Annotated in this window: 99 protein-coding genes and 4 tRNA genes (1 of these 103 running past the window's edge); 53 read left to right on the top strand and 50 right to left on the bottom strand. The window is 46.2% G+C overall.

The annotated features are described in order from the left end of the window. A protein-coding gene (gene bfr, locus ACBP46_RS00515; protein WP_371014789.1) for a bacterioferritin crosses the window boundary here: on the bottom strand, positions 1-332 show its 5' portion. Its footprint begins 148 nt before the window's first position; the window shows 332 of its 480 coding nt (coding positions 1-332); its start codon is at positions 330-332; its stop codon lies off the left edge, out of view. Between the two features lie 103 nt (positions 333-435). Next, positions 436-699: a (2Fe-2S)-binding protein gene (locus ACBP46_RS00510; RefSeq protein WP_371014788.1), complete on the bottom strand. Its 264-nt coding sequence runs from the start codon at positions 697-699 to the stop codon at positions 436-438. 187 nt (positions 700-886) lie between these two features. Here ACBP46_RS00510 and ACBP46_RS00505 point away from each other — a divergent pair, with 187 nt between their 5' ends. Beyond that, a complete protein-coding gene (locus tag ACBP46_RS00505) occupies positions 887-1483 on the top strand; it encodes a hypothetical protein (protein ID WP_371014787.1) in 597 nt (198 codons plus the stop codon). Positions 1484-1763: 280 nt separating this feature from the next. Then, positions 1764-3443: a 2-isopropylmalate synthase gene (leuA, locus tag ACBP46_RS00500; RefSeq protein ID WP_371014786.1), complete on the top strand. Its 1680-nt coding sequence runs from the start codon at positions 1764-1766 to the stop codon at positions 3441-3443. Between the two features lie 54 nt (positions 3444-3497). Here leuA and ACBP46_RS00495 read toward each other — a convergent pair whose 3' ends face one another. After that, entirely contained in the window at positions 3498-3845 is a 348-nt protein-coding gene (locus tag ACBP46_RS00495; RefSeq protein WP_371014785.1) for a DUF1840 domain-containing protein, read from the bottom strand. Positions 3846-3945: 100 nt separating this feature from the next. Here ACBP46_RS00495 and ACBP46_RS00490 point away from each other — a divergent pair, with 100 nt between their 5' ends. The 4 genes from ACBP46_RS00490 (at position 3946) to ACBP46_RS00475 (ending at position 10674) form a co-directional block, all read left to right on the top strand. Beyond that, entirely contained in the window at positions 3946-7491 is a 3546-nt protein-coding gene (locus ACBP46_RS00490; protein ID WP_371014784.1) for an RHS repeat-associated core domain-containing protein, read from the top strand. Between the two features lie 127 nt (positions 7492-7618). Then, positions 7619-9304, top strand: coding sequence for an arginine--tRNA ligase (gene argS / locus ACBP46_RS00485; protein WP_371014783.1), 1686 nt, complete (start codon positions 7619-7621; stop codon positions 9302-9304). A gap of 10 nt (positions 9305-9314) precedes the next feature. Further along, positions 9315-9995 carry an SPOR domain-containing protein gene (locus ACBP46_RS00480; protein WP_371014782.1) on the top strand — a complete coding sequence of 227 codons (681 nt, stop codon included), beginning with the start codon at positions 9315-9317 and terminating at the stop codon, positions 9993-9995. A 40-nt stretch (positions 9996-10035) separates the two neighbouring features. Further along, positions 10036-10674, top strand: coding sequence for a thiol:disulfide interchange protein DsbA/DsbL (locus ACBP46_RS00475; RefSeq protein WP_371014781.1), 639 nt, complete (start codon positions 10036-10038; stop codon positions 10672-10674). 55 nt (positions 10675-10729) lie between these two features. On the opposite strand, the gene ACBP46_RS00470 is transcribed toward ACBP46_RS00475, so the two are convergent. Beyond that, on the bottom strand, positions 10730-11914 hold the full coding sequence (locus ACBP46_RS00470) for a trans-sulfuration enzyme family protein (protein ID WP_371014780.1): 1185 nt from the start codon (positions 11912-11914) through the stop codon (positions 10730-10732). Between the two features lie 3 nt (positions 11915-11917). Then, positions 11918-12994: an MBL fold metallo-hydrolase gene (locus ACBP46_RS00465; RefSeq protein ID WP_371014779.1), complete on the bottom strand. Its 1077-nt coding sequence runs from the start codon at positions 12992-12994 to the stop codon at positions 11918-11920. A gap of 74 nt (positions 12995-13068) precedes the next feature. On the opposite strand from ACBP46_RS00465, the gene ACBP46_RS00460 reads away from it, so the two are divergent. The 7 genes from ACBP46_RS00460 to ACBP46_RS00430 all read left to right on the top strand — a co-directional run bounded on the left by ACBP46_RS00460 (position 13069) and on the right by ACBP46_RS00430 (position 22056). Then, a complete protein-coding gene (locus ACBP46_RS00460) occupies positions 13069-13455 on the top strand; it encodes a MerR family transcriptional regulator (RefSeq protein WP_371014778.1) in 387 nt (128 codons plus the stop codon). Between the two features lie 76 nt (positions 13456-13531). Beyond that, positions 13532-14710: an isovaleryl-CoA dehydrogenase gene (locus tag ACBP46_RS00455; protein WP_371014777.1), complete on the top strand. Its 1179-nt coding sequence runs from the start codon at positions 13532-13534 to the stop codon at positions 14708-14710. A 12-nt stretch (positions 14711-14722) separates the two neighbouring features. Further along, positions 14723-16582 carry a bifunctional isocitrate dehydrogenase kinase/phosphatase gene (aceK, locus tag ACBP46_RS00450; RefSeq protein WP_371014776.1) on the top strand — a complete coding sequence of 620 codons (1860 nt, stop codon included), beginning with the start codon at positions 14723-14725 and terminating at the stop codon, positions 16580-16582. A gap of 9 nt (positions 16583-16591) precedes the next feature. Then, entirely contained in the window at positions 16592-17773 is a 1182-nt protein-coding gene (locus tag ACBP46_RS00445) for an acetyl-CoA C-acyltransferase (RefSeq protein WP_371014775.1), read from the top strand. Between the two features lie 86 nt (positions 17774-17859). Further along, on the top strand, positions 17860-19467 hold the full coding sequence (locus ACBP46_RS00440; protein WP_371014774.1) for a carboxyl transferase domain-containing protein: 1608 nt from the start codon (positions 17860-17862) through the stop codon (positions 19465-19467). A 16-nt stretch (positions 19468-19483) separates the two neighbouring features. Next, positions 19484-21502 (top strand): acetyl/propionyl/methylcrotonyl-CoA carboxylase subunit alpha, encoded by a 2019-nt coding sequence (locus ACBP46_RS00435; protein WP_371014773.1) that lies wholly within the window; start codon positions 19484-19486, stop codon positions 21500-21502. A gap of 92 nt (positions 21503-21594) precedes the next feature. Continuing rightward, positions 21595-22056: a DUF494 family protein gene (locus ACBP46_RS00430; RefSeq protein WP_371014772.1), complete on the top strand. Its 462-nt coding sequence runs from the start codon at positions 21595-21597 to the stop codon at positions 22054-22056. Between the two features lie 58 nt (positions 22057-22114). On the opposite strand, the gene ACBP46_RS00425 is transcribed toward ACBP46_RS00430, so the two are convergent. Next, positions 22115-24604: a GDYXXLXY domain-containing protein gene (locus ACBP46_RS00425; protein ID WP_371014771.1), complete on the bottom strand. Its 2490-nt coding sequence runs from the start codon at positions 24602-24604 to the stop codon at positions 22115-22117. Between the two features lie 63 nt (positions 24605-24667). Here ACBP46_RS00425 and ACBP46_RS00420 point away from each other — a divergent pair, with 63 nt between their 5' ends. Together ACBP46_RS00420 and ACBP46_RS00415 are read left to right on the top strand one after the other, a co-directional pair. Further along, positions 24668-27262: a DNA topoisomerase III gene (locus ACBP46_RS00420; RefSeq protein ID WP_371014770.1), complete on the top strand. Its 2595-nt coding sequence runs from the start codon at positions 24668-24670 to the stop codon at positions 27260-27262. Positions 27263-27271: 9 nt separating this feature from the next. Then, positions 27272-27844 carry an SET domain-containing protein gene (locus ACBP46_RS00415; RefSeq protein WP_371014769.1) on the top strand — a complete coding sequence of 191 codons (573 nt, stop codon included), beginning with the start codon at positions 27272-27274 and terminating at the stop codon, positions 27842-27844. 88 nt (positions 27845-27932) lie between these two features. On the opposite strand, the gene ACBP46_RS00410 is transcribed toward ACBP46_RS00415, so the two are convergent. Then, positions 27933-29399 carry an AMP nucleosidase gene (locus ACBP46_RS00410; protein WP_371015399.1) on the bottom strand — a complete coding sequence of 489 codons (1467 nt, stop codon included), beginning with the start codon at positions 29397-29399 and terminating at the stop codon, positions 27933-27935. A gap of 236 nt (positions 29400-29635) precedes the next feature. Between ACBP46_RS00410 and ACBP46_RS00405 the strand changes: the two genes are divergently transcribed. Continuing rightward, positions 29636-31798 carry a malate synthase G gene (locus ACBP46_RS00405; protein ID WP_371014768.1) on the top strand — a complete coding sequence of 721 codons (2163 nt, stop codon included), beginning with the start codon at positions 29636-29638 and terminating at the stop codon, positions 31796-31798. 53 nt (positions 31799-31851) lie between these two features. On the opposite strand, the gene ACBP46_RS00400 is transcribed toward ACBP46_RS00405, so the two are convergent. Genes ACBP46_RS00400 through gtdA form a run of 7 tightly spaced genes read right to left on the bottom strand, consistent with a single transcriptional unit; the run spans position 31852 to position 38332 of the window. Next, the gene (locus tag ACBP46_RS00400) at positions 31852-33132 is read right to left on the bottom strand and encodes a TRAP transporter large permease (RefSeq protein ID WP_371014767.1); all 1281 of its coding nucleotides are present in this window, start codon (positions 33130-33132) and stop codon (positions 31852-31854) included. Continuing rightward, complete coding sequence (locus ACBP46_RS00395; protein ID WP_371014766.1) at positions 33129-33629, bottom strand: TRAP transporter small permease; 501 nt, start codon at positions 33627-33629, stop codon at positions 33129-33131. Before ACBP46_RS00395 ends, ACBP46_RS00400 begins: the two co-directional genes overlap by 4 nt. A 54-nt stretch (positions 33630-33683) precedes the next feature. Next, positions 33684-34673 carry a TRAP transporter substrate-binding protein gene (locus tag ACBP46_RS00390; protein ID WP_371014765.1) on the bottom strand — a complete coding sequence of 330 codons (990 nt, stop codon included), beginning with the start codon at positions 34671-34673 and terminating at the stop codon, positions 33684-33686. 52 nt (positions 34674-34725) lie between these two features. Continuing rightward, a complete protein-coding gene (locus ACBP46_RS00385; RefSeq protein WP_371014764.1) occupies positions 34726-35919 on the bottom strand; it encodes a 3-hydroxybenzoate 6-monooxygenase in 1194 nt (397 codons plus the stop codon). 8 nt (positions 35920-35927) lie between these two features. Then, the gene (maiA, locus tag ACBP46_RS00380) at positions 35928-36572 is read right to left on the bottom strand and encodes a maleylacetoacetate isomerase (protein ID WP_371014763.1); all 645 of its coding nucleotides are present in this window, start codon (positions 36570-36572) and stop codon (positions 35928-35930) included. 12 nt (positions 36573-36584) lie between these two features. Further along, positions 36585-37283 (bottom strand): fumarylacetoacetate hydrolase family protein, encoded by a 699-nt coding sequence (locus ACBP46_RS00375; protein WP_371014762.1) that lies wholly within the window; start codon positions 37281-37283, stop codon positions 36585-36587. Between the two features lie 20 nt (positions 37284-37303). Next, the gene (gene gtdA, locus ACBP46_RS00370; protein WP_371014761.1) at positions 37304-38332 is read right to left on the bottom strand and encodes a gentisate 1,2-dioxygenase; all 1029 of its coding nucleotides are present in this window, start codon (positions 38330-38332) and stop codon (positions 37304-37306) included. A gap of 112 nt (positions 38333-38444) precedes the next feature. Here gtdA and ACBP46_RS00365 point away from each other — a divergent pair, with 112 nt between their 5' ends. Beyond that, a complete protein-coding gene (locus tag ACBP46_RS00365) occupies positions 38445-39401 on the top strand; it encodes a LysR substrate-binding domain-containing protein (RefSeq protein WP_371014760.1) in 957 nt (318 codons plus the stop codon). Between the two features lie 63 nt (positions 39402-39464). On the opposite strand, the gene ACBP46_RS00360 is transcribed toward ACBP46_RS00365, so the two are convergent. The 22 genes from ACBP46_RS00360 to ACBP46_RS00255 form a co-directional block, all read right to left on the bottom strand. Beyond that, entirely contained in the window at positions 39465-40163 is a 699-nt protein-coding gene (locus tag ACBP46_RS00360) for an ABC transporter ATP-binding protein (RefSeq protein WP_371014759.1), read from the bottom strand. Then, complete coding sequence (locus ACBP46_RS00355) at positions 40156-40905, bottom strand: ABC transporter ATP-binding protein (RefSeq protein ID WP_371014758.1); 750 nt, start codon at positions 40903-40905, stop codon at positions 40156-40158. The genes ACBP46_RS00360 and ACBP46_RS00355 overlap by 8 nt, the downstream gene beginning before the upstream one ends. After that, the gene (locus ACBP46_RS00350; protein ID WP_371014757.1) at positions 40902-41891 is read right to left on the bottom strand and encodes a branched-chain amino acid ABC transporter permease; all 990 of its coding nucleotides are present in this window, start codon (positions 41889-41891) and stop codon (positions 40902-40904) included. Before ACBP46_RS00350 ends, ACBP46_RS00355 begins: the two co-directional genes overlap by 4 nt. A gap of 1 nt (position 41892) precedes the next feature. After that, positions 41893-42759, bottom strand: a complete 867-nt coding sequence (locus ACBP46_RS00345; RefSeq protein WP_371014756.1) for a branched-chain amino acid ABC transporter permease — start codon at positions 42757-42759, stop codon at positions 41893-41895. A gap of 92 nt (positions 42760-42851) precedes the next feature. Next, positions 42852-44051, bottom strand: coding sequence for an ABC transporter substrate-binding protein (locus ACBP46_RS00340; RefSeq protein ID WP_371014755.1), 1200 nt, complete (start codon positions 44049-44051; stop codon positions 42852-42854). A gap of 26 nt (positions 44052-44077) precedes the next feature. Beyond that, the gene (locus tag ACBP46_RS00335) at positions 44078-45043 is read right to left on the bottom strand and encodes a PDR/VanB family oxidoreductase (protein WP_371014754.1); all 966 of its coding nucleotides are present in this window, start codon (positions 45041-45043) and stop codon (positions 44078-44080) included. Beyond that, positions 45043-46083 (bottom strand): Rieske 2Fe-2S domain-containing protein, encoded by a 1041-nt coding sequence (locus ACBP46_RS00330; RefSeq protein ID WP_371014753.1) that lies wholly within the window; start codon positions 46081-46083, stop codon positions 45043-45045. Before ACBP46_RS00330 ends, ACBP46_RS00335 begins: the two co-directional genes overlap by 1 nt. A 187-nt stretch (positions 46084-46270) precedes the next feature. Next, positions 46271-47362 carry a hypothetical protein gene (locus tag ACBP46_RS00325; RefSeq protein WP_371014752.1) on the bottom strand — a complete coding sequence of 364 codons (1092 nt, stop codon included), beginning with the start codon at positions 47360-47362 and terminating at the stop codon, positions 46271-46273. Between the two features lie 19 nt (positions 47363-47381). Continuing rightward, positions 47382-48407, bottom strand: a complete 1026-nt coding sequence (locus ACBP46_RS00320) for a Nif3-like dinuclear metal center hexameric protein (RefSeq protein WP_371014751.1) — start codon at positions 48405-48407, stop codon at positions 47382-47384. A 113-nt stretch (positions 48408-48520) separates the two neighbouring features. Further along, entirely contained in the window at positions 48521-48895 is a 375-nt protein-coding gene (locus ACBP46_RS00315) for a DUF2294 domain-containing protein (RefSeq protein ID WP_371014750.1), read from the bottom strand. A 73-nt stretch (positions 48896-48968) separates the two neighbouring features. Next, positions 48969-49880, bottom strand: a complete 912-nt coding sequence (locus ACBP46_RS00310) for an ornithine cyclodeaminase family protein (protein WP_371014749.1) — start codon at positions 49878-49880, stop codon at positions 48969-48971. 9 nt (positions 49881-49889) lie between these two features. Continuing rightward, positions 49890-50168: a 2Fe-2S iron-sulfur cluster-binding protein gene (locus ACBP46_RS00305; RefSeq protein ID WP_371014748.1), complete on the bottom strand. Its 279-nt coding sequence runs from the start codon at positions 50166-50168 to the stop codon at positions 49890-49892. Positions 50169-50181: 13 nt separating this feature from the next. Further along, positions 50182-50481, bottom strand: coding sequence for a ferredoxin (locus ACBP46_RS00300; protein ID WP_371014747.1), 300 nt, complete (start codon positions 50479-50481; stop codon positions 50182-50184). Positions 50482-50489: 8 nt separating this feature from the next. After that, entirely contained in the window at positions 50490-50798 is a 309-nt protein-coding gene (locus tag ACBP46_RS00295) for a 2Fe-2S iron-sulfur cluster-binding protein (RefSeq protein ID WP_371014746.1), read from the bottom strand. A gap of 80 nt (positions 50799-50878) precedes the next feature. After that, positions 50879-51907 (bottom strand): 2Fe-2S iron-sulfur cluster-binding protein, encoded by a 1029-nt coding sequence (locus ACBP46_RS00290; protein ID WP_371014745.1) that lies wholly within the window; start codon positions 51905-51907, stop codon positions 50879-50881. Between the two features lie 12 nt (positions 51908-51919). Beyond that, positions 51920-52399: a GlcG/HbpS family heme-binding protein gene (locus ACBP46_RS00285; RefSeq protein WP_371014744.1), complete on the bottom strand. Its 480-nt coding sequence runs from the start codon at positions 52397-52399 to the stop codon at positions 51920-51922. Positions 52400-52445: 46 nt separating this feature from the next. Then, a complete protein-coding gene (locus tag ACBP46_RS00280; protein WP_371014743.1) occupies positions 52446-53903 on the bottom strand; it encodes an aldehyde dehydrogenase family protein in 1458 nt (485 codons plus the stop codon). Between the two features lie 64 nt (positions 53904-53967). Next, positions 53968-54702: a TenA family transcriptional regulator gene (locus ACBP46_RS00275; protein ID WP_371014742.1), complete on the bottom strand. Its 735-nt coding sequence runs from the start codon at positions 54700-54702 to the stop codon at positions 53968-53970. A gap of 247 nt (positions 54703-54949) precedes the next feature. After that, the gene (locus ACBP46_RS00270) at positions 54950-55720 is read right to left on the bottom strand and encodes a FadR/GntR family transcriptional regulator (protein ID WP_371014741.1); all 771 of its coding nucleotides are present in this window, start codon (positions 55718-55720) and stop codon (positions 54950-54952) included. 26 nt (positions 55721-55746) lie between these two features. Then, a complete protein-coding gene (locus ACBP46_RS00265; RefSeq protein ID WP_371014740.1) occupies positions 55747-56571 on the bottom strand; it encodes a sulfite exporter TauE/SafE family protein in 825 nt (274 codons plus the stop codon). Between the two features lie 58 nt (positions 56572-56629). Next, positions 56630-57295, bottom strand: coding sequence for a GntR family transcriptional regulator (locus ACBP46_RS00260; RefSeq protein ID WP_371014739.1), 666 nt, complete (start codon positions 57293-57295; stop codon positions 56630-56632). A gap of 94 nt (positions 57296-57389) precedes the next feature. Next, on the bottom strand, positions 57390-58133 hold the full coding sequence (locus ACBP46_RS00255; RefSeq protein ID WP_371014738.1) for a TSUP family transporter: 744 nt from the start codon (positions 58131-58133) through the stop codon (positions 57390-57392). 242 nt (positions 58134-58375) lie between these two features. Between ACBP46_RS00255 and ACBP46_RS00250 the strand changes: the two genes are divergently transcribed. Next, complete coding sequence (locus ACBP46_RS00250; protein WP_371014737.1) at positions 58376-59833, top strand: gamma-glutamyltransferase family protein; 1458 nt, start codon at positions 58376-58378, stop codon at positions 59831-59833. A 50-nt stretch (positions 59834-59883) separates the two neighbouring features. Here the strand turns inward: ACBP46_RS00250 and ACBP46_RS00245 are convergent, their stop codons facing one another. The 3 genes from ACBP46_RS00245 to dinB all read right to left on the bottom strand — a co-directional run bounded on the left by ACBP46_RS00245 (position 59884) and on the right by dinB (position 62878). Then, complete coding sequence (locus ACBP46_RS00245) at positions 59884-60375, bottom strand: MarR family winged helix-turn-helix transcriptional regulator (RefSeq protein WP_371014736.1); 492 nt, start codon at positions 60373-60375, stop codon at positions 59884-59886. A 51-nt stretch (positions 60376-60426) separates the two neighbouring features. After that, positions 60427-61617: an acetylornithine transaminase gene (locus ACBP46_RS00240; RefSeq protein ID WP_371014735.1), complete on the bottom strand. Its 1191-nt coding sequence runs from the start codon at positions 61615-61617 to the stop codon at positions 60427-60429. An 88-nt stretch (positions 61618-61705) separates the two neighbouring features. After that, positions 61706-62878, bottom strand: a complete 1173-nt coding sequence (dinB, locus tag ACBP46_RS00235; RefSeq protein ID WP_371015398.1) for a DNA polymerase IV — start codon at positions 62876-62878, stop codon at positions 61706-61708. Positions 62879-62994: 116 nt separating this feature from the next. Here dinB and ACBP46_RS00230 point away from each other — a divergent pair, with 116 nt between their 5' ends. The 5 genes from ACBP46_RS00230 to ACBP46_RS00210 are packed head-to-tail and all read left to right on the top strand — an operon-like array spanning position 62995 to position 68477. Continuing rightward, positions 62995-64569, top strand: a complete 1575-nt coding sequence (locus ACBP46_RS00230) for an ABC transporter substrate-binding protein (RefSeq protein ID WP_371014734.1) — start codon at positions 62995-62997, stop codon at positions 64567-64569. A 54-nt stretch (positions 64570-64623) separates the two neighbouring features. Next, complete coding sequence (locus ACBP46_RS00225) at positions 64624-65607, top strand: ABC transporter permease (protein WP_371014733.1); 984 nt, start codon at positions 64624-64626, stop codon at positions 65605-65607. After that, on the top strand, positions 65607-66518 hold the full coding sequence (locus ACBP46_RS00220) for an ABC transporter permease (protein ID WP_371014732.1): 912 nt from the start codon (positions 65607-65609) through the stop codon (positions 66516-66518). Before ACBP46_RS00225 ends, ACBP46_RS00220 begins: the two co-directional genes overlap by 1 nt. A gap of 1 nt (position 66519) precedes the next feature. Beyond that, positions 66520-67491 carry an ABC transporter ATP-binding protein gene (locus ACBP46_RS00215; RefSeq protein WP_371014731.1) on the top strand — a complete coding sequence of 324 codons (972 nt, stop codon included), beginning with the start codon at positions 66520-66522 and terminating at the stop codon, positions 67489-67491. After that, complete coding sequence (locus tag ACBP46_RS00210) at positions 67488-68477, top strand: ABC transporter ATP-binding protein (protein ID WP_371014730.1); 990 nt, start codon at positions 67488-67490, stop codon at positions 68475-68477. Before ACBP46_RS00215 ends, ACBP46_RS00210 begins: the two co-directional genes overlap by 4 nt. Positions 68478-68534: 57 nt before the next feature. On the opposite strand, the gene panD is transcribed toward ACBP46_RS00210, so the two are convergent. Beyond that, on the bottom strand, positions 68535-69080 hold the full coding sequence (panD, locus tag ACBP46_RS00205) for an aspartate 1-decarboxylase (RefSeq protein WP_371014729.1): 546 nt from the start codon (positions 69078-69080) through the stop codon (positions 68535-68537). A gap of 164 nt (positions 69081-69244) precedes the next feature. On the opposite strand from panD, the gene ACBP46_RS00200 reads away from it, so the two are divergent. Together ACBP46_RS00200 and ACBP46_RS00195 are read left to right on the top strand one after the other, a co-directional pair. After that, positions 69245-69739 (top strand): DUF523 domain-containing protein, encoded by a 495-nt coding sequence (locus ACBP46_RS00200; RefSeq protein WP_371014728.1) that lies wholly within the window; start codon positions 69245-69247, stop codon positions 69737-69739. 92 nt (positions 69740-69831) lie between these two features. Next, positions 69832-70476, top strand: coding sequence for a LysE family translocator (locus tag ACBP46_RS00195; protein WP_371014727.1), 645 nt, complete (start codon positions 69832-69834; stop codon positions 70474-70476). Between the two features lie 197 nt (positions 70477-70673). Here ACBP46_RS00195 and gyrB read toward each other — a convergent pair whose 3' ends face one another. The 3 genes from gyrB to dnaA form a co-directional block, all read right to left on the bottom strand. Then, complete coding sequence (gyrB, locus tag ACBP46_RS00190; RefSeq protein WP_371014726.1) at positions 70674-73121, bottom strand: DNA topoisomerase (ATP-hydrolyzing) subunit B; 2448 nt, start codon at positions 73119-73121, stop codon at positions 70674-70676. Between the two features lie 78 nt (positions 73122-73199). Further along, complete coding sequence (dnaN, locus tag ACBP46_RS00185) at positions 73200-74309, bottom strand: DNA polymerase III subunit beta (protein WP_371014725.1); 1110 nt, start codon at positions 74307-74309, stop codon at positions 73200-73202. Between the two features lie 2 nt (positions 74310-74311). Further along, positions 74312-75733 carry a chromosomal replication initiator protein DnaA gene (gene dnaA, locus ACBP46_RS00180; RefSeq protein ID WP_371014724.1) on the bottom strand — a complete coding sequence of 474 codons (1422 nt, stop codon included), beginning with the start codon at positions 75731-75733 and terminating at the stop codon, positions 74312-74314. A 345-nt stretch (positions 75734-76078) separates the two neighbouring features. Between dnaA and rpmH the strand changes: the two genes are divergently transcribed. From rpmH to mnmE, 5 genes are all read left to right on the top strand, one after another. Further along, a complete protein-coding gene (gene rpmH / locus ACBP46_RS00175; protein ID WP_077734131.1) occupies positions 76079-76213 on the top strand; it encodes a 50S ribosomal protein L34 in 135 nt (44 codons plus the stop codon). A 50-nt stretch (positions 76214-76263) separates the two neighbouring features. Next, entirely contained in the window at positions 76264-76623 is a 360-nt protein-coding gene (rnpA, locus tag ACBP46_RS00170; protein WP_371014723.1) for a ribonuclease P protein component, read from the top strand. After that, positions 76620-76844 carry a membrane protein insertion efficiency factor YidD gene (yidD, locus tag ACBP46_RS00165; protein WP_371015397.1) on the top strand — a complete coding sequence of 75 codons (225 nt, stop codon included), beginning with the start codon at positions 76620-76622 and terminating at the stop codon, positions 76842-76844. The genes rnpA and yidD overlap by 4 nt, the downstream gene beginning before the upstream one ends. Positions 76845-76937: 93 nt before the next feature. Beyond that, a complete protein-coding gene (yidC, locus tag ACBP46_RS00160; protein ID WP_371014722.1) occupies positions 76938-78602 on the top strand; it encodes a membrane protein insertase YidC in 1665 nt (554 codons plus the stop codon). A gap of 196 nt (positions 78603-78798) precedes the next feature. After that, positions 78799-80172 (top strand): tRNA uridine-5-carboxymethylaminomethyl(34) synthesis GTPase MnmE, encoded by a 1374-nt coding sequence (mnmE, locus tag ACBP46_RS00155; protein WP_371014721.1) that lies wholly within the window; start codon positions 78799-78801, stop codon positions 80170-80172. A gap of 86 nt (positions 80173-80258) precedes the next feature. Here mnmE and ACBP46_RS00150 read toward each other — a convergent pair whose 3' ends face one another. After that, complete coding sequence (locus ACBP46_RS00150) at positions 80259-80702, bottom strand: PaaI family thioesterase (protein ID WP_371014720.1); 444 nt, start codon at positions 80700-80702, stop codon at positions 80259-80261. Positions 80703-80837: 135 nt separating this feature from the next. Beyond that, positions 80838-81455 (bottom strand): nitroreductase family protein, encoded by a 618-nt coding sequence (locus ACBP46_RS00145; RefSeq protein WP_371014719.1) that lies wholly within the window; start codon positions 81453-81455, stop codon positions 80838-80840. Between the two features lie 197 nt (positions 81456-81652). Here ACBP46_RS00145 and ACBP46_RS00140 point away from each other — a divergent pair, with 197 nt between their 5' ends. Further along, on the top strand, positions 81653-83935 hold the full coding sequence (locus ACBP46_RS00140; protein ID WP_371014718.1) for a TonB-dependent siderophore receptor: 2283 nt from the start codon (positions 81653-81655) through the stop codon (positions 83933-83935). A 74-nt stretch (positions 83936-84009) separates the two neighbouring features. Here the strand turns inward: ACBP46_RS00140 and asd are convergent, their stop codons facing one another. Next, complete coding sequence (gene asd, locus ACBP46_RS00135; RefSeq protein WP_371014717.1) at positions 84010-84852, bottom strand: archaetidylserine decarboxylase; 843 nt, start codon at positions 84850-84852, stop codon at positions 84010-84012. After that, the gene (locus ACBP46_RS00130; protein WP_371014716.1) at positions 84842-86218 is read right to left on the bottom strand and encodes a diguanylate cyclase; all 1377 of its coding nucleotides are present in this window, start codon (positions 86216-86218) and stop codon (positions 84842-84844) included. Before ACBP46_RS00130 ends, asd begins: the two co-directional genes overlap by 11 nt. Before the next feature lie 954 nt (positions 86219-87172). On the opposite strand from ACBP46_RS00130, the gene mnmG reads away from it, so the two are divergent. The 18 genes from mnmG to rpoC all read left to right on the top strand — a co-directional run bounded on the left by mnmG (position 87173) and on the right by rpoC (position 107076). Then, positions 87173-89086, top strand: a complete 1914-nt coding sequence (gene mnmG, locus ACBP46_RS00125) for a tRNA uridine-5-carboxymethylaminomethyl(34) synthesis enzyme MnmG (protein WP_371014715.1) — start codon at positions 87173-87175, stop codon at positions 89084-89086. Then, complete coding sequence (gene rsmG / locus ACBP46_RS00120; RefSeq protein ID WP_371014714.1) at positions 89086-89748, top strand: 16S rRNA (guanine(527)-N(7))-methyltransferase RsmG; 663 nt, start codon at positions 89086-89088, stop codon at positions 89746-89748. The genes mnmG and rsmG overlap by 1 nt, the downstream gene beginning before the upstream one ends. Before the next feature lie 3 nt (positions 89749-89751). Next, positions 89752-90543 carry a ParA family protein gene (locus tag ACBP46_RS00115; RefSeq protein WP_371014713.1) on the top strand — a complete coding sequence of 264 codons (792 nt, stop codon included), beginning with the start codon at positions 89752-89754 and terminating at the stop codon, positions 90541-90543. Positions 90544-90555: 12 nt separating this feature from the next. Continuing rightward, complete coding sequence (locus ACBP46_RS00110) at positions 90556-91482, top strand: ParB/RepB/Spo0J family partition protein (protein WP_371014712.1); 927 nt, start codon at positions 90556-90558, stop codon at positions 91480-91482. 278 nt (positions 91483-91760) lie between these two features. Then, entirely contained in the window at positions 91761-93077 is a 1317-nt protein-coding gene (locus ACBP46_RS00105; protein WP_371014711.1) for a short-chain fatty acid transporter, read from the top strand. 165 nt (positions 93078-93242) lie between these two features. Then, positions 93243-93328, top strand: a tRNA-Tyr gene (locus ACBP46_RS00100). A 49-nt stretch (positions 93329-93377) separates the two neighbouring features. Then, positions 93378-93451: transfer RNA gene (locus tag ACBP46_RS00095), tRNA-Gly, on the top strand. A gap of 10 nt (positions 93452-93461) precedes the next feature. Beyond that, positions 93462-93536, top strand: a tRNA-Thr gene (locus ACBP46_RS00090). Between the two features lie 45 nt (positions 93537-93581). Continuing rightward, positions 93582-94772, top strand: a complete 1191-nt coding sequence (gene tuf / locus ACBP46_RS00085; RefSeq protein WP_371014710.1) for an elongation factor Tu — start codon at positions 93582-93584, stop codon at positions 94770-94772. A gap of 382 nt (positions 94773-95154) precedes the next feature. Then, positions 95155-95230: transfer RNA gene (locus ACBP46_RS00080), tRNA-Trp, on the top strand. A gap of 43 nt (positions 95231-95273) precedes the next feature. Continuing rightward, the gene (secE, locus tag ACBP46_RS00075) at positions 95274-95654 is read left to right on the top strand and encodes a preprotein translocase subunit SecE (RefSeq protein ID WP_077734115.1); all 381 of its coding nucleotides are present in this window, start codon (positions 95274-95276) and stop codon (positions 95652-95654) included. Positions 95655-95663: 9 nt separating this feature from the next. Beyond that, on the top strand, positions 95664-96197 hold the full coding sequence (nusG, locus tag ACBP46_RS00070) for a transcription termination/antitermination protein NusG (RefSeq protein WP_371014709.1): 534 nt from the start codon (positions 95664-95666) through the stop codon (positions 96195-96197). Between the two features lie 60 nt (positions 96198-96257). After that, a complete protein-coding gene (gene rplK, locus ACBP46_RS00065; RefSeq protein ID WP_077734113.1) occupies positions 96258-96689 on the top strand; it encodes a 50S ribosomal protein L11 in 432 nt (143 codons plus the stop codon). A 5-nt stretch (positions 96690-96694) separates the two neighbouring features. Next, the gene (gene rplA, locus ACBP46_RS00060; protein WP_371014708.1) at positions 96695-97390 is read left to right on the top strand and encodes a 50S ribosomal protein L1; all 696 of its coding nucleotides are present in this window, start codon (positions 96695-96697) and stop codon (positions 97388-97390) included. Positions 97391-97607: 217 nt separating this feature from the next. After that, complete coding sequence (gene rplJ / locus ACBP46_RS00055; protein ID WP_371014707.1) at positions 97608-98132, top strand: 50S ribosomal protein L10; 525 nt, start codon at positions 97608-97610, stop codon at positions 98130-98132. An 82-nt stretch (positions 98133-98214) separates the two neighbouring features. Continuing rightward, a complete protein-coding gene (gene rplL / locus ACBP46_RS00050) occupies positions 98215-98589 on the top strand; it encodes a 50S ribosomal protein L7/L12 (protein ID WP_371014706.1) in 375 nt (124 codons plus the stop codon). Positions 98590-98752: 163 nt separating this feature from the next. After that, complete coding sequence (gene rpoB / locus ACBP46_RS00045; protein WP_371014705.1) at positions 98753-102868, top strand: DNA-directed RNA polymerase subunit beta; 4116 nt, start codon at positions 98753-98755, stop codon at positions 102866-102868. Next, positions 102868-107076 carry a DNA-directed RNA polymerase subunit beta' gene (gene rpoC, locus ACBP46_RS00040; protein ID WP_371014704.1) on the top strand — a complete coding sequence of 1403 codons (4209 nt, stop codon included), beginning with the start codon at positions 102868-102870 and terminating at the stop codon, positions 107074-107076. The genes rpoB and rpoC overlap by 1 nt, the downstream gene beginning before the upstream one ends. A 156-nt stretch (positions 107077-107232) precedes the next feature. Here the strand turns inward: rpoC and ACBP46_RS00035 are convergent, their stop codons facing one another. From ACBP46_RS00035 to ACBP46_RS00025, 3 genes are read right to left on the bottom strand one after another with little or no spacing between them, the layout of a single operon-like run. Then, positions 107233-109212, bottom strand: coding sequence for a CHASE2 domain-containing protein (locus ACBP46_RS00035; RefSeq protein WP_371014703.1), 1980 nt, complete (start codon positions 109210-109212; stop codon positions 107233-107235). A gap of 3 nt (positions 109213-109215) precedes the next feature. Then, on the bottom strand, positions 109216-110313 hold the full coding sequence (locus ACBP46_RS00030; RefSeq protein ID WP_371014702.1) for a FecR domain-containing protein: 1098 nt from the start codon (positions 110311-110313) through the stop codon (positions 109216-109218). A gap of 2 nt (positions 110314-110315) precedes the next feature. Continuing rightward, on the bottom strand, positions 110316-111020 hold the full coding sequence (locus ACBP46_RS00025; protein ID WP_371014701.1) for a response regulator transcription factor: 705 nt from the start codon (positions 111018-111020) through the stop codon (positions 110316-110318). 407 nt (positions 111021-111427) lie between these two features. Here ACBP46_RS00025 and rpsL point away from each other — a divergent pair, with 407 nt between their 5' ends. From rpsL to ACBP46_RS00005, 4 genes are all read left to right on the top strand, one after another. Beyond that, positions 111428-111799: a 30S ribosomal protein S12 gene (gene rpsL, locus ACBP46_RS00020; protein WP_077734104.1), complete on the top strand. Its 372-nt coding sequence runs from the start codon at positions 111428-111430 to the stop codon at positions 111797-111799. A gap of 154 nt (positions 111800-111953) precedes the next feature. After that, on the top strand, positions 111954-112424 hold the full coding sequence (rpsG, locus tag ACBP46_RS00015) for a 30S ribosomal protein S7 (RefSeq protein ID WP_077734103.1): 471 nt from the start codon (positions 111954-111956) through the stop codon (positions 112422-112424). 16 nt (positions 112425-112440) lie between these two features. Further along, complete coding sequence (gene fusA / locus ACBP46_RS00010) at positions 112441-114543, top strand: elongation factor G (protein ID WP_371014700.1); 2103 nt, start codon at positions 112441-112443, stop codon at positions 114541-114543. Between the two features lie 76 nt (positions 114544-114619). Further along, a partial coding sequence (locus ACBP46_RS00005; RefSeq protein ID WP_371014699.1) for an elongation factor Tu occupies positions 114620-115343 on the top strand: 724 nt, incomplete at its 3' end.

The following is a 115343-nucleotide window of genomic DNA, read 5'->3' as shown; positions in this document are numbered from 1 at the left end:
ACGCTTTCACAGTATTTAATGCCCTCGACCACAGTGGTGTGAGCTGCACTTTCTAAAGCCAAATCACAGGCTAGAATTTCAGGCACATCTTCGCCGATGCCTAGCTTGTGTAGATCTTGAAGATTGGGAAGACCATCAAGCATTAAAATACGATCGATGAGCAGGTCGGCATGTTTCATTTCGCCGATAGACTCGTCGTATTCGACCTTGCCAAGCTTATCAAAGCCCCAGTGATTCAGCATGCGTGCATGCAAAAAATACTGATTAATAGCAGTTAGTTCGTTTTTAAGCTGTTGGTTTAAATACGCTATGACCTGTTTATCGCCTTTCATGGTGACCTCCTTTGAACATAATTCAATCATTATAAAGCAGTCTAAAACACTACAAGCTAATGAGAACTAATATCAAATAATACGAAGGTGTATTAGGCAAAAATTAAGAATAGGCCAGTGCAGCGGGTAAAACCTGAGTGTCGTTAGCAGCAGGGCGCTGGACACGCGAAATTTCAGTTGCGTGTAGTACATTGTCGGAGGCCATTGCTGGTAGCAAGCCTATCGCGCTTTCAGCACAACGACCACAGTTAATTGCGACCCCTAAGTCGAACTGAAGATCGGCAAGGGTTGTGGCACCGTTAGCTACCGCTTCTTTAATTTGACTATCAGTAATTGCGTTGCAGATACAAATATACATGAGAATCATTATCATTCATTTATCGAATCTAAAGAGTAGCACCTAGTTTATGTATTTTCAAGTACAAAACATATACTTAGCTCTGTGACTTAGAATAGAAACTATTCCCCTAGTATGAAGGTTAAAACACTACTGCTTTGCGTCGCATTTACCCTACAATAACCACTTCACTCATTCCAAGGCTTAGGTCAAAACCATGCAAAGTTTCTCCGTAGCTGACACTGGCTCCCAAACACATCATCCATTGCCTACGATTAAAGATCGGCTTCACGTCCATAAGGCCGTGCTACGCCTCACAGCAGTTTATAAAACGGTTGCCATTATTGTCTGTGCGGTAGTTGCTCTGATCTGGTATGGACTCATACAACGTACTCTTAGCTTTGGGGCCGAGCTCGATTACTCTGGCCTAGAGGCGCTAGGTTTAGATGCTGCATTGATCAAACAATACAATCCATTTTTCTGGTGGACTGTTATTGGTATTTGCTCGCTGCTGGTGTTTTATTTGCTCTTTCATTTTGTGCAATACACGCGTCAACGCGCCAGCCAAAAAGTGGTTAGCTCCCTTCAGCTGGAAACTCTTTTACAACAACTGTCCCCTAGTGCTATTCATGTATTGGGTTGGTGTTGGGAAAATCGACGCTTTCCTATTACAGTCGGCGTTTTACAACATACCCAACAACAATTAGCTGCGAACCGTTACTCTTTGATTTGTCTAGTAAAAGACCAAGAGCAACAACTACTAAAAAATCGCCCTAGCACACCAAGCAAATCAGAGGTCTTGCATCATCTTTGATTTTGTGGTTTATTATCAGTCATGTCTATTGCACACACGCACTCTCTTTGCAGTCTTTTATTCGCCGGCTCACACCGTGGCGTTGCTGCGCGTGCTTATGCAACCACCCTCTCTCTACTGCCACTTCTACTAGCGCCCGGTTGCCGGGCCTAGAGTCTAGTGGCAGTCCGGCAGCCATATACCCAGCCACCTATTTGAACGCCGTCACCGGCTTTTCAAGTGTTATTGTGGTTCAGGTGGCGGCGGAAAGTCTTACTTTTCTGTCCCACAGGTGTATACAATGATTTCAAACCCAGCCTCAAAATACGTCCCCTTTAGTCCTTTTACTAAAGACTTCTCCGAGCGCACTTGGCCCTCTAAACGTATTACCCACCCCCCCATCTGGATGAGCACCGACTTGCGCGACGGCAACCAATCTTTGATTGAGCCTATGAGCGTTGCCAGTAAATTACGCTTTTTCGACTTGCTTATCAAAATTGGTTTCAAAGAAATCGAAGTGGGTTTCCCCTCTGCTTCACAGACTGACTTCGATTTTGTACGAAAACTTATCGATGAAAAACGCATTCCAGATGACGTAACAATTATTGGTTTAACCCAAGCTCGCCAAGATCTTATTGACCGTACGGCTGAAGCCATGGCCGGCGCTAAAACCGCCATGATCCATTTATATAATGCATGTGCACCTTCGTTCCGACGCATTGTATTTAATATGGAAAAAGACCAAATTAAAAACATTGCTGTCACTGGGACTCGTCTAGTTAAAGAAGCCATCAAGGCCTACCCAGAAACCAAGTGGCGTTATCAATACTCCCCCGAGGTTTTTAGTACCACCGAGCCTGAGTTTGCTTTAGAAGTATGCAATGCGGTAACAGCCGAATGGCAGCCTACCCCAGAAGACCCCATTGTGTTTAACTTGCCCGCCACTATCGAGGCTACAACCCCTAATTTGTATGCAGACCAAATCGAATGGATGCATAACAACTTAGATCGTCGCGACAGCATCATATTAAGCCTACACCCTCACAATGACCGAGGCACAGGTGTGGCAGCAGCTGAGCTGGGCATTATGGCCGGAGCCGATCGTGTCGAAGGTTGTTTATTTGGCAATGGCGAGCGCACTGGTAACGTATGCTTGGTAACATTAGCTCTCAATCTTTACACCCAAGGCGTGCATCCTGGCTTGGACTTTTCAGATATTGATGTGATCCGTCAAATTGCCGAAGAGTGCAACCAACTACCTGTCCACCCTCGTCATCCTTATGCGGGCGATTTGGTTTTCACCGCATTTTCAGGCTCGCACCAAGACGCGATTAAAAAAGGGTTTGCACAACGTCAGGCCGATGCCGTGTGGGAAGTTCCTTACTTACCTATTGACCCCGCAGATCTTGGTCGTAGCTACGACGCCGTTATCCGCGTTAATAGCCAATCAGGCAAAGGCGGTGTGTCGTATTTATTAGAACAAGAGCACGGCCTAGTCTTACCTCGTCGTCTACAAATTGAATTTAGCCGTGCAATTCAACGAGTGACTGACTCTACCGGCAAGGAAGTAAACCCCGAACAGGTCTACGACATTTTCGTCAAAGAATACTTGCAAACCGACGGCCCTTGGAAACTGGTCAGCCATCAAATTACTAGCCAACCTAAATCTGGCGAACAGGCTCAGCAGTTTGAAATCAGCGTAAACATGACTAAAAATGGTGAACCGCACCACTTTACCGGCAACGGCGAAGGCGCATTAGCCGCATTTATTGATGCGCTTGATGTACCTATTCGCATTATGGACTACAGCGAACACGCGATTGGTAGCGGTACTGACACGCGCGCTGCTACCTATGTCGAAATGCGTATTGGTGAAAACCCAAGTGGTTTTGGTGTGGGGGTTCATCAAGATATCCTAACCTCTTCATTCAAAGCGGTTCTTAGCGCATTAAACCGCCATGCCTTACAAAATCAAGCCTAGGCCTTAGGCAAAAGACTAATAAAAAACTGGGCGTAAAGCCCAGTTTTTTTATGGTTACCACGGTGAGTCTGCTGGTTCCCACATCACATCTACCCCAGCCTTTTCCGCCTCGCGTAACATCTCAAATAAAGGAAAAGCGCGCTGCTTAAACCCTACGGCTTGAACAATGTTGAGCTTTTGTTTAGGCATATCTTCGTCTTCCCGCTCCTCTGGATCGACAGCATTTTGCATTGCCTCTTTTAAATTCACTAGGGCTTCAGGTAATTGATCTACCGTAAACACCCCCCGAGGAGGTACCTCATCATTATCGAAGTGTTTACCTGCCGCAATGAGAACCGGTAATGCATCCTTACCTAACATCAAAATTGAGCCTGACGCTTTGGAAACAAATTTAATTAACATCTGGTTTCCCCTCTTAGATAATTAAAGCCTATTTGTGAATTTATACGCTTTTTCACTGGCACCATACCACTATAAATGAATAGTTGGCCTGAGAAAACGTATGCACTATTTAATATTACTACTCGTCGTCCTACCAATCACTTTAGGGGCTCAACCCTTAAACTGCAGCCCACCCACTTTACAATCGTTATGTTCTGCCCAAGAACTAAGCCCTAGCTCGTCCTCACACTCGTTTAGCCTACCCATGCTTGCTTTCAACCCCATTCATTTACGTGATGGCAACAAGCACCTGAAAGAAATCGATTATGCTCCGCATCCTACCGCCCCCGATCTTGAGCTAGTACGGTATTACGACTCAATGGCTACTCACTATAGCGTGTTCGGCAACCTCTGGCTGCTTTCTTACGATATTCGTTTAGTTGAAAGTGCTGAAGCCGCTCAAATCGTACTTCCTAACGGCACGCATTTAACCCTTAGCCCAACCTCGGGACGTCTTTCTCAAATAGGCCATCAGCGTGTTTGGCACAACACCCATAACGAGACATGGTATTTTGACCGCCTGGGTTGGTTACAGCGCATACAACGGCTTAATAGCCCTCCCCTCCACATTTATCGTCACACCCAAGGCCCTTTACGCTATCGCATTCACTTCATTGAGCAAAACCAACAACGATTGACTTTTCACTATGACAGTTCCGTACCTGCGCTAGTACAGCAAATCCAAACACCTGCGGGGGTCGTCCATTACGACTATGAACCGCTACCTACCTCTGCCCTCTATCAACTTCATCAAGTGCGTTTTCCTGATCAACGCCGCTTGTCTTATCATTACGAAGCCCAATATCAAAGCGGTAACGTAGGGCTTATTACAGGTAAAAGCATCCAACTGCACCAGCACGCACCTTGGCAGCGAGTACGAAGTTGGGTTTACAACACCCGTAAACAAGCGCACTTCATGATGACCGAAACACCCTCACAATGGGTACGCCTGCATTTTCCTAATTCAGACCATCCTAATCAAACTCATATTGATAGCCCTCAAGGTCGAACGACGGTATCTTTCACCTCAAACCCAAAGGGCGAAATCAAACAAGTCACTGGGGCCGCCTGCTGGGCCTGTCCTCCTACACTGATTCAAACCCCTCATTATGTTCAGTTGGCTCAGGCACGCTTTGACCGTCAGCTACGCTGGTGGGAAGGCGATCCCTTAGGGTGGCCTCAATTACGCTTGGAATACGATGCCATGTACCGTTTAACTACTTGGTCTAGCGCTACACTTGGCCCCACTCGGCTTCGCTACGATAGTCACGGACGGGCTCAGCAAATGCATTATCCAAATGGCGACCAACAGCAGGTGCACTACTCGGCCCAAGGCGAGGTACAACGCATTGATTACCACTCAACGCACGCAACGGTACAAACACAAATACAACGGCCCCACCCCCTGCACTTGCATCTTAAACACCCTAATGAAAATGAAACGTTGCGTTATTTGGCGTCGGGGCAGCTGCAACGGCGCTATATAGAGCGGTTTTTTTATCCTCCCCACAGCACACAACGTCATCATTGGTATTACGAAGACCTATTCAACTACGATACTGAACAACGACTACGTAAACACGATCTCCCCGAAGGCGGAGCATTGCATTACGAGTGGAAAGGCAACCTATTACATCGAATATATTGGGAAAACAAAAAAGGACAGCGTCAACTAATTGCCCAAGCCGTTACAGGGGGCTTAGTTTATGGCAATGGTCTGCTGCGCTTAGAACTCTCTACGCCACGCTTTCACTGGCTGGGCCATATGCAATCGGACTCAATGTGGTGGCAACAGCTACTTATCAAAGACAGCAACGGTTTAATCACAGAGCAGCGTATTCATGCCCCATCTCACGCCGCCTCAGCACTTTTGCACCGCACTTTTTCCTATAATGCACAGCGCCAACTAAAGCGTGATGCAACCACAACCTTACAGTGGCATGCTGACGGCAGTTTATCTAGTTCCTCCGCTCTCTCATTGCCACAAATTCAACGTGACGCCTCGGGTTTAGCCACTCACTACAAGGACGCGTCACGGCACTACATACTGCGTTATAGCCCTATGCGTAGACTAGATGTAGTGCTTGACGCAGATAAAACTGTACAAAAAAACAGTCATAATTCAGCTGGTTTTAGAATTTATGCACAACATTATCCACAGGAACTACAGCAGTTTTTTCTCTACCATGAAAAAAAACTTGTGGCTGAGTTCAATGCTTCTTTTGAGGCCAAACTCCCTATTCATGCGGCTCACCCTATATCACGACGCTACGTGTATTGGCACGATCAGCCTGTAGCCTTAATTGACTATGAGCTTAAACCCACCGGAGAGCTATTAGTTATGCACAGCGACCACCTAGGCGCTGTACACACAATCAGTGATCAAAAGCAGCAACTGCGGTGGGCCGCTCGCTATGATACCTTTGGTAGGGTGCAGTCTATCCAAGGGGACCTCACCCTGCATCTACGACGCGCGGGCCAATACCATGATCTTGCAACTGGCTGGCACACTAATGGCGTGCGCACGTACCTACCCCAACAAGGTCATTACCTCGAGCCAGACCCTTTAGGCCCCAGCCCCTACAGTCAGCTGTATGGCTACGCAAGCCAACAACCCCTTAATCACACGGACCCATGGGGGCTAGTACTTTTTGCTTTTGATGGCACGCGTTACGATGAGCGCAGTGGTGGTGTCATACATCAGCTCCATTTACAAACCACAGAACCCAGCTTTTACGTAGGAGGCCCCGGCCAGGCCGACGAGCTAACTTGGGACGCAATGGTAGCGTACTCAGCGGATCGCATTGTGCAGCAGCAATGGCAAAACCTGCTGAATTACCTAAGCTCAGCTCCCCCCTCTGCTGCTCCTATCCCTATTGATATTATTGGTTTTTCTCGGGGTGCTGCACTAGCCAGGCATTTTGCCAACCAAATCATTCAGCACAGTCAAAATGGTTTTTTTAGCTATACCGACACCTATGGTACTCAAGTCCAAGCCTGCATTCAGCCCCGCTTCATGGGGCTATTAGATAGCGTGGCGCAGTTGGGCATTCTAGGCAGCCGCAACCATTTATATCAATTCAGTGTGGCTCCTATTTGGCAATGGGTCGGTCACGCAGTAGCCCTACACGAATATCGGCCTCTTTTTCCTGCTTTGTTGATGGGCTCTGGGGGCAATAAACACGAGATAGGTTTAGTGGGTGCCCATGGCGATTTAGGGGGCGGCTACCCGAATTCTGCTCCCGATATCCCATCTTTAAGTCAGGTCAGCTTGCAATGGCTTTTGTGGCAAGCCCAAGCCCAGGGTTTAAGCTTTACTTCACAGTCAGTCCCTACGGCAGACTACACATATCTGCATGATGAAAGCATGCTATTGTCTCAAGACCGTACTGTAGAAAACCATGATTTTACTTTTACCCCAGACCTAGGGGTAAACTACACACAAGACTACCACCCCACCCTAGGTCGCCTGGTTCGCCAAGAGGTCAACGCTTTTTTATCTTATGATCTCAGTCCTACCGAGCGCCAACACAACCAAAGCGCAAAAGTCGATTTGCAGGCATATTACCGTTGGTTAGATCAAACTTTAAACTGGTCACCAGACTAACAAAGCGGTCAAAAGAAGAATTTCCGTGTATTTCACGGTATTATGTAAGCCTTATTGTGTTGGCTTGAACGCAGCTCTCAAAGCTGCGTTTGCCCTAAATTTTCGCTTATCTTCATTCAAAATACTTATGCTTGCTCAGCAACAACAACAGCTCAGTGCCTTATTAACGGCTGCCGTTCAATCTTTAGTACCCGACGCGACTCCTACTATTACTCTAGAGCGCCCTAAAGTCGCTGCTCATGGTGACGTAGCGACAAACGTTGCCATGCAACTTGCCAAACCAGCCAAACGCAACCCACGCGAGTTAGCGCAAGGCATTGTTGACTACATTTTGGCCGATAGCGCGGCACAAGCCCTAATTGAACATGCTGAAATTGCTGGTCCAGGCTTTATTAATTTCCGTTTAACTCAAGCCGCTCACCAAGCCGTTTTAGTGCCCATTTTTGCTGAGGGTGCCCAGTTTGGTGACGTGCCTGCTAGCGCCGAACCGCTTATGGTGGAATTCGTCTCTGCTAACCCAACAGGCCCTCTACATGTGGGGCACGCCCGTCAAGCTGCTTTGGGCGATGCTATTTGTCGGTTATTTAGCAGCCAAGGCTACGCAGTTAGTCGCGAGTTCTATTACAACGATGCCGGCAATCAAATTGAAAACCTTGCCATTAGCGTCCAAGCCCGTGCTAAAGGTCTAGAGCCAGACAGCCCAGACTTCCCTGCTGATGGCTATAAAGGCGATTATATTCTTGAGATTGCCAAAGACTTTTTAGCTAAAAAAACGGTTGCAGCAGCCGATGGCGACCCCGTCACAGCTACCGCTAATATCAACAGCCTAGATGACATTCGCCGCTTTGCCGTCGCCTATTTACGTAACGAACAAGACTTAGACCTCAAAGCGTTTAATCTGGTTTTTGACAATTACTACCTAGAAAGCTCGTTGTACACTGATGGTCGCGTTGATGCGGTTGTAGCTGCTTTGACCGCAGCAGGTCATACCTACGAGTCAGAGGGTGCGCTCTGGCTACGCACCACCGAGCTCAATACGGGTGATGACAAAGACCGTGTAATGCGTAAACGCGAGGGCGGCTACACCTATTTTGTGCCCGATGTGGCCTACCACGTCTCCAAATGGGAGCGCGGCTTCAAACACGCCATTAACATCCAAGGTACTGATCACCACGGTACTATCGCGCGTGTGCGTGCTGGTCTTCAAGGGCTAGAGCTAGGCATCCCTGCGGATTACCCTGCTTATGTATTACACAGCATGGTAAAGGTCATACGAGGTGGTGAAGAGGTCAAAATATCCAAACGTGCAGGTAGTTACGTCACATTACGCGAGCTAGTGGACTGGGTAGGTTTGGATGCTGTGCGCTTTTTCTTAGTCAGCCGTCGTGCCGATTCCGAATTTGTGTTTGATATTGATTTGGCTTTATCAAAAAGTGAAGAAAATCCGGTTTATTACATTCAATATGCTCATGCTCGTACCCATTCGGTATTACGCCAAGTTGGCGCAACCCCTGAACAACTGACTCAAGCCGACTTCAGCCTATTAAGTGCCCCTAGCGAGCTCAAACTGTTACAACGTTTAGCCGAATATCCCGCTATGCTTAGCCAAGCCACCAAAGACCTCGCGCCCCACCAAGTGGCTTTTTGGTTACGTGACTGCGCTGCTGATTTCCACACTTGGTATAACAGCGAGCGCGTCATGGGTAGCGATACGCCATTAAAACTGGCTCGTGCTGCTCTTGCGGCCGCTACAGCCCAAGTCATTGCTAACGGCCTTGCCAAGCTAGGCGTGAGCGCCCCTGAACAAATGTAGTGATTCATTTATGGCCACCCGACGTAAATCTTCTGCAAAATCAAAATCCGGCGGCATGCTCTCCGGCATTGTTATTGGCTTAGTCATTGGATTAGCTGCTGCGGTGGCTGTTGCTTTGTATGTGACTCAGGCTCCCATGCCTTTTATGGACAAGGCTAGCCGCGAAATAGAGCAAATTCTATTACCGGATGTGCGTCATGCTCCAGATCCTAATATTGGGCTGTACGGCAGTGCGCCTGCTCTTGAGGGTCCGTTATTTGGTGGCAAAGAGGCCCAAATCGCCGAGCAGCTGGGCTCGTTGCGCGCTCCAGCAACACCAGCCCCTACCACGCCGTTGCCTACAGCGCCCGAGCCCGACTCCTTAGGCAACTTAATTGCTCAACTGCCCAACCCCAATACAGCACCCGCTCCTACGGTAACCGCCCCGGCTAAAAAAGCCGCTCCACAGACCGCCACAGCAGCCACCACGTATTACTTACAAGCCGGCGCTTTTCGCTCTGCTAGTGATGCTGAGGCCATGCGGGCACGGATTCTACTATTAGGAATGGATGCAACAGTACAATCTGCTCCCTATAATGACGGCACGATTAATCGTGTGCGTGTGGGTCCTTTTTCTGGCTTAGACGACATGAACAAAGCACGTTCTGTACTAGGTCGAGAAAAAATTGAAACTTCTGTAGTACGTCCCTAGTCATATAAAGACTTACTACTCGCAAGACAGGAACTAACTTATGTCCTATTTATCTTTTTTTGGTCGTTTAGCTGCTACGGCAACCCTAGCGGCTAGTGTTTTAATTAGCCCTCTGGTCTCTGCCCAAGAGCCAGCTCCAAACTCTTACGTTACCTTAGGTCAAGCTGTGCCGTCTGACAGCCTAGACAAGGTCGAAGTCCTAGAGTTTTTTGCTTATAGCTGCCCGCATTGTGCCGTAATGGAGCCTTTAGTCGATAAATGGGCAAACACATTAGGTGATGATGTGGTGCTCAAGCGTGTGCCAGTGGCTTTTAATGCGGGTATGGGCGATTTGCAGCGTACTTATTTTGTTCTAGAAGCCTTAGATCGTCTTGACCTACACTCAAAACTTTTTGCAGCCATCCACCAAGAAAAACGTCCTGTTTTTGACAAAAAAGCCATCCGTAAGTGGGCCGAGTCCCAAGGCATTGACGGCGCTGACTTCGACAGTGCTTTTGACTCTTTTGGTGTACAAACCAAAGCCAACCGCGCTAATGATTTAATTCGTCTTTATCAAATTCAGGGCACGCCTAGCTTAGCCGTAGGTGGTAAATACGTGACCTCTCCCGCTTATACAAATAGCTACGAAGACACTCTAAGCGTAGCCGAGGCCTTGATTAAGCAAAGCAAAGCCAACTAAATCTATAGTTTCCGTTAGATTTAGAAAAAGCGGCTATGAAGGCCGCTTTTTTCATTTAGGCTGATAAAGCCCAAGCCTGATTAAGGTCTGCAATCAGATCCTCTGGCTGTTCTAAACCAATGTGCAAACGAATCAGGGGTGAGGTGTTGGCTTGCCAATACGAATGGTGTGCCAAGGTTTTAGCATCCACTAATTGCACTAAGCTTTCAAAACCACCCCAAGAAAAACCAATACCAAATAAACGCAACCCGTTTACAAAACGAACGGCGCGCTCGGGATCGGTATCTAGCCGCACAGACAAAACACCGTTAGAGCCTGTTGCATCACGCAACCAAAGCGCATGACCTGGGTCTTGGGGCCATGCCGGATGATAAATTTGCTGTACTTCAGGCCACTGAGCTAAGGCCTCGCATACTTTCATAGCATTGGCTGAGGCCTCGCGCATACGAATTGGCAAAGTACGTACCCCTCGTAATGCCAGCCAAACATCATCGGCACTGACGGAATAACCTAATGCGTAATGACATTGCGCTAGGGCATCAACCAAGTCAGCACGAGCTGTAACCACCGCACCCATTAAAAAATCAGAATGACCGCCAATGTATTTGGTGGCGGAAATCACGGCCACATCTATACCTAAGCGTAATGGTTGATAATGTAAGCCAGACCCCCACGTGTTATCAGCCACGGTAATAAGACCATGCGCTTTGGCAAAGGCGCTTAGTGCAGGCAGGTCTAGCATTTGCAGCAACAATGACCCGGGTGACTCCACATACAACACTTTGGTATTAGGCCGTAAAGCAGCCTGAAAACTTTCTACAGTGGGTTCACAGTAGCTGACCTCTACGCCTATTTTTTTTAAAAACCCACTATCTAATGCACGCACAGGGGCATAGGCGCTGTCAGCGACCAAAATATGATCACCGTGCTCAACAAAACTGAGTACCCCTAGACTAATAGCAGCCATACCAGAAGGCACTAACAACGCATTGGTGCCTTCTTCAAGCTCACAAAAAACGTCCTCTAGTGCACGGTGCGTGTCCATACCTGCACGCCCATAAACCACAGAGCGGCCACCTTGACCTTGATCGTGCGTGGCTTGCTCGAGATGAGCTAAGGACTTAAAACGCACCGTACTAGTACGCATAGACGGCATAGCTACAGGCGCAGCGCCAGTGTTTTTATCAAAACTTGCTTGACCAAGATGTTGTAAAACGGTTTGTAGATGGTGTTTTTTCATGAGTTACCTAATGGCATAAAATTTATACACCCCTTGACTATCGACTTGACGCTGAAGCTGACCTTGGAAGTAAAGACAGTGCAAGTGGGCAATTGCCTCACCCATAGCAAAAGTGAGTTGATGCATATCTAACTGACGTTTAAATAATACGGGTATTAGCTCGGCGGCGCTACAGCCGTTAGGTGCTTGGCAAGCCGCCAAGGTCTCAGCTAGCCGATCGGCATGATGTTCATGTAGGTACTGTACCCGTTCGTGTAGGCCATGAAACGGCCTGCCGTGTGATGGCAATACTAACGCATCGGAAGGTAAATCCAAATAATACGCTAACGAATCCAAATATAACCTAAGCGGATCGGCCTCAGGCTCATAAGCAAAGACACTGACGTTAGTAGAAATCGTTGGCAACACCATATCACCAGATATCAAGCAATTTAACTCTGCACAATACAACGCCATATGCTCAGGCGCATGCCCATACCCAACAATACAGCGCCATGTTTTACCACCTATTTCAATGAGGGTGTTATGCATCAAACGTTGAAACTCAGCGGGCGGCGGTAGAACTAAATCACTGTAATAACTACTGCGTTGTTTAATTTGTTCCTGAGCCTCAGGTGCCGTCAAACCATGACGGGCAAAATGCAAGGCGGCGGCCTCGCCGCCGGTAGCGCCTAATTGGGCTTCGACTGAAGCTGGGCGGCTCCATAAACAGGCCAGCGCATAATCACTTAAACTCATAAACAAGGGTGCCTGCCACCGCGCGCAGAGCCATTGCGCTAACCCTACATGATCCGGATGCATATGCGTGACGATCACTCTCAATATAGGCAAGCCCTGTAATTGCTCTGCTTCAATCTGTTGCCAAAGCGCTTTCACCTCGGGGCGAGCAATACCTGTGTCAACCAAGGTCCACCCTTTACGTCCTGCGATTTCATCTTCAATTAACCAAAGATTGATGTGATCGAGTGCAAAAGGTAAAGGCATGCGCAACCAATACACTCCCTTTACCATTGGCTGGAGCTGACCTGCCTCGGGTTTTAAATCACCCAAGGGGTAACTCAAGTTATTCTTACTTTTCATCTCCGTATTCTCCCTGCTTGTAGGATAAGTTCCATCATGTTAGTTTACGTTAACGTCAACTACTTTTAAGCACTATGAGTCAAAGAACTTGGTCAATATCAGATCTAGCAAAAGAATTTGATATTACCCCACGTACGCTACGTTATTACGAAGACCATGGGATTCTTAGCCCCGAGCGCATTGGCCTCCAACGCCTCTACCATCCCCGGGATAGAACTCGTTTAAAACTTGCGCTACGCGGCAAACGCATGGGTTTTAGTTTGGCAGATATCTGTACCCTTATTGATATGTACGATGGGCCGGGTAGTACCTACCCACAGCTATTGCATTACCAAAAAGTGCTGACGTATTACCAAACCAAACTTCAAGACCAGCTTCAAGACTTACAACAAACCTTAGCAGAAATCGAAGTACAGCAGCAAAACTGTGAAGCGCTGCTGAACCAAAAACATTCCGATTAACACCCAGACCTAACTCACTCATTGTTGCTTAGGTCGTAATGGCTCAACTCATGCAGCCTTTTGGTTGGAGACGACTATGAATCTGCCCGGACTACACTTTGAATTCAGCGAAGAGCTGACTATGTTGCGCGATACGGTACGCCACTTTGCTGACAAGGAAATTGCTCCCTTAGCTCACGAAGTGGACGCCTCAGATCAATTTCCTATGCAACTTTGGCCCAAACTCGGAGAGCTAGGCGTTTTAGGTTTAACCGTCTCCGAAGACTACGGCGGTGCCAACATGGGGTATTTAGCGCATATGATTGCCATGGAGGAAATTTCGCGTGCCAGCGCCTCTATTGGACTGTCTTATGGTGCGCACTCCAACCTCTGCGTTAATCAAATCTATCGTAATGGCACGGCCGAACAAAAAGCCAAATACCTACCGGGTTTAATCGATGGCACTCAAGTTGGGGCCTTAGCCATGAGTGAAACCGGTGCAGGCTCCGATGTGGTCAGCATGCGCCTACGTGCCGAGGACCGGGGTGATCATTTTGTGCTCAATGGTCATAAAATGTGGATTACCAACGGCCCCGACGCGGATACGTTGGTGGTATATGCCAAAACTGACCCAGAGGCAAACCAACGCGGTATTACGGCGTTTATTATTGAAAAAGGCTTTGATGGGTTTTCCGTCGCTCAAAAACTCGACAAACTGGGTATGCGTGGCAGCCACACTGGCGAGCTCGTCTTTGAAAACTGCAAAGTCCCCAAAGAAAATATCCTAGGTGAGTTAAACGGAGGGGTGCGCGTTTTAATGAGTGGTCTGGACTACGAGCGTGCAGTATTGGCTGGCGGCCCTCTTGGCATCATGCAGGCCGTGATGGAAATCGTCATGCCCTATATCCATGAGCGCAAGCAGTTCGGCCAAGCCATTGGCGAATTTCAGCTTATCCAAGCCAAAGTGGCCGATCTCTACACCATCCATCAAGCCAGTCGCGCTTTGTGTTATGCCGTTGGCAAACGTCTCGATGACTTAGGCTCGGATCACCTGCGCTCTGTACGTAAAGATTGTGCAGCTGCCATTTTATTTAGTGCTGAAAAAGCCACATGGATGGCGGGTGAAGCCATTCAAATTTTAGGCGGAAACGGTTATATCAACGAGTTTTCAACTGGGCGTCTCTGGCGTGATGCTAAGCTTTACGAGATTGGTGCTGGCACCAGTGAAATTCGCCGTATGTTAATTGGACGCGAACTTTTCAATGAAACCGCTTAATTTCTGACTCCCATGAAAACCATTCCTTTTGCTTCTGATCACTCTACCATTGAACCCGTTTTGCGCCCCACACCTAGCGCTGAGCACGTAGCTCAGTTGATTCTTCAGGGTTTCAACCGCCACTATGCTCTGTTTAGATATAGTGCCCAACGCGCAAAAGTCTTATTTGAGTCAGGCAATTGGGATGGTATTCAGCGGTTATCGCGCGAGCGTATCGAGTATTACGACATGCGCGTGCGTGAATGCGCTGCTATTTTGCGCCCCACTTTAAAAAACACCACGCTTACTCCTAGTGCTGATGATAGCCAGCTTAGCCCTGAACAACAGCAATTTTGGCAGCAAGTAAAAACAAAATTTGCTCATGCTTTAGCTGGGCATAAACAGCCCGAGTGCGCAGAAACTTTTTTCAACTCTGTGTCATGCCGTGTTTTAGCGCGTACCTACTTTAATAATGATTTTTTATTTGTACGTCCTGCTATTGCTACGGGCTACATTGATAGCGATTTGCCTTCGTATCGCTCGTATTATCCCCTTGAGTCCGGCCTTATTAGCACCCTTACCAGAGTAATTGCCGACTTTGGTTTGGCTGCGCCATTTGCAGACTTACCTAGCGATGTACGGTTACTAGCCCGTCGTGCTATCCAAGAGCTACGTAAACGCTTACCTAAAGACCCAGGTTTCCGTATTGGCCCTGACTGCCAAATTCAGGTGCTAAACACACTGTTTTTCCGCAACAAAGGGGCTTATATTGTGGGGCGATTTATCAATCATTCCACCATCCACCCCTTTTCTATTCCCTTAACCCATACACCTAGCAATCACATCGAGGTAGATGCCTTACTAGACAACATTGATGATATTAGTACGCTGTTTAGTTTTACTCGCGCTTATTTTTTAGTAGATATGGACGTGCCCTCTGCTTACGTGCAATTTCTGCAGTCGTTATTACCGCGCAAGTCAGCCGCTGAATTCTACAATGCTATTGGTCTACAAAAACAAGGAAAGAACCTGTTTTATCGCGACTTTTTACATCACCTTGGGCATTCTTCAGACCAGTTTGAAATGGCACCAGGCATAGAGGGTATGGTTATGACCGTATTTTCTCTACCGTCCTACCCCTATGTGTTTAAGATGATTCGTGATCACATACGCAAAAAAGGCATGGATCACGCTACTGTTAAAAGTCGCTACCTTTTAGTGAAAAAACATGACCGAGCTGGTCGTATGGCGGACACGTGGGAGTACTCTCAGGTCGCGTTACCTAAACGTCGTTTTTCACCTGAATTACTGCAAGAGTTGCGCACAGAGGTGGCCTCGCAGATCGAAGAAACGGGCGATCTGATTATCTTGCGCCATGTTTATATTGAACGACGCATGTTACCGCTTAATATATACCTAAGTCGTGCTTCCGAGCACAACTTAGAAGCAGCAATTAAGCAGTATGGCGATGCTATCAAAGAGCTCGCTGCCAACAACATTTTTCCTGGGGACATGCTCTATAAAAACTTTGGACTTACCCGTTTAGGTCGTTTGGTTTTTTATGATTACGATGAAATCCAAACCATGACCGAAATGAATTTCCGTATTATTCCTCCTGCCCCTAACGAAGAGGCGGAAATGGCAAGCGAGCCATGGTATCCCATTGCCGCTAACGATGTGTTTCCCGAGGAGTTTCGTTGGTTTTTATTGGGTGATATACGAATTCGTACCGCATTCATGAAACACCATGCCGATTTACTCAGCACGGACTGGTGGAATCAATGCAAACAACGGGTCATTCAAGGTCGCTTAGAAAACATTTACCCTTACGATTTAACCAAACGTCTGCCCCACCGCAGGGTAGACCAATCCCTTATGGATTTACCGCATTAGGAGTCAAACATGTCAGATCCTGTTGTCATTCTGTCAGCTGTCCGCACCCCAATGGGTGCAATGACCGGTAGTCTCTCCAGTCTAGCGGCTCACGAATTAGGTGCCGTTGCTATCAAGGCCGCTCTAGAGCGAGCCTCTGTTAGCCCCAATTTGGTTGATGAGGTGCTCATGGGGAATGTGCTCCAAGCTGGTCAAGGCCAAGCCCCTGCACGTCAAGCAGCCATTGGGGCGGGTTTACCTGCCAACGCCCCATGCACTACTGTGCATAAAGTATGTGGATCAGGACTAAAAGCGGCCATGCTGGCCCACGATATGCTTAAAGCCGGTAGCGCCCAAGTTGTTGTGGCTGGCGGACAAGAAAGCATGAGTAACGCCCCCTATTTGTTACTTAAAGGACGTCAAGGTTATCGCTATGGTCACTCTACCGTTTACGACCACATGGCACTAGACGGCCTTGAGGATGCGTATCAAGGCACAGCGATGGGTGTATTGGCAGAAAGTTGTGCTGAAAAATATGCTTTTACTCGTGAAGAACAAGACGCTTTTGCATTAGAGTCTTTACGTCGCGCACGAGAAGCCACAGAAAAAGGGCATTTCAAAGCAGAAATAGCCCCAGTAACCATCAGCGGCCGTAAAGGCGATACGGTAGTGGACACCGATGAAGCCCCAACCCGCGCCATGCCAGAGAAAATTCCTAGCTTGCGCCCTGCATTCAAAAAAGAAGGCACGATTACTGCGGCGAACGCTTCATCTATCTCAGATGGTGCAGCGGCACTAGTCATCACTTTGCAATCTGTAGCTGATGCCAATCAGCTCAAGCCCATCGCCAAGATCGTTGGTCATACACAGTTTGCACACGAGCCCGAATGGTTCACCACAGCCCCTGTAGGTGCCATCCAAACGCTATTAGACAAGCTTGGCTGGACCGTGGCTGATGTAGATTTGTTTGAAATTAATGAGGCCTTTGCTGTGGTTACCATGGCCGCTATGAAAGAGCTCAACATTCCCCATGACAAAGTCAATATTTATGGTGGTGCAACCGCTCTAGGCCATCCCATCGGTGCTTCAGGTGCTCGCCTAGTTGCCACGCTTATCAATGCCCTACAACAGACAGGGGGTAAACGAGGTATTGCTTCGCTATGTATCGGAGGCGGCGAAGCCGTCGCTTTAGCCGTAGAACTCGTCAACTAACTCTAGGTTGACGCTCTGTGTAGTAGACCCGACAGGCCACAAGCCTGTCGGTACAAAATAGAATTAAATGGGGTGGCAACACAGACATGAGCATACTTAAAAGTAAAATTCAGCCGCGTTCTGAAGGGTTCAAAGACAACGCACAATCCATGGCAGCCCTTATTCAAGAGCTACGTCATATCCGACAAAAAATCGCTCAAGGCGGTAGCCCACAAGCGCGTGAGCGCCATCAATCCCGTGGCAAACTCTTGCCCCGCGAGCGGGTTGAGCGCCTGTTGGACCCAGGTAGTCCATTTCTAGAGCTTTCCCCTTTAGCTGCCTATAATTTGTACAACAACGAAGCACCTGGTGCCGGATTAATTACAGGCATAGGTCGTATTCAGGGCAAAGAGTGCATGATTGTGTGCAACGATGCCACCGTCAAAGGGGGAACCTACTACCCGATGACGGTAAAAAAACACCTGCGCGCCCAAGAAATAGCCCAGCAAAACCGACTACCTTGTGTGTATTTAGTCGATTCAGGCGGCGCGAACTTACCCAATCAAGATGAAGTCTTTCCCGATCGCGATCACTTTGGGCGTATTTTCTTTAACCAAGCCAACATGTCAGCCCAAGGCATTGCTCAAATAGCTGCTGTTATGGGGTCATGCACAGCGGGTGGCGCTTATGTACCTGCCATGAGCGATGAATCCATTATTGTGCGAGACCAAGGGACAATTTTCCTAGCCGGCCCCCCTTTAGTGAAAGCCGCTACTGGCGAAGAAGTCAGTGCCGAAGACCTAGGTGGTGGCGATGTGCACACACGTCTCTCTGGTGTTGCCGACCACTTAGCCGAAAATGATGATCATGCGCTCCAACTCGTTCGCGAGGCAGTCAGCCGCCTAACCCACAAAAAACAACTTCCTTGGCCAGTAAAAGCCGTCAAAGATCCTCTCTACGACCCGTCCGAGCTTAACGGCATTATCCCCAATGACACGCGCAAACCTTACGATGTGCGCGAGGTCATTGCGCGCCTAGTAGACGGCTCTGAATTCGAAGAGTTCAAAGCGCGCTTTGGCACCACTCTAGTCACCGGTTTTGCGCATTTGCACGGTATGCCTATTGGCATTGTGGCGAATAACGGCGTGCTGTTTTCCGAAGCAGCCCAAAAAGGCACCCACTTCATCGAACTTTGTTGTCAGCGCAAAATTCCTCTGTTATTTCTACAAAACATCAGTGGTTTTATGGTGGGTAAAAAATACGAAAACGAAGGCATCGCACGCCATGGTGCCAAAATGGTGACCGCTGTATCTACTGCAGCTGTGCCCAAACTCACCGTCATCATTGGTGGCTCTTTTGGGGCCGGCAACTACGGCATGTGTGGTCGTGCTTACGACCCCCGTTTATTATTTATGTGGCCCAACGCCCGTATTTCTGTAATGGGTGGTGAACAAGCAGCAAGCGTGCTGGCTACTATTCGTCGTGACAACCTTGAAAAATCAGGTCAGGCTTGGTCCGCCGAAGAGGAGGACGCTTTTAAACAGCCTATACGCGATCAATACGAGCACGAAGGCAACCCTTATTACGCCTCTGCTCGACTCTGGGACGATGGCATTATTGAACCAGCACAAACCCGCCGTGTTCTTGCTTTAGCTTTATCTGCCACCTTGAACGCCCCTATCGAAGACACGCGCTTCGGTGTGTTCCGTATGTAATCGGGAGCCTATCACCATGTTTGATACCGTTTTAATTGCTAATCGCGGGGAAATTGCATGCCGTATTGCGGCCACCTGCCATCGTTTAGGTATTCGTACCGTCATGATTTACTCCAGTGCCGATGCCGATGCGTTACATGTACAAGCTGGGGACGAGGCCATTTGGGTCGGAGAGGCTGAACCTCAACACAGTTACCTAAATATTGACGCAATTATTGCCGCAGCGAAACGCACTGGTGCCCAAGCCATTCACCCTGGCTATGGGTTTCTTGCTGAAAACGCTCAATTTGCGCGGGCTTGTGTAGACAATGATCTGGTTTTTATCGGGCCTTCTGCTGAGTCCATCACTGCTATGGGCAATAAATCAGCAGCAAAAGCGCTTATGGAAGCTGCCCAGGTTCCGCTTGTACCCGGCTACCATGGTAGCAATCAAGACCCAGCTTTCTTACAAGCCGAAGCGGATGCAATGGGTTATCCAGTGCTCATTAAAGCCAGCGCTGGGGGTGGCGGTAAAGGCATGCGCATTGTAGAGAAAAGCGAGCAATTCCTTGAAGCCCTTTCCTCATGCAAGCGTGAGGCCAAAAGCAGCTTTAGTGATGACCATGTACTAATTGAGCGCTATTTACAAAAACCACGTCATATTGAAATTCAAATTTTTGCAGACCAGCAAGGTCATACGGTGCATTTGTTTGAGCGCGACTGCTCTGTGCAACGTCGCCATCAGAAAGTTATTGAAGAAGCCCCTGCACCAGGTATGACACCCGAACGCCGTGCTGCCATGGGCGCTGCTGCCGTTGCTGCAGCTCAGGCCGTGAACTATGTGGGTGCCGGTACCGTTGAGTTTATCTGCGAGGGCGATGCGTTCTTTTTTATGGAAATGAACACGCGTCTTCAAGTAGAGCACCCAATAACAGAACTTATCACAGGTCATGACCTAGTAGAGTGGCAACTGCGCGTTGCTGCCGGCCAGACCTTACCCGTACAACAAAGCGATTTAAAAATCACTGGGCATGCGTTTGAAGCACGCATTTATGCGGAAAACCCAGACAATCAATTTTTACCTTCAATAGGCCGCATAGCAAAACTCGTATGGCCCGAGCACCAAAGTTTTACGCTCAACCCCGTTCGCGTAGACAGTGGTATTCGTCAAGGGGATAGCATCAGCCCTTTTTACGACCCCATGATTGCCAAAGTGATTGTGCACGGCCCTACTCGCGCCGCTGCCCTACAAAGCCTGCGCCAAGTGCTCGCAAAATCCTATATTTCAGGACTACATACAAATCTGCATTTCTTGTACCGCCTTGCTAGCGATGCTGCATTTCAAGCCGGTGATGTAGACACAGGTTTTATTGAACGTCGCCATACCTATTTGTTCCCAAACAGTTCTGCCGTATCAGGATTAAATCTAGCCATTGGTCTAGCAGCGATATTGCATGGTTTTGGTCTTTCTCACAGTAAGCAACCCCTTTTGGCGACAGATCCATGGTCTGTTCACGATTACTGGCGTCACAACGAACTGCTTGATCGCAGCTTTAGCTTCGAAGCCAACGAACAACTCTATACCGTTCAACTGCAACGCGAGCAAAACGCATGGATTATGCAATACGCAGGCGAATTCGCTACTTTTGACTGGCAAGCCCACCCCTTGCCCAATGGCGCGCTAGAGCTTAATGTCGTGTGGGGCGATCACACAAAACAAGCCCATGTCTATGGTGACGCGCCGTTATTCGAAATTCGTAGCTCCCAAGATCAACTACACCTTCATTATCAAGACCCTCTTGCCCTAACAGAACTAGCAAGTGAAGAACAAGCAGGCGGTTTGAACGCGCCTATGCCCGGCAAAGTATTATCCATTGCCGTAGCCCCCGGTGATACGGTTGAAACAGGGCAACTTTTACTCGTTCTAGAGGCCATGAAAATGGAGCATTCCATTACGGCTCCCTACGGCGGCGTGGTAACAGAGTTGTTTTTTAACTCCAATGATCAGGTCACTGAGGGGGCGGCTCTATTAGCCATCGAAAAAGACCCAAGCTAAATTTGCACCACGGCCTAAATCAGCGTAAAGTTGACCTAAACCATTGGTAGGGTCATCGGTTGGCCGTGTATTTTTTTGATGGTAATACATTCATGTTTGATATTTTGGTTTACTTGTTTGAAACCTACTACACCCCTCAAGCTTGCCCCAAAGCAGAGGTTTTAGCCCATAAACTAGCAGCCGTTGGCTTTGAAGACGAGGAAATTAACGAAGCTTTAAGCTGGTTACATGGTCTCAGTGAATCCGCTGCCTTGCACGAACCTCTGAGCAAACCGCATCATGCCCAAAGTACGCGTATTTTCACCCAGTACGAGCACCAAACCCTAGGCCAAGAAGCCATCGGGTTTATTTGTTTTCTGGAAAATTCAGGTGTGTTACCACCTGCTTTACGCGAGGTCATTATCGAGCGCGCCCAGGCTCTAAATGAATCTCCAGTTTCCTTAACTAAGATTAAGATCGTTGCGCTTATGGTGTTATGGAATCACGAAGCGGAAATCGATCATTTAATTTTTGAAGAGTTAATTGCAGACGACGAAGAACGCTGGTCGCATTAATTTTTATTTACCTCACCCTAGAGCGGCTTCCCAGCCGCTCTAGTGCGTTATTGCTTAATTAAAACGGCTGCGCGTGCTCGTCGAGCAACTCGTAAAGCAGCGCATCAGCCTGTCGATTTACCTTGAAAACCCCAAAATGCGCACCTTCGTAAGTTTCGGCTTTGCCTTCGGGGAAAAACCACGCATCCACGCCATTAGGCAACCAACTACCATACTGATAACGTAGGCGCAAAGGTAGCGCTTGCTCTGAAAGCTGAGCGGTAGAGTTTGAGCGTTTCCAGATCGATTGGCTTGCATCCCATACCCAAACATCGCCACTAAGCTGGTTTTCAAGCCCTACAAGCTGCGCTGCAGCATGCGGGTAGGGCTGCATATAGGCGATGAGCTGTGTGGCTGTAATATCCTCGTTTTCTTGCTTTAGCACTTGGTTCACCTCGTTTCCTAACTCAAAGCGCAACGCCATGTAATCCCCTTGCATGATTGAGCGTGGATCAACAGGAGCTAACGCCAGAATTAAGGTTTCGCCTTGCGCTAGCAATTGCTCTTTACGGACCACATCCGTTAGGGTGACGGCCACAATAAGCACCCCTCCTCCGTATAAAGCCCATGTGCTCCAGCGCGATGGGGTGAGCACAGGCGTCACCCGTGTACTGGCTTGATGCGAGTGGTCTGCACGCACGTTAAAAAACAACAGTCCCGCTCCCATGGCTAAAAGCGCGCCACCTTTAGCTAAATCCCATGCTTTTGCTGTCAAAGGCAAAGAGAGCTGATAGTAGTAATGCCATAAAGCAGCGGCAAGCAAAGTCAGGGCCAACCAAAATAAGCGGTTTTGTTTCCACGCGTAGCTAAGCACCCAAAGACAAAGAGCCAGATTGACCAGGGGGGCGTGATACAACCAATAAAAACTCAACACAGCGCTAGCCGCCATAACGGCTATACAAAATAGTTTTGTTTGCGTGCGATATACGCTTAGCCCCACGCAAAGCGGTACCCACAAAGCCACTGCCTGATTAAAACCAGTGACATCTATCCTGATAAAGAAAATGCTAAGCACTAACCAAAATAAGGTCGCCCACCATAAAGACTGCACAGCGTTTAACCAGACGGGCCGCAATAGCAAGGCCATAGTTAAAAGTGACCACACACCAACTAATAACCAAAAAACTATAGCGTCTTGCCCCCACCAGACCACATCTAAATACCACATCAAACCATAGAGCCCAAAGCCCCATATCGCCACCGCGCAGCTCAAGCGCATCAAGTCATTTTCATGGCTAGCTATATAAAGCAATGCCGATAGCAATATAAACACTGCAACCCAAGCCAAAGTATTGCTTGGATTGTCCATGAGAACAAAGCTGGTTAATACACAACTACTTAAATACAAAAACAAGGGCAAATCACGCAACCACAATGCCATTTGGGGTCTACGTAACAACACTCCCATCGTCACAAAGGCTATTGGTACGTAAACATACGCCAAGGCCGTGGGATTCAGACCGAATGCTCCGAGTACGAGCCAAACAAATAAGATCACCACCACAGTCTGAGATAAAAAAATAAAGCCTCGCAAGAACCAAGGCTCTGCTCCCTGTTTTAGTAAAGAGGAGGTAGACTCATTCTGTGTCTCTGACTGCGCCGTCTGTGCTAGGCTTTGTTGCCACAGCTGCCGTAAATCTCGAATCAGCAAACCAGCAAAAATAAGCATGGGAATAAATAACAGCTCTAACAACCACTCACTTTGATCAAAGGTTTCAACTAACCACCCTAAAAAGGTCACAAAAAAAGCAGAATAAAAAAGCGCTAAATCCCACAAGGCCAAGCGTTTGCGGCTAAAGTAGCTGCAACCTAACCATATCAAAGTTGCCACCGTTAAAAAGCCCCAACCATACGAGCTCTGTGTCATACACCATATAACTGTGCTGCCTACTACTAACACTAGGCTCAGCCTAAACCACAACTGGTGCGGGTCGTCTACAGAGTGTTTAAAAAAACGACTCACCCCCAACCAGCCCAAATTTAAAAGCACAAAGAAAAAGCACACCCAATCTATGGCTTGCCATTGATACCAGTTCAACCCATAGGTCTCATCCATATATAGAAATAGGGCTAGGTTTGTCAAAACCATGACAAGCAGTATGATAAATAAGGAACCTAGACCAAAAGCCCATGGCACCAACAAAAGCGCCCACAAGGCAAACAGTTGCCAAGGGTCGGCACCCGTTTGGTAGCTCTGCCCAATCAGAGCTAGCAATCCGCCCACACTAATTGCAGCTAAGACATGGACTAAGCTTGATAAGCTATAGGCAGAGCGATTCGGCTCTGGATATCGCCTTGATAGCCACCCGGCACTGAGCACTAACACCGCTACGGTGATCTCTAATAACGCAACACGTCCAATCTTGGGCCAGCTAAACCAGTTAGCCGCCACTGCCGTAATCAGCGCACTGCCTAACAGCAAAGTCGCAATAATCATTGCGCTGCGCTGTAAAAACTGAGGCCAGCCTGATAAACCAAGAATGGATGGATTTAACCCTTTTACTTGCATAAAGCATCTTACCCCTCGTATGATCTGCGCTAAGAACGCAGACTTGCTATGACGGTACATTACATGACTAAAACTCTAATCATTGCCGAAAAACCCTCTGTAGCCCTAGATATTTCTAGAGCCTTAGGCGGCTTCACCCGTGAAGGGGATTTTTTTGAAAGCGAAAACTTTGTGCTTGCCGCCAGTATCGGCCACTTGCTTAGTTTAATCGCTCCTAATGACCCAGTGCGAGGTAAATGGAGTTTTACACACCTACCTGTCATTCCCGATCAGTTTGAGCTGAACCCATCGGATAAAAAATCAGCAGAACGCCTCAAGCTTTTAGTAAAACTGCTTAAGCGTAAAGACGTCAGCGCCGTCATCAACGCCTGTGATGCCGGACGTGAAGGGGAATTGATCTTCCGCTATATTATGCAGTTTGCGAAAGTTAACAAACCCGTAAAACGGTTGTGGCTTCGCTCCATGACCCGCGAAGCCATTCGCGAGGCGTTTAATAATTTGCGTGATGATGACGAGCTCAAGCCCCTAGAGGCAGCGGCTCGCTCGCGCGCCGAAGCGGACTGGTTGGTTGGCATCAATGGCACGCGTGCCATGACCGCTTTTAACAGCAAAGACGGTGGTTTTTTCAAAACACCAGTAGGCCGTGTGCAAACCCCTACCCTAACCATTGTGCACGAGCGTGAAGAAGCCATTCGTCAGTTTGTGTCACGTGATTACTGGGAGGTGCATGCCGATTTTGGCGCCGAAACCGGCTCCTACAGCGGTCGGTGGTTCAATCCCCAATTCAAAAAAGACGAAGAGGATGCCGAAAAACGTGACTCGCGTGTTTGGACTGCTGCCGAGGCCGAAGCCATCGTGCAAGCATGTGCCCACCAGCCAGGCAGTGTTACCGAAGAATCCAAACCGTCTAAACAACAATCGCCAGCCCTATTTGATTTAACGACGCTGCAACGCGAGGCAAACTCACGTTTTGGTTTTTCAGCGAAAACCACACTATCACTTGCTCAAGCTCTGTACGAGCGTCATAAAGCCTTAACTTATCCACGTACTGACTCGCGCTATTTGCCCGAAGACTATTTGCAAACAGTCAAAGACACGATGCAAGCCTTAGCCGGAGCAGAAACCCCCGCGTGTGCCAGCGTACAACCTTTTGCTCAGCAGGTCGTAGCGCAAAGCTGGGTGAAACCCAACCGCCGTATTTTTGATGATAAAAAAGTATCTGATCACTTTGCCATCATTCCTACGCTGCAAATACCGCGTGAACTCAGTGATGCCGAATTCAAAATTTACGAATTAATCACACGACGCTTTTTAGCGATGTTCTTCCCCGCTGCCGAGTTTAGAGTCACCACACGTATTACTCAGGTGGGAGCGCATCACTTCAAAACCGAGGGCAAGGTATTAGTGAACCCGGGCTGGTTAAGCATTTATGGTCGTGAGGCGCAACAAGGCGATGACAGCCTAATTCCTGTGAGTCAAAACGAAACCGTCAGCACCGATGAGGTCGAGGCGCGCGCGCTAGCCACCAAGCCTCCTGCGCGCTTTACCGAGGCCACCTTACTATCAGCCATGGAAGGCGCCGGAAAACTCGTTGATGACGATGCGCTGCGAGAGGCGATGTCAGAGCGTGGTCTAGGTACCCCAGCAACGCGTGCAGCCATTATCGAGGGCTTGCTTAACGAGGGGTATCTACGTCGCGAAGGACGCGAGTTATTGCCTACTGCTAAAGCCAAGCAACTCATGACCTTGTTGTCGGGTTTAGGGGTCCACGAACTCACCTCGCCCGAGCTTACCGGCGAGTGGGAACACCGTCTCAAACAAATTGAACAAGGCCAGCTCGAACGCGAGGCCTTTATGTCCAAAATTCAAAGCATGACTGACACCATCGTTCGTCGTGCTAAAGAATACGAACGTGACACGGTGCCTGGCGACTACGTTACTCTACAGACTCCTTGTCCGGTCTGTGGAGGAGTAGTCAAAGAAAACTATCGTCGTTATGCTTGTACCGCGTGTGAGTTCTCTATTGGCAAGCACCCTGGTGGTAAAACATTAGAAATCCCAGAGGTAGAAGAACTGCTAGAGCACCGCACTATTGGGCCATTAACCGGCTTTATTAGCAAAATGGGGCGCCCTTTTGCCGCGATCCTCCGCATTAACGCTGAAAACAAGCTGGAGTTTGATTTTGGCCAAAATGACGACGAAGACGATGAGGAGGTCGACTTTAGCGGCCAAACGCCGGTCGGCCCTTGCCCTAAATGCCAAAGCGCTGTGTTTGAACACGGGATTCGTTACGTTTGTGAAAAAGCCGTGGGGCCAAATAAAGACTGTGACTTCCGCAGCAACAAAGTCATATTGCAACAAGAGATCGACCGCGAGCAAATGCAAAAGCTGCTTGTAGATGGCAAAACCGATTTACTTGAAAACTTTGTCTCCAACCGAACTAATCGCAAATTTAAAGCTTTTTTAACGCGCGACAACAAGGGCAAAGTGGCTTTTGAATTCGAGCCCAAGGCAACAAAATCGGCGAAAAAAGCTACCAAAAAAGTAGCAAAAAAAGCCGCTAAAGCGACCAAGGCAGCAAAGAAAACCACCAAAACAGCGGCGAAAAAAGCCGCGAAAAAGGCGGCAAAGAAAACTTCTTCTACCACCTCATCATAAAGGACACCCATGAGCCAAACACACAGCTCAGGCCCTTGGCACGAAGTGCGCCGTTCTAACTTACATGGGAACGGCGTCTTTGCTAAACGTTTTATTCCAAAGGGAACCTACATTTTGGAGTACGAGGGCGTACACCTCACCCCCGAAGAAGCGGACGCCCAAGAGCCAACCGATCCTAATGATCCGTTTCATACTTTCTTTTTCGCAATTAGCAGTGGCAAGATTATAGATGGCGGCCAAAACGGCAACGACTCTAGATTTATCAACCACTCCTGTGAGCCTAATTGTGAAGGCCATGAAAATGAACAAGGCGACCGCGTTTTTATTGTGGCATTACGCGATCTTGAGGAAGGTGAAGAGCTGCTTTATGACTATGCGTTAACCATTGATGATAAGATCACCAAAACACTACGCAGTCAGTACGCTTGCTTGTGCGGCGCACCGTCTTGTCGTGGTACTATGCTGGCCTTGCCTAAAAAAACCAAAAAGCAAAAAAACAAAGCCAAACTTAAAAAATGGATTAAAAAAACCATACGTAAAGAGTTACGCAAAGCACTAGAACATGAACACCCCGAACTCTAGAAATTTTACACATTACGTAAAAAAACCAACCGCCTAAGCAAAAGCCCCATTTTGATAATTAAAATGGGGCTTTTTGCTTCTAACAGCTTTATTTAAAAGCCGTCTCAATAAAACTACGTAGCTTCCTTGAGTGCAAACGCTCAGGAGGCATATCGCGCACTAGCTCTAAGGCTTTAATACCTATATGTAAGTGCTGGCCGACTTGGGTGCTATAGAATTCATTTGCCATACCAGGCAATTTTAATTCCCCATGCAACGGCTTATCGGATACGCAGAGTAATGTGCCGTAAGGCACTCTAAACCTAAACCCATTTGCAGCAACAGTGGCTGACTCCATGTCCAAGGCAATGGCTCGGGACTGCGACAAACGCTGCACAGGCTCACTGTGATCCCGCAGCTCCCAGTTCCGATTATCAATGGAGGCTACGGTTCCTGTGCGCATGATCTTTTTTAACTCCCACCCATCTAAACCAGAAACCTCTGCCACCGCTTGTTCAAGCGCGACTTGAATCTCAGCCAATGGGGGTATAGGTACCCAAGTGGGCAGATCTGCATCCAGCACCTTATCATCACGCACATAACCATGCGCCAACACATAGTCCCCTAAACGCTGTGTAGTGCGTAAGCCGGCACAATGGCCCACCATAACCCAAGCGGAAGGACGCAATACCGCAATGTGATCCGTAATGGTTTTAGCATTTGAAGGACCTACCCCTATGTTTATTAGCGTAATACCGCTGTGGTTTTCACGTAACAAGTGGTAGGAAGGCATTTGCGGCAAGCGAGTCGGTGAGGCTCCTGATATATTCCCAGCCGTATCGGTTACTACACTGCCTGGCTCTACCAGCGCTGTATATCCGCCTTTGCCCTCTGCAAGCATTTGCTTGGCCCATTCACAAAACGCATCCACATAAAACTGATAGTTAGTAAACAAAACATAGTTCTGAAAATGAGCGGGTTGAGTTGCTGTGTAATGACGCAATCGGTGCAATGAATAATCCACACGTGGTGCAGTAAAAGGCGCAAGTGGCAATGGTTCTCCGTCCTTTGCCTGCCACGTGCCATTCACAATCGCATCATCCATGTAAGCAAGATCGGGCACATCAAAATGATCGCGTAAGGTGTGACCTGACGACTCTGGGTAGATCATTTTTTGCCCTTCATTCTCCCCTAAACAAAAATGCAAAGGAATAGGTTGACTGGATTCACCTACCTCTACCGCCACCCCATGGTTTTTAATTAATAAACCAATTTGCTCAACAAAATAATCAAAAAACAAATCGGGCTGCGTTACCGTAGTCGCGTATAGACCGGGCTCAACCACATGCCCATAAGACAAGCGGCTGTCTACTTCTTGGTAAGTACTGACGCGGATACGTATAGCGGGATAGCATGCTCTAAAACGTTTGTTTTCAGGAAAGCCCTCTCTGATGCACGCAAGAAATTGCTCGCGAATGTACGTTGTATTTCTGGAATAAATCTCTATTAAGCGCTCTGTAGCAGCCGTTGCATCCATAAACCCTTCATAAGCAATAGTTGGTGGTAAACAAACCATTGCCTCGCTTTCGTTTAACTCCTGCATAAACTTATCCTTCTTATGTACAAACCAAAAAAAATATAATTAATTAAAACAAAAAGTTCTGTTTTTTATAAATTTAATCATAAGTCGATACTAAAAGTATGCTCTAAAGTAACCAAAACAGGTCTTCAGCCCCTGTGTTTAACTTGCCATAATAAATAAAAAAAGCATAACAACCGTGATTAATTATTTATAAATAACAAAGGCAAACCATGACAAACCGTACGCAATGCCATCAACTTCAAGTGGACAATGAGCTCTACCAATTTATCCAAAACGAAGCCCTTGTTGACTCGGGTTTAGACCCTGATGCCTTCTGGGCTGGGTTTAGTCAACTGGTACACGATTTAGCGCCTCTCAACCATGAACTACTTGCCAAGCGCGACCAATTACAAGCTCAACTGGATGACTGGCACAAAGCCAATCCGGGCGCTATCAGCGATATGGCTGCTTATAAAGAGTTTCTAAAAAAAATTGGCTATCTGGTTGAAGCTCCCACCACAGTAACAGTGAACACAACAGGTATAGACTCCGCTATTACTGACCAAGCCGGCCCTCAGCTAGTAGTACCTATTACTAATGCGCGTTATGCCTTAAATGCCGCCAACGCACGCTGGGGTAGCTTGTACGATGCCCTGTATGGCACAGATGCTATCAGCGAAGACAATGACGCCGAAAAAACAGCACATTACAACCCAGTACGGGGCCAACGTGTTATTGAGTTTGCTCGTAATTTCCTAGACCAAAGCATCCCCTTAACCGAAGGCTCCCACAGCCAAAGCACTCACTATGCAATCCAAAACAATGCTCTGGTGGTCAGTTTAGAAAATGGCCAACTTGCTCAATTGCAAGATCCAACTGCACTGCTTGGTTACCGAGGTTCAGCAAACCAACCTACGGCCTTAGTCTTCAAACACCATGGATTGCATTTTGAAATTCAAATTGATGCCACACACGCCATTGGCAAAACTGACCCAGCAGGTATTAAAGACATACTGCTTGAGTCCGCCGTTACGACTATTATGGACTGCGAAGACTCGGTAGCAACCGTCGATGCCGCCGACAAAACCCATGCTTACCGCAACTGGTTAGGCTTGGTTACTGGAACCCTAACGGAAACCATTGAAAAAGGCGAAAAAACCTTTACGCGCAAGCTTAACCCAGACCGCGAATACACAGACCTCCAAGGACAAACCCAAAAACTGCCAGGTCGCTCCTTAATGTTCATCCGTAATGTTGGTCATTTAATGACCAACCCCGCTATTTTGGATAAGAACGGTCAGGAAATTCCAGAGGGTATTTTAGATGCGGTCATTACCAGTTTAATTGCCAAACGTGACCTTGATCTTAAACTGAACTCGCAAAAAGGGTCGATCTATATTGTTAAGCCTAAAATGCACGGTCCCCAAGAAGCCGCCTTTGCCGATACGCTGTTTGCGCGCACAGAGGATTTATTAAAGTTGCCTCGTAACACCTTAAAAATGGGGATTATGGACGAAGAGCGTCGCACCTCTATCAATCTTAAAGCGTGTATTGCTGCGGCTAACGAACGGGTGGCTTTTATCAACACCGGCTTTTTAGATCGTACTGGCGATGAAATTCATACCTGCATGCATGCGGGTCCGGTTGTACGCAAAAACGAAATGCGCAACTTGTCTTGGCTGCCCGCTTACGAGCGTAATAATGTTCAGGTCGGCCTACAGTGCGGCTTACGTGGTAAAGCACAAATTGGCAAGGGTATGTGGGCAATGCCAGATCTAATGGCAGCTATGCTAGAACAAAAAATTGCTCACTTGCAAGCGGGTGGAAATACGGCTTGGGTTCCGTCCCCTACCGCTGCCACGTTGCATGCGCTGCACTATCACCAGCTAGATGTACAAGCCATACAAAAAGACCTAGAGCAAGAGCACGTCGAGGTATTGGATGACATTCTTACGATTCCTGTCGCCACCAATACAAATTGGAGCGCCGAAGAAATCAAACAAGAACTCGATAACAACGTTCAGGGCATTTTAGGCTATGTAGTACGTTGGATTGATCAAGGCGTAGGTTGCTCCAAAGTGCCCGATATCCATAACGTAGGCTTAATGGAAGACCGTGCCACCTTACGTATTTCTAGCCAGCATATTGCTAACTGGTTACTCCACGGCGTGATTACAGCTGAACAAGTGGATGAAAGCTTACAGCGCATGGCTGCCGTCGTTGACGAGCAAAATGCGGGGGACGCAATGTATCAACCAATGGCTGGTCATTTTGACAGTTCATACGCGTACAAAGCCGCACGCGATTTAATTTTTAAAGGCTTAGAACAACCAAACGGTTACACCGAACCGCTATTGCATCACTGGCGTTTAGAGCTCAAAAAAACCCAGTAACTGCGTGGCTGTATGTCGGTGATTTGCCCCTAGGTTGAACCTAGGGGCTTTTTTTATTTTACGACTTTTGCTGGTAACCACGTTGACAGCTCAGGTATTGCCGCCATGACCACTAATACCGTGCACACAGCAAGTAGAAACGGAAACACCGCTCGTACTAACGCGGCCATTTTCACATCGGTTTGCCCCATCACTACAAATAAACCTGGCCCCACTGGTGGTGTGATGACTCCGATGGTCGTCGCAACAGCGCAAATCACACCAAACTGAATTGGATCTATACCTAATTGACTAACTACGGGCATCAGAATTGGTACTAGAACAATTAGCACACTAATACTTTCTAGAAAAAGCCCTAAGAAAATCATCAATGCAATGACTAGCAGCATAAACACAAAAGCAGACTCAGTTACTGAGGTAATAGCCGCTACTAAGCGATCAGGTATCCCCTCAAAAGCCAATACCCAACTTAAAAACGTGGCTACAGAAATTAATATGCTAATCGTTGCAGTCAAAACACAAACAGAGAGAAAAATATCATATAGATCACGGATTTTTATTTCTCTATAAATAAAACAAAGTAAAAAGGCAATGAAAGATGCAACTGCACCTGCTTCTGTTGGTGTCATTACCCCAGCCGCTATCCCTACCACCACTACTACTGGGATCAAAGCAGGCAAAATACCATCCAGAAGAGTTTTTACTACCGTTTGTCTTTGCTCTACTGAACGCCCAGTAGCAGGCACCTTGTCACTTTTTAAGGTGTAAATGAACACCACAAAACACAAAGCAAGAAAAACAGCGATTCCAGGCAAAATACCTGCAATAAATAAAGGCGCTATGGGTTGTACCGCTACCACCCCGTAAATAATCATCAACATAGATGGCGGGAAAATAGGGCCTAATAAACCACCTGAAACAGTGACAGCGGCAGAAAAACTTTTGTCATAGCCTCTTTTCTCCATAGCTGGGACCATAATACGACTCATGACCCCAATCTGAGCAATAGCAGAACCTAAAATAGAAGCAGCCATTGCATTGGTCAATAAATTCGCATAGGCCATTCCTCCGCGTAATCGACCAACTAATAGCTCAGCAACAGCTATTAGGCGTTGTGTTAACCCCCCTTTGTTCATCACTTCTCCAACCAGTAAAAACAAAGGAATTGCTAATAAGCTGTTAATTTCTAGAGCCCCATAAAGCTGCAAAGGTATAGCATCAATTAAAATAGCCAAATCGCTACTTATCATGAAAATAACACCTGCAGCCAATATTGCACCGAATATGGGAAAACCGGTTAACAATAAAATAAAGAAAAGCGCTACAGTAATCATAATTGTCCTTCTTTATTTTTACTGAAGAAACGGTTCATTAGCACGATCAGCTGATGCCAACATAAAAAACTTAAAGCCACAGGAAATGCAGCGTAGGTATACCAACGCGGTAAACCTGTAGTCCCACTTTTTTCCATCTGTACATCGGGTCTAAGCACCCATTCCCAGGAATAAAAACATAAACCTGCCATCAGAATAAGAAATAAAATCCCTGTCGTATTTTCTGCGAACCGTTTCTTTTCGTTAGTTATCTGTGAAAGCAAAAAATCAATACTAATATGCTGTTTTTGTTGTGTAATAAATGAAATACCAAAAGCAGTAATAAAAATTAAAAACTGCACAGATATTTCTTCAGCCCAAAAAATAGGTGAGCTAAAAAAATAGCGCAAAATAACTTGCGCTATCATAATGACAGTCAAAGCTAAGCCAAAAAAGACCAATAAGGCCTTTTCTATGTGGGATATAAATAAATCGATTCGGTTTAAAGCGGATAGCATTATGGTGCCTCCTTGTTCACCTCGCCCCATTAAGGGGCGAGTCTATTAATAACACTACTGCTTCAAGGCTTTAACCTGCTCATAAAACTGAGCACGCAGCTCATTACCTTCTAAGTAACGCTGATTAACTTGATCTCCCACTTGTTTAAAAGCGGTCAAATCAATTTCAATCACCTCAGCCCCATCCGCTTTAGCAATGGCTAGATTTTCTTTATCGGCTTCAATGGCTCGTTCAAAGCCCCATGCTTCGGCCTCTTTAATAGCCTCTAATAATAGGTTTTGCTTTTCTTCATCCAGACGATCCCAATAACGCTTCGACACCACGATAACAGCAGGAAACGCCATGTGATTAGTAAAGGTCAGGTAAGGAGCTTGTTGATGGAACTTCATTCCCACTAAAGCGTCCAGATCCACATCGACCGCGTTCAATAAGTTGGTAGTCAATGAGGGAGCTACTTCTGAAAGCGGCATTGCAGTGGGTGCAGCCCCGTTTGCAGTCCACCAATCATTAAAAATAGAGCTAGGAAAAGCGCGTATTTTTTGCCCCACCAAATCACTGGGTGCTTTCACAGGTTTAGTCGAAAGCACATGACGCATGCCTGCAAACACATAGCCGACACCAATCATGCCATGGGCCTCAAGATTGGTTAGCATTTGTTGCGCTGCTTCAAGTTGTGTTGCCTTGGTAGCGTGCTCTACATCATCAAATAAGTAAGGCATAGACCACCCAGTTAAGGTGTCATCGCGGTTAGTGAGCGCACCCAAAGTTAATACCCCTATAGGCATTGCTCCAGACTGTAAAAGGTTAATCATTTGTGCTTCGGAGCCCAATTTGCTTAGTGGGTTCACTTCAACTTTCATTGATCCACCACTTTTTTCCTGCACATTTTCATTAATTCGTTCAGATACCTGATGCCAAACATGACTAGGTGGTGTGACATGCCCTAGTTTTAATGTTTGAGCATGTGCGGGTGTTGTAAACAGTAAAGCAGTACTTACCAAGGTAGCACTGAAAAAAGATAGTTTTTGTACAAATTGAATCATGTCTCCGTCCTTTAAACGTATTAACCTAATGGTTAACTACTGTGGTAGTGCATCAATCTAAACAATGCTCTGCCGTCCAACCATATAGCCACTCAAGCGAATCATAAAACTGAGCCTGAGTTCTACCCTGCCATAATGAATTTCTCACTAAGCGCTCTACGCCTTTGGCGTGATAAATACGCCCCATTTCCCGTGCGGAATACAATACACGCGCCGTACGCGGAATTCGTACACGTTGATAATGAGCAAAGGCTTTTTCAAAATCAAAATTATGCTCACGTACAGCGCGTCCAAGAGTTACGGCATCTTCTAAGGCTTGGCAAGCTCCTTGAGCTAAATACTGAGTCATAGGATGTGCAGCATCGCCTAGCACTGTAATTCGCCCTTGGCCCCAAGACTCAACGGGATCCCGATCTGCGGTGGCCCATCGTCGCCAGGAGTCGGGCTTATCGAGCAATTGACGCGGTAGCTCATGAATACCCTGAAAATATGACAAGACCTCTTCTTTACTGCCGTCTGTAACTCCCCATTGCTCTTGTTCTCGACTATGAAAAGTAACAACTAAGTTATATTGACGCCCGCCTCGCAACGGGTAGTGCACCAAATGACAATGCGGTCCGGCCCAAACAACGGGTGCGTTTTGCTGTAGCGCAGTGGGCATGTTTTCTACATCCACCACTGCTCTATACACCACATGACCCGTAACTCGCACCTCATCCCCTAAGGTTTTTGCTCGCACCACAGAGCGCACCCCATCGCATCCAATCAAGGCCGCAGCATGGTGCTGTTTGCCATGTTGATCTATGGCTACAACCCCGCTCTCATCTTGATACACATCACGTACCTCGGTAGAGGTTCTAAATGTAATATTGGGATGGTTTTGTACCGCCTCCAAGATGGAGAGATGGATGTCTGCGCGATGAATAACAGCATAAGGATTACCAAATCGCTCTCTGTAGGGAGCCCCCACATCAACCTCAGCTATGGGCTCTGTACTAATGGCATCCATAAGACGAAGTTGATCAGTAAAAACCGAGCGTGCTCGTGCTGTGTCTCCTACCCCTAACGCATCAAGGGCGGCAAACGCGTTAGCGCCCAACTGTATGCCAGCGCCTATTTCGCCAATTTGGCTAGCCTGCTCTAATACCTCGACTTGCAGTCCCTCAAGAGCTAAGGCTTGGGCAGCAGCTAAGCCACCAATTCCGCCGCCAATAATCACTACTTTTTGATCTGTGCCGTATCTCATTTGGCCTCCTAGGCAATAAAGTCAGGCTGCTCTTTAGGTTGAGCACGCTGAAACGCCTCATGCGTAATAGCCTGTTGATAAACAGAGACTAAACGAGGAAAAGCGCTTAAATCACAGCCCATGCGCTCGGCATTGGCTAACTGCGGCACTAAACAACAATCAGCTAACGTCGGCTGATCACCAAAACACCATTCGCCATAGCCATGAGCCTCAAGTAAACGTTCAGCCATAGCTAAACCGTCTTGCACCCAATGCTCGTACCACTGTTTTTTCTGTGCTTCAGTTAGCTTTAACTCGCTTTGCAAGTAACGCAACACGCGTAAATTATTAATAGGATGAATGTCACAACTAATAACGGAAGCAAACTCGAGAATTCGAGCACGTTGTATTACATCTTCAGGCAATAGCCGATACGTCTCAGGATACTTTTGATCTAAATAATCCAAAATAGCCATGGACTGACCTAATACAAAGCCAGCATCATCTAAAGCTGGCACCGCTGCGGACGGGTTCACTTTTTGCACATACTCATCCGCACGATTTGCTAGTACTCGAATATTGACGCCTTCGTAGAGGTAATCCAATCCTTTTAAAGCGAGAGCGATACGAACTCGATAAGAGGTAGAACTATTAAAAAAACTGTAGAGTTTCACGCTCTGCCTCCGTTACTTAACGTCTACAATCAAATCAGCTAATCCCTCTATGCCTACACGCATTTGCTGTCCACGCTCTACGGGGCCAACCCCCTCTGGCGTGCCTGTAAAAATTAAGTCGCCTGGCTCAAGATGAAACAAAGTAGACAAGTAAGCGACGGTTTCAGCTACAGACCAAATTAATTTATTAATATCGCTACGCTGACGATCTTCCCCATCTACAGTTAACCAAATTGCCCCTTGCTCTAAATGACCAATTTCATTAGCGGGATAAATAGGACCCATAGGAGCCGAGTAATCAAATGCTTTCCCAATTTCCCACGGACGTCCCATCTCGCGCATTCTCATCTGTAAATCACGACGAGTCATGTCTAAGCCAACGGCATATCCCCAAACATGATCAAGCGCATCAGCAACGGCAATATTAGAGCCTGCCTTGCCAATCACAGCCACTAGCTCTGCTTCGTAATGCAGGTTTTTGGTTTCTGATGGGTAGGGAAAGGTATAAATCTGACCTTCTGCGACAGGAACCACCGCATCCGCAGGCTTACAAAAGAAAAAAGGTGGTTCACGGTTTGGATCAAATCCCATTTCAACCGCATGAGCAGCATAGTTTCGCCCTACACAATACACACGACGAACGGCTACTTTTTGATCGCTGTTAACAACGGGAACGGCAACTACAGCTGGGGGAGTAAATACATAAGTCATTTTTTTCCTCTGTTTTAAATCTATTCACGCAACTCACGATGCAAATTCAACGCTTGTTGTACAGGACGATCGGAATAACTAAAAAGCACAACCTCTTCTTGGGCCTCTAAGCGCACTGCGCTCCAGGACGGCACCACAAATACGTCATGCGGTGTAAATGGAAAAATGGCATCACCGATATAAGCCACGCCAGTTCCTTCCACAACGGTAAACACCGTGGCGTCCGTACTTCTGTAGGTACGCCCTTTAAACCCTTTAGGTAAATACTGCATAAAAGTTGCCATCGTAGGCATGGCAGAGCCCCCAGTAATGGGGTTGATGTATTGCAATTTAGCGCCGTCCCATTCGTCCAAAGCCTCAAATCGATAGAGCTGCTCCAAGGCTTCACGAGTTCGTTCGTATGGGTAACTAAAAATGGGAGAAGTTGGATCAGAAACCTGATGCCGCACAGGTGCCATATTGTGCCCAAATTGAGCAAAACTTAACCCTTCAGGACGCCCTATGGGCTGAGTAGCCTGGCCTAAATTTTCAGCAAAACCAGCATCTAAATGCACTAATAAAGGAATGTCTAACCCATCAAGCCAAATAACGGGTTCGCCCCCTTCTTCAAGTCTAGGGTTGCCATGGTCATGCCATTTCCAAGACGGGGTAATAATAAAATCCCCCGGACTCATCGTAGTCCGTTCGCCATTAACCGCTGTCCACGCCCCTTTGCCTTCCATTACAAAACGTAGGGCAGACTGGGTATGACGATGGCTGGGGGCAATTTCACCAGGTAAGATAAGCTGTAAGCCTGCATAAAGCGTTGAAGTAATACTGGCTTTTCCAACTAAGCCAGGGTTTTCTAACACCAAAACGCGACGTACCGCCTCTTCCGCCGTAATGAGCTCTCCAGCTTGCATTACATAAGGGCGTAACTCTTCATACTTCCACAAAGTAGGTAGCACTTTGGGATGAGGTTGTGCAGGCACTAAGTTGCTTAGTGACAGCCACAACGGTGCCAAATTTTTTTTAGCTAGCTGCTCATAATAATCCTGTCTTGATGGCATCGTGCCTACCCTCCTTATGGCTTTACGCTTACATAAATATTTCTTTATTTTTTATAGTATGCGTTGCAAGGTATGACTGGTAAAATTATATTTTCAGCATAGGTATACCAAAATGATCATAGGAACAGATTGGACGCACCGCCTGCGCTTACGTCATTTAGAAATTATTTTGCATTTAGCGCAGACAGGAAATATTAGCCACACAGCTCAGGCCTTGAATATGACGCAGCCTGGTATATCGCGCTGGTTAAAAGAAGTCGAAGAAGACATGGGACTTGTATTGTTTGAGCGTCATGCTCGAGGACTACGCCCTACAGAAAATGGCGCGGTATTGGTTGACCATGCAAGACGGATTGTGGCTAATCTCAATCTAACCCGAGATGATCTGCTTGCGCGTCAGCATGAGGGAAGCGGATTAGTTAATGTCGGGAGCACAGGCGCAGCTACCGTAGAGACAGTACCTATGGCTATCTTAGAGCTGCTCAGTACCCATCCTAAAACTCGCGTTTCTATCCTAGAAGGAACGATGGATCAACTTATCAAAAAACTGTATGCCGAAGAGCTAGATATCGTAGTAGGCCGCTCCGCTCCAGAGCTAGTCAACGACGATGTTGAGTATGAAACCTTGTATATGGAGCCACTACAGTTTATTGCGCGCCCACAGCATCCTTTAGCGCAGCAGACCACCATACAATGGCAAGATATTGCCCAATACCGTTGGGTTATTTGGCCTAAGAATACGCCTATCCGTCACGACTTAGAGCGTGCTTTAGTCGCTGATAAACAGTTTTTGCCTCATGATTACCTTGAGTCCAACTCCACCTTAATGAATATCACTTTATTAAATAATAGTGATTACATTAGTGTGGCCTCAGCTCGTACAGCTAAACGCCTACATCAATTAAACGCCATTAGTATTCTCAACTTACCTCTTTCTGGCTTTGGGTCGGTATCGATGTTTTGGCGTAAAGACGCCACTACTCGTCTTGCGGTACAGCAAACCATTCAAGCGCTACGTAACGTTAGCCAACAATACCAAGATCGATTCGACTTCAATCACACCATCTAGACGATTTGCCCCTAGGTTCAACCTAGGGGCTTTTTTTATTGTGTGTACATCTAGTCGATATAACTAAAAAATTAACTGCTCTAGCTCGTCTGGGTTAGCTAAAAGTGGGGCACTAGCCCCGTAGTATCTACGCTGACCTCGATCTAGTACCAAAGCCTGTTCAGTGATGGACAACGTCATGCGGGCATGCTGCTCTACCATAATGACAGTTAGCCCTTCCTCTTGAATGAGTCGTTTAATGACGGCTAACAGCTCTTGTACAATGATAGGGGCCAAGCCCTCCATGGGCTCATCTAATAACAACAGGGTAGGATTCAACATCAGGGCACGGGCAATAGCTACCATCTGTTGCTCGCCTCCTGACAATTGATTGCCCATGTTTTGGCTTCGTTCTTGTAAACGAGGGAACAGCTGATAAATAGTAGACAAATTCCAGCGTCCCGGTCGTGCAATCACCGTTAAATGTTCTTCTACCGTTAGTGAAGGAAACATAAAACGCTCTTGAGGCACCCATCCTATACCCAGTTCGGCGCGTTGATGTGTGGGCACATTCAACAAAGAACGGCCTTGCCAATTAATACGCCCCCCTTGATGCGTGTTCAAACCCATTAGGCTTAATAACAAAGTGGATTTACCCACCCCATTACGCCCTAGCAAAGCCAAACTTTGCCCTTCTCCTAGTGTGAACGACACGTTCTCTAAAATACGGGATTGACCATAACCGGCACACAATGACTCCACTTCTAGCCAAGGCTTAGACATTGCTTTCTCCTAGGTAAACCTCTTTAACTCTGGGGTCATTGGCTATTTGCTCTGGCGTGCCTTGGGCAAAACATTGGCCGCCCACCAGCACCGTAATAAAGTCTGCAAACTGGAACACTAAATTCATGTCGTGCTCGATAAACAGCACCGTTACGTCTTTAGGTAATGCGGCAATTACAGCAAAAAGCTCTGCACTTTCTTGGGTGGGAATGCCTGCGGCTGGCTCATCCAATAAAAGGATTTTAGGTTTGGTTGCCAACGCTAACGCTATTTCTAGTAAACGTTGTTTGCCATACGGTAGGGATCGCGTCAGTTCATGCGCCTGGTCTACTAACTGCAAAGTATTCAACAACACCATGGCTTCCTCGATGGCAGCATGATGAGCCGTAGCGGGTTTAAACCAATGACGGTGTAAACCATCGCGTTCGCTAATGACTAATAGCACTGACTCCAATACAGTTAAACCCGCAAACAACGTATTAATTTGAAAGGTGCGTGTCATACCTAAGCGCACTCGTTGATATTGAGGCAGGGCCGTAATATTTTGATCACCTAAAAACACGCTGCCTGTAGTTGGGCTTAATACACCGGTTAAGAGGTTGATAAAAGTGGTTTTACCAGCACCATTAGGGCCAATAATGGCATGACGCGCACCGGCATTAAAGCGCAGACTTAGGTTCGCATTCGCCTGGAACGAACCCCATGTTTTACCTAAATTTTCGGTATATAAATCGTGGTTCATCGTGGTTCCTTTGTTTTTTTAGCGCGCCAATTTTGATACACACCGATTATGCCCCCGCGGCCTACCATTACAATAATGACAAGCAACAAACCAATCCAAAACTGCCAATACACAGGATTAATACTGGCTACTTTATCTTGGATCAGAACAAAAACACTGGCACCTAACAAAGCCCCATATAAATGCCCAGCCCCGCCTAAAACCAGCATAATCAAAACATCGGCAGACCGGTGAAAACTTACCGCATCTAAGCCCACGAACTGGGTTGTTTGGGCCATTAAAGCGCCCGCTAAACCTGCTAACCCTGCACTGATGGTATAGACGGTACGCAACCGCTGTTGCACTGAAACGCCAATAGCGGGCATACGGTTCACGCCTTCACGAATGGCAATTAAGCTTAGACCAAACGTTGAACCGACTAAACGCTGCAATAGCAAAAAGCTTATTAGCAATACCGCATAGCTATAAACAAAAGCAGTTTTACCCTCGAGGTCGAATTCAAACAGACCAAATAAAGGGTTCATGCTAATGCCCCACAACCCATCGATGCCACCTGTAATACTGACGGCTTTATTAGCAAACTCATAGAGCATTAAACACATGCCTAGTGTGACCATTAAACGGGTTAGGTCTTGGCCCCGTACCACCAGAAAGCTACTAATCCACCCTGCTACGGCGGCAATAGCTACACCAACAGCCAGACCTGATAACGGTTCGCCCCACCCATGCATAGAAAGTAAACCTGCACTGTAAGCACCTAAGCCAAAAAAAGCGGCATGACCTAAAGACACCACTCCGGCATAGCCCAGCAATAAGTCCAGTGACAAGGCAAACAAACCCAAAATCATGACTTGTACAGCTAACAGCAAATACCCGGGCGCGAAAAAGAAAGCCAACCATGGCAATAGCCAAAACACAACCGCAGCGGTTTGACGTCCTACACGATGACCGCGTGCAACGGATGCGATTTTGAGAGAAGTATTCATCTTAGCTCCGTCTTACAAGCAATCCACGCGGGAATAACAACAACAAAACCACCATCAAACCGTAAATCATAAAGGCACCTATATTTGGAGCGTAATACTTACCCGCCACATCAAATACCCCCAGTACCAAAGCGGCGACTAATGGCCCTCGTATGGTGCCTGCGCCACCCACAGCCACCACAATGAGGAAATACACCATGTACTTCAATGGGAAACTGGGATCCAAACCTAATACATCCACGCCCAATGCACCGCCTAAACCTCCCAAACCAGAGCCCAGTGCAAAAGTAAGACTAAACACCTGATGCACGTTAATGCCTAGCCCTTTAGCTGCAACCTGATTATCAACAGAGGCACGTATCTTGGCACCAAACCGAGTGCGCTCTATAAGAAGCCATAACGCCAACGTAATAACGCACACGACTAGAATCAAAAAGACTCGGTACACCCCTACACTAAGGCCTGCGAACTGTAACTGCCCTGTTAGCCATTCGGGCAACTGTACAGAGCGTTGCGTAGGCCCCCAAACAAAGGTGGCCATTGCCACTGCCATAAACGTTAGACCTATTGAAAACAACACTTGGTCTAATGGTGTGGCTTGGTATAGGCGTTGGTACAGCGCTCGCTCTAGCACCCAGCCGATGGCTGCTGCTGCAATAAACACAAGAACTAGAGCTAATAAAAAAGGGACCCCCAATACACTTAAAAGCTGGATAAATACATAACCACCAATCATGGCAAACGCACCATGAGCCAAGTTCACAAAGTTCATTAGCCCCATGGTGACCGATAGGCCCACACTCATTAAAAACAACAGGCTGCCATAGGCAACCCCATCAAACAGCACACCGGCCAAATTCATCAGCATGGTTGAGCCTCTTTGTTATCAAAAACCATAATTATTTCTTTCATGCTCAGCACAAACAGCAGGCTGAAGCCTGCTGTTATTTTTTATTTTTATTACTCTACGCCGGGGTCTTTGACCTGATCAATTTGATCAAACTCCACGTTCCAAACCTGATCACCTATTTTTTCACCACGACGGATGTAGACGTTTTGCACCACATCACGCGTTTCTGGGTCAATAGAAATCGGGCCTCGTACACTTTCCCATGACAAACCTTTCATTGCCTCTAGCAAAGCAGGGCCAGTACTATCACCCCCTGTTTTTTCTAAGGCTTGATAAATAAGATGTATGCCATCGTAGGCCCCTACAGAATGGAAGTTGGGTCTTGAGCCTCCTGTGAGTTCTTGGAACTCTTTCACATACTGTTTGTTTTTCTCTGAGTCATGAGCAGCTGAGTAGTGATGGCTACTGACTACGCCCAGCGCTACATCACCAATACTGCCCATTAGATCATCGTCTAATACATCGCCTGTACAGATGAGCTGAATCCCGTCATTTGCTAAACCTCGCTCGTGGAACTGCTTAATAAATGCAGCACCCTCGCCTGCAGGCACAAAAACAAATAGCGCTTCAGGCTTGCTGTCTTTTACACGCTTTAAAAAGGGCGAGTAATCGGGGTTCATTAAAGGAGCACGGATACTTTCAAGAATTTCTCCGCCTGAATCCACAAAGTTTTTCACAAAAACTTTTTCAGCATCAATACCTGGACCATAATCGCTAACAAAGGTCATGGCTTTCTTTAAGCCTTGTTGAGATGCCCACTCGCTTAAAGGTTGGGTAACCTGGGGTAAAGTAAAACCTGTGCGCACGATAAAAGGCGAACGCTCTACTACGGCAGAGGTAGCTGCCGCCATAACTACCATTGGAGTTTTGGACTGAGTCGCAATAGGCGCTGCAGCATAAGCCAAGGGTGTTAAAGCAAAACCGGCCAACACATCAACCTTGTCGCGCGTTACCATTTCCTGTGCAATACGGCGTGTGGCATCTGGAGCAACGCCCCCATCGTCACGCACAATAACTTGCACCTCACGCCCAGCTACTGTGGTGCCATGTTGTTTTTGATATAGCTCTATAGCAGCGGCTACTTGTTTTCCAGTAGAGGCAAACTGCCCCGACATGGAAATAATTACCCCTATTTTCACTGGATCTTTAGTGGCTGCAAAACTAGCTAGCGGCAACATACTGCTCGTTGCTGCTAAAGCTGCCCCAGTCAGCACAACTTGGCGTCTACGCTGATCAAACAATTTCGTCATGTGAGTTCTCCTCTCCCCACGGGGATTTACAAATCTAAAACCAAATAAGCACTGCGCGCGCGCGAACAACACACAGCCATCTGATTATTCGCGGCTTTTTCTTCATCAGTCAAGTATACGTCTTGATGATTGATTTCCCCCTCTAATACGCTAGTTAAGCATGTGCCGCATACCCCCTCTTCACACGAAACCGGTACAAACACCCCGTTCGCTTCAAGAACCTGACTAATTGTTTGATCGGCTTCAACAGTAAAGCACTGACCCGAGCTAGCGATGCGAACCTCGAATGACGCTGCACCTTGATCAAGCACCACCTCATTGTGAAAATATTCTCTGTGTACGCGCTCGGGCTCGATTTGATTCTCGCTGGCTTGTTCGCTAACTGCTTGAATCAACGAGTTGGGGCCACAAACATACACATGTGTTGTAGTAGAAACCGACTGTAATAATTGTGGTACGGATAAAGCGCTTTCAGGATCATCGCTAAAATAAAAATGCACCTTGTCCGCAAATGGGCTAGCACGTAATACCTCATAAAATGCCATCCTAGCCTGAGAGCGTGTCACATAATGCAAATTAAAATTTGTATTTTGCTGATGCAGCTGCTGAGCCATTGCCAAAAGCGGTGTAATACCTATACCACCCGCAATTAACATAAGATCAGGCGCATCCACTAGCTCAAAATGATTTCGTGGCACACTAATTTGTAGTCGTTGCCCCTCTTGAACATAGTGATGAATGCCCACAGAGCCACCTCTGGACTCAGGATCTAACTGCACCGCTATAACATAGCGATTTGTTTCACGTGGATCATTCACTAAGGAATACTGGCGCACCATTTCCACTACAGGAATATGCACGTCAATGTGCGCACCAGCCGTAAACGCAGGTAGCGAATCAGTATGCACAGGGTGTAACTCTAGACAAAGAATGCCCTCGGCTTCGTGGCGACGTTGGTGTACAACCACTTCTAGTGTTTCGCTCATAACCATTAACCTTGTGCAGACGTGTTTTCTTGTTCGACTAATTTGTCTAAAAGACGACGGGCTTGTACACCACCTGCATCAATATTTAGCATCAACAACCGACGTTCGGGATGCAACTCAAGATTTTTTTGTTGTGCCTCAAGAATAGCTAAATCTTCGGCAAAGATTTTACCCTGACCATCACGAATACTAGCAGTAAGATCTGCATCATCAGCTTTAAAGTTACGAGCCATGCCCCAGAAATACCAATGACTATTTTCGGTTTCAGGTGTCATGAAATCGACTACGGTGGCACGAACACGCTGCTCCGCAGGGGCATTTTGCTTTCCTGTGCCAGCTAAAGCGACTCCTACATCAATTAATACATGAGCAGGAGCATGGAAACAGGACACTTGCCAGCGGTCTACTTTTTGATTGGGATCTAAGCCTGCGGCTTGCATTGCAGCTTGCCAAAAAGGAGGAGCAACAATGTCTTCCATGTACCGGCTAGTTTGTATTACACCATCTACCACAGCAGTTTTAACTGGGGTCTCGTCAATTTCCTCTTGACCAATACTGTCCGCGTGCACATAGGTCTCGTGCGTCAAGTCCATCAGGTTATCGATCATTAACCTATAGTCGCTTTTGACATGGTACAAACCACCGCCAAACGCCCAGTCAGAACTATTCGCCCACTCTAAGTCCGGGATTAAATTGCTATCTGCTAACTCAGCATCGCCTGGCCAAACCCAAATAAAACCATGGCGCTCAATGACGGGGTAGTGTTTTACGCATGGGAACCCGCCTACTCGTTGCATGGGCATAGAAACGACCCTGCCATCACAGCCCATCACCAGACCATGATAACCACACACCAAATTACCGTCTTGGACGTAGCCCATTGATAACGCTGCACCTCGGTGAGGACAGAAATCCTCTACGGCAGCGACCACACCCTCTTTGCCTCTGAAAAACGCTATTTTCTCATTACAAATAGTGCGCCCGAGGGGGTTGTGCTCAATCTCGTCGGGCGTACAAGCCACATACCAGGTATTTTTAGGAAACATTTCTCGCCTCTTAATCTCATTAACACATGTTCAGCACACTTATGTTCAGTACACTGAATGAATAAATAATAGCGTTATTCTGATTATTTAAACCACTAAGGTTTACCCTTGAAGTGTTAATAAAAAAGCCTCTTGCTCAACCAAGAGCAACGAGGCTTTACCGTCTCGCTATAAAGATAGAGCAGACTTAAACCAATAAGGGAGTGAGAAAAAAAGAAATCAGCACCGCTGTGGTGACTCGCATAATTAAACCTAGTACCGCCGCCCCCATGGCTTCTTTTTCAGTAAGGTCTGAAGCCTCCGCCCACACAACCGGAATTTGTCCAAAAATAGACGAAAGCGGCAACCCAGATGAAGCCAACACAAAAGACCCGACCACCAAACGGGGATCTAAGGTGCTCGCTATGGCTTGTAGTTTACCCATGGCTAAAGTTGGGCTCACTAATACAGCAAGCACACCTGTCTCAGCATGTATACCTAATACAGATAAAGTGCTTTGCAAGAACTGATCAACAGGAGCCCACACGCCGATATAGTCCAACAAGCCAATCACACAAAACACTAAGGCAACCGCAGGAATAAGTATTAAAAACAAGAGCTCTACCCCCTCACGCGCAGCTTTAAATAGCATGGGTACAAACTCCGTATCCGGCGTGAACTTAGGGATAGCAATATCACTGAGCGGTTTTACATCTTTATAAACAAATCGTGATAATAAAAACGGGGAAATTAACAAAGGGCCAAAAATAGCCACCATAACCACCAAAAATACGTTTACTCCAGCAAATGATAAGGCCATCATCCCTAACATAAAGGTAGAAAATGACTGTTGAGACTGCACCATGGTGGCGACAGCAATTTTCTGCTCAGCTTTGGTAGCTCCTGCTTTTTTCAGCAAAGGGCCTGAAATACGCCCCGCTGCATTAATGTCACCAAAAATGTTGTAAACGCTAGGAACAATGACCGCGGAGTTCACCCCAATAAGTCGCATGGAGGGAACAAAAATACGCATCATGGCGTCAGTAAAACCCAAACGCTCTAAAAGCCGACCAATAATCACACTAATAACAACCGCTATACCGACTTCACCCGTTAAAAACACATCAACTACGACCGGTTTAGTGGTTTTTAGCACTTTATCAAAAGCACCAGCTAAAGTGCCAGGGGATATCAAAAGGGTCAATAACCCCAAAAGCAAAAAAAACAACCCTACTTTTTCTATCCGCGTATAAGCTCTACGGCTTTTAATTAACGCGGGGGATAGGACTCGGTTATGCATTGCGTCTCCTCCTCGCCTATCAAAGACAGGCACTAATCAAGTTTCTGCCCACCAGGTGCTCTTTTGAAAAGCGCTCAGCATAGTCTTGTAAGTGCTGATTACCTAAAGCACGCACGGGCGTGGATGTTACTCTATCTCTAAACACAACCACCTCTACGCCTTCTAATAACTGCTCTAAGGCGTAAGCCAAAGGCATGCCATTTTCTAGTATTTCCAAAACATGGCTATTACCTACTAAAAAATTCAGACCTAACGAGCGTGCCGCATCAATCAACTCATGACCTGGATAAACACGACTGATTGAGGCTAAAACCGTATCCACATCAGGATTTTCTTTTATGGCTTGATAGAGGTTTTCTTTGCTAAATCCAGTATGAGGAAATATGTGCAGCACTTTATTTACTGGACTATTTTCATTTCCTATATGAATACGCCCTTTGGTTAATAAGCTAGCCTCGTGAATATCATCACAAGCTTTTAAGCCACGCTCATAATTTAATAATTCATGCTCTAGCTCTAAGCCCATGTGTGCGTCCAAACGCCGCAATATATCGCCCAATGTATTGATCTCAGCAAACACCTCACCAACAAACACCACGTTGCCATGCACACCACCATAAGAAATATCGCTTTTCAGCACGCGGTGTCCATGTAAATAGGCGATCCCAGGGTGCAAACCATGAAACGCCTCATGGCACTCTAAAGCGGCTATACCATAAAGATCTAAATAGTCTTTTAGAGTGACACCGCCACAACTGGCTGCATCAGCAATGGGATGATGGGCCACTATGGCATCCACTCCGGTTGCTCCCGCTAACTCTATGCTCAACTCAGTCATAGTCATACAAACAGCTATTTTTTTTATTTTCTGTTCTGGATCACCATGAATTAAACCCGGTATCTCCAGAATTTTTTTCCCATAAATGCCAGAATCTTTCCACATCACAAACGGATGGTTTTCTTTGGCAGCCTCCTCGACTGAATCCACCATCCGTCCACCTGTAATGACATTTAGCGCCGCCATTAAATCATTTACTGTTGTCATTTCTGTCTCCAAAAAAAAACGCCGGTACTCCTTGGTTGGGTAACCAAAGAAGTACCGGCGGATATAAGCTCTTTATTAAGGCCTAAAAACCAGCCAACACATTAGGAATGGATTTAAACTGAAATGTAACTTTCAATACAGTCTTTTAGATAAATAGCGGTCAATGAAAGCTCGGATCGAGTATCATAATCTTTAAATAAAGATAAAATATCAAACCCGTAATCATTTTCCAGCAATTTAATGAATTCTTTTTTAAAAGACTTTACTAAATAGTTATCAGCTAAATCACTAACAATAGCATTTTCTTTACTAAGATAATCAAGAGCAGCAACGCGCTTGTGATTGGCAATAATTAATATTTTATCTTGGACTATATCTATTTTTAGACTAATAACACCGCCTGAAAAAATAGCCATATTTACACGATTGTAATCTCTTGTAAGCGCTTGTTTTAAAACACCTATGCTAGAGAATCGGTCATCTTTCATAAAATATTACTCTTGTTTAATTTATACTTAAAACAAGCAGAAGTCTCTTAACATCACCTCCTATTGACTTATTTTAATTTTTAATGAAATTTTCATAAGCCAAACCGGCAAGAGCAATGTCCTCTAATGCCACTCCTACTGCTTTGTAAATCACTAAATCATACGACTGATTAAATAACGATTTATTTGCTAATACCTCACCAAATGTATATATCTTTTCAGTACTAACTAGATGAGACGCTAAAATTAAATCGCCGGCTTCTTTTAAGCTTTGTTCTTTAGATTCCACCACAATCGCGTCGGCTTTTTTAATTACCGAGTCATCAAGCTCACGTGTGGTCGGTAAACTAGAACCTACTGCAGCAATAAATACACCTGGCTTCAGGCTGTCACCGTTTATGATGGGGGTGACAGCACGCGTAGCGGTTACGATAATATCGGCACCATCCAGTGCCTGCTCGGGTGATGCCTGACACACATTAACCTGTAGCTGGTCTTGTAAATGTGCTGCTTTTTCAGGGTAAGGCTGTCGAGTTACTAGCGCTATTTGCTCAAAATCAAACGCATGTGCCATTTGCATTACGTGTTCTGTGCTCTGAGCCCCCAAGCCAAACACAGCCAACTTTTTCGGGCGCGTACACGCAAACTGCTGCGCCATCAGTACGGAACAGGCCGCCGTGCGCTTTTTTGTGATTTGCTGGGCATCTAACACCGCAAGCACCGCGCCCGTTTCAGTAGAAAACAAGATAATGACAAAAGTGAACCTACCTTGGATAGTGGTATAAACCTTAGCCCCTGCCACCCCTTGCATAGGTAAAACTGCCGCTAGCGTAGAGAGTTTTACTCCTTGCGCCTCGATCCGTTGCCGAGCTAACTGAGCCGCTTGCTGCTGCTCAAGCTCTATGAACGCAGCCGCTAAAACACGGCGGTTCACAGCGTCATCCGCTAATAAATGACAAATCTGGCGGTCAGTTAAGTAAATCATAAGCGCTAACTACCATTTCACCGTAATATTGCCATTCACAAAGGTTTGGCATGCCATTCTGAAGCCTTGTTCAATTTCCTCTGGACTCAGGTGCTTTTTTTCTTTGCCTTTTAGTGCGTCCGTATTTTCCAAGCCCTCTACAATGTGGCATTTACACGTACCACAAATGCCGCCCCCACACTTAAACGGAATACCGCCTCGTTCGCGAATCGATATGCGCAATAAATTACTGTTTTCAGGGGCATCCACCTTAAAGCCATCATTTGTTGCAAAGGTAATTTCAACCATTTTTACTCTCACATTAAATCTGACAAGGGATCAACTCCGCTTGAATAGAACCAAACTGCGTCAGGCCTTCTAGCTCTTTGAGGGCTTCTTGTTCGGTATCGAATTTTTCCATTTGGCGTGTGGGAATATTATTGACGGTGCCACCTTCCCCTTCTTCTGTAATGATGACGCGGGAGTTAGGCTCAATACGCGCTATGGAAAACACAGCTTTGGTTTGGTTGTAAAACTTATATTCGTAAGTGCTCAACACTGTTGTTCCAGAACCCGGTTCAGTTTTGTATTCACCGGGTTTACTTGTTAATACGATATACATGTCTTCTCCTAAACCAACTCATCCAGATCTTGTTCGACCTCAATGTCTTCGTTAATCCAAAGCTGGCACATCAAGCGATAGCCTTGCTCTAAGCGTTCGGTGCCTAACTGTTTTTTTTCCTTCCAGTTCGCTACAGGCAAATGCTCCGCACCTTTTAAAATACGGCAAGCGCATTTTGCACAACGCCCCATCCCGCAGCCGTAACGTAGGTGTGGAAAGGGAAACTGACGTATTCCCGCCCGAACGACTAAATTTGTGTTTTCTTTGACTTCGTCTTGAAAGACGTCGCCACCTTTATAAAACGTTACTAAGGGCATGAATTCACCTAAAATCAAAAATTCATCGGGTGGAGTAAATCGTCTTCATCCACGCTAGCGCCAGCTAAATAGTGTGCGCTTTAAACGCTCTCTACCACCGCCTGCTCATGCTGAAAAGTAAAAGCATCAGCATAAATAAAATCACTATCTGCCCCAATGGCTTTAAACTTAGTTTGCGCATCCGCGATCATGGCTGGTGCCCCACACAGATAAAACGCAAACTCAGAACCATCAGGGTGATCGGCACATACAGCATCCTGCACATAACCCACACGTCCCTGCCAACTTGGCTCCGGCTGTGATAACACCGGAATAAAACTAAAGTCAGATAAACGCTTGGCCCACGCAGTAAACTCATCAAATTGATACAAGTCTTGTTCGCTGCGCATACCCCAATACAAGGAAATAGGGGGACAATCCTCGTCATCAAGTAACGACTCTAAAATGGCACGTATAGGGGCAATACCTGTTCCTGTAGCCACAAAGATCAACGGACGCCAATCACGCGCTCGGTAATAAAAATTGCCTAAGGGCAGCTCAACCTCTAAGGGCTGTCCCACCGCTAGCTGGGGTAGTTGATGTTGTGTAAATAACCCCTGCTCCACCTCGCGAATAAAAAGGCGCAGCTCATTATTTTGCGCGGTGGCTGTTGCCATAGAAAAGCTACGTGCCCGTCCATCTTCAAGCTGGATATTCAGGTACTGCCCTGGTAAATACCTTGCACTGGTTAAGTTTTCACCTTGCAAACGCAGCTCTCGTACTCCAGGACACAACTCACGTACTGAACTAACGCGTAACGATAGGGCACGAGTCTCAGGCAAAATATCAATGTGGTTTGCCAAACTAATTTTGAGATCAGAATTCACCTGTGCCTGACACGCAGCAGCAAACCCTTCCGCGTGTTCCTCATCACTCACACTCATCGGCAAAAAGTCATCTTCGTAATGCACTTGTCCTTCAACTACTTTGATTCGACACGTGCCACAGCCACCAAACTCGCAGTCGCTATAAATACGTACTCCTTGGCGAGAAGCGGCTTCAAGTAACTTTTCCTCAGGGTTCACCTCAAATACGATCCCCGTTTCTATTACCTCTACCTGATATGCCATGCCCTGCTCCTGTTACTTTTTAATATCGGCTTGAACCAATACCTCAAAGCCTTGGCTAGAAAGCTCATCTGCCAATGCTTGCAAACCGGCCACACCCGCTTTGGTGTCTTGTTCACCGTTGCCACCACTGAGGCCAATGCCACCAACCACCTCTCCGTCAACCACTATAGGAAAGCCCCCAATAAACGCAGCAAACTTACCTTCGAAACTAAGCTGAATACCAAAGGCTTCATTACCAGGCAAAGCGGGACCATTAGGAGGGGTCGTAAACAAGTGCGTAGAACGCTTATGAGCCGCCGCAGTAAATGCTTTGTTCCAGGCTATTTGTGGACCCGTAATACGTGCACCATCCATGCGCTCCATCACAATAGGAAAGCCGCCCTCATCAACCACACAAACGGTTTCTAGCACGCCGATTTCTTTGGATTTTGCAATAGCAGCATCCACCATTAAACGTGCTTCTTTTTGTTCTAAACGTAAAATCTTTCTCATTGATTGATCCTTTTTTATAAGAATTGAACCGCAATAACTTGCGCTATCAGATACCTCGATACACGGTTTTTATTTGGGTATAAAACTCTAGTCCGGCCCGCCCTGATTCTCTAAAGGTAGAAGTGCTGGACTGCTTCAACCCGCCAAATGGTGCATTAATTAAATTACCTGTGGTGGTTCGGTTAATTTTGACCGTGCCTGCTTCAATCTCATTCACAAACCGGTGGGCGTAGCTAGGATTTTGCGTCACAATAGCGGCTGCCAAACCGTACTCTGTGTCATTGGCCTTTGCCAAAGCATCCTCATAGTCGGCAATTTCAATAACCGCCACTACGGGGCCAAAAATCTCTTCTTTGGCAATGCGCATGTCTTGAGTCACGTCAGTAAACACCGTAGGCAACACATACAAGCCGTTCTCAAATTCAGGCCCTTCTGGACGTGTACCGCCACACAACAATGTCGCCTCTCGTTTACCTATTTCTATGTATTCCAAGATACTATTTAGTTGAGACTCTGTTGCAATAGGGCCTAAATCACGGTTTTCTATGCCTGGGCCCAACGTCAAGGTGCGCACTTTTTCTACAAGTTTTTTAGTGAACTCTGCTTTGACTGCACTATGCACCAATACACGGCTCGTGCCCGTACACGCTTGACCACTCAAATTAAAACCGCCCTGCACAATTAAGCGCACCGCAAGGTCAAGATCTGCATCTTCCATCACAATAAGAGGGTTTTTTCCGCCTAGCTCCATTTGCAGGCGTGTAGTCATCTTGGCAGCTTTGGCAATTTGCTCACCCGCTGCAGTAGAGCCGGTAAATGAAATGGCTTTCACTGCTGGCGACTCCACCAAGGTGGGACCCACTGCCGAAGCACGTCCAGTGATGAAATTTAAAACCCCAGATGGTATACCTGCCTCATCAAACGCTTTAGTTAGGTAATAGCCGGTTAATGGTGTTTCAGAAGAAGGTTTAAACACCACGGTATTACCGGTAATCAACGCGGGTGCTATTTTTCTTGCTGGAATAGAGATAGGAAAATTCCAGGGCGCAATAACAGTGGCTACCCCCAATGGTTCACGCTGGGTATAAACCACCATCTGCGCGTCATCCTGAGGGAAAGTTTCACCGGTATAGGTCTGCCCTTCGACGGCATAAAACCGTAATGTTTGTGCAGAGCGTAAAACTTCGCCTTTACTTTGAGCCAAGGTCTTACCCTCTTCGCGTGTTAAGCCTAAAGCGATTTCATCCACATGCGCCTCTAAATAGGCTGCGGCTTTCTCGATGATCTGTGCCCGTTTTGAAATAGGCGTGTTTTTCCAAGCCAAAAATGCTTTTTGCGCCGCCTGCACCGCCGTCGCCGCATCTTCAGCAGTTGAGGCTTGAAATTGCCCCACCTTATCTGTGCTATCTGCCGGGTTGCCGTTCGGTGCTAAAGCCCCCGATTGGCTGGCAACCCATGCCCCATTGATGTAATTGTGAAAGACCTGATCCGTAATTAAACTCACTCTATCCCCCATCGAAGCTGTAGTAATGCAGTAGGGTAGCCACCTACCCTACGTAGCTGGTCATTTAAGCTGCTGCACCTAACTCTTCGAGGCTGATGCTTTCTTTGGCATAGTCGTTATATAAAGCAGTGGTGTAAAGCAAGCGCATTTCAGCACCAATTTCACAGATGCGTAAACAGCGCTGCTGTAACTCGACCGTATTGGCATGCTCTAGCACGATTTGATAACCGCGTTCCCCGTGGATCTCATCCGACACAATATGCAAATCAAAGAACTCGACCTCCTCATCCGTAAAACCATAGGTTTCACGTAGGGTTGGCGTTTGCTTGCGGTAAATAGAAGGGACTTGCGACTCTAAGCCCACCACTAAACCCGCTACAGCTACAACCGGATCTTCACGCATGGCCACGCTATAGCACCATGCCTGTAAAGCACGGGTGGTTGGGCTCATGTTATCGGGGTTTTCAATGCGCTCTCGGGTGGTACCGCAGGCTTCACCAAAACGAATTAACAAGTCGGTATGGCGATCGCCACCAATTTCCTCTTCGTACATATTGGCAAGCAAAAAATCTTTGGCTTCCTCGTATTCAGCTGGAGTGCGAGCGTATAAATACCCCAAGTAATCCGCAAACGGACCTACATAGTGGTAGTGGTTTTCAGCCCAACGCGCCAAATGTTCGCGAGTCAGCTTGCCTGTGGCCCACGCAATACTAAAAGGAGACTTGTTAGCACTTTTACCCTGAATTGCTTTTTCCAAGGCGGCGCGAAACTCATCGCGATCTAATAATTTCTGTTCCATGACCATTCCTTATTTCTGTCGGTGTATAAGCAAATACTCCAAGCATTAATGATCTATACCTGAAGCATTGATTAAATTGTATACAATCTACAAAAATAAGAACTAGGTACTATCCCTAAAAAAATGGGACCATATAGAAATGGTCCCATTTTCAAAAAGTAGCGTAAATCAATGTGTAATTAATGCGTTGTGAATGACTCGCAAAGACAAAAACCGTGGCTTGGTCTGATGAACCAAAGCATTAGATTTATAATTCAATCCCGTCAATTAAGGTACGTTTTACCGTGTGTAAGTGCGTACGCATACACTCAGCCGCCTCTTGAGGGTCGCGCGCCTGAATTGCCTGCAAAATAGCAGCATGCTGTTCGCTATAAAGCTGTTGATTCTTTGCACTAAGAGTTTGTCGTCGTAGTCGTCCCCACTCTGTTTGAGAACGAGCTACTGAGAGTACTCGGTAAAAATACTGCAGTAATTGGTTGTGCGTTGCATCACCAATACGTTGGTGTAATGCACTGTCCCATTGTTCCCATTCTTGAGGGCTTTGTGCCTGACGACCACGCTCCACTAAATCATGCATGCTATGAATGTCTTGAGTAGAAGCATGCATAGCAGCAGTTGCGGCAATGGCGGGCTCTAGCACCAAGCGCGCATTCATTAAATCAATAGGGCTACTGCCTAAAATTACAGCATCTGGCACAGCAAAGGATTCGGTCTGAGAAAACGCACTGTTTTCTTGGGGCCGAGACACATTAGGAAATGTGTTGTCCTCTACTATGGATGCAGATGTAGCTGGCGCTTGCTGTCCTTGTACTATAGTGCCCCGTCCGGGGGTACGCACAATACGACCTTGCGACTCGAGTTGGTTAAGCGCATCTCTTATGACACGGCGGCTTACTCCAAACTCGGCCGCTAGCTCACGCTCGGGCTTTAGTTTATCGCCCACGGGGGTCTGCGCTAAAAGCTCATGCAATAGAGCTAAGGCGTAATCGGCGCGTCGAGGTGTTGAAGAAGTTGTCATAAAAACCTAACGTAATAAAGTCTCTGTTAGAAAGCAGTAATCAACATATTTACTGCATTAAAAATTAAAAACCCTGCAAAAGCATAGCGCAGGTATTTGGGGTTAATCGCGTGTGCAATTTTAGAACCTATGGGGGCAAAATACCCTGTAACAGGGATAAGTATGGCAAAAGCCAAAAGGTTCACATAGCCAATGCTAAAAGGTGGCAGATTAGGATCCCCATAGCCCGAAGCAAAAGCCCCTATAGTGCCAGGCAAGGCAATAATTAAACCCACTGCAGCAGCTGTTCCCACGGCACGCCGGATAGGAAAGCGATAGTACGTTAACAAAGGCACACTAAGACTGCCGCCGCCAATTCCCATTATAGAAGACAAACTGGCAACAATAACGCCATATAAACCACGTAATACGCCACCAGGAAAGGTGGATTCAGAGCCTTCTTCGTATTGGGGCGAAAACAACATATATAAAGCCAATAAAAAAGTAACGGCTGAAAACACAAAAGTTAAAGTCAGTGATTTAATGGAGCTAAAGAAAAGCATTCCTACAATGGCACCAAAAAACAACCATGGTCCCCACCCTTTTAATAGCCCTATGTCAACAGCTCCTTTTTTATAATGCGCCCGCGAAGAGGACCAAGCTGTAACAATAATAGTAGATAAAGAGGTACCAACTGCCAGATGCATTCGTACCTCGGGACTAACATCCATTAGCGTAAAAAGATAAAACATGGCTGGGACCAGAACAATGCCGCCCCCAACCCCTAATAATCCGGCAATAATCCCTGCAATCACGCCTGCAACAAGCATAGATGCAGCAAATAACAAGGTGGTCTCCATCGTCATTTCCATTGGTATCTCTCTTTTGGTCAAAAAAACCAATGATACCAATCATGGAACCAAAAGCCAACTATTGTTTATCTGTTTGAAAATAGGCTGAAGCAGCGTTATAGACGTGTTGGGTAGCAAGCAAATTGGCTAACTCGGCATTGCCCGCAATCACAGCATTTAGAATTTGAGCGTGCTCCTCCCAGTTACTACGCACACGTTGTATATTGCTTGGTGCAAACAATAAGGTGGTACGGTCTCTGAAACTGGAACTAAGCTCAGCCAAAATACTGTTATCGGCCATGGTTCCTAGGTGATCATGGAACAATTTATTTAACTCTTTTAGCTCATTAAGGTCTTCACGTTTTAAAGCGTCTTGGCCCCGCTGCAAAATATCTTTTAAGACAGCAATGGTCTCCTCATCGCGCCGCATTGCAGCCAAACGAGCGTTCAACCCCTCTAGGGCCGCACGCACTTCCGTCATATTACGAGCACTGCTATCTGATAACACCGCAACGGATGCCCCGCGGCGTGGCTCGATGGTAACAATACCCTCGGCAGAAAGCTCTCGTAGAGCCTCGCGTACAGGAATACGCGATACCCCGAGGTCCTCGGAGAGCTTGCCCTCGATAAGCCTGTCGCCAGGTCTATACACACCATTTAAGATGTCTTCTCGAATACGGTCACGTACCAAGGCAAATAAGGGCGCATGTTTTTGACCTAGTTTAGCCGCTGATGTGTTGTTCATTATTTATTCCACAGCGCTTGAATCAGAAAACCTTCGTAATCAAGCTTAAAAGAATCAGTAGTATTCCAATTATAATACGTCTACGAAGCGATCACTAAATCAACGACTTAACTATCAAAATCACGCTGCTTAATCCACAAAAAACCAATAAAAACAAACGGATATTTTTAGGGCTTACCGCATGACGGGCTCGGCTTGAAAACTGAAAACCTAAATACATAAAGGGCCACAATGCCAAGCCCAAACGTAAATCTTTCCAGCCAAATAGACCAGCAAAAGCCAAGCTAAGAATAGATACCAAAGCACCCACAAATAAGGTACCTCCTAGCGATGGACGCAGTTGATCCGGTTTCAAACTTTGCATTGCAATTGCTAAAGCAGGAGCCCCCACAGAAGTCAATGTACCCATTACGCCAGACACCACCCCCAAACCACATACATTAGTTACTGTAGGCTTAACACGCATTCCTGACGCACTTAATAAAACAGCAATTAAAATAAAACCACCAAACAACAGCCCTAAACCTTGGCTAGAAAGCTGGGTCATCCCGATGGCTGCTAAAAGCGTGCCTGCCACGCGCCCTACCAACGCAGAATTAACAACTGGCATAACAATAGCGTGACGTTCTCGTACCGCCGCTAAAAACGACACACTCCCTCCTAGAACCAAAAGCGAACCAGGTACCATTTCCGGTGCAATCATTACAGCCACTGGTGCTGCAAGCATGGCAAAGCCCACGCCTCCTACTCCTTGTAAAAAAGCAGCCGTTGCCACAACGGCTGCCATCACGATGTAGGTCATCATTCCTACGCCCATAATCTGTGTGAAATCCATCATATAGATCCTTGCTAATAATAAAACTTGGTCCCTTTCAGGTTTGCTTTTGCATATGTGTCAATATATAGCTTTAGCAGCAAATAAAATATAGTATACAATTCATGGTGGCTAAATATGAATTTCTTTGCTTTTAGCAAAAGGCTTATCGGCAGATTACTACCGAGCAGTGCCACAACCACGCGGCTTACTTATTTTGACTGCCAAACACGCTTTAACACTTATTCATAAAGACGGAAAAGCACATGGTTTATAACAAAACAGCAAGAGGTAACAACTGGGCTATTTCTACTGGCAATGCTTTAGCTGCTCATGCTGCTAAACGCATCTTAACTAAAGGAGGCAGTGCCATTGATGCCGCTATTGCGGCAGATGCGGTCATGGGGGTAGTAGAGCCAATGGCGACCAGTATAGGCGGCGATGTATTAGCCATTGTGGTCGAGCCCAATAACGCACCTATCGCTTATAACGGCACAGGTCGCTCTCCCGCTTTATTAACAGCAGATAAAGTCAGCTTACTGCCAAATCAACGTATTCCTGAACGACACCCCTACAGTATTACCACGCCCGGAGCAGTGCGTGGTTGGCACGATTTACACCAACGATACGGTCAATTGGAATGGAAGACACTTTTTACAGATGCTATTTATCATGCAGCCAAAGGATTTAACGTTGCCGAGGTCTCGGCGCGGGAGTGGAAACTGTTTGATTTTGTCCTGCGCGTAGACCCCCATTGTGCTCAACTCTATCAAGCGGGCAACACCCCTAAAAAAGGACAAATCTATCAAAACCCAGACTTGGCTCATACCCTAGAGCGTATAGCAAATGAGGGTTACAAGGCTTTTTATGAAGGCAATATTCCTCATCAAGCAGAACAAGCCATGCTTGATGTGGGCGGTCTGTTACGGGCCTCCGATTTTGCTTTGCATGAAGGTTTTTTTTGCGCCCCTATTCAACTTGATCGGGCCGACTATACGTTTTACCAATGTCCCCCTAATACTCATGGGTGCGCTATTTTAAACGCCTTGGCAGCCATGCCATGGCAACTCAGCGAGCCATCACTATCGGATTCTTTGGCTTTAATTGAAGCCACACAAGACGCTTTACAAGATGCCGCAAAAACCGTTCATGACAGTGGCGGTAACACGGTGTGTACCGTTATTGTGGATGCCAACGGCATGGCTGTCACGCTAATGTCCAGTATTTTTAAGCGGTTTGGGGCAGGCTATGTGGTCCCTGGAGCAGGCTTTGTACTACAGAACCGAGGGTTTGGTTTTGCCCAACCTGGGCACCTTAATGGACCTGCACCACGCAAACGCCCCTACCATACTGTGGTGCCCGGAGCAGTCACCAAAGCAGGACAGTTTCATTTAGGCCTAGGTGTGGTGGGCGGTTTGATGCAGCCACAAGGACAAATTCAAATCATGCATCAATTGTTTAGACAAGGGATTCCTCTAGATCAAGCCATCGCCAATCCACGTTGGCGTATTGAAGGCGATCATTTATTGGCTCTAGAATCCTCAATGAACGAATCGCTTCAAGCCAGTATCCGAGCTGCTGGGTACAACGCTCCCCCTCAAGGAGTGGGTGATTTAGCAGGACGCAGTGATTTTGGAGGAGCCCAAGCCGTACAACGCTTAGATAGTGGTGAGCTTTGGGCAGTATCGGATCAACGCAAAGACGGCGCAGCACTAGCTGGATAACGTATGGTTGCTTCACGTGAAACAAAAAACGCCTCTAACGAGGCGTTTTTTTATTCTGGGGCTTTGGGAACTAATAAGGGAGCACGGCTTTGGGCATTGTTGCTTTCCACCATTTTTTGCAGCAACATCATAAATTGCTGTACCTCCTCTGGCGTTAAACCCGAGAAAATACGATTTTCTAAACGGTAAATGCCTTCTTTAGCCTCTTCAAGTAAAGCTGCGCCTGCGGCGGTTAAATGCAACATGCGTTGCCGCCGGTTGTTAGGGTCTATATCACGAGTTAATAGCCCCTTTTCCTCTAAGCGCAAAGCCACACTAGCAGCCGTAGAAGTATCTATAGCGACTAAGCCCGCTAAAGTTACTTGATCAATCCCACTGTGCTCTTTAAGAATACGCAACACAGCGTATTGAATAGGGGTAATGTGAGCGCCTAGCTCATCGTGAAATATAGAAGCAGCGATTTGATGGGCGCGACGCAGCAAATGCCCCGGTTGCATATATAAATGAGTCAATTGATGACGTTCAATCTTTTCTTGGCTCATAACCACTCTAAAAAAAGCAGACCAGTGTTTAGCTAGTCTGCCATGGCCCAGTTAGGCACGAACCTGAGCAATCAGCTCATCAAGAATTTGCAAGCACGTATCTAAATCCTCTTTGGAAATATTAAGTGCAGGCATAAAGCGTAATAAATTAGGACGAGGAGAATTAAGCAGCATGCCTTCAGGGCTACGATCTCGGGCGGCCGCTACTAACGCGGGGCCATCGTCGTTATCTAAGATTAAAGCACGCAGTAAACCTTGGCCGCGCTCGCCTTTAAAGCCCCACTTAGCACTTAATGCAAGCAGCCCATCAGATAACTGCTGCGCACGGTCGTTGACAGACTCCATAAAGCCAGGCGCGGTCAAGGTTTTCATGACCTCGACCCCTACTGCTGTCATCACCGGATTGCCGTTGTAGGTACCACCCTGATCGCCATGCTCGAAACATGACACCGACTCTTTAGCACATAAGGCTGCGAGCGGTACCCCTGCACCAATACCTTTGGCTAAGGTCATGATATCGGGCTCTATGTCAGAATGCTGATAAGCAAACAATACACCTGTACGCCCCATACCACTTTGCACCTCGTCTACAATCAGTAGCAAGCCTTTTTCATCACACAAAGCACGCAATGCTTGCATAAAAGCAGGATCAGCGGGGATCACACCGCCCTCGCCTTGGATAGGCTCAAGCATAACAGCAACCGTAGCCTCGTCGACCAGAGCACGCACGGATTCGATATCATTCAATTTTGCTTTAGGAAAGCCATCTACCTGTGGCGCAAAAATGGTGTCCCAACCTGACTTGCCAGAGGCCGACATGGTGGCCAAAGTGCGACCATGAAAAGAATGGTCAAAAGTAATAATTTTAAACGCACCCTGACGATTTTTTTGACCCCATTTGCGAGCTAGTTTGATAGCGCCTTCGTTTGCTTCGCCACCACTGTTTGCAAAGAAAACACGATCAAAACATGAGTTTTGAGTGATCAGCTTGGCAAGATCCATCATGGGCGCATTATAAAATGCAGGCGAAGGGTTCATCAGTTCGGCGGCTTGCTTGCACATAGCCTCCACCACATTTTTAGGGCTATGACCCAATGTGTTAACTGCCCAGCCTTGGATCATGTCCAAGTATCGCTTGCCATTGTGATCTTCGAGCCAAGAACCCTGGCCGCGCACAAAAACCAAATCTGGACGAGAGGTAATTTCCATTAGTGCATCTGCACCAACCTGATCAAATTGCATAACAGCGAACCCTGTAAAAAAGAAAACGTACTAGCCGCAACAGCTTTATAGAATAATTTTAGCGCATCAGCTCTGCTTTTGTGCGTATCTAAAATAAACCGTCTAAATTCAGTTGTTGGGGCGTGTTATCAAACACCACGCAGTCCGCCTCAGCGATCAACTTTGTGGCTCGAACCCCAACCAAACGTAAACGACGGTGACGAATCTCAGTACGACGCAAGTTCTGTCTAGCTGCATGCAATATGTCTTCACCATTTACCACCGGACGCTCTAGTGTAAGGTCACGCGTCAAAATGCTGAAGTCATCAAAACGTAGTTTAATGCCTATGGTTTGGGCTCTGAATGCTTTTGCACGCAAGTCTTGCTCTAGCTGTTGGCATATGCGCTCTAAAATCACACTTAATGTTTGGCGATCATGCTGCACATGCAAATCACGCTCAAATGTGCGCTCACGACTCATGGACTTAGGGTCTGAGCTTAAAATAATTGGCCGATGATCAATGCCTTGCGACACCTCTTTCAACCATTGAGCATAACTTAAACCAAATACCTCTTGTAATAAAGCAGGGTCAGCTCGAGCTATATCCCCAATAGTATGAATGCCTAGCTGGGTAAGTTTAATTTGTGATTTAGGGCCAATACCATTCACCTTTGCTACAGACAAAGGCCAAATTAAACGCTCTATGTCATCCTCATTAATAATACAAACCCCATTGGGCTTGTTTAAGTCTGAAGCTATTTTAGATAAAAGCTTATTTGGACTAATGCCTATAGAGCAGGTTAATTGAGTGGCATCCCATACGGCTTTTTGTAATTGCTGTGCCAACTCACTACTGCTTTGTTTTAATTCCGTTAAATCAATATATATTTCATCAATACCACGATTTTCTATGCGGTCCGAAATTTGAGCGATGGCTTGTTTAAATAAGCGGGAATAATACCTATAGGCAGTAAAGTCCGCAGGCAACAAAATAGCATGAGGAGCAAGTTGGGCCGCTTTCATCAAACCCATGGCCGAAAACACACCAAAAGCTCGCGCCTCATAACTCGCGGTGGTCACAACCCCTCGACCCGTATAGTCTCCTAAACGGGCGTATTGCCATGTGCCATCTGTGCGTTGTTTAGGTGCAGGCACATTTCGCCCTCCCACAACTAATACCGTGCCACGTAATTCGGGATAACGTAACAAAGCAACAGAAGCGTAAAACGCATCCATGTCCAGGTGAGCAATTCGTCGAGTTATTTGATTATCTATTGATATTTCTAAGCTCCACTTTATTTTTATATCATCTATGCTTAATGTTGACGCCTATTCCAAGCCAAGGCACTATGAAAATAATTACACTCGCTTACACACGCTTTAAAGGAGCAACCTTTATGCATAAAAAACTGATTATTGCAGCACTAACGGCCGCTTTATTTGTCCCTGTACTGGGGCAAGCAAAAACTCTGCGTTGGGCTAGTCAAGGAGACATTCTAACGTTAGATCCGCACGCTCAAAACGAAGGCATGACCATTGCTGCGAGCAGTTATGTATATGAACCGTTGGTTGATTATGATAAAGACTTTAATCTAGTGCCTTCTCTTGCGGTCGAGTGGCAAGCCGAATCGGATACTGTCTGGCGTTTTAAGCTACGCGAAGGTGTGAAGTTCCATGATGGCGCAGATTTTACCGCCGATGATGTGGTGTTTTCCATAAATCGTGCATTGGCACCCACCTCTAATTTTAAAGCGTATGTAAATGGTATCAAAGAGGTACGTAAAGTCGATGACCACACGGTAGAAATTGAAACCCAAGGGCCAAACCCTGTGTTATTACGTCAACTCACCAACGTTTTCATGATGAACAAAGCGTGGTCTGAGGCCAATAACGCCACCGCCCCCCAAGACTTTGCTAACCAACAAGAAACCTACTCTGCACGTCATGCCAACGGCACAGGTGCATACAAACTGGACTCCCGTGAAGTCGACATTCGTACTGTTTATGTAGAAAATCCCGAATGGTGGGGCAAAGACCAAAAACCAGGCAACGTAACGAAAATCGTCTATACCCCCATTAAACAAAACGCAACTCGTACGGCAGCTCTGCTCTCAGGCGAAGTCGATTTTGTACTTGATCCCCCTGCCCAAGATTTACAGCGCATTCAACAACAAGCCAAGGTGGTTGAGGGCAACGAGTATCGCACCATTTATATTGGTCTAGATCAAAAAAGCCCCGAACTAAAATACAGCTCTGTAAAAGGAAAAAATCCTTTTGCTGACCAACGTGTACGCGAGGCTCTTTATTTAGCTATAGATACTGAAGCCATTAAAAAGGCCGTAATGCGTGGCTCCTCCTCGCCTACCGGAACTATGGTTGCACCGCAGGTGCATGGTTGGACCGAAGAGCTCGCCAAACGTCCCGCCCCCGACTTAGAAAAAGCTAAAGCTCTCATTAAAGAAGCCGGCTACGAGCCAAATGAAATTAGCTTTACTCTAGATTGCCCCAACAACCGTTACATCAACGATGAGGCCATTTGTCAGGCTGTGGTTGGTATGTGGGCACGGGCAGGGGTAAAAGCATCTTTAAACGCTATGCCTCGTGCAACGTACTTTCCTAAAGTACAGTCTTACGACACCAGTGCGTATCTATTTGGGTGGGGTGTACCTACTTTCGATGCGCTCTACACACTCCAAAGCTTAATGCACAGCAAAGGCGAAGGTGCCGATGGCTCCTTTAACTTTGGAAATTATGAAAATGCGGAAGTGGATGCGCTAATTGACCAAATCAAAACAGAAACCGACGAGGCCAAACGCACCGATGCTATTCATAAAGTCTTAAAAATCCATGCCGATGAAGTGGGTCACCTCCCGCTCCACGACCAAGTTATCCCTTGGGCCATGGCTAAAAACGTGAACGTAGTGCACCGTGCAGACAACCGTCTAACCGCGCACTGGGTGACCATTGATTAATCACTAAAAGGATTGCGGGCTTAGGCTGATCGTCTAAGCCCACAAGTCGCCCCTATGTTGGTATTTATTATTCGACGCTTATTTCAAGCTGTACTGGTCATGTTGGCCGTCAGCTTATTAGCGTTTATTTTATTTAGATATATTGGTGACCCAGTCACCATTATGTTGGGCCAAGACGCCACAGACGCTGATCGCGCTGCATTACGTACTAGTCTTGGTCTAGATCAATCCGCTTTAGTCCAGTTTTGGCATTTTGTACAAAATGCTGTACAGGGCGAGTTTGGGCTTTCCTTGCGCCAAGGACAAAGTGTGTCTGAACTGCTCAAAGACCGCTTACCCGCAACGGTAGAGCTTTCAGTAGTGGCTGCTATCATGGCCTTAGTGGTAGGTTTGCCTTTAGGGGTCTATACCGCTTTAAAACGAAATGGGTTTATTTCTCAAGCCATTTTAGCGTTCTCCTTACTGGGTATCTCTTTGCCCACGTTTTTGATCGGTATTTTACTAATACTCGTTATGTCAGTGCAGCTAGGCTGGCTACCTAGTTATGGTCGCGGCGAAGTCACCTATATTGGTTGGTGGAGCACCGGCTTATTCAGTATCGATGGCTGGCGTCATCTTATTTTGCCTGCTATTACGCTTTCACTCTTTCAGCTCACCTTAATCCTGCGCTTAGTTCGTTCAGAGATGCTCGAAGTCTTGCGTACCGATTACATTAAATTTGCCCGAGCCCGTGGTCTTAGCCAGCGTGCCATTCATTTTGGTCATGCTTTGAAAAACACCATGGTCCCTGTCATTACCATTACTGGCCTACAGTTAGGTGGCATCATTGCTTTTGCCATTGTCACTGAAACCGTTTTCCAATGGCCGGGTATGGGTTTACTCTTTATCCAAGCCGTCCAATTTGCTGATGTGCCTGTCATGGCAGCATATCTTTGCTTAATTGCGCTGGTTTTTGTCTGTATCAACTTAATTGTGGATTTATTGTATTTTGCGGTCGACCCTCGTTTACGTATTAGCATGAATAGAGGTGCCCAATAATGAGCCGCTTAGCACACTTTTGGGATAGCGATCTGGCTTGGTCATGGCGGCATTCTCCCGTAGCTATATTTGCTACTTTAATGACCTTAATACTTTTTGTGGGTGCTTTTGGTGCACCATGGATTGCGCCGCATAATCCATTTGATTTGGCCTCGGTTAATCTTATTGATGCTCTATTACCTCCGGCATGGGAACAAAACGGCCTTAGCACCTATTTACTGGGCACCGACAGCCAAGGACGCGATCTATTATCATCACTCATGTATGGCACCCGTATCTCCCTCATGATCGGGTTTGCCTCCGTTTTTTTATCCATGGTGGTAGGGATTGCCTTGGGCCTTATTGCCGGTTATGCCGGTGGCCGTATCGATGCTTTTATTATGCGCGTTGCAGATGTGCAGCTATCTTTTCCCGCCATTCTTATTGCTTTGCTTATTGATGGTGTAGCTCGTGCCGCTGTGCCGCAAAACCTGCTTGATGTAATTGCTTTCCCTGTTCTGGTTGGGGCTATTGCACTAGCCGGCTGGCCGCAGTACGCCCGTACTGTACGGGGTTCTACTTTAGTAGAAAAAAACAAAGAATACGTTCAAGCAGCTAAAGTTATTGGGGTATCGGGCTCTAGAATTATGTTTAGCCATGTCTTACCTAACGTATTGGGTCCAGTACTAGTTCTGGCAACAGTGCATTTGGCTACCGCCATTATCACCGAAGCCACCTTATCCTTTTTAGGTGTAGGGGTACCACCCACTTCCCCTTCTCTGGGCACACTAATACGTGTTGGCAATGATTTCCTTTTTTCTGGTGAATGGTGGATCACCATTTTTCCGGGACTAGTATTAATTCTGCTAGTTCTTTCTGTGAACTTACTTGGTGATTGGTTGCGCGATGCGCTTAACCCACGACTGAACTAATATGAGCGCCTTACTCGAAGTCAAACATCTTAACGTTGAGTTCCCCACCCGTCGTGGGGTTCTCACCGCTTTAAACGATGTCTCTTTCCATATCAATAGCGGCGAGGTTTTAGGCGTAGTCGGCGAATCTGGTGCAGGCAAATCCCTGACGGGTAGCTCTATTATTCGCCTGCTTGACCCACCAGGTCGTATTGCTAGCGGGGAAATCCATTTTAATGGCAAACGCATTGATAATTTGCCCGAAGAGCAAATGCGTCAGCTACGAGGCAAAGAAATTGGGGCTATTTTCCAAGATCCCTTAACCTCACTCAACCCTCTTTACACGGTGGGTCAACAATTGGTTGAAACCATTCAAACCCACCTCAGTCTCAGCCAAACACAAGCCCAAGAACGCGCTATAGAGCTGCTTGAATCCACTGGTATTCCAGCAGCACGCGAACGCATTAACCACTACCCCCATCAGTTTTCTGGGGGCATGCGGCAACGGGTGGTTATTGCCTTAGCCTTGGCAGCTGAACCAAAGCTGATTGTGGCCGATGAGCCCACCACGGCTTTAGACGTATCCATCCAAGCCCAAATTATCGACTTACTGAAAAAACTCTGTAAAGAGCACGGTACTTCGGTCATGCTCATTACGCATGATATGGGTGTAATTGCCGAAACCGCAGACCGTGTTGCCGTTATGTATGCAGGACGCATTATTGAAGTAGGTCCCGTACAAGACGTAATCCAGCGCCCTTTGCATCCTTATACAGCCGGACTCATGCGTTCTATTCCTGATATTCACCGCAATTTATCGCGTTTAGAACAAATTCCAGGCAGCATGCCGCGTTTAAATGCGATTCCTCCAGGCTGTGCATTTAACCCTCGTTGCAAAGAGGTGATGCCACGCTGTCAAATCGAACGCCCTGAACTGATCACCATCAAAAATCGCCAAGTTGCCTGTTGGCTGCATGAAGGAGAGCCAGCATGAGCACCCCCTTAGTTAAAGTCACTGATGCTGCACGCTATTTTGATGTGTCACCGTCTTGGTTAGATCGTGTTATTTACCGTAAACCTCGTGTGTTACTACATGCCGTGGATGGTGTTAGCTTCACCTTAAATAAAGGCGAAACCTTAGCACTGGTGGGCGAGTCTGGTTGCGGTAAATCCACAGTTGCTCGATTACTAGCGGGTTTATATGGCTTAACGCGCGGTAGCATTCATTTTGATGGCATGGACTTAGCTGCCATGAATCCCAGTCAAAAACATGCTATGCGCCGTCGCTTGCAAATGATTTTCCAAGACCCTTACGCCAGCTTAAATCCACGTTGGCGTGTGGGTCGAATTATTGCCGAACCGCTTAAAACCCACACCCAACTTTCTGCCCAAGAGCAAGCCGATCGAGCAGGACAGTTACTCGAACAGGTTGGCCTCAACCCCGCCGATAAAAACCGCTACCCGCATCAGTTCTCAGGCGGACAGCGTCAACGTATTTCCATTGCACGAGCACTGGCCTTAAACCCCGAGTTCATCGTGTGTGACGAACCCACCTCTGCCCTAGATGTATCGGTACAAGCTCAGGTTTTAAACCTCATGAAAGACCTGCAAAGTACCTTAGGCCTCAGTTATTTATTTATTTCTCATAACTTAGCTGTGGTACATCATGTAGCAGACCGGGTAGGCGTTATGTATTTAGGGCGTATTGTCGAAATAGCTGATCGCGACACCTTATTCAAAACCCCACGTCATCCCTATACACAAATGCTCTTAGGCGCTATTCCCGACATGACCGGCTCTGGTAAAGCGCGTATTCCTGTAGCAGGCGAGGTGCCCAACCCTTTAAACCCTCCTTCTGGCTGTACATTTCATCCTCGTTGTCCTTTAGCCAACGAGCGCTGTAAACAACAAAAGCCTGAACTGCTTATGCAGGGTAAAACCCAAGTGGCTTGTCATGCCGTCGAAGAGGGTCGCGATTAAAAAAAGCACTATTGGCTAACCCCAATAGTGCTTTTTAGCTGTGCTGCTGCGTAGTAATTACGAGGCAAACTGATTTAAATGGCACGACAAAATATCGGCTATGGCGTGATCATTTAAACCACGAGCTCGTAAATCAGCCGCCAAAGCCTCTACATCCACATTAACGACTTGACGCTGAGCACCGTTTGGGCGCTCTTCACGTTTGATGCGAAAGTTATACGGATGCTCTGGCGTTGCATACACCTGATAGCTCATGACCTCGTCCACATTATTTTGAGCATCAAAAGTCAATACCACCGGCTCAATATCAAAAATCTGAGGAGTATCAATGTATTCGGTGGCACAAATAATGACTTGGTCACCTCGTTGACACGTGCGTGCAGCCGCCCCATTTAAAATACAGCAACGAGAACCTGGTTTGCCATAAATAACATAAGTAGAAATACGTGCACCGCTGTCTTTATTCCAAATATCCACAAACTCCATAGGCAAAATGCCTGCTTGTTCGCAAATTTCAGGGTCTAAGGTGATGGAGCCGTGATAATTTAAGTCAGCACCAGTAATAGTAATACCGTGCAACTTGGCTCGAACAATTTTTTTCATGAAAAATACACTTAATAGATAAAAGCAGAATTTGCTTTAATTATACGAGCTTATACAAACTCGACCTATGTTCGTTTACCTATTTCACCACATTCACTCTATTGCGTATGTCTAAATAGTTAAACGGATTGAAATCCACCTCGTTGCTTTTAATCTAGTGCCCTATGACCCCTATACTCATCAGCGCCTGTTTACTAGGCCAACCGGTTCGTTACGATCACAGCCATAAACAGATGGATCATGAACTGCTCCGACGTTGGCGTAAAGAAGGCCGTTTAATTCCTATTTGCCCAGAAGTGGCTGCAGGCCTACCCACCCCCCGACCACCTGCCGAAATACAAAACAAGCGCAATGGCGAGGACATTCTGCACTTTCAGGCACGCATTGTGGATCAGCACCACAACGACTTAACTACGTTTTTTATGTCTGGCGCACAGTTAGCCCTCGAACTAGCTCAACACCATCAAACGCCGATAGCTATTCTTAAAGAAAGCAGCCCATCGTGTGGTAGTTCTCGTATTTACGATGGTTCATTCACAGGTTCCACTATTTCTGGCATGGGTGTTACAGCCGCTTTATTAACACGTCATCATATTCGTGTCTTTAATGAACACCAACTCGAAGAGGCTGCCGTTTTTTTAGCCCATTACGAAGCGTAGCGCTTTTTTAAAAATTTCATCTGTATCAAAAACAATAGACACGCTATGCTTAACAAACTGGATTTGTTTTTTTTTCTTATTGTATTAACCCCATGAATTACTTCGCTCTTATTAATTACATTGCTGTGATGTCTGTTACCCCAGGGCCTAACAACCTTTTGATTACAGCCTCTGGGGTTAATTTTGGTCTAAGGCGCACGCTACCTATGTGTTTTGGGGTTAGCATAGGCTGTGCTATTCAATGTTTAATTGCTCTTAGCACCTTTCATCTTTTATTCAGTTGGATCGAAGAACTTCGCTTTCCCTTAGCTCTAGTTGGCTGCAGTTATTTGTTATGGCTTTCTTGGGCCTTATATCGCTCTTCTAATACAGAAAGCAAAACCCAGCTGCAGCAACAACCCATGGGTTTTTGGCAAATGGCTTTATTTCAGTGGGTCAACCCAAAAGCTTGGTTGATGGCTATTAATATTGCTATTTTATTTAGCTCAACTAACGCTAGCTGGGGGCACTATTTCAGCATTGCATTAATTAACTCTTTGACTAACTTTCCATGTATTTTTATTTGGGCGGCGCTAGGTTCTAAGCTAAAACGCTTTCTCCAAGAACCTAAACGCCTGCAGATTTTTAATGGTTGTATGGCGTTATTGATGACATTTACTGCTCTTTGGCTTTTAGCTGATGAGGCCATCTTCTTTCTCGACACCCATCCCATTATTGCAGCCAAACTCGTTTACTAGCGTCTGGCTCGCCCTAAAAAAATAAGATTTGCTGTTCAGCTGTTCAATCTGGGTGTTCCATGTGAAACCTCGCTTTACAGTATAGAGAGCACAACAACAAACCCTCTTTTACAATTAAAAACGGACCGCTTTTTTAGCGGTCCGTTTTGTATTTCTTTTTAATTAAATTACCTAACTAATAAAGAAACTCACTTCTATTACACATCAATATTTCCGGCTTGCAGCGCATGCGTTTCAATAAAAGCACGACGTGGTTCCACTTCATCACCCATTAAGGTGGTGAAAACCTGATCTGCAGCGATGGCGTCTTCGATTTGAACACGTAATAAACGACGCACAGTAGGATCCATGGTGGTCTCCCATAGCTGCTCGGGATTCATCTCACCCAAGCCTTTGTAACGTTGTTTACTTACACCACGTTCGGCTTCAGCACGCAACCAATGAACCGCATCACGGAAGTCTTCAATGGCGTGCTCTTTACGACGCTCACCTTCACCACGCATCACCTTGGCACCCTCTCCTACTAGGCCCAAGAAAGTCTGACCAGCACGTTTAAGCGCCAAGTAATCAGCACTAAGAATAAAAGTTTTATCAAACACACTGACGCGGATATTGCCATGGTGTAGACGACGTACTACCACTTGCCACATTTCTGTGTCTTCATTTAGCTCAGCATCCACCTTTACTAAATGCGGATTGGCTGGATCTACCAACGCATCGGCTAAAGACTGGGCCGACTGTTGAGCCGACTGCTCTGAGCTCAAGTCAATTTGCACCCCTTCGGCTACAGCCGACAACGCTTCACTATCAAATAAGCGCCCTAAACGTGCAATAACCTGATCGGCCAACACATACTGACGAATCAATTCCTCGAGTGCATCACCGGTAATAAGCTCGGCACCTTCGCTAGGTAAAACCGCAGCGTCTTTGACGGCTAAGCCCAACATAAACTGAGCTTCCTCTGCGTCATCTTTAAGATAGCGCTCATCACGACCTACTTTTACTTTGTAAAGAGGAGGTTGGGCAATGTAAATATAACCGCGCTCTACTAGCTCGGGCATTTGACGGTAGAACAAAGTCAACAAGAGGGTACGAATATGTGCCCCATCCACGTCCGCATCCGTCATGATAATAATACGGTGGTAACGCAGTTTTTCTATGTCGAAATCTGGCCCAATACTAGTACCCAATGCGGTAATCAGCGTAGTAATTTGTTCACTAGCAATAAGGCGATCAAAACGGGCTTTTTCTACGTTCAGTACCTTGCCTCGTAAGGGAAGAATAGCTTGGAACTTACGATCTCGGCCTTGTTTGGCTGAACCACCCGCCGAGTCCCCTTCGACTATATAAAGCTCAGATTTAGCTGGGTCTTTTTCCTGACAATCGGCTAGCTTACCAGGTAAGCCTGCGCCCTCGAGCACACTTTTGCGACGAGTGACCTCTCGGGCTTTACGAGCGGCCTCACGCGCACGTGCCGCCTCTACGATCTTATTACACACCGCCCGTGCATCGGCTGGGTTCTCTAATAACCAAGTTTCTAAGGTACGGCTTACAGCCTCTTCAACAGCAGGACGAACCTCGCTAGAGACTAGCTTGTCTTTGGTTTGACTACTGAACTTAGGTTCTGGGACTTTGACGGACAACACACACGCTAGGCCTTCACGCATGTCATCGCCGGTAGTGTCAACCTTGGCGCGTTTTGCTATGTCGTGGTCATTGATGTATTTGTTTAATGCCCGCGTCATAGCAGCACGCAAGCCTGTCAAGTGACTGCCCCCATCGCGCTGTGGAATATTATTCGTAAAACACAGCACGTTTTCTGCGTAGCTGTCGTTCCATTGCATAGCAATCTCAACGCCAACTAAAGTACCACCTGCTTCGGACTCGGTTGTGACCGAGAATACATTCGGGTGTAATACTGTTTTGCCTTTGTTGATGTACTCCACAAAACCTTTTACGCCACCCAAAAAGGCAAAGTCTTCTTCTTTACCTTGGCGCTCATCCACTAAACGCACTTTAACGCCGTTATTTAAGAACGACAGTTCACGTAAGCGCTTGGCTAAAATTTCATAGTGATAATTAATATCAGTGAAAATCTCGTAATCGGCTAAGTAACGCACCAAGGTACCGCTTTGATCGGTATCGCCTACTACAGATAAAGGTGCCTCGCGCTCGCCTCGGGAAAAACGTAATGAGTGCTCTTTACCATTACGCCAAATAGTAAGCTCTAACCACTCTGAGAGTGCGTTTACACATGAAACCCCTACCCCGTGCAAACCGCCCGATACTTTATAAGAGTTCTGATCGAATTTACCCCCTGCATGCAGTTCGGTCATTACGATCTCTGCGGCACTACGCTGCTCTTCATCATCACGGTGAATATCGGTGGGAATACCGCGACCATTATCACGTACAGAAATGCTGTTATCCGCATGAATAGTGACCACAATATCATCACAATAGCCGGCTAACGCTTCGTCAATTGCGTTGTCAACGACCTCAAACACCATGTGATGTAAGCCTGTACCATCGGAGGTATCACCGATGTACATGCCGGGGCGTTTACGAACCGCCTCCAGGCCTTTAAGCATCTTAATTGAATCCGCACCGTAGTCGGGTTGGTTCGTTGTAGTTTGATCTGACATGTATTTATATTACCTGTAGTGAGTCATGCAGCTAGAGCTGTTCTAGCTAAGCGTAGGCGTTCAAAGAATCACGTTCTTTTAAATACGCATGGGCATAACTACATATTTGAAAGCATCTTCTTCGGGTAGAGTTACCAATACCGACGCATTAGAATCCGGCTGTACTGACCAACGAATATCGGTGGTTTTTGTATTTGCTAGAACATCCAGTAAATAGCTAACGTTAAAGCCCACATCTAAGGACTCAAACGCGTAATCTACCTCGAGCTCTTCTCGTGCCTCTTCTTGCTCTGCATTCGATGCTGAAATTTTCATTTGGTTTTCACCTAACTGAATACGCACGCCACGTAATTTATCAGTGGTGAGAATAGCCGCGCGTTGTAGGCTGCCCTGCAAGGCCTCGCGGTTCATCACAAAGTGACGAGTATAAGATGTAGGGATCACACGGGTGTAATCGGGAAACTTGCCCTCGACCAGCTTGGTGATTAGCTCGACCCCATCAAAGTTAAAACGCATTTGACCTGCGGCCACCTCGACCTGTACAGGCGAGTCAATATCGTCGAGTAAACGCTGCATTTCCAATACAGTTTTACGTGGCACAATAACTTCGTGCTTGGCTTCAATGCTTTGCGCCTCGGTGGCATGGTGTGCTAGACGGTGACCATCGGTAGCAACCGTGCGTACCATGCCTGGCTCAAACACAAAAAGCATACCGTTTAAATAATAACGAATGTCTTGTTGCGCCATGGCAAAGTGCACGGAATTTAACAAATGCTTGAGTGATTTTTGCGCTAAAGCAAAAGACACATCCCACTGAGCAGGCTGAACGAGGGTAGGGAAATCGTCTGCTGCCATGGTTTGTAAAGCAAAACGGCTACGTCCTGATTGTACTAAAAGCTTGTTGTCTTCTAGAGTTAAGGACACCTCACCACTGCTTGGTAGCGCACGCAAAATATCTAATAGCTTGCGTGCTGCCACTGTAGTTGAAAGCATAGAATCCCCTACCCCAAAATCAGCATGAGTAGTGATTTGCACCTCGAGATCTGTAGCAATAAAGGACACACGGCTGCCTTCTTTGCGCAACAGAATATTAGCCAAAATAGGCAAAGTATGACGACGCTCTACAATGCCTACAACAGTGGTTAAAGGCTTAAGCAGCGCATCGCGCGAGGCTTTTACAAGTAGCATAGTTATCCTTTTAATGTTTGTTCTAACACATGAAGTGAGTGATTGAGTTCATTGTCTGAGCGACGCGCTTCAGCAATCTTACGCACAGCATGTAATACGGTGGTGTGGTCACGTCCACCAAACAAATCGCCAATTTCCGGTAAGCTTTTTTGGGTTAGCTCTTTAACCAAATACATTGCTATTTGTCTAGGCACGGCAATATTGGCTGGACGCCGTTTAGAGTACATGTCCGAAACTTTTATTTTATAAAAATCGGCCACGGTCTTCTGAATATTTTCTACAGAAATCTGCCCGTTCGACATAGAAAGCAGATCTTTCAGTGCGTCTTTACAAATATCTACTGTCAGCTCGGTTTGCTCATGAAAGCGAGCATACGCCGCCACTGTACGTAGCGCACCTTCGAGTTCACGTACATTGCTACGTAAGTGCTTAGCTATAAAGAAAGCCACCTCTTTAGGCATCACCATGCCGTCATTTTGGGCTTTACGCAAAAGAATGGCGACCCGCATTTCTAGCTCGGGCGGCTCGATTGCTACCGTCAGCCCTGAGTCAAAACGTGAGATCAACCGACTTTCTATATTTGACAGCTCTTTGGGGTAGGTGTCGGAAGTAATAATAATCTGCTTACGCTGTGCCACCATGGCCTCAAAAGCGTAAAAAAATTCTTCTTGGGTGCGGTTTTTGCCAGCAAAAAACTGAATATCGTCAATCAACAGTAGGTCTAACGAGTGGTAATACTGTTTAAACTCGTCAAAAGCTTTACGTTGATAGGCTTTGACCACATCAGATACATATTGGTCTGCATGCACATAACGCACTTTAACGCCCCGCCCTCGGCTAATAAGGGCATTGCCTACCGCATGAATTAAATGCGTTTTACCTAAGCCAACTCCGCCGTATAAAAACAATGGGTTGTAAGACGTGCCCGGATTTTCAGCGACTTGAAGCGCCGCAGCCCGTGCAAGTTGATTCGCTTTACCCGTTACGAAATTATCAAAGCTAAGGTCCGGATTTAAACGCGACTGCTCTGAGGGCGCAGCTTGTCGCGGTGTGCTTACAGGACTAGGTGTTGTATAAACAGTAGGAATTGCGTCCTGCTGTTCTAGGTCGGCACTATGCTCTTGCTGTCTAGCCTGCTGCAAGCCCTGGGCTGTTACCATAGGCTGTGGGGCTGCTGTAGATTGAGCCAGTTCCAGCTGGAGCTCTATAGGACGCCCAAACCACTCACTAGCAATGTCTTGGATACGGTGTGAAAAGTTTTTACGTACCCAGTCTAGTTTAAACCGATTGGGCGCAGACATCCGCAGCACGGCGGTATCCTCTTCGAACTCTATAGGCTCTAGAGGCTTAATCCACGCACTGATTTGCTGAGGAGGTAAATCCTGCTCTAGACGTTGTACACAAGAAAGCCAAAAATCGTTCATTTTTTTCACTATAGTAAACCTTAATTCTACCTCTACTCCACAGACTTATCCACAACCCCCGTGTTTTTATCCACAGCCTCTTTGCTTAGACTCTGTAGTCGCAAACCTACCTCTTTAAGATAAAATGCGCTCTAACCCTACTGTTTTGGCCTTTTACTATTGACTAATCAGGTAAAACTTGCTGAAATGATAGTCTTTTGTAGATTTTCTGTTGCCAGAAACCTAGTTTTGTCGTCAAACCGCTTTTTAGATTGGCTTTTAAAGTGTCTTTAAAGGTTTTACGCGAGGGGCTTAGGTTTGGTCTTTTAGGCGTTATCTGGCGGCACTTTTATTTGTGGACTAACCATGAAGCGCACATATCAACCATCAGTTACCCGTCGCAAACGCACGCACGGTTTTCGCTTACGTATGAAAACCCGTGGCGGCCGTGCCGTACTAAACGCTCGCCGCGCCAAAGGCCGCAAGCGTTTAGCTGTTTAACCGGCAGCAGGTGCCTTTGGGCACATACTGGACAGGTCGCATCAATCTAAATGCGTACTGACTATCCAGCCTCTGCACGACTACATCGCCCCTCCGAATACGCTTCTGCCCTAAAAGGCAGACGTATAGCAAGAGGGGCTTTGTTTGTTGTCAACACACCACGTCAATCTTCAGCAAACGCTGACTCTGCTCGGTTAGGTTTGATTATTCCTAAACGCCTTGCGGCACGAGCTGTAACGCGCAATACCATTAAACGAGTAATACGCGAAGCCTTCCGTTTACAACGTCCGTATCTACCTCCTAACGATTTTGTAGTTCGCTTGCACTCTAAAGTGCCGAACCTATCATTGCGGCAGTTACGTATTTTGGTGCGAACGGAAATAGACAGCTTGTTCCAAAGGGCCAGATAGTGAAAACCATCTTAATAGGCTGTGTACGTTTTTACCAAATAGCGATTAGCCCTTGGTTGGGTCGCAATTGTCGCTACTTACCTACGTGTTCAGCCTATACTATCGAAGCCATTGAGGTACATGGTGCTCTACGTGGAGTCTGGTTAGGCATTAAACGCATTGGTCGCTGTCACCCTTGGGGGCATAGTGGCTATGACCCCGTCCCCCCGAAAAAGCACTAATTCTATTCACCTTTACATCCAAGCCCGCCTATAAAACTTGATTAACAGCGTTTTAGGTTTTTTGGCTTGCTTAAACTTTGCATAACAGGCGCTATGGACATTCGACGCACCATCCTCTGGATGATCTTTTCCTTTTCGCTCCTGCTACTCTGGAATAACTGGCAAGAGCACAACGGCAAACCTTCCTTATTTGCCAGCACTCCTGTTGACCAAGAGCAGTCGCAATCTACTACAACAGCCTCTGCTGATGTTTCTGTACCGCAAGCCGCAGCACAGACATCAACGGCCCCCGAGTTGCCAACCAGTCAACCTACAGCTTCTGAGCTTGTTACTGTTAGCTCTGATGTATTAAAGCTTGAGTTTGATACGGTAGGTGCACAACTCGTTCATGCCGAGCTGCTTAAATTTGCAGTTCCCGGAGAGCCTGACAAACACATGGTGCTGTTGGATGACTCCACGTCCTCAGTTTACCTTGCTCAAAGCGGTGTAATTGGGGCACCTGCAGGCCAAGCCTACCCCACTCACCTTACACCTTTTAGCTTATTATCCCAGCAAACTAATGCCAGTACCGGTGATCTAGAAATTGTTTTTGAGGCCACCTCAGACGAGGTACGCGTACTTAAAACATACACCATCACCCAAGGCAGCTATGACATCCGGGTCGCTACCCAAGTTGAAAACTTAGGCACCAGCGCTATTACCCCGTCTATTTATTTACAGCTTACACGCGACGGCAATAACCCGCCCGATACATCCAGACTGTATCGTACTTTTACGGGTCCAGTGGTTTACTCTGAGGCAGACAAATTCCAAAAAATTGGTTTCTCAGACATCGACAAAAATAAAGCCAAGTACACCACAGCGAGCCCCGATGGTTGGGTTGGCATGGTCCAGCACTACTTTGCTACCGCCTGGGTTCCTGCCCAAGGTGTAGAGCGTACCAACCAAGTATTACGTGTGGCTGATAATCTCTATGCGGTGCGCACTATTTACCCAATTGGCACCATTGAGCCCGAGCAATCTGTCACTGTAGAAGCCGACCTTTGGGTCGGTCCTCAAGACCAACAGGCTATGGCTCAAGTAGCTAAAGGTTTAGATTTAGTAGTGGACTATGGCTGGTTAACTATTTTATCCAAACCCCTATTTGCTATTTTGACATGGCTACATGGCATCATTGGCAACTGGGGTTGGGCTATTGTGCTCTTAACCGTACTCATTAAATTGGTGTTCTATCCTTTATCCGCCGCTAGCTATCGCTCAATGGCCAAGATGAAGCAAGTTACTCCACGCATGCAAGCCATTCGTGAAAAGTACAAAGATGACCGTGTTAAACAAAATACGGCCATGATGGAGCTCTATCGCAACGAGAAGATCAACCCTCTTGGCGGATGTTTACCCATGGTGGTGCAAATCCCAGTGTTTATTGCACTGTACTGGGTTTTGCTTGGCAGCGTTGAAATGCGCGGCGCACCTTGGATTTTATGGATTCAAGACTTATCAGCTCGTGATCCATGGATGATCTTGCCTGCGATTATGATGCTCACCATGTTCTTGCAAATTCGTTTGAACCCCACACCTCCCGATCCATTGCAAGCTAAAGTCATGATGCTTATGCCATTGGTATTTGGTGGCATGATGTTCTTCTTCCCAGCTGGTCTGGTCTTGTACTGGGTGGTTAATAATGCGTTGTCCATTGCTCAGCAGCAATACATCACTCGCAAAATAGCAAACGAAGCCACAGCTAAACAAATCGGATAAAACTCTTTATCTGCAGTAAAAAGCCTCTGTGTCTATTAAACACAGAGGCTTTTTTATTTATCGTGCAAGTCCTAAAACCTCTGTGAAAAACACAGCTAATGCTATGATGAGAGTTCTTTATTCTTCTCGCTTTTTTACGATCTAGGCTTAGATTTCTCACAGAAAACAACGCATAAGCCTTGCCTTTTTGATGTCTATGAGCCGTTCTTCTACCTCTACTCCTATTGCCGCTATTACCACAGCCCCAGGCCGTGGTGGCATTGGCATTGTGCGCCTATCAGGTTCCGATCTTAAACCATTTATACAGGCTTTTTTCGGCCAAGACCTAAAGGCGCGTCACGCACATTATTTACCTTTTAAAGACGCCACAGGCCAAGCTATAGACGAAGGCATAGCTTTGTTTTTCCCCGGTCCAAATTCCTACACCGGAGAAGATGTGCTTGAGCTACAAGGACACGGGGGTACCGCTGTTTTACGTCGTGTGCTTGCACGTTGTTTTGAAATAGGCACATCGCTTGGCTTACGACACGCCACACCAGGCGAATTCACGCAGCGAGCCTTTCTAAATGACCGTCTAGATTTGGCTCAAGCCGAAGCCGTCGCAGACCTTATTGACGCCTCCTCAGAGGCAGCAGCCAAAGGGGCCATGGCTTCCCTAAGCGGTGCGTTTTCTCAACAAATTAACGCCTTAGCCGATCGCATTATTCATCTACGCATGTTGGTTGAAGCCACCCTTGATTTTCCCGAAGAAGAAATTGATTTTCTAGAAAAATACCAAGCAGCAGATCAACTGCAAAGTATAGACGACGATCTTCAACTGCTACGACGCCAAGCCAAACAAGGCCAGGTCATGCGAGACGGTATGCATGTGGTATTAGCAGGGCAACCTAATGTGGGTAAATCCAGCTTGTTAAATGCTTTAGCAGGCGATGATATTGCTATTGTGACAGACATCGCTGGTACCACTCGCGATCGCGTTACCCAGTTAATTCATATCGAAGGCATACCTATTCATATTGTGGATACAGCAGGTTTACGGGATACCGATGACACAGTAGAAAGCATTGGTATTGAGCGCAGCTGGCAGGAAATAGCAAAGGCCAATGTGATTCTGCATTTATTAGATGCGCGTCATCCAGATGACACTTCTGACCAAGCCATTATGTCTAAGCTGCCTGCTAACACCCCCACCTTACAAGTATTTAATAAAACCGATTTATTAACTCCATCGTCGAACCAACCAATAAACGATAATGAGAATCAATTACATATATCGGCTCAAACAGGGCAAGGTTTAGATGAACTACGTCAACGCTTATTGCATATAGCCGGTTGGTCTCCACATACCGAATCCCCTTGGTTAGCACGTGAGCGACATTTACATGCTTTAGAGCGTTGTGATGAACATCTACAAATAGCAAAGTTTCACGCTCAACATGATGACCAAATTTTAGATTTATTTGCTGAAGAACTGCGTCTTGCTCATAACGAGCTCTGTGAAATTACCGGTGTATTCACTAGTGATGATTTGCTCGGGGAAATTTTTTCTAGTTTTTGTATAGGAAAATAAAAACGGCGGTACGTTTCACGTGAAACACCTACCGCCGCACAAGCTCCGCGCAGCATCAAACAAAACCACCGTTTTGTTTGATGCAATCAATGTGAATCCTTATCGGGAAGAGCAATCAGCGTTTGCTGCACTAGCGCAACCTGTGTGCGTTTTGTTTGCTCAATGGCAAATACGTCGACCTGCGTAATAGTTAATGTACGCCCAGAACGTATTACTTTACCTATGGCTTCTAAGTATTCACCTTGGGCGGGTGCCATTAAATTAATTTTAAATTCCACTGTTAATACCCCTGCCCCTTCAGGCATTAAGGTGTAACCAGCATACCCGCCCGCAGAATCAGCAACCGCACTAGTGCCACCCGCATGAAAATACCCATGTTGCTGAGTAAGATGTTGATTAAAAGGCATGCGTAGTGTGACTTCACCAGGTTTAACCTCGACTAGCTCTACACCTAAATGGTGCATTAACCCCTGACGATCGAAATTTGTTTTTACTCGATTGAAAAGTAAATTATCGTGAGACAGTGACATACATTTCCTTTCTATGTGGTGGTTGACTAGCTCAACCTACCATACCTGCCTCCCCCCTTCTAGAGGTCAAACCCCAACTAGACCTTAATTAAAAAGCGCACCAAATGTGCGCTTTTGCAAACCATGTCGAGGGTTTTAAACTACGGTTAGCACCTCATCGACATCCAGACGAGGACTTTGTGGGTAATTGCCTTCAGCAGCATAACCTACAGCAACTAACATTACGGGAATTTGATTAGGCGTTAAGTTAAAGGCCGAGCTAACTAGCTCTGGCACAAAACCACTCATTGGCCCAGACACAAAGCCTTGCTCTTCAGCAGCTAACATTAAAGCCATCCCAGCCAAAGAAGCGGAGCGGAAAGCTTCACTATGCTGTATGGTTGGGTTATTTTCATGTGTTGCTACTACTTTAGATTTCCAGATCTGTGCGTTTTCGTCGCTTACTCCGCCTTTATCTTTCAGAACCTTTACTACACGATCAAACCGAGTATGAGACTCCAGCTCGCCACAAATAATAAAAGTAACTGACGCATCGATAATTTTCTGTTGGTTGTATGCTGCACCATATAACTTCTGCTTTGCTTCAGGACTTTGCACGGCAATAAAGTGCCAATTTTGCAGATTAAATGCTGTAGGCGCTAAGGTTGCTAAACGAACCAACTCTTTTATTTGCTCAGCGCTCAAGGTTTTTTCGGCGTCGAAAAAATTTGTTGCGGCTCGACGTTGTAGCGCTTCGGTGACAGTTAAACTCATTATTTCCTCAATTAAAAACAGAATACCAGTCACCATAATAAACCTTGTCTACGCTTTATCTTCCTCTACAACACAGAATTCCCAAGACAGCAACAAGTCTAGATGCGTTACTTTCACCACACAGGCTTTATCTTTATGATAAAAAGAACTATTCTCATTATCATTAAGAATCTTAATTACACATAAAGTAATAAATTATGGCCCACGCATTTAGACCCTTCCTGTCGCACTCTTCACTACTTCTCCTAACGATCCTAAGCGCTTATACAGCAGTCAGCTTCGCCCAAGACGTAACCGAGCTCGAAACGGTAACAGTCAGCGCTGAAACCGAGTTAAAACAAGCCTTAGGCGCATCAATCATTGATGCTAAGGACATCAGCACCAACCCACCCATCAACGACTTAGCCGATTTAATCCGTACCCAGCCCGGTATCAATTTAACGGGAAACTCCAGCAGTGGACAACGTGGTAATAACAGACAAATCGACATCCGAGGTATGGGGCCAGAAAATACACTGGTATTAATTGATGGCAAACCAGTTTCATCACGTAATGCAGTGCGTTTTGGCTGGCGTGGCGAACGAGATACCAGAGGTGATACCAACTGGGTACCAGCCGAACAGGTAGAGCGCATAGAAATTTTGCGTGGCCCTTCCGCAGCGCGTTATGGTAACGGGGCCGCAGGTGGTGTAGTCAATATTATTACCAAGCCCGTCACCGATAAACTGACAGGTTCGGCCTCGGTTTATTATAAAAAACCACAACACAATGATGAAGGCTCTACTCAGCGGTTGGGTTTTAATTTATCTGGTCCCATTACAGAAAAACTTGGTTTCAGACTATATGGAAACCTAAACAAAACCAATGCGGATGCTTTTGATATCAACAAAAACCACGCATCCAGCCCACGTTTAGGCACTAACGCTGGCACTTACGCAGCAGGACGTGAAGGCGTGCGTAATAAAGACCTAAGCGGTTTACTTTCTTGGCAGCTAAACCCTGATCATCGTTTAGACCTAGAAACCAGCTTCAGTCGTCAGGGCAACATTTATACAGGTGACACCCAGAACACCAACAACGATAGAGGCACAGCAGAGCGCCCAGGTAAGCAACTGGTTGACTCTAACTTAGGCGCTGAAACAAACCGTATTTATAGACAAAGCTATGCTCTTACCCACCGTGGCAATTGGACAGAAAGCACAGACAGCCTTAGCTACATTCAGTTTGAAAACACACGCAACACCCGATTAACTGAAGGTCTTGCCGGAGGCACCGAAGGATTATTTGATACGGGTAGCTATGCCAACATCGACCTAAAAACCCTGACAGCACATAGCGAGCTCACTACCGAGCTGAATACCTTTGCTATGCCTCAGGTCGCCACATTGGGCGTGGAGTGGGTTAGCCAACGTATTAACGACCAAGCTTCTGATTTAAAAAAGACCAATAATATCCAAGGCCCAAACCCAAGCTATAGCGGCAAAGAAAGCGCTCGTATTTTTTCCGTTTTTGCAGAAAACAACATGTACGTGACTGACAGCACGGTGCTAACACCAGGCGTGCGCTTTGATCACCATAGCAAGCAAGGCACCAATATCAGCCCATCGCTGAACCTTTCACAGACCATTTCTGACAACTGGACATTTAAGGCCGGTATAGCGCGTGCATACAAAGCCCCTAACCTCTATCAGCTTAACGATGAATACACGCTCTACAGCCGTGGTTTAGGCTGCGCAAACGGAGGTTCTGGTGGGGGATGTTTTCTTATGGGCAACCCTAACCTAAAAGCAGAAAATAGCATCAATAAAGAATTAGGCATTGAATACTTGGCCGACTCAGGGTTTAGCAGCAGCCTGACGTATTTCCGCAATGACTACAAAAACAAAGTGGAAGCGGGCAATACCCCTATTCACCAGCACTCTACACAGGTAGGTTCTAGCTTGGCTTTAGCGGACGTATACCAATGGCAAAATGTCCCTAAAGCGGTGATTCAAGGTCTAGAAGGGAACGTTAGTGTACCTTTTAGCGATGCCGTCTGGTGGAACACCAACTTTACTTACATGCTAGAGAATAAAAACAAAAAAACAGGCGATTACTTGTCTATTATTCCTAAATTCACAATTAATAGCAGCCTAGCTTGGCAAATTTCCTCTCAATGGTCGGTATTAGGTCAGGTCACTGTTTACGGCAAACAAAAACCTCAAAAATACGACTACCAAGGTCTGCCAGTTACTGGATCGGCAACCGATCAAATTTCACCCTACGCGTTATTTAATTTCAGCACTCGTTACTTAGTGAATAAAAACTTTGAGCTTACAGCTGGGGTTGATAATCTTTTTGATAAACGGCTATTCCGCGCCGGCAATGCCTCGGGTGTGAACACAAACCCAGGCAACCCAAATATGTTAGCAGGTGCCGGAGCTTATACTTATAACGAACCAGGTCGTAGCTTCTTTATTGAAGCAAGAGCCCGTTTCTAAGCGTACTTACTCCAACCTAAACCAAAAAAGCCATGATTTCTCATGGCTTTTTTATTGGCTACGCTACAGCTTTATTAAATTTTATGTCCCATTGCTTCATTTAACAAAATAGCCCGCTCTGGCTGCCATGAGGCTTCAAACGCATAAGATGCTTCAGGAAAAAGCATTACTACAGTAGAACCTAATAAGAACTGCCCCATTTCTTGCCCTTGCTCTAAGACTACACTGCCATCGTAATCCCATTTATGCACACCGTCTAAACGAGGATTATTCACAATGCCATGCCACGCGGTTTTCATACTACCGACTACTGTGGCACCCACTAATACCATGACAAAAGGACCACGTTCACCTTCGAATACACACACCACTCGTTCATTACGTGCAAACAATTGATCAATAGTTCGTGCAGTTAATGGATTAACCGAATATAAATCACCTGGCACATAAATCATTTTCTTTAAGCGCCCTTGGCATGGCATATGAATGCGATGATAGTCTTTAGGGCTTAAATAAAGCGTAGCAAAAACACCATTTTCAAACTGACTCGCTAAAACAGAATCACCGCCTAATAATGCAGTGGTTGTAAAAGATTTTCCCTTAGCTTGAAAGACCTGATCAATATTTATTTCCCCCAACTGACTCACAACACCATCCACCGGAGAAATTAAATCTGTACTAGCTATAGGCCGTACTTCTTTTCGTATTTCTCTAGTAAAAAAATGATTGAATGTTGAGTAAAAAGCAGGATCAGATTCCACCGCTTCTGCCATATTTACACCGTATCGTTTAATAAAGTATTTAATAAACGATGTGGTCAGGCTTCCCCCTTGAGTATTAGCAAGCTTTCCTAGCAATTCCGTCAGCAAACGTTTAGGCATAATGCGCTGAAAGAATATAAATAACTTATCTGACATAATTTGGCTCTAAGTAAACCACCTGATCACGGCCACTGCTTTTTGCTTGGTACAAGGCTTTATCGACTCGACTTAGTGATAGGCTATAGTCAGGATGACCATCAAACAACGTCACCCCTATACTGGCTGTTAAATGCAATTCTTGTTGATTTGCAGTCATAAACTTCTCTTCACGTACGGCTCGTGCAATATGATTAGCAGTACGTAAAGCCGCTTCTTTATTCGTGTCAACTAATAAAATTAAAAACTCCTCTCCACCCAAACGGAATACATAATCACCCGCTCTAGAACGGCTAAGAAGTAACTCTGATAATTGCTGTAGCACATGGTCCCCTGCCTCATGCCCATAATTATCATTCACACTTTTAAAATAATCTAAATCGATAGCAACCAAAGCGAAACTACTGTTTCTTCTACGCGCATACCCAACCTCTTTCGATAAAACCACGGATAAGTATTTGCGACTTAGTAGTCGAGTTAGCTCGTCTCTGCCTGCTTCAACCTCGTTATATTTATCAAATAAATTACTCATATTTATTTGAATATTTCTAGCTTCAGATCTTATGTCTTTTAATAAATCAATTTTATTATCTATTGCATAGAACTGAGGTAGTAACTGCTCGATTCGTTTCATCGCAGAAAATATAATTTCTGTTTCGGGTAAACTCTCAAAAGCATGTGCTCCTTTGTGAATAAACCACAAACCAAAATCAGACTGCTTAATGCCTTGCAAGTTCTCAACTGGGGTGCCAATAGTTAAATCAAACATTAACTGGTTTTCCCAGTCTAACAATGCTGATTTCTGTCGCCCTTTTTCAGCAGCGGCATTATGTACAGCTGAAAACAAACGATACGACTCCTCGGCGCGCGACTTTCTATCATAGCTTTTAGCGTAAGCTCGACTCATTATCTCCATAGCAATATCAATAGAATCGGATATATACCGAAACGCTTTTTTTGCCATGGTCTCATCTACGTGAGGCTGTGCGTCTAGCAACAAAGCAAACTTACTTTTCAATGTGCGCGCACCAAGTAAAACCAGATGAACCGGAAGATCAATCCGAGCATGAACTTCGCCTACTTTGTGTTGTAAAACCACATTGGCTTCAAAATCTGTGCTTTCGTCCACGGAAAAAACTTGTTTAATCCACTTCTGCATAGAGCCCATTAGGCTTGTTTGCACCGCCTCGTGCGACAAAAAAAGTTTAGCAGTAGGGTCAGTCAGCATATGCTCATAAAAATAAGCAGCTAGCTCTTGTGTGTGGGTTAACGCTATATGCTTTACTAAAACACGCACGTCTGCTGGATACAACAGTATAGAATTTCGCCATTCAGATGCTAAAAAAGCAGTAGCAGAGTTGGGCATACAACCTCATATTAACGAGTTAAATCAATGGCTGAGCAAAAGCTCTACGGCAAGCCAACACAGTTTGGACATGACTCACTAAACCAGTCTGTCATTATAGGCGTTAGTCAGCCATTAGTATTTAGCAATACGCGCAATCAACACAGCTATCTCATAGAAAAAAAACAACAAATTTGATGATGCTTCTAGTTTTTAATCATAAAGCTATTTAGCCCAAATAGGATGATTTAGGCTGTGGATAACCTCTATGGGATGGATTGTGGATAAGTTGTGGACACTTTCTGCATAACTTAAACCTTATCCAAAAGCCAAAAAGTTATCCACATTTCATACATTTCTGCCCACATAGTTATCCAAAGGTCTGACTGGTATCTAAGCTCTTGATGTATTTATGGTTTTCAGACTTATCCTAGTTATCCACAGACACCCATTACTAACAACTATAATATATATAAAGTTATTAATAACTACAAAGTAACAACAAATCAATTTGGTTTTACCTAACAAGTGGTTTGTATTTACAAACTCTGTGTTTTGTTAAACCAAACAATGAAAATGTCGTGATTAACGTGTTTTCAGCTATTTTCTTTTCTTTGACACAACCATCGAACTGTAGGACAATTTAGTTTATTCGTTGATCGTTAAATGCGTATGTTGATTTAAAAAATATGTTTTCATCCTGCTAGAGCTTAGGTTTTGATTAACTTATCCACAAATTTAAACCCCTCATAAAGCTCTTACGTTGGTTTAAAAGTTCTTTTTAATCAAACGCTTACGACGCTAACTTAAAGATTCCTTAAAAAAACTCTATTGTCTTGTCGCATACTCCACAGAGTTATCCACAGGTGACTCATCGGTTTGCCCCTCTCGCCCTCTGCTTGCAATATCAAGAAAGCGCTATTTGTGGTCCAAGCGCACTATAATAGTTTTTTTCGTTTTTTCTTAACTTAAACAATGAACTACACAGATTCGTTTGATGTAATTGTCGTAGGCGGTGGTCATGCTGGTACTGAAGCGGCTTTGGCTGCAGCACGAGCAGGTGCATCTACACTTTTACTCACCCACAATATCGATACCTTAGGACAAATGTCTTGTAATCCTTCTATTGGTGGTATCGGTAAAGGGCATTTAGTTAAAGAGATTGATGCCTTAGGTGGAGCTATGGCTTTAGCTACCGATCATGCTGGAATTCAATTTCGAATCCTTAATCAGTCCAAAGGGCCAGCAGTTCGTGCTACGCGAGCACAAGCGGATCGTTCTTTATATCGGGCAGCCATTCGTCAAATTGTTCAACACCAACCGAACTTGACCGTATTTCAACAAGCCGTTGATGATCTCATCCTAGAAGGCGACCGTGTTGTAGGTGTAGTCACGCAAATTGGCTTACGTTTTGCTGCAAAAGCAGTGGTTTTAACTGTGGGAACGTTTCTCAATGGACGTATCCATGTTGGGCTAGACAATTATTCTGGCGGCCGTGCAGGAGACCCTCCTTCAATCACCCTGGCTCAACGCTTAAAAGAAATGGCATTGCCCCAAGGACGATTAAAAACGGGTACGCCACCCCGTATTGACGCTAATACCATTGATTTTAGTCAGCTCGAAGAGCAGCACGGTGATACAAACCCGGTCCCTGTTTTTTCATACCTAGGCAATGCTGCAATGCATCCTAAGCAGTTACCGTGTTGGATTACGCATACCAATACGCGTACTCATGACATTATTCGATCGGGTTTGGATCGTTCACCTATGTATAGTGATCAGGGCACCATCGAAGGGGTAGGGCCACGTTATTGCCCGTCTATAGAAGATAAAATCCATCGTTTTGCCGATAAAAACAGCCATCAAGTCTTTTTAGAACCCGAAGGCCTTACAAGTACCGAAATTTATCCAAACGGCATCTCTACCAGCTTGCCTTACGATATTCAAATAGGTATTGTCCATAGCTTGCCAGGCCTAGAAAATGCTCGTATAGTCCGCCCGGGTTATGCTATTGAGTACGATTATTTTGATCCGCGCTCGTTAAAACCTACCTTAGAAACTAAGTTTTTAAATGCTTTGTTTTTTGCTGGACAAATTAACGGCACAACGGGGTACGAAGAGGCTGGCGCACAAGGGCTGCTTGCAGGTATTAATGCTGTGCGTTTGGTTCGAGACCAAGACCAATGGTATCCAAAACGCAATGAAGCTTATCTAGGTGTGCTGGTTGACGATCTGATTACGCGCGGTGTAACAGAGCCATACCGCATGTTTACCTCACGCGCGGAATATAGACTTTCTTTGCGTGAAGACAATGCCGATGTACGCTTAACAGAAATAGGGCGTCAACTAGGTGTGGTAGATGATCACCGATGGGATGCTTTCAATAGAAAACGGGACGCAGTCGAAGCGGAAATTGAGCGATTAAAATCCACATGGATTAATCCTCGACTTGTTTCACGTGAAACACAAGAAGCTGTTTTAGGCCGTGGCATTGAGCGTGAGTATGCGCTTCATGATTTACTAAAACGTCCAGAAATTCATTACCAAGACCTTTTTAAGCTAGTAAGAGCAGACGATGCAAGCTCTGTGTTAGTTGACCAGGGTTTAGATAGCTCTGTTACTGATCAGGTAGAGATCGAAGTTAAATACGCAGGGTATGTAGCGCGACAGCAGGTAGAGGTATCGAAGCAAGCTGCACTCGAAGAGACTAAAATACCGGCCGACTTTGATTATAGTAAAATATCCGGATTGTCGAACGAGGTAGTAATCAAACTGAAAGATGCTGCGCCCCAAACGGTGGGGCAAGCCAGTCGGATTTCCGGTGTTACTCCGGCTGCAACGTCTTTACTGCTCGTTTATTTAAAGCGCTTATCATCCCGAGGAAAGTAATGGACTTGAATAGCTATAGGCAGCGTTTGGAAAACGCTGCTCAAGCTTTAGGTGTGGAATTAACCTCTACTCAGGTAGAGGTTTTATTAAAATACCTACAGCAAATGCAGCGTTGGAACAAAACATATAATTTAACTGCCTTGCGTGATCCCGAGTTAATGCTTATTCAGCATATTTTTGACAGCTTGGCGGTAATACCTGCTATTCAGGCCATAGCCCAAACCAAACCAAACTCGGCTTTAACTATTGTAGACGTAGGGTCCGGAGGCGGTTTGCCTGGCGTGGTGTTAGCAACTGCTTGTTCCACGTGGAACATTCACTGTATTGATGCAGTGGAAAAGAAAATGGCTTTCGTTCGTCAAATGGCTGCAGTGCTAAACTTACCCAATCTAAAAGCACATCATGTACGTATCGAGCAAGCCGATAGTTTTGAGGCTGATGTCATTATTTCACGGGCTTTTGCTTCTTTAGTGGATTTTGTTAATTTGTCTGAAAAGCACTTGGCCGATCAAGGGCAAATCATTGCCATGAAAGCAAAACACCCCCAAGAAGAAATATTAGATCTAGAGTCAAAAACAGACTGGCGTGTGGAATCTATATTAGAATTAACCGTGCCGGAATTAAATGCTGAGCGTTGTCTAGTCTATTTAAAAAAAGGGTAGGGTATGAGCTCCAAAAAAGCCAGTCATGTGTTTTGTATCGCCAATCAAAAAGGCGGTGTGGGTAAAACCACCACTTCAGTGAACTTAGCAGCAGCTTTAAGCGCTTTAAAAAAGAAAGTGTTACTCATCGACTTAGACCCACAGGGCAACGCCACGATGGGTAGTGGGGTTGATAAGCAAAATGTAGAGCTAAGTGTTTATCAGGTGCTCATTGGGGCTAATACCGTTGATGAATGTAAACAACGTTCTGAGACTGGTGGTTACGATGTGCTTGCAGCAAACAGGGAGTTATCTGGTGCAGAGATCGATTTAATTCAAATGGAAAATCGGGAAATGCAATTAAAGCAGGCTCTACAGCAAAACAAAACGCATTACGATTTTGTTTTGATTGATTGCCCTCCCACCTTATCTTTATTAACGCTCAATGGGTTGGCTGCTGCTCAAGGCGTTATTATTCCAATGCAATGTGAGTATTTTGCTCTAGAGGGCCTATCTGATCTAGTCAATACGATTAAACGTGTTTATAGAAACATTAATGATGAGCTAGAGCTAATAGGTTTACTGCGAGTGATGTTTGATCAACGTATTACATTGCAGCGCCAAGTTTCAGATCAGATTGAGCACCATTTTGGTGATAAAGTGTTCGAGACAAAAATCCCTCGCAATGTTCGCCTTGCCGAAGCTCCCAGTCATGGTGTTCCAGGCATTGTGTATGATAAAAATTCACGTGGAGCCAAAGCTTATATGGATTTTGGCCGTGAGTTAATTAAACGCTTGAAAGCAAAAAAGAATTAAAAAGGATTGGTTATGGCTACAGCACGTAAACCCAAAGGATTAGGTCGCGGACTAGACGCTTTGCTTGGTGAGGATGCAGATATATTAGGGGATTTGGGTAAAGCTTCTAGTTCCATAGAGGGTGTTAAGCCCATTGCTATTAAACAAATTAAGGCTGGTAAGTACCAGCCGCGCACATTAATGGATGAAGGCGCTCTTAATGAGCTGGCCGACTCGATTAAAAGCCAAGGTTTAATGCAGCCGATTTTGTTAAGACCTATAAAAAAATCCGGCCAAGTTAAATATGAGATCGTAGCGGGGGAACGCCGTTATCGTGCTGCACAAATTGCAGGCTTAAAAGAAATACCTGCATTGGTGCGAGAAATCGAAGATAAAAACGCAGCGATCATGGCTCTGATCGAAAACATGCAGCGTGAAGACCTGAATCCTCTTGAAGAGGCACAAGGGGTAAAACGCTTAATTGACGAGTTTGAATATACCCATGAACAAGCTGCCCAAGCTATTGGCCGCTCGCGTTCTGCCACAAGTAATTTATTGCGTTTAATTAACTTAGCAGAACCAGTGCAGACCATGTTGTTAGCTGGCGATATTGATATGGGCCATGCGCGAGCTTTATTAGCGGTTGAAGCAGCGGCTCAAATTATGCTTGCTAATGAAGTGATAGCACGCCGTTTAACGGTACGTGAAACAGAACGTTTAGTTGCTCGTTTTTTAAACGGTGAAATAAGCTTAGATAAAAATGCTGCAATGCAGCAAAAAAGCAAAAGTTCCGATGTTAAGCGTTTTGAAACGGTTTTGGCGGACTACCTAGGTACTACAGTCAATATTAAAGCCAATGCAAAAAACAAAGGTTATTTGCAAATCTCCTTTCAAGACTGGGATCATTTAAATGATCTACTGGAGCGGCAAGGATTATTAAAGCTTTTTGAAGAGAATTAAGACTTTTTGAATAAAGCTGATTTAATACCCATTAAAAAATCTGCATTACTACATTGAGCCTAATAAGTCGGATACACATCCAATTTATTAGGCTTATTTTATGATGGCAGGTTTTTTTGTATGACTATTAATAAAGTAGGGTAGATAGGCACTGCCAGCCAAGAGGAGTTAAGTTATATTATGCGCATCGGCATAATGCCGAAAAGCACATTGAACTATAAAAAAGTGTAACCAAAAGCAACTATGGTTTATCTTTGCCACAAGCTAAGAGGATGCGTATGTTTAAAGCAATAACAAATTTTTCTGTGCGCTTAGTCGAGCGTTATTTACCAGATCCGTACATTTTTGTCATTTTATTGACTCTGATCGCTGGGGTAGCAGCAGCGTTTGTAGAGCATAAAACACCGATGGCAATTGTGAACATGTGGGGTGATGGTTTTTGGGGCTTGCTCGGCTTTACCATGCAAATGCTGCTGGTATTAGTCGCTGGGTACATGTTGGCTAGCACGCCAGCGGTACGGCGTATTTTAGCGGCGCTGGCTTCATTACCAAAATCAGCGGGGGCTGCCATTATTTTAGTGACTTTGGTGGCTTTGGTTGCTGACTGGATTAATTGGGGATTTGGTTTAGTGGTAAGCGCGTTATTCGCTAAAGAGATTGCGCGTAAAGTCCGTGTGGACTATCGCTTGCTCGTTGCTAGTGCGTATTCTGGTTTTATCGTTTGGCACGGCGGTTTGGCTGGTTCTGTTCCATTAACTATTGCCACCAAAGGCCATTTTCATGAAGACAAAATGGGCATTATTGGCACAGGCGATACGATCTTCTCTGTATTTAACCTGTTAATAGTTGCAGCGATGTTTATTGTGGTGCCGTTAGTAAACCGTTTGATGATGCCAGACGAAAAGGACAGCGTTTATATTGATCCCGAATTACTAAAAGATCCAGAGCCGGCGCGTTCCGATGCAGAGCAAAGCCGCCCTGCAGACAAGCTTGAAAAAAGCTATGTGCTTTCTATGTTGATTGGCTTTGCGGGCCTTGCCTATTTATTTAACTACTATATAGTGCGTGGCGCTGGTCTTAACTTAAATGTGATCAATTTTACCTTTTTGGTACTAGCCATCGTATTACATGGCAATGCGCGCAACTTGTTAAATGCCCTTGATGAGGCCATTAAAGGTGGTGCAGGTATAGTTATACAGTTCCCTTTTTATGCTGGCATTATGGCTATTATGGTGGACTCGGGCTTTGCTGCCACCTTATCTGATTGGCTTGTTTCTTTTGCTACCGCACATACGTTACCGTTTTGGACCTTTTTAAGTGCTGGTTTAGTGAATATTTTTATTCCTTCAGGTGGGGGGCAGTGGGCAGTACAAAGCTCAGTGGTAATTTCTGCAGCGCAATCACTAGATGCGGATGTGGCTCGTGTTGCCATGGCTGTGGCGTGGGGCGACTCATGGACCAACCTTTTGCAGCCATTCTGGGCGCTACCTGTGCTGGCTATTGCGGGTCTGAAAGCCAAAGACATTATGGGCTTTTGCCTAATACAGCTAGTAGTAACTGGCATTATTATTTCCATAGGCTTAACTTATTTTTAAAGAAAACCAATGGATGAAATAAAGCGGCTTAAAGCCGCTTTATTTTTTAGTTGACACTAAGATTTTTTTTTGCAATAATACTATTCTTTGGTTGCTTTGGAACTAATGCAGCCAAACTTGCTTGACTATTTCTTTTAACTCAAGCATAATCACAAATCTATATACGGTGGGATACCCAAGTGGCTAACGGGGGCAGACTGTAAATCTGTTGGCTTACGCCTACGTAGGTTCGAATCCTACTCCCACCACCAGAATTCATATAGAGACACTGATTAGTGTTTCCGGGTAGAAGAATCGCCTGCGGGTGTAGCTCAATGGTAGAGCAGAAGCCTTCCAAGCTTAAGACGAGGGTTCGATTCCCTTCACCCGCTCCAAATACATGTTGCCCATGTGGCTCAGGGGTAGAGCACTCCCTTGGTAAGGGAGAGGTCGCGCGTTCGATTCGCGCCATGGGCACCACGCATCTCATTTTTTTCACGTCTTAATTCCTTTCAGGAGTCTGCCATGGCTAAAGGCAAGTTTGAACGGACTAAACCGCACGTCAACGTTGGTACCATTGGTCACGTTGACCACGGTAAAACCACATTAACTGCAGCTATTTGTACTGTACTTGCTAAAGAGTACGGCGGCGAAGCACGCGACTACGCACAAATTGACGCGGCTCCTGAAGAAAAAGCACGCGGTATCACCATTTCTACTTCACACGTAGAATACGAAACCCCCACTCGTCACTACGCTCACGTAGACTGCCCCGGTCACGCTGACTATGTAAAAAACATGATCACTGGCGCGGCTCAGATGGACGGTGCGATTTTGGTATGTTCCGCTGCTGATGGCCCCATGCCTCAGACACGTGAGCACATTTTGTTAAGCCGTCAGGTTGGCGTGCCTTACATTGTGGTGTTCTTGAACAAAGCCGACATGGTTGACGACGAAGAGTTGCTCGAGTTGGTCGAGATGGAAGTGCGCGAGTTGCTTTCCAGCTACGACTTCCCTGGCGACGACACCCCAATCATCAAAGGTTCTGCCAAGCTAGCGCTTGAAGGCGACATGGGTCCTTTGGGTCACCCCGCCGTGTTGGAATTGGCTGCTGCTCTAGACAGCTACATCCCCACACCCGAGCGTGCTGTTGACGGTACTTTCTTGATGCCTGTTGAAGACGTGTTCTCCATCTCCGGTCGCGGTACAGTAGTAACTGGCCGTATCGAGCGTGGTGTGGTGAAAGTCGGTGAAGAGATCGAGATCGTTGGTATTCGTGACACCGTTAAGTCCACATGTACTGGCGTAGAGATGTTCCGCAAATTGCTAGACCAAGGTGAAGCGGGCGATAACGTGGGTGTACTACTCCGTGGTACCAAGCGTGAAGACGTTGAGCGTGGTCAGGTTCTAGCTGCTCCTGGCACCATCAAGCCTCACACAGACTTTGCTGCCGAGGTGTACATTTTGTCCAAAGAAGAGGGTGGTCGTCACACACCTTTCTTTAAAGGTTACCGTCCTCAGTTCTACTTCCGTACTACTGACGTAACCGGTACGATTGAGCTACCTGAAGACAAAGAAATGGTTCTACCTGGCGACAACGTTGCCATGAACGTTTCCTTGATCGCTCCTATCGCCATGGAAGAAGGTCTACGTTTCGCGATTCGCGAAGGTGGCCGTACTGTTGGCGCTGGCGTGGTAGCTAAAATCATCAAATAAACTAATTTTTAGTTTATGATGCACAAAAAGGCTTGGTCTGAGGACTCAAGCCTTTTTTATGCGCTGTCAGTGGCTAGACTTAGCTAATTTGCTCTAACAGTTCAAAGTTCAACTAGACGTGTTGTACAAGTAGGAATTTAAGCTCAATTCTTAACTTATCAAGGGTGTTCAACTAGGCGTGTTGTACAAGTAGGTAAAATAAAATAGAGCAAAATTTGAAAAAATGGGTTAAAATACTTTTTGAGACAGCAGTGTTTGTTTTTGCCAAAAATAATTCACATTATTAATTAAAAAACCAAAAAAAGCCTTGCATTTGGTAAATGCTTTTCGTATAATCATTTTTTGTACTTGAAAAGTGAGTCTTTTTCACTTTTAGGGTTTTAGGGGTATAGCTCAATTGGCAGAGCGTCGGTCTCCAAAACCGAAGGTTGAGGGTTCGATTCCTTCTGCCCCTGCCACTTCAGTCAATCGTCACCTACTGTGGCGTCCAATCGTCGAACTATGTCGAATACCAACGTTGAAACCGTTAACCGCGGCCCGGATCGTGTAAAGCTGGGCTTGGCAATCGTAGTGCTTGCCGCAGGGATTGTTGGTTACTCTTTGCTTGAAACGCAACCCGGAATTGTCCGGGTAGGTGTGTTTTTGGCGTCTGTGATTGCTGCAGCTTTTATTGCTTGGACCTCGGAAACAGGTAAACGAGCAGTAGGATACCTCAAAGATTCATACTACGAGGTAAAGCGCGTTCACTGGCCCTCCCGCAAAGAAACCACTCAAATGACTGCTATTGTCTTCGCTTTTGTGGCGGTCATGGCTGTATTGCTGTGGGTCATCGACCGAGGACTAGAGTGGGTTATCTATGGTCTATTATTAGGCTGGAAATAAAGGGCACACATGAGCAAACGCTGGTATGTCGTACACGTTTATTCTGGTATGGAAAAAAGCGTGCAAAGGGCTTTGATCGAGCGCATTGAACGTGCTGAATTACAAGACTCCTTTGGTCAGATTTTGATTCCATCCGAAGAAGTCGTCGAAGTTAAAAACGGTAAAAAATCCATTTCCCAACGTAGAATCTTTCCTGGTTACGTGCTGGTCGAGATGGATCTTACCGACGAAACATGGCACTTAGTGCGTAGCACAAACCGTGTTACTGGTTTCTTGGGTGGTTCTGGCAACCGTCCTACCCCAATCTCTCAACGCGAAGTCAACGAGATTCTTTCCCAAATGGAAGAGGGTACCGAGAAACCACGTCCAAAAATTTTGTTCGAAGTTGGCGAGATGGTTCGCGTCAAAGAAGGCCCATTTGCGGACTTCAATGGCAATATCGAAGAAGTCAACTACGAAAAGTCCAAGGTGCGTGTCTCAGTGACCATTTTTGGTCGCTCCACCCCTGTGGAACTCGATTTTGATCAGGTCGAAAAGACCTAGTTATTAACCCCCGGGGAGCCTAGCTTTCTAATTAGGCGCTAACCCGCAAGGAGTCTTATCATGGCGAAGAAAATCGTCGGTTTTATCAAGCTGCAAGTACCAGCTGGTAAAGCTAACCCTTCCCCACCCATTGGTCCAGCATTGGGTCAACGTGGTCTAAACATCATGGAATTCTGTAAAGCGTTTAACGCTCAAACCCAAGGCATGGAGCCCGGTTTGCCAATTCCAGTTGTTATTACTGCTTACGCCGATAAAAGTTTTACTTTTATCATGAAAACCCCACCTGCAACGATCTTAATCAAGAAAGCTGTAGGTATTCAAAGCGGTTCTGCTCGTCCAAACCTAGATAAAGTAGGTACATTGACACGCGCTCAAGCTGAAGAAATCGCCAAAACCAAAGAACCCGACCTAACTGCTGCCGATATGGACGCAGCGGTTCGTACTATTGCCGGTACTGCTCGCAGTATGGGTATTAACGTAGAAGGGGTTTAATAGTCATGGCTAAACTAAGCAAACGCGCAGCAGCTATTGCCGCTAAAATCGACCGTAATACATTTTATCCTGTAGCCGAAGCTTTAACCCTAGTTAAAGAAACCGCTACAGCTAAATTTGACGAATCCATCGACGTTGCTGTTCAGCTCGGTATCGATCCTCGTAAATCCGACCAATTGGTTCGTGGTTCTGTGGTTCTACCCGCTGGTACAGGTAAAACAGTACGTGTAGCTGTTTTTGCTCAAGGCGAAAAAGCCGAAGAAGCACGTGCTGCTGGTGCAGATATCGTTGGTATGGAAGACCTAGCAGAGCAAATCAAAGCCGGTCAAATGGACTTTGATATTGTGATTGCTTCGCCTGACACCATGCGTATTGTTGGTACTTTAGGTCAGGTTCTAGGTCCACGTGGCCTAATGCCAAACCCTAAAGTTGGTACTGTTACTCCTGATGTAGTTACAGCTATCAACAACGCCAAAGCAGGTCAGGTTCAGTACCGCACAGACAAAGCCGGTATTATTCATGCCACTATTGGTCGCGCATCGTTCAACGTTGAACAGTTGCAAGAAAACTTACTCGCATTGGTAGATGCTCTAGTTAAAGCTCGTCCAGCTGCTGCTAAAGGCGTTTACATGCGTAAAGTCGCAGTATCTTCCACCATGGGTGGCGGTGCTCGCGTAGATATCGCTTCTTTACAAGTTTAATTTGTAAAGAAAACTAGTTACTTTGGGCTGCAGTACATCATGTATGTACTGTTGCTGTCAAAGACCGTTGGAGCTAATTCCTTAGCTTAATCAAAGCCTTGGCTTTGTCCAGCGTAGACGGCGCCCAGGAAGATTTTCTTTCCAGAATCTCGACCAGGTGCGCCGCATTCGGTTGATGTAAGGAATCAGCCTTACATCTAGAAAGGAGTGTTCAACCGTGAGTCTCAATCGTCAAGAGAAAGCGTTAGTTATCGAAGAGGTTGCTGGTCAAGTTAGCAACGCACAATCGATCGTTATCGCTGAATATCGTGGTTTGGACGTGGCCTCCGTTACCGTATTGCGCAAACAAGCGCGTGAGTCGGGCGTGTACCTACGTGTTCTTAAAAACACGTTAGTTCGTCGCGCTATTGCTGATACTTCTTTTGATGGCCTAACAGACCAACTCGTTGGTCCTCTAATGTACGCTATCAGTGAAGATCCAGTAGCTGCTGCGAAAACCCTCGCTGATTTCGCTAAAACCAATCCAAGCCTAGTCATTAAAGGCGGTGCTATGCCTAATAGCATCCTTGACGAAGCTGGCGTCAAAGCATTGGCATCTATGCCATCCCGCGACGAGCTATTGGCGAAATTGCTTGGCACGATGCAAGCTCCTATCGCTCAGTTTGTGCGTACGCTTAACGAAGTACCAACTAAATTTGTACGTGGCTTGGCTGCTGTACGCGATCAAAAAGAAAGCGCGTAATTACAAACTCATTGGTAATTCGTTGTATCGGGTACCATTCCCAAACCTGGCATAAAAAACTTTTTTATCTGGAATTTTGAAAATGACTAAAGATCAAATCCTCGAAGCTATCGCAAGCATGACAGTGCTAGAGCTATCCGAGCTAATCACTGAAATGGAAGACAAATTCGGCGTTTCCGCTGCTGCAGCTGCTGTTGCTGTTGCTGCTCCTGCCGCTGGTGGTGGTGCTGCCGCTGCTGAAGAGAAAACCGAGTTCACCGTTCACCTAGCTGAAGTTGGTGACAAGAAAGTTAACGTAATTAAAGCTGTTCGTGAAATCACTGGTCTAGGCCTAAAAGAAGCCAAAGACTTGGTTGACGGCGCTCCTAAAGACGTTAAAGAAGGCGTTTCCAAAGACGAAGCTGAAGAAGCTAAGAAAAAGCTTGAAGAAGCTGGTGCTAAAGTCGAGCTTAAATAATCTCGATTTGATTGCCCGGGAAGCGCTAAATTTGCCTTCCCGGGCTTTTGCGTCTCCAGAAAACCTATTGATTCAACCCGTTCAACACCATGAGTTAGGTTTTCTAGAGTCGTAAACCGGGGTCGTGGTTGACGGCCCGTGTAACCCTTGAGTCGGAGTGCTCATGCCTTATTCGTACACCGAAAAAAAGCGCATACGCAAGAGCTTCGCCAAACGTGAAGACGTACAGCAGGTTCCTTATTTGTTGGCAACACAGCTGGAGTCTTTCAAGACGTTCCTTCAACGTGACGTCTTACCTTCGGAGCGTAAAAACGAAGGTCTGCAAGAAGCTTTTAATTCCATTTTCCCCATTGTAAGTCATAACCAAATGGCACGGCTAGAGTTTGTTAGCTACGTGCTAGGTGAGCCTGTTTTTGACGTAAAAGAATGTCAATTGCGCGGCCTGACCTACGCTTCACCTTTGCGTGCGAAAGTACGCTTGGTCCTAATGGATCGCGAGGTAAGCAAACCTACCGTCAAGGAAGTCAAAGAACAAGAAGTCTACATGGGTGAAATGCCCCTTATGACTGAAAATGGTTCTTTTGTCATCAACGGTACAGAGCGTGTAATTGTATCTCAATTACATCGTTCACCAGGTGTGTTCTTTGAACATGACCGTGGTAAGACACACAGCTCGGGGAAATTGCTGTTTTCTGCGCGCGTAATTCCTTACCGTGGCTCGTGGCTCGATTTTGAGTTCGATCCAAAAGATATTCTCTTTTTCCGTATTGACCGTCGTCGCAAGATGCCTGTATCTATCTTGCTTAAAGCGATTGGTATGACACCTGAAGCCATCTTGGCTCACTTTTTCGAGTTTGATCACATCGATCTTCAAGACGATGGTGGTCGCTTGCAATTTGTGTCCAAACGCTGGCGTGGTGAAGTGGCGAGCTTTGATATCAAAGATCGTGACGGCAACATCATCGTTGAAAAAGACAAACGTATTAACGCGCGTCATATTCGTCTCTTAGACGAAGCCAAAATCGATTACATCTCTATTCCTGAAGACACCTTAGTAGGTCGCACTTTAGCTAAAGACGTGGTGAACCCTGAAACAGGGGAAGTCATTGCCAAAGCGAACGATGAGCTGACTGAAACGATGTTGGTCGAGATGCGTGCCGCTAATATTCGTGAGATTGAAACCCTTTATATCAACGATCTTGATCAAGGTGGTTATATTTCTCTCACATTGCGCACGGATGATACGGCTGACCAAATGGCAGCACGTATTGCTATCTACCGCATGATGCGTCCGGGTGAGCCTCCTACCGAAGAAGCGGTAGAAGCCTTGTTCCAACGCTTATTCTATAGCGAAGAAACCTACGACTTGTCTCGTGTGGGTCGCATGAAAGTCAACAGCCGTTTAGGCCGTGGTGAAGACACGTCTGGTCCTATGACTCTAACAGACGAAGACATTGTTGACACAATCAAGCTGCTCGTCGACTTACGCAACGGTATTGGTCAGATTGATGATATTGATCATCTGGGTAACCGTCGTGTGCGTTGTGTAGGTGAATTGGCTGAAAACCAGTTCCGCGCGGGTCTAGTGCGTGTTGAGCGTGCTGTTAAAGAGCGTTTGGGTCAAGCTGAAAGTGAAAACTTAATGCCGCATGACCTGATCAACTCACGTCCTATTTCTGCTGCAATCAAAGAGTTCTTTGGTTCAAGCCAGTTATCGCAGTTTATGGACCAAACCAACCCCTTGTCCGAAATCACGCACAAACGTCGTGTCTCGGCCTTAGGTCCTGGTGGTTTAACACGTGAGCGCGCGGGCTTTGAAGTACGTGACGTACACCCAACGCACTACGGTCGTGTGTGTCCTATCGAGACACCAGAAGGTCCAAACATTGGTTTGATTAACTCGATGGCGTTGTTTGCCCGCTTAAATGAGTACGGTTTCCTAGAAACCCCGTACCGTAAAGTGGAAAACAAACAAGTTACCGAGGAAATTGTTTACCTGTCCGCTATCGAAGAAAGTCACTACATCATTGCTCAGGCTAACGCCGAGCTTGATGAAGATCACCGTTTTGTGGATGATCTTGTGGCGTGTCGTGAAGCAGGTGAAACACTGATGACTTCACCCGACAACGTGCAGTACATGGACGTGGCTCCTTCACAGATTGTGTCCGTTGCAGCGTCGTTGATTCCGTTCCTCGAGCACGATGATGCGAACCGAGCCTTGATGGGTGCCAACATGCAGCGCCAAGCGGTGCCGTGTTTACGTCCTGAAAAGCCCTTGGTAGGTACGGGTATTGAGCGCACTGTTGCAGTGGACTCAGGTACTACAGTACAGGCACGTCGTGGCGGTATCGTAGATCACGTGGATGCTGAGCGTGTGGTTATTCGTGTTAATGACGACGAAAACGTAGCTGGCGAAGTCGGTGTAGATATCTACAACCTAACTAAGTACACACGTTCTAACCAAAATACGAACATCAACCAACGTCCAATCGTAAAACGTGGTGACTTAGTCGCTCGTGGCGATGTTTTGGCGGATGGTGCTTCTACCGATTTAGGCGAGCTAGCCTTAGGTCAGAACATGATGATCGCCTTTATGCCATGGAATGGTTATAACTTCGAAGACTCGATCTTGATTTCAGAAAAAGTAGTAGCTGATGATCGCTACACTTCTGTTCATATCGAAGAGTTAACCGTTGTTGCACGTGATACTAAGCTAGGTGCCGAAGAAATCACTCGCGATATCAGCAACCTTTCTGAGACTCAGCTAAACCGCCTTGATGATTCCGGTATTGTTTATATCGGTGCCGAGGTACGTGCGGATGACGTATTAGTAGGTAAAGTAACACCCAAGGGTGAAACACAGCTGACACCCGAGGAAAAACTGTTACGTGCCATCTTTGGTGAAAAAGCCTCTGATGTAAAAGACACCTCGTTACGTGTACCGTCCGGCATGGTGGGTACAGTTATTGATGTTCAGGTCTTTACTCGTGAAGGCATCGAGCGTGATAAACGAGCACAGTCCATTATTGATGATGAGCTACGTCGCTACCGCCAAGACTTAAACGATCAGTTGCGTATTGTTGAAGACGATGCTTTTGACCGTATTGCTAAGTTCCTAGATGGCAAAGAGGTAAATGGTGGTCCTCGTCGTTTAGCTAAAGGTTCTACCGTTTCTGCTGAATACTTGGAAAGCCTAGAAGACCGCTGGCAGTGGTTCGACGTTCGCTTAGCGGATGAAGAGCACGCCTTGGTTCTAGAGCAAACCAAAGACTCGCTCGAACACAAACGTCATCAGTTTGACTTAGCGTTTGAAGAAAAGCGCAAAAAACTCACCCAAGGCGATGAGTTGCCTCCAGGCGTACTGAAAATGGTTAAGGTTTACTTAGCCGTTAAGCGTCGCCTTCAGCCTGGTGATAAGATGGCCGGTCGTCACGGTAACAAAGGTGTGGTCTCGCGTATCACCCCCGTTGAAGACATGCCACATATGGCTGATGGTACTCCTGTGGACATCGTACTGAACCCATTAGGTGTTCCGTCTCGAATGAACGTAGGTCAGGTACTAGAGGTTCACTTAGGTTGGGCTGCTAAAGGTATTGGTCATCGCATTAATGAAATGATCGAACAAGAGCAAGGTGCTCAAGTAGCTGAAATTCGTGCTTATCTAGACAAGGTTTACAACACCACCGGCAAGAAAGCGGCTATTGCTGACTTGACCGATGCTGAAATCCTAGAAATGGCACAAAACCTACGTGCTGGTTTACCTTTGGCTACGCCTGTATTTGATGGCGCAACCGAAGAGGAAATCAAGGTAATGCTAGAGCTAGCTTATCCGGATCCTATCGCTGAGAAATTAAAACTAAGCGATGACCGGACACAAATTACCTTGTACGATGGACGTACAGGCGAGCAATTCGAGCGTCCTGTAACAGTGGGCTATATGCACTTCTTGAAACTACACCACTTGGTAGATGACAAGATGCATGCTCGTTCTACTGGTCCATACTCCTTAGTGACTCAGCAGCCGCTAGGTGGTAAAGCACAGTTCGGTGGTCAGCGTTTTGGTGAGATGGAAGTCTGGGCTCTAGAAGCTTACGGTGCCGCTTACACGCTGCAAGAGATGCTCACAGTGAAGTCTGATGACATCGCCGGCCGTACTAAAGTTTATGAGAACATCGTCAAGGGTGATCACGTGATTGATGCTGGCATGCCAGAATCCTTCAACGTATTGGTCAAAGAAATTCGATCCTTGTCCCTTGACATGGATTTGGAGCGTAAATAATGAAAGCTCTATTAAATCTCTTTAAGCAAGTCAATCAGGAAGAGCAATTCGATGCCATTCGCATCGGGATTGCTTCTCCCGAGAAGATTCGTTCCTGGTCTTACGGTGAAGTCCGTAAGCCAGAAACCATTAACTACCGCACATTCAAACCCGAGCGCGACGGTTTGTTCTGCGCCAAGATCTTTGGTCCAACTAAAGACTACGAATGTCTGTGTGGTAAATACAAACGCTTAAAGCATCGCGGTGTAATCTGCGAAAAATGTGGTGTTGAGGTCACTGTCTCTAAAGTGCGTCGCGAACGTATGGCGCACATCGAGCTTGCATGTCCTGTCGCTCACATTTGGTTTTTGAAGAGTCTGCCGTCCCGTCTCGGGATGGTGCTAGATATGACATTGCGTGATATTGAGCGCGTGTTGTATTTCGAAGCATGGTGTGTCATTGATCCAGGCATGACGCCACTAAAACGTGGCCAAATCATGTCAGATGATGACTACTTGAGCAAAACAGAAGAGTATGGCGACGACTTCCACGCCCTAATGGGTGCTGAAGCGGTTCGTGAACTCTTGCGCACCATTGATATCGACCGCGAGGTTGAAACGTTGCGTGCCGAGCTCAAAGCCACGGGTTCCGATGCCAAGATCAAAAAAATCTCTAAGCGCCTAAAAGTGCTAGAAGGTTTCCAAAAGTCTGGTATTAAGCCTGACTGGATGATCCTAGAGGTTTTACCTGTATTACCTCCCGAGTTGCGCCCCTTGGTGCCGCTCGATGGCGGTCGCTTTGCCACGTCTGATCTAAACGACCTTTACCGTCGTGTGATCAACCGTAACAATCGTTTGAAGCGTCTACTCGAGCTAAAAGCACCTGACATTATTTTGCGCAACGAAAAACGTATGCTGCAAGAGTCGGTGGACTCCTTACTCGACAACGGTCGTCGTGGTAAAGCCATGACTGGTGCTAACAAGCGTCAGCTTAAATCCTTGGCCGATATGATCAAGGGTAAGAGCGGTCGTTTCCGTCAAAACTTGCTTGGTAAGCGTGTTGACTACTCCGGTCGTTCCGTGATTGTGGTGGGCCCGCAGCTTAAACTACACGAGTGTGGTTTACCCAAGCTGATGGCGCTAGAGCTCTTTAAGCCCTTTATTTTCAACCGTTTGGAAATGATGGGTTTGGCTACCACTATTAAGGCAGCCAAAAAGCTCGTTGAGAACCAAGAGCCTGTAGTTTGGGATATCTTAGAAGAAGTTATTCGTGAACACCCTGTAATGCTTAACCGTGCACCTACGTTGCACCGCTTAGGTATTCAGGCATTCGAGCCAGTGCTTATTGAAGGTAAAGCCATTCAATTACACCCACTCGTTTGTGCCGCGTTTAACGCTGACTTTGACGGTGACCAAATGGCGGTACACGTACCGTTATCGCTCGAAGCTCAGCTCGAAGCTCGCACCTTGATGCTAGCTTCTAACAACGTGTTGTTCCCAGCGAACGGCGAGCCGTCTATTGTTCCTTCACAGGATATCGTTCTAGGTTTGTATTACGCTACCCGCGCTCGTGTTAACGGCAAGGGTGAGGGTATGTTCTTTGCGGATGTTAGCGAAGTTCAACGTGCTTACGATAGCCACGAAGTGGAGTTACAAACACGTATTACCGTACGTATTGACGAATACCACAAAAATGAGCAGGGCGAGTGGGAAGGCTCTAAAAAGCGTGTAGAGACCACGGTTGGTCGTGCATTGCTTTCCGAGATTCTTCCTCATGGTTTCCCGTTCGAGTTGTTAAACCAAGCGCTGAAGAAAAAAGAAATTTCACGCTTAATTAACCACTCTTTCCGTCGTTGCGGTTTACGTGCCACGGTTATTTTTGCGGATAAACTCATGCAGTCCGGCTTTAGCTTGGCGACACGTGGTGGTATTTCTATCGCCATGAACGACATGTTAGTGCCAGCTGCTAAAGTCGAAATTCTTGACAAAGCGGCGCTTGAAGTTAAAGAAATTGACAAGCAGTATTCCTCTGGTTTGGTTACCGCTCAAGAACGCTACAACAACGTAGTGGATATCTGGGGTAAAGCCAGTGACCAGGTAGGTAAGGCCATGATGGAACAATTGGCTACTGAAGCAGTAGTTGATCGTCACGGCAATGAAACACGTCAAGAGTCTTTTAACTCCATCTATATGATGGCTGATTCGGGTGCTCGAGGTTCGGCTGCTCAGATTCGTCAGTTGGCTGGTATGCGTGGTCTGATGGCTAAGCCAGATGGCTCCATTATTGAAACACCTATTACAGCTAACTTCCGTGAAGGTCTAAATGTACTTCAGTACTTTATTTCTACACACGGTGCTCGTAAGGGTCTAGCCGATACGGCGTTGAAGACGGCTAACTCCGGTTACCTAACGCGTCGTTTAGTTGATGTTACCCAAGACTTGGTTATTACCGAAGACGATTGTGGTACTACCAGTGGTTACACCATGAAAGCGGTACTTGATGGTGGTGAGGTTATTGAACCATTGCGTGACCGTATTTTAGGTCGTGTAGCAGCCATTGATATCGTGAACCCCGACACCCAAGAAAGTGTTGTGGTTGCTGGGACATTGCTTGATGAAGATACCGTTGACCTAATTGATCAACTTGGTATTGATGAGGTGAAAATCCGCACACCATTGACATGTGAAACACGTCATGGCTTGTGTGCGCACTGTTACGGTCGCGATCTGGGTCGTGGTTCTTTGGTTAACCGAGGTGAGGCTGTTGGTGTGATTGCAGCGCAGTCCATTGGTGAGCCAGGTACTCAGTTAACAATGCGTACGTTCCACATTGGTGGTGCCGCATCGCGTGCAGCAACAACCAGTACGGTAGAGACCAAAACAGCGGGTCAGGTGGGCTTTGCTTTAGGCTTGCGTTATGTGACTAACGCCAAAGGCGAATGCATTGCTATCTCTCGCTCTGGCGAAATCATCATTTATGATGATAACCGTCGTGAGCGTGAACGCCACAAGATCCCATACGGTGCGACCATTGCTGTGAATGATGGCGAGTCCGTCAAAGCAGGTCAACGTATTGCAAGTTGGGATCCGTTAACTCGTCCAATCGTGTCTGAGTACACAGGTACTGTTCGCTTCGAAAACATCGAAGAGGGCGTAACCGTGGCCAGCCAAGTGGATGAGGTAACTGGTTTGACCACATTGGTGGTGATCACTCCTAAGACACGTGGTGGTAAAACAGCAACCCGTCCTCAAATTAAACTCTTAAACGAGAAAGGCGAGGAAATCAAAATCGCGGGTACCGATCACATGGTAAATATTTCGTTCCCTGTGGGTGCGTTGATTACCGTACGTGATGGTCAACAGGTATCTGTGGGTGAAATTCTGGCTCGTATTCCTCAGGAATCTCAGAAAACACGTGATATTACTGGGGGTCTACCACGCGTGGCAGAACTCTTTGAAGCACGTTCACCCAAAGACGCTGGTTTGCTAGCTGAAGTTACTGGTACTGTTTCTTTTGGTAAGGACACTAAAGGTAAACAACGTTTGGTCATTACTGACTTTGACGGTGTAAGCCATGAGTTCCTCATTCCTAAAGAAAAACAGGTTCTGGTACACGACGGTCAGGTTGTGAACAAAGGCGAAACGATTGTTGATGGTCCGCCCGATCCTCACGATATCTTGCGTCTCAAAGGCATTGAGCAGTTAGCTAGTTATGTAGTTAACGAAGTTCAAGACGTTTACCGTCTCCAAGGTGTGAAGATTAACGATAAGCATATTGAAGTCATTGTGCGTCAGATGCTGCGTCGTGTGAATATTACCAATGCAGGTGATACCGACTTCATTACTGGTGAGCAGGTTGAGCGCTCAGAACTCTTAAATGAGAACGATCGTGTAGAAGGCCAAAAAGGTATCCCAGCTACATACGAAAACGTATTGTTGGGTATTACCAAAGCCTCTCTATCGACCGACTCCTTTATTTCGGCTGCTTCTTTCCAAGAAACAACTCGTGTTCTTACCGAAGCTGCCATTATGGGCAAACGAGACGAGTTACGTGGACTAAAAGAAAACGTAATCGTGGGTCGCTTAATTCCTGCTGGTACAGGGATGGCTTACCACCAAGCTCGTCATGCCAAAGAAGAGTTTGAGATTGCAGAACGTCGTGCTGCACGTGAACAGGAAAACCCGTTCATGGATTCACCATCCACAGAGGATAGTGATACAGCAGAATAAGACTCATGTCTGCGAAAAAAGGCCGCATCTTATAGGTGCGGCCTTTTTTTATCCTTTTTATGTGAAAAAACCGCTATTTAGGCAAGTGTAAGTAGCGTGGACAGCAGAGCCGTCCTTTGTTTTAGCTCGAAGGTTCTATAGCTGATCAGTCAGTGATTAAAGCGGGGTCTCGGCGGGGATTTCAATAGTAAAAGTGGTACCTATGTTTTCTGTACTGGTTACAGAGATTTTGCCAAAATGCCTAGCAATTACAGTATGCACAAAAGCTAAGCCTAGGCCGCTGCCGGCAGGGTCATCGGCCCGATTGGTGTGAGCGCGTTTAAATGCTTGAAAGATAGTGGGTAAATCTTTGGCAGGAATGCCCCAGCCTTCGTCACTGACTGTAATGATAATCGTGTGCTCGACTTGTTGTAATGCACAACGTATGTTGGTGTGAGAAGGGCTATATTTAATGCCGTTGTCTACAAGGTTGATCAAAGCACGCTTAAACAGTTTAGGGGCAATAGGAGCCCAGAGTGTTTGCTCAGGTTCATCAAAATGAACAGAGATGTGTTTTGCTTTGGCTCTGACCCATGCCTCGTCACAGATTTCAGCCATCACATCATTTAAACAAACCACTTCAAACGACAACTCCATCGCTTCTACCCGAGCCAAGTCCATAAAATCATCGACTAACTCCAGCGTGCTTTTTGAGTAGTTTTCTACTTTATTCAATAACGTAGCCATATCTAAATCTAGCTCATCGGCACGCTGCATTCGGATTAAAGACAAAATGGAGTTTTGGGGAGCTCGCATATCATGCGAGATAAAACGTAGTGTTTCCTCGCGACGCTGTTGCGCTTCACGCAATAGTTCAATGGCTTTATGTAAATGGGCAAGACGCTCTGGCAAGGAGTTTGGGCCCGAGCTAGTTTGAATGGCTTGGCTAAGCACGGGATCTTGTTTGCGCATTTCATAAAGCTCTTTGTTAACGTAACGAATAACGGTTTCTTGACTGCGCCAATACCATACTGGATAAGCAAGAATAGTGCCGATAATAGCGGCTGATGGAGCTACCCAGTAGTTCAATAAATTAAGCAATGCCCAACTGCCAATGAAAATCCATATTAAAACGATTACAGTTCCAAAAATAGCGCCACGTGGTGGCAAAGAACGTAACACATAACAAATAAACAATACCGGCAGTACACTCAATACTGCACTAAGTAGAGCATTAGGGGTATGGATCCAATTATTATTTAACGTGCTTTCAAGAATATTAGCGAGCACTTCTACCCCTGACATGCTGGTATGGCTGTGAGATGACTGGGGGGTAGGGTAATAGTCACCTAGGCCACTACTCCATGCGCCAATGATTACGTACTTGTCTTTAAAAACTTGGGGGGACACTTTGCCATTAAGCACGTCATAGAATGAATAGGATTCAAATGAACCTGCGGGACCAATAAATGGAATTAAGCGGTTGGAGCCGATGGGGTTTTCTAAGACTTGCTTTAATACAGCCGTTTCACCTGCGGCCTCGAGTAAGGCTAAAGTAAAATGATGGGATGTGATGGGGGGAATGTCTTGGTAAAGCAAGACATTACGTACAACGCCATCACGGCCGGGGTAAATATTGATATAACCAATGGCTGCGGCAGCATCGGCTAAAGATTGAATGGGTTTATAAACTTGGCTTTGTGTTGCATTAACTGTGCTGGCTAATGCAACCCGACCATGTTGAGCGATGCTATAACTTAAAAATGCCTCGTCCTCTGGAAATACAGGGTTATGGTCTTGGAAAATAATATCCAAGCCCACCGCTTTTGCTAATGATAAGTAATCAAGAGCACGTGCATACTCATTGCGACGCCAGGGCCAATGTCCCATTTTTTCAAGGCTATAGTCATCAATAATAATCAGCACGGTATGAGTAGTAGTGCGATCAGGAACTATAGGGCTTTTGGTTACTGAAGACTGGTAATCATAAAAAACCAGATCAAGGCGCTGCAGCGCTGCTTCAGTTTTAAAAAGCGAAAGGATGGCGGTAAAAATGACCAGTGTCATTGTTGTCCACCACCAATCCCGCTTAATCTGCCCTGCCAACAGAGAAGATCGGGCTAGATCCGCCTCAGCGACAGGGAGACGTTTAAACATGTATTAATAATGATTTAATAAAATGGGGCTACCAAAACCACTTGATACACTTGAGCCATCTGAACTCGTTAAAGTCAGCTGCCCAGGAAAAGCTGTAGTGGCGTCTAGTCCCATCAGCCCGTCTTTATCTACAGCACGAATAAACGCATAATGCTCGCCTGGGCCCGAAGATAACAGAGGGATAATCCTTTGGTCGGCAGCCGTTTCGTAATGCTTAACAAGTTGTGAGCCTTCAGGGTCTAAGCTGACTTGTACCACATAATACTGAGCGCCTGCTACCGGCTCTAGCATAACTTGCCAGCCTTGTGCTCCTCGTTCGGGTTCAGAAAGCGTGGGAGCAGCTAATAAGGGAACAATAGAACTGGTACCGTCAGCTTGAATACTAACGCCTTGGGTGGCCTTCAAGCTTTGTAGTTGTTGCGTCCTCGTATCGTAATGAGCTTTACCGCTAAGCAGTTCAGTCATTGCAGCAGCAGGAGTGGTATGAATACGCAGATCGGTGCCTCGAACCCCTGTTACGCTAAGTGGGGTATGAATTTCAAAGCGTCCTACACCTGTGTGCTCGGGAGCAACACGACTTTCTACTGTGCCAGCTTGCAACTCTAAAATAGCATCCGTTAAACGCGCACGTTCAAAAGCATTAAGCTGACGTATATGCAATTGACTGTTATTAGGTAAAGACAAGGTGCTTTGGTCTTCTAGTTTTAGCGTAGCAAAACCATTTGAACCGGTGCGAATTATATCGCCAGCTTTTAAAGACACAGCAGCAGAAACCGATTGATCGTTGACCCATACCGAGCCTTGTGTATGGCTAAGCTGAGCATCTGTGGCAACTACAGGGATCAGAGGAAAGGGAATTTCAAGCTGCATCCCAATAGGAAGAGCTAACTCGTCTTGTACATTATTAATGTTTTGTAACTGACGCCATAAACCTGAGCGCGTAGTATAAAGAGTAGCTAGCTCAGAAAGCGTATCGCCCGGCTCTACAATATAGATAAAATTGTCGCCTATGGCACCAGCAGGCTCAGCATGTAAAGAGCTTAGACCTATGCCAAACACACTAAGGCTAGCTAATAAAGCAAAATAGATGCGCTTAATCATAGTTAAGGTGTGAAGTCATCAAGTAAAGATTCTAAGCGGTACCCAAGGGCATAAGAAGCATTAAGCTTGACACCATTTTCTGGGCGCAGCTCGAGCTTACGACGGATATTAGAAAGGTGAGTATCTAATGTGCGTGACGTAGCAGGAATCTCTCTGTTCCACACAGCAGTGCTCAACACATCTCGTGAAAAAAGCCGACCTGGATTTCTAAATAATAAGAGAGCTAGCTCGTATTCTTTAGGGGCAAGAATGATTTCTTGACCGCGTAATAGAATCTTATTGTTAAAAGGGTCTATATGATAGACGCCAAAATCAAAGGGAGCATTACTTTGTGTAATGGGATTAACGCGTCGTAACAAGGCTTGGACACGAGCGATTAATTCGCCCTCGCGGATAGGCTTGTTCATGTAATCATCTGCGCCCGCTTGAAGCCCTTGGACCAAATCCGCTTCGTCAGAGCGATTGGTTAAAAACAGCACGGGTAAAGCATAGCCTAAATTGTCGCGCACCCAATGCAATACGTCTAGACCTCTCACATCTGGGACTTCCCAATCTAACAACAGCAGGTCAAATTGGTGTGGTTTGGCTAAGGCAGATAGCAGAGATTTACCGGTCGGGAACACAGAGCAGTTGTATCCTGCTTTAGTTAAGCTTTTTTGAATAACTTCAGCTTGAACGGGATCATCTTCGAGAGAGGCTATATTCATGACGACCTTTGAATGCTCTATATAGAGCTAGTTATAAAAGTAGATATACATAAGGCGAATGCGCATAGGTTACACCGTTGCGCTATTAGCACCTAACAGAACTGTTTTAGAACAAAGTAAAAACGTGGCTTAAACCCTGCAAAACCTTGACTAGCTTGATTATTTGCGGTAAATTAAGTGGCTTACTTTCAAGGATACTTTGCTGGTTACCTGATAAGTAAATAACTCTTTTAAATGTAGAATTTAATTACCTTATAGTAAAGAGTTATTCTTTAATGCTCGAATCCGCTCTTTTACGTTTACAGACTTCGTGTGGGCGGATATCGTGTATTTATTCCTCCCCTACACAATATGTACACACATGTTGTGCGGATGTTTATATTGTACGTAAAGGATACGTCGAGGTTATGCCAACTATTAGTCAACTCGTGCGCAAGCCACGTGGTCTAGCTCGTCCGGGCAGCAAAAGCCCAGCGCTAGAAAACTGCCCTCAGCGCCGTGGTGTATGTACTCGTGTTTACACCACTACTCCTAAAAAACCAAACTCTGCGCTACGTAAAGTAGCTAAAGTGCGTTTAACTAACGGTTACGAAGTGATTTCGTACATCGGTGGTGAAGGCCACAACTTGCAAGAGCACTCTGTAGTCCTAATCCGTGGCGGTCGTGTAAAAGACTTGCCTGGTGTGCGCTACCACATTGTTCGCGGTGCCCTTGACTTACAAGGTGTTAAAGACCGTAAACAAGCCCGTTCTAAATACGGTGCAAAACGCCCTAAATAATCATTTTTTAGTTTCCGCAGATCAATACACCTATTGGTCCGAGTCTGTGCAACCTGTGCACCATTAAAAGCCCAGGTATGTAAGCGATCACTTCTTCACTATAAGTGATCAAGACCGTGAAACGGTTCAACTGAATAGTCACAAGGAAAATACAATGCCTCGCCGTCGCGAAGTACCCAAAAGAGAAATTCTACCTGACCCAAAATTTGGTAGCGTAGAGCTAGCCAAATTCATGAACGTGGTCATGTTATCCGGCAAGAAAGCTGTAGCCGAACGTATTGTTTACGGTGCATTCGATCATATCCAGGAAAAAACCGGCAAAGATCCGATCGAAGTATTTAATACAGCAATTAACAACATCAAGCCTGTCGTTGAAGTAAAAGGCCGTCGTGTTGGTGGTGCAAACTACCAGGTGCCTGTAGAAGTCCGTCCTGTACGTCGTTTGGCGTTAGCTATGCGCTGGTTGCGCGAAGCCGCTAAAAAGCGTAGCGAAAAATCCATGGATTTACGCTTAGCTGGCGAACTACTCGATGCTTTAGAAGGTCGTGGTGGTGCAATGAGAAAGCGTGAAGACACGCATCGAATGGCCGAAGCGAACAAAGCGTTTAGCCATTTCCGTTGGTAATCTAAGGACATAGATCATGGCCCGCAAAACCCCTATCGAGCGCTATCGTAATATTGGTATTTCAGCTCACATTGACGCTGGTAAAACCACTACTACTGAACGCATTTTGTTCTACACCGGTGTAAGCCATAAACTAGGTGAAACCCACGAGGGTTCCGCCACTATGGACTGGATGGAACAAGAGCAAGAGCGCGGTATTACTATTACTTCGGCCGCTACTACTGCTTTCTGGAGCGGTATGGCTGGCAACTACCCAGAACATCGCGTCAATATCATTGACACCCCCGGGCACGTTGACTTTACCATCGAGGTAGAGCGCTCTATGCGTGTTCTCGACGGCGCGGTCATGGTGTACTGTTCTGTAGGTGGTGTTCAGCCTCAGTCTGAAACGGTATGGCGTCAAGCTAACAAGTACCACGTACCCCGTTTGTTGTTCATCAACAAAATGGACCGTACTGGTGCGAACTTCTACAAAGTCGTAGAACAAGCCAAACTCCGTCTAAAAGCAAATCCTGTACCTGTAGTTTTACCTATCGGTGCCGAGGACGAGTTCAAAGGCGTGATTGACTTGGTCAAAATGAAAGCCATCATCTGGGAAGATGAAAACTACGGTATTAAATTTGAATACCAAGACATCCCAGCTGAGCTACAAGACCAAGCCGATGAGTGGCGCGAAAACCTCGTAGAAGCCGCTGCTGAAGCCAATGAAGAGCTAATGAACAAATACCTAGAGGAAGGCGAACTAACCGAAGCCGAAATCAACCAAGGTATCCGTTTACGTACTCTTGCTGGTGAAATTCAGCCAGTATTATGTGGTACAGCGTTCAAGAACAAAGGTGTTCAGCGCATGCTTGATGCCGTTATCGACTACATGCCTTCTCCTGTAGATATTCCTGCAGTTCAAGGTCAAGACGACGACGGTAATGACATATCACGTGAAGCGAATGACGAAGCCCCAATGTCTGCTTTGGCTTTCAAGCTAATGACAGATAACTTTGTGGGTCAGCTCACTTTCGTACGTGTATACTCAGGCGTATTACGCTCTGGTGACACTGTATATAACCCCATCAAAGGCAAACGCGAGCGTATTGGTCGTATTTTGCAAATGCACGCTAACAACCGCGCCGAGCTCAAAGAGCTAGTGGCGGGTGATATTGCTGCTGTTGTGGGTCTAAAAGACGTCACCACAGGTGAGACTCTATGTGACATGAGCAATCACATTGTTCTAGAGCGCATGGAATTCCCCGAGCCTGTTATTTCTCAGGCTGTAGAACCAAAAACAAAATCCGACCAAGAAAAAATGGGTGTGGCTTTATCCCGTTTGGCACAAGAAGATCCGTCTTTCCGCGTGTCATCCGACGAAGAGTCTGGTCAAACCATTATTTCCGGTATGGGTGAGCTTCACCTCGAAGTTCTTGTTGACCGTATGCGTCGTGAGTTTGGCGTAGAAGCCAACATTGGTCAGCCACAAGTGGCTTACCGCGAGACCATTCGTTCTACATGTAACGAAGTTGAAGGTAAATTTGTACGTCAATCTGGTGGTCGCGGTCAGTACGGTCACGTTGTGCTCAAGCTCGAGCCAATGGAACCAGGCAGTGGTTATCAGTTCGTTGATGAAATTAAAGGTGGTGTGGTTCCTCGTGAATACATCCCCGCCGTCGACAAAGGGATCCAAGAAACACTACACGCTGGTGTTTTAGCGGGTTATCCAGTTGTAGACGTTAAGGTTACGTTGTTCTTCGGTTCTTACCACGATGTGGACTCGAACGAGAACGCGTTCCGCATGGCTGCCTCAATGGGTTTCAAAGAGGGTATGCGTCGCGCAAACCCAGTCCTACTTGAGCCAACCATGGCCGTGGAAGTCGAAACACCTGAAGAATACGCCGGTACAGTGATGGGTGACCTGTCATCTCGCCGTGGTATGGTTCAAGGTATGGAAGACATTCCAGGTGGTGGAAAAGTCATTAAAGCCGAGGTACCTTTGGCTGAGATGTTCGGTTACTCCACAAGCCTACGTTCACAAACACAAGGTCGCGCTACTTACAGCATGGAGTTCAAGCAATACGCTGAGACACCTAAGCACGTAGCAGACGAAGTAATTAGTGCTCGTAGCAAGTAAATCACAAACTATCTGCCCGTCAAAGGATGGGCAGCTTTAAATTTTTTGTTTTCTGAAAACATTGATGGGATAAATCATGGCAAAAGGTAAGTTTGAACGGACTAAACCGCACGTCAACGTTGGTACCATTGGTCACGTTGACCACGGTAAAACTACATTAACTGCAGCTATTTGTACTGTACTTGCTAAAGAGTACGGCGGCGAAGCACGCGACTACGCACAAATTGACGCGGCTCCTGAAGAAAAAGCACGCGGTATCACCATTTCTACTTCACACGTAGAATACGAAACCCCCACTCGTCACTACGCTCACGTAGACTGCCCTGGTCACGCTGACTATGTAAAAAACATGATCACTGGCGCGGCTCAGATGGACGGTGCGATTTTGGTATGTTCCGCTGCTGATGGCCCCATGCCTCAGACACGTGAGCACATTTTGTTAAGCCGTCAGGTTGGCGTGCCTTACATTGTGGTGTTCTTGAACAAAGCCGACATGGTTGACGACGAAGAGTTGCTCGAGTTGGTCGAGATGGAAGTACGCGAGTTGCTTTCCAGCTACGACTTCCCTGGCGACGACACCCCAATCATCAAAGGTTCCGCCAAGCTAGCGCTTGAAGGCGACATGGGTCCTTTGGGTCACCCCGCCGTGTTGGAATTGGCTGCTGCTCTAGATAGCTACATCCCCACACCCGAGCGTGCTGTTGACGGTACTTTCTTGATGCCTGTTGAAGACGTGTTCTCCATCTCCGGTCGCGGTACAGTAGTAACTGGCCGTATCGAGCGTGGTGTGGTGAAAGTCG

Source organism: Paenalcaligenes hominis (assembly GCF_041359055.1).
Classification (GTDB): domain Bacteria; phylum Pseudomonadota; class Gammaproteobacteria; order Burkholderiales; family Burkholderiaceae_B; genus Paenalcaligenes; species Paenalcaligenes hominis_A.
Note: the sequence above shows the minus strand (reverse complement) of the source record. Positions and strands in the feature narration are given on the sequence as shown.

Coding starts and splice junctions, on each gene's coding strand:
- ACBP46_RS00310 (WP_371014749.1), bottom strand. CDS start 49,880: ATGATTTACTTAACTGACCGCCAGATTTGTCATTTATTAGCGGATGAC.
- tuf (WP_371014710.1), top strand. CDS start 93,582: ATGGCTAAAGGCAAGTTTGAACGGACTAAACCGCACGTCAACGTTGGT.
- ACBP46_RS00435 (WP_371014773.1), top strand. CDS start 19,484: ATGTTTGATACCGTTTTAATTGCTAATCGCGGGGAAATTGCATGCCGT.
- rpoC (WP_371014704.1), top strand. CDS start 102,868: ATGAAAGCTCTATTAAATCTCTTTAAGCAAGTCAATCAGGAAGAGCAA.
- rpmH (WP_077734131.1), top strand. CDS start 76,079: ATGAAGCGCACATATCAACCATCAGTTACCCGTCGCAAACGCACGCAC.
- rplK (WP_077734113.1), top strand. CDS start 96,258: ATGGCGAAGAAAATCGTCGGTTTTATCAAGCTGCAAGTACCAGCTGGT.
- aceK (WP_371014776.1), top strand. CDS start 14,723: ATGAAAACCATTCCTTTTGCTTCTGATCACTCTACCATTGAACCCGTT.
- ACBP46_RS00145 (WP_371014719.1), bottom strand. CDS start 81,455: ATGAGTTTAACTGTCACCGAAGCGCTACAACGTCGAGCCGCAACAAAT.
- ACBP46_RS00220 (WP_371014732.1), top strand. CDS start 65,607: ATGAGCCGCTTAGCACACTTTTGGGATAGCGATCTGGCTTGGTCATGG.
- ACBP46_RS00440 (WP_371014774.1), top strand. CDS start 17,860: ATGAGCATACTTAAAAGTAAAATTCAGCCGCGTTCTGAAGGGTTCAAA.
- ACBP46_RS00260 (WP_371014739.1), bottom strand. CDS start 57,295: ATGAACAACACATCAGCGGCTAAACTAGGTCAAAAACATGCGCCCTTA.
- ACBP46_RS00200 (WP_371014728.1), top strand. CDS start 69,245: ATGACCCCTATACTCATCAGCGCCTGTTTACTAGGCCAACCGGTTCGT.
- ACBP46_RS00320 (WP_371014751.1), bottom strand. CDS start 48,407: ATGACAACAGTAAATGATTTAATGGCGGCGCTAAATGTCATTACAGGT.
- ACBP46_RS00195 (WP_371014727.1), top strand. CDS start 69,832: ATGAATTACTTCGCTCTTATTAATTACATTGCTGTGATGTCTGTTACC.
- ACBP46_RS00420 (WP_371014770.1), top strand. CDS start 24,668: ATGACTAAAACTCTAATCATTGCCGAAAAACCCTCTGTAGCCCTAGAT.
- panD (WP_371014729.1), bottom strand. CDS start 69,080: ATGAAAAAAATTGTTCGAGCCAAGTTGCACGGTATTACTATTACTGGT.
- rplA (WP_371014708.1), top strand. CDS start 96,695: ATGGCTAAACTAAGCAAACGCGCAGCAGCTATTGCCGCTAAAATCGAC.
- ACBP46_RS00345 (WP_371014756.1), bottom strand. CDS start 42,759: ATGCTGATGAATTTGGCCGGTGTGCTGTTTGATGGGGTTGCCTATGGC.
- ACBP46_RS00365 (WP_371014760.1), top strand. CDS start 38,445: ATGATCATAGGAACAGATTGGACGCACCGCCTGCGCTTACGTCATTTA.
- ACBP46_RS00115 (WP_371014713.1), top strand. CDS start 89,752: ATGAGCTCCAAAAAAGCCAGTCATGTGTTTTGTATCGCCAATCAAAAA.
- ACBP46_RS00480 (WP_371014782.1), top strand. CDS start 9,315: ATGGCCACCCGACGTAAATCTTCTGCAAAATCAAAATCCGGCGGCATG.
- gyrB (WP_371014726.1), bottom strand. CDS start 73,121: ATGTCAGATCAAACTACAACGAACCAACCCGACTACGGTGCGGATTCA.
- ACBP46_RS00505 (WP_371014787.1), top strand. CDS start 887: ATGCAAAGTTTCTCCGTAGCTGACACTGGCTCCCAAACACATCATCCA.
- ACBP46_RS00225 (WP_371014733.1), top strand. CDS start 64,624: ATGTTGGTATTTATTATTCGACGCTTATTTCAAGCTGTACTGGTCATG.
- ACBP46_RS00105 (WP_371014711.1), top strand. CDS start 91,761: ATGTTTAAAGCAATAACAAATTTTTCTGTGCGCTTAGTCGAGCGTTAT.
- rsmG (WP_371014714.1), top strand. CDS start 89,086: ATGGACTTGAATAGCTATAGGCAGCGTTTGGAAAACGCTGCTCAAGCT.
- ACBP46_RS00385 (WP_371014764.1), bottom strand. CDS start 35,919: ATGAGATACGGCACAGATCAAAAAGTAGTGATTATTGGCGGCGGAATT.
- nusG (WP_371014709.1), top strand. CDS start 95,664: ATGAGCAAACGCTGGTATGTCGTACACGTTTATTCTGGTATGGAAAAA.
- asd (WP_371014717.1), bottom strand. CDS start 84,852: ATGTCAGATAAGTTATTTATATTCTTTCAGCGCATTATGCCTAAACGT.
- ACBP46_RS00295 (WP_371014746.1), bottom strand. CDS start 50,798: ATGCCCTTAGTAACGTTTTATAAAGGTGGCGACGTCTTTCAAGACGAA.
- ACBP46_RS00475 (WP_371014781.1), top strand. CDS start 10,036: ATGTCCTATTTATCTTTTTTTGGTCGTTTAGCTGCTACGGCAACCCTA.
- ACBP46_RS00460 (WP_371014778.1), top strand. CDS start 13,069: ATGAGTCAAAGAACTTGGTCAATATCAGATCTAGCAAAAGAATTTGAT.
- ACBP46_RS00400 (WP_371014767.1), bottom strand. CDS start 33,132: ATGATTACTGTAGCGCTTTTCTTTATTTTATTGTTAACCGGTTTTCCC.
- ACBP46_RS00430 (WP_371014772.1), top strand. CDS start 21,595: ATGTTTGATATTTTGGTTTACTTGTTTGAAACCTACTACACCCCTCAA.
- ACBP46_RS00285 (WP_371014744.1), bottom strand. CDS start 52,399: ATGAGAAAGATTTTACGTTTAGAACAAAAAGAAGCACGTTTAATGGTG.
- ACBP46_RS00465 (WP_371014779.1), bottom strand. CDS start 12,994: ATGAAAAGTAAGAATAACTTGAGTTACCCCTTGGGTGATTTAAAACCC.
- ACBP46_RS00215 (WP_371014731.1), top strand. CDS start 66,520: ATGAGCGCCTTACTCGAAGTCAAACATCTTAACGTTGAGTTCCCCACC.
- ACBP46_RS00130 (WP_371014716.1), bottom strand. CDS start 86,218: ATGCCCAACTCTGCTACTGCTTTTTTAGCATCTGAATGGCGAAATTCT.
- ACBP46_RS00405 (WP_371014768.1), top strand. CDS start 29,636: ATGACAAACCGTACGCAATGCCATCAACTTCAAGTGGACAATGAGCTC.
- fusA (WP_371014700.1), top strand. CDS start 112,441: ATGGCCCGCAAAACCCCTATCGAGCGCTATCGTAATATTGGTATTTCA.
- ACBP46_RS00035 (WP_371014703.1), bottom strand. CDS start 109,212: ATGTTTAAACGTCTCCCTGTCGCTGAGGCGGATCTAGCCCGATCTTCT.
- ACBP46_RS00355 (WP_371014758.1), bottom strand. CDS start 40,905: ATGAACCACGATTTATATACCGAAAATTTAGGTAAAACATGGGGTTCG.
- ACBP46_RS00330 (WP_371014753.1), bottom strand. CDS start 46,083: ATGTTTCCTAAAAATACCTGGTATGTGGCTTGTACGCCCGACGAGATT.
- ACBP46_RS00305 (WP_371014748.1), bottom strand. CDS start 50,168: ATGGTTGAAATTACCTTTGCAACAAATGATGGCTTTAAGGTGGATGCC.
- ACBP46_RS00245 (WP_371014736.1), bottom strand. CDS start 60,375: ATGAGCCAAGAAAAGATTGAACGTCATCAATTGACTCATTTATATATG.
- yidC (WP_371014722.1), top strand. CDS start 76,938: ATGGACATTCGACGCACCATCCTCTGGATGATCTTTTCCTTTTCGCTC.
- rplL (WP_371014706.1), top strand. CDS start 98,215: ATGACTAAAGATCAAATCCTCGAAGCTATCGCAAGCATGACAGTGCTA.
- ACBP46_RS00490 (WP_371014784.1), top strand. CDS start 3,946: ATGCACTATTTAATATTACTACTCGTCGTCCTACCAATCACTTTAGGG.
- ACBP46_RS00265 (WP_371014740.1), bottom strand. CDS start 56,571: ATGGAAATGACGATGGAGACCACCTTGTTATTTGCTGCATCTATGCTT.
- ACBP46_RS00270 (WP_371014741.1), bottom strand. CDS start 55,720: ATGACAACTTCTTCAACACCTCGACGCGCCGATTACGCCTTAGCTCTA.
- ACBP46_RS00275 (WP_371014742.1), bottom strand. CDS start 54,702: ATGGAACAGAAATTATTAGATCGCGATGAGTTTCGCGCCGCCTTGGAA.
- dnaA (WP_371014724.1), bottom strand. CDS start 75,733: ATGAACGATTTTTGGCTTTCTTGTGTACAACGTCTAGAGCAGGATTTA.
- ACBP46_RS00210 (WP_371014730.1), top strand. CDS start 67,488: ATGAGCACCCCCTTAGTTAAAGTCACTGATGCTGCACGCTATTTTGAT.
- ACBP46_RS00150 (WP_371014720.1), bottom strand. CDS start 80,702: ATGTCACTGTCTCACGATAATTTACTTTTCAATCGAGTAAAAACAAAT.
- gtdA (WP_371014761.1), bottom strand. CDS start 38,332: ATGCCATCAAGACAGGATTATTATGAGCAGCTAGCTAAAAAAAATTTG.
- ACBP46_RS00410 (WP_371015399.1), bottom strand. CDS start 29,399: ATGGTTTGTTTACCACCAACTATTGCTTATGAAGGGTTTATGGATGCA.
- ACBP46_RS00510 (WP_371014788.1), bottom strand. CDS start 699: ATGATTCTCATGTATATTTGTATCTGCAACGCAATTACTGATAGTCAA.
- ACBP46_RS00375 (WP_371014762.1), bottom strand. CDS start 37,283: ATGACTTATGTATTTACTCCCCCAGCTGTAGTTGCCGTTCCCGTTGTT.
- rnpA (WP_371014723.1), top strand. CDS start 76,264: ATGCGTACTGACTATCCAGCCTCTGCACGACTACATCGCCCCTCCGAA.
- ACBP46_RS00335 (WP_371014754.1), bottom strand. CDS start 45,043: ATGGTTATGAGCGAAACACTAGAAGTGGTTGTACACCAACGTCGCCAC.
- ACBP46_RS00025 (WP_371014701.1), bottom strand. CDS start 111,020: ATGAATATAGCCTCTCTCGAAGATGATCCCGTTCAAGCTGAAGTTATT.
- ACBP46_RS00415 (WP_371014769.1), top strand. CDS start 27,272: ATGAGCCAAACACACAGCTCAGGCCCTTGGCACGAAGTGCGCCGTTCT.
- ACBP46_RS00350 (WP_371014757.1), bottom strand. CDS start 41,891: ATGAATACTTCTCTCAAAATCGCATCCGTTGCACGCGGTCATCGTGTA.
- ACBP46_RS00395 (WP_371014766.1), bottom strand. CDS start 33,629: ATGCTATCCGCTTTAAACCGAATCGATTTATTTATATCCCACATAGAA.
- argS (WP_371014783.1), top strand. CDS start 7,619: ATGCTTGCTCAGCAACAACAACAGCTCAGTGCCTTATTAACGGCTGCC.
- ACBP46_RS00255 (WP_371014738.1), bottom strand. CDS start 58,133: ATGATGGATTTCACACAGATTATGGGCGTAGGAATGATGACCTACATC.
- rpoB (WP_371014705.1), top strand. CDS start 98,753: ATGCCTTATTCGTACACCGAAAAAAAGCGCATACGCAAGAGCTTCGCC.
- ACBP46_RS00300 (WP_371014747.1), bottom strand. CDS start 50,481: ATGTATATCGTATTAACAAGTAAACCCGGTGAATACAAAACTGAACCG.
- dnaN (WP_371014725.1), bottom strand. CDS start 74,309: ATGCTACTTGTAAAAGCCTCGCGCGATGCGCTGCTTAAGCCTTTAACC.
- ACBP46_RS00240 (WP_371014735.1), bottom strand. CDS start 61,617: ATGCAATTTGATCAGGTTGGTGCAGATGCACTAATGGAAATTACCTCT.
- ACBP46_RS00425 (WP_371014771.1), bottom strand. CDS start 24,604: ATGCAAGTAAAAGGGTTAAATCCATCCATTCTTGGTTTATCAGGCTGG.
- ACBP46_RS00250 (WP_371014737.1), top strand. CDS start 58,376: ATGGTTTATAACAAAACAGCAAGAGGTAACAACTGGGCTATTTCTACT.
- ACBP46_RS00445 (WP_371014775.1), top strand. CDS start 16,592: ATGTCAGATCCTGTTGTCATTCTGTCAGCTGTCCGCACCCCAATGGGT.
- ACBP46_RS00315 (WP_371014750.1), bottom strand. CDS start 48,895: ATGAAAGATGACCGATTCTCTAGCATAGGTGTTTTAAAACAAGCGCTT.
- ACBP46_RS00470 (WP_371014780.1), bottom strand. CDS start 11,914: ATGAAAAAACACCATCTACAAACCGTTTTACAACATCTTGGTCAAGCA.
- ACBP46_RS00390 (WP_371014765.1), bottom strand. CDS start 34,673: ATGATTCAATTTGTACAAAAACTATCTTTTTTCAGTGCTACCTTGGTA.
- secE (WP_077734115.1), top strand. CDS start 95,274: ATGTCGAATACCAACGTTGAAACCGTTAACCGCGGCCCGGATCGTGTA.
- ACBP46_RS00110 (WP_371014712.1), top strand. CDS start 90,556: ATGGCTACAGCACGTAAACCCAAAGGATTAGGTCGCGGACTAGACGCT.
- ACBP46_RS00495 (WP_371014785.1), bottom strand. CDS start 3,845: ATGTTAATTAAATTTGTTTCCAAAGCGTCAGGCTCAATTTTGATGTTA.
- ACBP46_RS00325 (WP_371014752.1), bottom strand. CDS start 47,362: ATGCATAACCGAGTCCTATCCCCCGCGTTAATTAAAAGCCGTAGAGCT.
- leuA (WP_371014786.1), top strand. CDS start 1,764: ATGATTTCAAACCCAGCCTCAAAATACGTCCCCTTTAGTCCTTTTACT.
- ACBP46_RS00340 (WP_371014755.1), bottom strand. CDS start 44,051: ATGACGAAATTGTTTGATCAGCGTAGACGCCAAGTTGTGCTGACTGGG.
- ACBP46_RS00455 (WP_371014777.1), top strand. CDS start 13,532: ATGAATCTGCCCGGACTACACTTTGAATTCAGCGAAGAGCTGACTATG.
- rpsG (WP_077734103.1), top strand. CDS start 111,954: ATGCCTCGCCGTCGCGAAGTACCCAAAAGAGAAATTCTACCTGACCCA.
- ACBP46_RS00030 (WP_371014702.1), bottom strand. CDS start 110,313: ATGATTAAGCGCATCTATTTTGCTTTATTAGCTAGCCTTAGTGTGTTT.
- ACBP46_RS00360 (WP_371014759.1), bottom strand. CDS start 40,163: ATGTCTAAGCCTTGGCTAGAAGTGGAGTCATTGTGTGCCGGTTATGGT.
- ACBP46_RS00290 (WP_371014745.1), bottom strand. CDS start 51,907: ATGGCATATCAGGTAGAGGTAATAGAAACGGGGATCGTATTTGAGGTG.
- mnmG (WP_371014715.1), top strand. CDS start 87,173: ATGAACTACACAGATTCGTTTGATGTAATTGTCGTAGGCGGTGGTCAT.
- ACBP46_RS00230 (WP_371014734.1), top strand. CDS start 62,995: ATGCATAAAAAACTGATTATTGCAGCACTAACGGCCGCTTTATTTGTC.
- mnmE (WP_371014721.1), top strand. CDS start 78,799: ATGAGCCGTTCTTCTACCTCTACTCCTATTGCCGCTATTACCACAGCC.
- rpsL (WP_077734104.1), top strand. CDS start 111,428: ATGCCAACTATTAGTCAACTCGTGCGCAAGCCACGTGGTCTAGCTCGT.
- ACBP46_RS00140 (WP_371014718.1), top strand. CDS start 81,653: ATGGCCCACGCATTTAGACCCTTCCTGTCGCACTCTTCACTACTTCTC.